Genomic DNA, 107,228 nt, shown 5'->3' with positions numbered 1-107,228 from the left:
ATCGGTCCGAGGTGTAAGCGTGGCAACACGTTCAGCTGACGGATACGAATCGGTCGAGGACTTCTCCTGAATTCACTCCCGGCTTCTTACTCCGTATCTGGTTTTCAGGGTGCATGACCCTGGAAAACATGCATCAAACGTCTGGTGATGATGGCGGAGGGGATCCACTCGTTCCCATCCCGAACACGAAAGTTAAGCCCTCCAGCGCCGATGGTACTTGGGGCTTTCGCCCCCGGGAGAGTAGGACGTCGCCAGGCACTCCAAAAAACAGCCCAAAAAATGGGCTGTTTTTTTGTAATAATTGAGGCATAGGACAAAAATGAAAAACATAATTCATATTACAAGGGGTGAAAGGGAAATAAAAATCTGAAAAGTTTGCTAACAAAAGGGGAAGAAGGCAGGAAGACAAAGACGGATGTCGTATTTACACAAAGGGGGTCAAGATTGGACGACGTTGGAAGGAGGAATGTCAAAACCAATAAGTGTTAGGGGTGAAAGAGAGGCTATTTAGGATGAAGGCGTTTGCTCTCTATGATATAATTGGACTAGTGGGCTAATAGGCCATTCGTTTCAGGGGGGTCCTATCATCCGTGCGATTTCATTGATCCCGAAGCAGTAGTACATTGCAGTAGGTAAAATATTGTTAGATTTCCCACTTATCAATACCAGGAAACGCTCAACGATTTTTATTAAAGGTAGGTGGATGATATGAAACTCACGACAAAAATCTTATGGGGGATTTTGCTCGGTCTTATTGTGGGGTTGGTACTCAATATTTATTTTCCGAGCGTATTTGAAACCTTAAATGGATACCTGTTCGCTCCTGTCGGCGATCTGTTCCTGAAAGCGATCAAAATGATCGTGGTTCCCCTTGTCTTCTTCTCCATCGCCATGGGTGCCGCGGGTGTCGCCGATCCAAAAAAACTGGGCCGCATCGGCGGTAAAACGATTCTGTTATATCTGATGACGACGGCCCTTGCGATTACGATCGCCTTGGTAATGGCCAATGTCCTGAGCCCTGGCGAGGGTGTCAATGTCGGAACTCCGGATGAAAAACCGGATATTGAGACAGCGCCTCCGGTTAAGGAAACGCTGCTGAATATTGTCCCTGAAAACCCGGTGACGGCATTGGCGGAAGGCCAAATGCTTCAGATTATCTTTTTCGCTTTGGTTTTCGGAATTTCCATGGCCCTCCTGGGTAACAAAGTGAACCGGGTTCGTGAGTTCGTGGAACAGGCGAACGAAGTGATGATGAAGTTGGTTCACATATTAATGAAAACGGTACCTTACGCCGCTTTCGCCCTGATGGCCAAGGCGATCGGCGAAGCCGGACTGGAATTGGTCGGATCCATGGCCATGTATATGATCACGCTGTTATTGGCACTCTTGATCCACATGGTAGTGGTCTACGGCTCACTTCTCAAATTCCTGGCCAAATTGAACCCGTTCAGGTTTTTCAAAACGATGGCTCCGGCGATGGAAGTCGCTTTTACCACCAGTAGCAGTGCCGCCACCCTGCCGGTGACGATCGAGCAGGTGGAAAAAGGAATGAAAGTCCCCAGAAGTATCAGCAGTTTCGTTCTTCCCCTCGGAGCGACGATCAACATGGATGGGACGGCGATCATGCAAGGGGTGGCCTCCATTTTTATCGCACAGTTGTACGGGATTGATCTCGGTATTACCCAACAACTGTTAATCATTCTCACGGCCACCTTGGCCTCCATCGGAACCGCCGCTGTCCCCTCTGCAGGGATTGTTATGCTGACGATCGTCTTCCCGACAGTCGGTCTGCCCCTGGAAGGTTTGGGAATCGTACTCGGGGTTGATCGCTTACTCGATATGGCGCGTACCGCAACCAATATCACTGGTGACGCTACCGTGGCCACTGTGGTCGCAAAAACGGAAGGCGAGATCACTTCCGAAGAAAGCGCCAAAACCGCGTAACATGGGAAAATCGTATGGGAACGGAAACCGATACCTGGATGATTTCAGGTATCGGTTTTTTATTGTGCGATGGGTCGTTCTCCCCTTAAAAACGAACGCTAATTTGATAGTAGATAATAATGTTCGCTTTTTGTTGACTGGGGAACAAGGGGCTGTTACACTGAAATTGATGAACGAAGGATGGATGGTTTTCTCATATATGCTCGAGAATAGGGCTTGAGCGTTTCTACCCGGAGACCGTAAATCACCGGACTATGGGAAATACCTTCCGCTTGGGGTGACGTGTGCGGCCCGAACGGCAGGTTTTTCCTGTATTTCCGTTCGGGCTCTATTTATGGCCTCAGGATCGAAATTTTTCGTGAATAGGAGCCGATTCGATGGAGCAAGCACAAGTGGGGATTATTATGGGCAGTACATCGGACTGGCCCACGATGAAGAGGTCAGCCGAAGTGTTGGAAGAATTGGGGATCCCCTATGAAAAACGGGTGGTTTCTGCACACCGGACTCCTGATGAGATGTTTGAATACGCGGAAGGAGCGGCTGATCGAGGACTTCATGCCATTATCGCCGGAGCGGGAGGAGCCGCTCATCTTCCGGGGATGGTGGCCGCCAAAACGGTTTTGCCAGTCATCGGTGTTCCGGTGAAGACATCGACACTCAACGGTGTGGATTCCCTCCTGTCGATTGTACAGATGCCGGGTGGAGTACCGGTAGCCACGGTATCCATCGGGGAAGCGGGCGCTGTCAATGCCGGCCTGCTGGCGGCGGAAATGTTGGGTATCAAAGATCCGGAAGTACGGCAGCGCCTTCAGCAGAGACGGGAGGAGATTCGCCAGCGCGTTTTGGAAAAAGTGGAACCGGGGGTGTAAGTATGACAGTTGCAACTGTGACCGAAGGGAAAAAAACGATTCTACCGGGCAGTACCGTCGGAATCCTGGGCGGTGGCCAATTGGGGCGGATGGTCGCCTTGGAAGGTAAGCGGATGGGTTACCGTTTTGTCACCCTGGATCCTTCGGAGAACTGTTCCGGCGGACAGGCGGCTGACCGCCATCTCGCCGCCGGGTACGACGACTGGGAAGCGGCGGAGCGTTTAGCGGAAGCCTCCGACGTGATTACCTATGAATTTGAAAATGTGGATTTGGCTATTGTAGACCGTTTGCGGGAACGGACATATCTCCCCCAGGGAAGCCGTCTCCTCCATGTCACCCGGCACCGCGCCAGGGAAAAGCGCGCTTTGGAGCAAGCCGGTCTTCCGGTGACACCTTACCTCGTTGTTCAATCCCGTGAAGAGTTGTTACAGGGACTGAAGAATCTGGGTGCTCCTTGTGTGCTGAAGACGGTTACGGGGGGTTATGATGGAAAAGGGCAATGGATGATCCGCAGTCGTGAAGAAGGGGCCGCTTTTGAGGATTGGAACGAAGGGGAGACGCGAATTCTGGAACAATTTGTCCCCTTTGTCAAAGAGATTTCTGTCATCGCCGCCCGCTCCTCACAAGGGGAGGTTCGAACGTTTACTCCGGTGGAGAACATTCATCGCAATCATATTCTTCATCTTACTCTCGCTCCGGCTCCCGTTGAAGAAAGCGTTCTGCGGAAAGCCGAAGCATTGGCCCGGCAGGTGGCGGACCAGTTGGATGTTGTCGGCTTAATCGCCGTAGAGATGTTTCTGTTGGAAGATGGTCATCTTTTGATCAACGAACTGGCTCCACGTCCCCATAATTCGGGGCATTTCAGTTATGACGCTTGCGCTACCTCTCAGTTTGAACAACACTTGCGGGCGATTTGCGGACTTCCTCTGGGCTCTCCCCGTCAGCTGACGCCGGCGGTGATGGTCAATGTGCTCGGGGAGCATGTTGAACCCCTCCTGCAATGCGTTCCCCGGTTACCGTCGTCGGCAAAAGTCCATCTCTACGGAAAAGAGGGATGTAAACCCGGGCGGAAGATGGGGCATGTCACGGTGTTGGGCGAATCCGTTTCCGAAGCGATGGAGACTATCCGCAGGATGGAAATTTGGCCGGAGTAAAAGTGGATCCTAGTGCCCCATCTGGTAACCAAGTTGGGAGGGTGGTAGGCCGGCGTAGATCCTTTGCACTCAGGAGAGCACAAGTCTCGCCAAGGTCGTTCCGCTTCCCGGTCTCACTATGCGTTTTTTGCAAGAGATCGGAGACGGCCTACCAGCCCGACCACCCCCAGCAAGGGATCAAACCAATCAAAGTTTCCTGAAGGGGCACTAGAAGTGCTTGGAACGAATTTAATCGCAGCTTCTAGAGTGTGCCTGGTCAAGCACCGAAAGCAGCTGGGCGCCGATATTCAGTGTAGCGACCTTTTCACTCATTCCAGTACAAGTCTTGCCTCGCTCACTCCCTTTCCGGGTCTCGCTATGCCCGACAATCGAGCGGAGTTTTTGGAGGACCGAACCGTTTAGCGGCCACACATGTCATTTTCTCATGAATGCGGGTTCGGTCCGGAGAAAAGGTCGCGGACCGTTTACGATTTGCGGGAGAGCAAGCCGGTGCGGAGTCGGAAATCGGCACTCGTACCCAGCTAACCAATCACGATTGTTTATGACCAGATACGCTTTAGTAGAACAAGGAGTGGAACACAATGATCGAGCGATACACACGACCGGAGATGGGAGCCGTCTGGACGGATGAAAACCGGTATCGGGCATGGTTGGAAGTCGAAATCCTTGCCTGTGAGGCATGGGCCGAGATGGGTGTGATTCCCCGGGAAGACGTGACCCGAATCCGGGAAAAGGCTCGGATTGATGTACAGCGGATCCTGGAAATTGAAGAGGAGACCCGGCACGACGTCGTAGCCTTTACCCGGGCCGTGGCGGAAACACTGGGCCCGGAATCCAAATGGGTGCATTACGGCCTGACGTCGACGGATGTGGTGGATACCGCTCAGTCCTACCTGTTGAAACAGGCCAATCAGATTCTGCTGCGAGATGTGGACCGGTTTCTCGATATTCTCAAGGAAAAAGCTCTGCAATATAAAGATACGGTCATGATGGGGCGAACCCACGGAGTTCACGCCGAACCCACCACTTTCGGCTTAAAAATGGCATTATGGTATGCGGAGATGAAGCGGAATAAAGAACGGCTGGAACGGGCGGCGGAAACCGTTGCCGTGGGGAAAATCTCCGGAGCTGTCGGCACTTACGCCAATATCGATCCCTTCGTGGAGAAATATGTGTGTCGGAAGTTAGGGCTTTCTCCGGCACCGATCTCCACTCAGACACTCCAGCGGGATCGCCACGCCGAGTACATGTCCGCTCTGACGTTGGTGGCCACCTCATTGGAGAAATTTGCTGTCGAGATCCGCGGACTGCAAAAAAGCGAAACCCGTGAAGTGGAAGAAGCCTTCGGCAAAGGGCAAAAGGGCTCTTCCGCCATGCCCCACAAACGAAACCCCGTCGGTTCGGAAAACATCACCGGTTTATCACGGGTGGTTCGGGGTCACATGGTGACGGCCTTTGAAAATGTCCCCCTGTGGCACGAGCGGGATATCTCCCACTCTTCGGCGGAACGGGTAATCCTGCCGGATACGACTATATTGCTCAACTATATGCTGAACCGATTGGCTCATATCGTCAAAAACTTGACGGTCTTCCCGGAAAACATGAAACGGAATATGGAACGGACTTACGGATTGATCTACTCCCAGCGAGTTCTGCTCACCCTGATCGATAAAGGCTTGAAGCGGGAAACGGCCTATGATCGGGTGCAGAAGCTGGCGATGCAAGCCTGGGAAGAGGGTCGGTCCTTCCGGGAGCTGGTGGAACAGGATGATGCGATTACAGGAACCCTGTCCACTAAAGAAATCGCCGACTGCTTCGATTATCGGTACCACTTGAAACGGGTGGACGGGATTTTTAAACGCCTGGGATTGCTTTGATTCCGGTTTTTAAACCGAAGGAAGGGGAAAAGAGGATGAACCGAGGCGAGATGCTTTACGAAGGCAAGGCAAAAAGGGTTTATCTCACCGATGATCCGGATCGGGTATGGGTGGAATACAAAGATGACGCCACCGCTTTTAACGCGAGGAAAAAAGGAAAGATCACCGGCAAAGGTCAACTGAACAACCAGATCAGCTCCTTCTTCTTTCGGTATCTCCGGGAAAAGGGGATTGAAAACCACTTTCTCGAAACCTTGTCCGATACGGAACAGATCGTGAAAAAAGTGGCCATCCTCCCCGTCGAGGTGGTGGTGCGCAACCGGGCGGCGGGTTCCTTGGCCAGGCGGCTGGGGTTGGAAGAAGGCATTTCTTTTTCCCGACCGGTGGTGGAATTTTACTATAAAGATGATCGACTGGATGATCCTCTCATTAATGAGGATCATATCCGCCTCTTGAATGCGGCGACGGATGATCAGTTGGCGATGATGAGACAGACCGCCCTGAAGGTGAACCGGTTGTTATCGAAGCTGATGGAAGAGCGGGGGATCACCCTGGTGGATTTCAAACTGGAGTTCGGTCTCAACCGTGAGGGTCATTTGCTGCTGGCAGACGAGATTTCCCCGGATACCTGCCGGTTTTGGGAAGCCGCCACCGGCCAAAAGCTGGATAAGGACCGTTTTCGCCGGGATTTGGGGAATGTGGAAAACGCGTATCGCGAAATTTGGAACCGTTTGGGAGGAGAAACCCGTGTATAAAGCGACGATTGTTGTCCGTTTGAAGCCCAGTGTGTTGGATCCCCAGGGAAATGCCGTCAAAGGGTCTCTCCATTCTTTGGGGTTTGAGGATGTGGAAGAAGTACGCATCGGCAAAACGATGGAAGTGTGGCTGGACACTTCTGATTCCGCTCTCGCTTCAGAACGGGTGGAGGCGATGTGTAAAAAACTCTTGGCCAATCCGGTGATCGAAAACTATGAGTACGAGCTGGAGGAGGGAGCGTAATGCGTTTTGCCGTTCCGGTTTTTCCGGGGTCCAATTGCGATGTGGACTGCATCAAGGCGGTGAGGGAAGTACTGGACCGGCCGGTGGATCCCGTATGGCACCTGGAGGGAAAGCTGGATGATTACGATGCGGTGATACTGCCCGGCGGTTTTTCCTACGGTGACTATCTGCGCTCCGGTTCCTTGGCACGGTTTTCTCCGGTGATGGAAGGTGTTTATGAAGCGGCGGAAAAAGGAAAGTGGGTGATCGGTATCTGCAACGGATTCCAGATCTTGCTGGAAGCGGGGCTTCTTCCGGGAGCGATGCGGGTGAACGACCACCTGCAGTTCCGTTGCGACATCCAGAAACTGAGGGTGGAGAACGACCGCCTTCCTTTTACCCAGGATTATGGACGGGAGGAGGAAATCTTTCTGCCCATCGCTCATAAAGAAGGCAACTATTACTGTGATGAGGAAACCCTTTCCCGGCTGGAGCAGAACGGACAGGTTGTGTTTCGTTATATGGGGGAAAATCCGAACGGTTCCGTGGCGGATATCGCGGGAATTGTGAATGAAAAGGGGAATGTTCTCGGTATGATGCCTCATCCGGAGCGGGCGGTTCATGCATGGATGGGTTCCGCCGACGGTGCCAAGCTGTTTACATCGATGCTTCATGACTGGAGGGAGAATGGTGCAGCCTAACCAGACGCAATCGAATACCGTCGCCCACCGGGAACCGACGCCGGAGATGATAGAAAAGCAACAGTTGTATCGGGAGGTCGGTTTGACCGAAGGGGAGTTTCGACAAGTGAAGGGGCACCTGGGACGTCCGCCCAACTGGACGGAGTTGGGAATCTACAGTGTGATGTGGTCGGAACACTGCAGTTACAAAAATTCTAAGCCCTTGCTGCGCCGATTTCCGGCGGAAGGCCCCCGAGTATTGCAGGGCCCCGGGGAAGGTGCCGGTGCGATTGACATCGGCGACGGCCAGGCGGTGGTATTTAAAATCGAGAGTCACAATCACCCCAGTGCGGTGGAACCCTTCCAGGGAGCCGCGACAGGGGTCGGCGGCATCATTCGGGACGTTTTTTCCATGGGGGCCCGTCCGGTGGCTCTGCTCAATTCCCTGCGATTCGGTCCGCTGGAGCAGAACCGGGTGCGGTATCTGTTCGGCCAGGCAGTGGCCGGAATCGCCCATTACGGCAATGTGGTCGGTATTCCCACTGTAGGGGGAGAGGTGGAATTCGATTCCAGCTATGAGGGGAATCCCCTGGTCAATGCCATGTGTGTCGGTGTTCTGGATCACAAAGATTTGCAGAAAGGCGTTGCCTCCGGGATCGGCAATCCGGTTCTCTATGTCGGTGCCAGCACCGGTCGCGACGGGATCCATGGAGCCACCTTCGCTTCCGAGGAGCTGACGGAGAACTCCGAGGAGAAAAGACCGGCGGTACAGGCGGGAGACCCCTTTATGGAAAAATTGTTGTTGGAAGCCTGCCTGGAGTTAGTGAATCAAGGGATCCTCATCGGTGTTCAGGACATGGGCGCCGCCGGCCTCACCTGTTCCAGCGCCGAAATGGCGGCCAAGGGGAACACCGGCATGGATCTGGATCTGGATGCAGTGCCTCAGAGGGAAACGGGCATGACCCCTTATGAAATCCTATTATCGGAATCCCAGGAACGGATGCTTCTGGTGGTGGAAGATGGACGGGAACGTGAAGTGAAAGAGGTGCTGGACAAATGGGGTCTTTCCTCAGCGGTAGTGGGCCGGGTGACCGACAACAGGCGGTACCGGATTTGCCATCGTGGAGAAATCGTGGCGGATATTCCGGTTCACACGTTGGTGGATGATGCACCGGTTCTGCACCGGACGGGAGCTGAGCCCGAATATTACCGTCGTTTTGCCGGGGTTCGCCCGGAAAAACAGATGGACCCGATCCATCCCCAGGAGGCCTTGAAAAGAGTGTTGGCTTCCCCCAACGTAGCCAGTAAGCGCTGGGTGTACCAGCAGTATGATCACATGGTCCGAACCAGCACGGCGGTCCGTCCGGGTTCCGATGCCGCCGTGATCGTCTTGGACGGGTTGGATAAAGCCCTGGCCTTGAGTACCGACGGGAATGGACGGTATGTTTATTTGGATCCGGAACAGGGAGGAGCTATCGCTGTCGCCGAGTCAGCCCGCAATGTGGTCTGCTCCGGAGCGCAACCCGTCGGCATCACCGACTGCCTCAACTTCGGCAGCCCGGAAAAACCGGAGGTTTTTTGGCAGCTGGAAGGGGCGGTCAACGGCATGAGCGCGGCTTGCCGCGAGCTGGAAACTCCAGTGGTCGGAGGAAACGTCAGCCTGTACAACGAGACCCAAGGAGAACCGATCTATCCGACTCCTGTCGTCGGTATGGTCGGATTGGTGGAAAGCCGGAAACACATCACTACCCAATCATGGAAACAAGAAGGGGATACCCTTCTTCTCCTGGGGGAAACCTTTGCGGAACTAGGTGGAAGTGAATGGCAGCAAACGATGAACGGCGAAATTTCCGGCCGGCCGCCGCAGTTGGACCTGTCCAAGGAAAAGCGTCTCCAGAAAACCGTGTTGGAGGCGATCCGGCAAGGGTGGGTGACATCGGCTCATGACCTGTCGGCCGGGGGATTGGCTGTAGCCTTGTCGGAATCCGCGATCGGCGGCGAACAAGGGGCGAATGTGGAACTGGAATCGGATTTAGACGCTTCCGTCTTTTTATTCAGCGAATCGCAGTCCAGGGTTTTGCTTTCTGTCTCCCCCGATGTGGCGGAGGAGGTCGGGAAACTGGCCGCTTCTCATGGAGTACCCTGTACGAACATCGGACGGGTGGGCGGTGAGAAGCTGACGATCCGACTCAATGGATCGACGGCTGTCGAGCTCACGGTGAAGGAATTGAGCGCAATCTGGGAAGGGGCGATACCATGCGCGATGAATCCGTCTTCGACGAACTGAAGGAAGAATGCGGGGTATTCGGTATCGCCGGCCACCCCGATGCCGCAAAGTTGACTTATTATGGACTGCATGCCCTGCAGCACCGGGGGCAGGAGAGCGCCGGAATTGTGGCCACAGACGGAACCGATTTTCATCATCATCGGAGCATGGGATTGGTCAATGAAGTGTTTAATCAGGATATTCTGGATGGGCTGAAGGGCTCGACAGCGATCGGTCATGTCCGTTATTCCACCAGCGGGGAGAGCCTCGTCACCAATGCCCAACCTCTCGTCTTTCACAATGCCGTCGTCGGCCAGCTGGCCCTGGCCACTAACGGTAATCTCGTTCACTCGGAACGGCAGAAACAGGAGCTGGAAGCGGAGGGGGCGGTTTTTCGCACCAGTTCCGACACGGAAGTGATCGCCCATCTGATCGCCCGCTCCACCGCCCATTATTTGGAGGATGCGGTCAAGGAAGCCTTAAACCAGTTGACCGGAGCCTATGCCCTGCTGATTTTGACGAATGACTCCCTGATGGTGGCTCAGGATCCTCATGGTCTGCGACCATTGTCCATGGGGATGTTGGGGGATGCCTATGTTTTTTCCTCTGAGACCTGTGCCTTTGACGTGATCGGTGCGGAAACCCTGCGGGCGGTCAAACCGGGAGAACTGGTTGTGTTGGACGGGTGGGGTCTCCGAACCCAGCGGTTTGCGGATCCGGCTCCCCGATCGGTCTGTTCCTTTGAATATATTTATTTTGCCCGTCCGGATAGTGATATCGACGGGATTAATGTCCACTCCGCCCGCAAGCAGTTGGGGAGACAGTTGTTTGAGGAGGCGCCAGTGAAGGCGGATCTGGTTACCGGGGTTCCGGACTCCAGCACATCGGCGGCGATCGGCTTTGCCGAGGCGGCGGGAATTCCTTACGAACTGGGCTTGATTAAAAATCGGTATGTCGGTCGCACCTTTATTCAGCCCAGTCAGGAATTACGGGAACAAGGGGTCAAAATGAAACTCTCCGCCGTTCGCAAAGTCGTCGAAGGAAAACGGGTTGTCATGATCGACGATTCCATCGTTCGCGGAACCACCAGCCGCCGCATCGTCCGAATGCTGCGGGAGGCGGGGGCGACACAGGTTCATGTGCGGATCAGTTCCCCTCCGGTCAAATACCCCTGCTTTTACGGGATCGATACCGCCGACCGGAAGCAGTTGATCGCCTCCGATCGCTCTGTCGGAGAGATTCGGGAGATCATCGGTGCCGACAGCTTGTCTTTTTTGAGTGAAAAGGGGTTGATCGAAGCGGTGGGACGGCCGCGGGAGACGGAAACCTGCGGGCATTGTCTGGCCTGTTTTAACGGGAATTATCCGACGACCATCGACGAGGAAGAGCCGGTGGCGGTGGAGGGTCGCCGAGGATGAGTGAAGCGTATCGCAAAGCGGGAGTCGACATCGAAGCGGGAAATGAAGCGGTGGAACGCATCAAAGGTCACGTAAAGCGGACAGACCGTCCGGAAGTGATGGGAGGCATCGGAGGGTTCGGAGGGATGTTTTCCCTCTCCTCCTATCGGGATCCGGTTCTGGTGGCGTCGACGGACGGGGTCGGCACCAAACTGAAGCTGGCCTTTGCCCTCGATCGCCATGATACGATCGGAGTGGACTGCGTCGCCATGTGTGTCAACGATTTGGTCGTGCAGGGAGCCGAACCCCTTTTTTTCCTGGATTATCTCGCTACCGGGAAATTGAACCCGAACCAGGTGGAAGCGGTGGTCAAGGGGATCGCCGACGGATGTGAACAGGCGGGTTGCGCTTTGATCGGGGGAGAAACCGCGGAAATGCCCGGCATGTATCCTGCCGGAGAATACGATGTGGCGGGATTCAGTGTCGGTGCCGCGGAACGGGAAAACCTGCTCACCGGGGAGAGAATCGCTCCGGGGGACGTTGTGTTGGGATTGGCTTCCGATGGCCTGCACAGCAACGGGTATTCACTGGCGCGAAAAGTGCTGACGGAAGATCGGCCGGAACGCTTGAGGGAGACGGTTCCCTGGGAAGATCGGACTTGGGGGGACCGACTGCTTGTACCGACCCGCATTTACGTGAAAACGTTCCAGGCCTTAATGAGGAGTTTCGATGTGAAAGGGGGAGCACACATTACCGGCGGTGGATTGATGGAAAACGTCCCCCGCATGTTACCTCCGGGTTGCGGCGTGGAATTGGAGCGGGGCTCCTGGCCGGTGCCAGAGTTGTTCCGTTTTCTGAGCCGAGAGGGTAACCTGAAGACGGATGACATGGTTCGCACCTTCAACATGGGGATCGGTATGGTTCTCTTTTTACCGGAGGACCAGGCTGAAGCGGCACAAACCTTGGCCGGGGAGTTCGGAGAAAAGGCTTTTATCATCGGTCGGATCGTCGAAGGAGACGGCGAGATGACCTGGACCGGGAGGGATTCATTGTGAGCATCGCCGTATTCGCTTCCGGCAGTGGAAGCAATTTCGAAGTTTTAGTGGAAAGATCCCGCCGACAGCATTGGCCGGAACCCATCTCTCTGCTCGTCGTCGACAATCCGCAGGCCGGGGCACTGAAGCGGGCGGACCGTTTGGGTGTTCCCGCCATCAGCTGTCGGCCTTCCGACTATGAAAACAAAGAGGCTTTCGAGAAGGAATTGCTTTCTCTTCTGCGAAAGCGGGGAATTGAATGGATTCTGTTGGCGGGGTATATGCGTCTTCTGGGATCGACCTTGCTTCAGGCGTATCCGTGGCGCATTCTGAACATCCATCCTTCCCTGTTGCCCGCCTTTCAGGGGAAAGATGCTATCGAACGAGCGTTGGACTACGGAGTGCGTTGGAGCGGAGTCACGGTCCATTGGGTGGACGAAGGGATCGATACCGGTCCGATTATCGACCAAAAGCCGGTTCTGGTGGAACCCGAGGACACGGTGGATACCCTTAGAAAAAAGGTACAGTTCGTCGAGCACAATCTATACCCTGCAGTGGTCTATAAATTGCTGACCGGACGGATCCAACCGCCTGATGCACAATCCGCCGAGGAAATCGATTGACCCTTAAAGGAGGATTTTCTTTGAACCGCATTCGACGTGCACTGATCAGTGTTTCCGATAAAACTGGCATCCTGGAACTGGCCACCGAATTATCCAGACAAGGGGTGGAAATCGTATCCACCGGCGGCACCCAACGGGCCTTGAGCGAAGGGGGAATTCCGGTGATCGGGGTGTCCGAACTAACCGGATTTCCGGAGATCCTGGACGGCCGCGTCAAGACGTTGCACCCCCGCATCCACGCCGGGCTTCTGGCGGTTCGGGACAATGAAGGCCACACCCGCCAACTGGAAGAGCGGAAGATTTCTCTCTTCGATCTGGTAGTGGTCAATCTGTATCCCTTTGAGCAAACCGTCGCCCAGCCGGAGGTCCGTTTTGAAGAGGCGATTGAAAATATCGACATCGGTGGTCCGTCCATGGTTCGCGCCGCGGCGAAAAATCACCGGTACGTTACGGTGCTTGTGGATCCCGACGACTACGGCAAAGTGCTGGAACAGGTCAAAGGCGGAGAAGTCAACGAAGAGACCCGGCGGCGGTTGGCCGCGAAAGCGTTCCGTCATACGGCGGCCTATGATGCCCACATCGCCCGCTTTATGAGCGAACAAACCGATGAGCCGTATCCGGAAAAGCTGACCGTCACCTTTGAAAAAGTGCAGGATCTGCGTTACGGGGAAAATCCGCACCAGCCCGCGGCATTCTACCGTCAGAGCCCGGCAACTTCCGGCTCAGTGGCTACAGCGGAACAGCTGCACGGAAAAGAGCTTTCCTACAATAATATCAATGATGCCAATGCCGCATTGGAGATTGTTTCCGATTTTGATGCACCGACGGCTGTCGCCGTCAAGCATATGAATCCCTGCGGTGTCGGAACCGGGACAAATTTGGCCGAAGCTTATCAAAAAGCTTATGAAGCGGATTCGGTTTCGATATTTGGCGGCATTATCGCCGTTAATCGGGTGGTTGATGTGGAAACTGCCCGTCGGATGAAGGACATCTTCCTGGAGATCGTGATGGCTCCGGACTTTGAACCCGGAGCTCTGGAAGTGCTGAAAGCAAAGAAAAATCTGCGGTTGCTCCGAATCGGAAAACAGGATCAGGGAAAGCCCTCCCGCAAGGGGGTTTCCGTTCGGGGCGGACTGCTGGTCCAGGGAGAAGACCGGAAGCAGGTTACCCGGGAGGATTGCGAAGTCGTGACCCGGCGGAAGCCTTCGGAAGAGGAATGGGCACAGCTTCTATTCGCCTGGAAGGTGGTCAAACATGTGAAGTCCAACGCCATCGTCCTGGCTCGGGATAACCGCACTGTCGGAGTTGGCGCGGGACAGATGAACCGGGTGGGTTCCGCCCGGATCGCCATCGAACAGGCGGGTGAAAGTTCCGAGGGTTCGGTGCTTTCCTCTGACGCCTTTTTCCCGATGAAGGATACGGTGGAAGCGGCGGCGGAGGCGGGAATCACCGCTATCATCCAACCCGGCGGTTCGATCCGGGATCGGGAATCCATCGAGGAAGCGGACAAGCACGGAATCGCCATGGTGTTTACCGGTACCCGTCATTTCAAACATTAACGGATCCCTCTCCTTCCGCGTATATATAGAGCACAGAGCGCCGAGGAGGGGTCTCCTGTGCACGTGATTCGCTGGTCTATCATTTTTGTTCTGCTCACGTTATTTCTGATGGGGCTGACGGCGGCCCTGGATTGGTACGAACCTTCCTCCTGGCAATACAGCCTTCGAGTGGCAGGCGGGTTCTATTTTTTGCTGGCCCTGATCGCCAGCGGGATCGTGTCCATTCCTCGCATGCGGATCAGGACAAGAAAATCCGTTCCCCGGGAGGATTGGGCTTTTATCTTTATTGTCGTCACCATCGCATTATTCGGTGTCAGTTTATGGTTCACATAAAGGGTGGCCGGCAGTCGGCTTCCCGGTCCGTACTCGGACAAGCTGTTGGGATGTGTCTGGTTATCCGGATGTCTACCATAGATAGGGAGGGCTGGTGTGGTCGGCGGAGATCCTTTGCGTTCTTTAGCAAAAGATCACAGACGACCACATCGGCCCGGGCACTAAGCTGTGGTTAAAAAGCGGATCAAGGTTGGTTGCACAGGCACTGGATGACTTTATACGACGGAACGGAGGATCTTTGGATGCGTATATTGGTGATCGGCGGCGGGGGCAGAGAGCATGCCCTCATCTGGAAACTGGCACAAAGTCCGCAGGTGAAATCGATCTACTGTGCGCCGGGGAATGGCGGTATTGCGGAAAAGGCGACTTGTGTCCCGATTTCCGCCACGGATGTAAACCGTCTCGTCCGGTTTGCTGAAGAGAAAGCGATCGATCTGACTGTGGTCGGCCCCGAAGCCGCCCTGCTCGCCGGTGTGGTGGATACGCTGGAGGAACGGGGGTTGAAAGTGTTCGGCCCCAATCAAGCGGCGGCTCGGGTGGAAGGAAGTAAACGATATGCTAAAGAACTGATGAAGAAATACGGGGTCCCCACAGGGGATTACCGCGTTTTTTCCGAGGGACGGGAGGCATTGGACTATATCCGCCGCCGGGGAGCGCCGATCGTGATCAAGGCCGACGGTTTGGCCGCCGGCAAAGGGGTTGTCGTTGCTGAAACGCTGGAACAAGCGGAGCAAGCGGTCAAGCGGATGCTTCAAGATAAGGCCTTTGGAGATGCCGGGAAAGAGATTGTGGTTGAAGAGCGCTTGACCGGTCAGGAGATCTCCCTCATGGCCTTTGTCGATGGAGAAACCGTCGTGCCGATGGTTCCTGCCCAGGATCATAAACCTGTCTTCAATGGGGATAAGGGACCCAACACCGGAGGAATGGGGGCCTACTCGCCGGTCCCTCAGATTCCCACGAAGATCGTGGATCAGGCCGTCCAGGAAATCCTGCACCCGATGGCCCGGGGTATGGCCGAGGAGGGTCTTCATTACCGGGGGGTTCTCTATGCCGGGCTGATGGTGACGGAGGAGGGGCCCAAGGTGATTGAGTTCAACGCCCGGTTTGGAGATCCGGAAACCCAGGTGATCTTACCTCGCATGAAAAGCGATTTGGTGGAAATCATTTGGGCCGTCTCCCGGGGACGCCTGTCGGAAACCTCCATTCAATGGAGCGACCAATCGTCGACTTGCGTGGTGATGGCGGCGAAAGGTTATCCCGGTTCTTACAAAAAAGGTGAAACGATTACGGTTCCGGAGCCGACGAGGGACCGGATCATTTTCCACGCTGGAACCGCCCGGCAAGGGGATGCTTTGGTCTCCGCCGGAGGCCGGGTTCTGAATGTCACGTCTCTGGGGGATGATCTGCGCGCCGCCCGTGAAAAGGCGTATCAAACCGTGGATCAAATCGGCTTTGACGGGGCTCACTATCGGACCGATATCGCCTGTAAGGGCTTGAACGTTTAAGACGAAAGATATAACGACCACCCCCTCAAAGGTGCGGGGTGGTATTTCTTATGCACCGTTTCTTTTGAAAAGGGAAACCCGGTTGGACGGGAAAACGTTTTCTTCAACAGCATCGGTTCTCGGCGGCCCCCCTTCCCATCCGCTCTGATACCCAACTGAAATCATCTCTGATAAGGGAAAATAATCCATATAAAAGAAAGGGATGATCCGCCGTTTTTCGTGTTTTACAAAAAAACATCCCCGTTACGGAACGATCATGGTATGATAGGTACGCTGGATCATTGATTCAAAAAGTTTTGAGAGAGGTTTTGGGACCGTTTGTACAAAGTTTAACAAGGGGAGGGGAGTAATTGTCGAAACGGTTGGTCCGTGATATGATGTTAGCATGATCTATTGACTGCAATGTTTTGCAGGGTAAAGAGAGTGATCACCATTAATAATCATCTGGTTTTTTCCTTTTTGCTGGTGGTTCGCAACGAAGAGGATCATATAGAAAAACTATTGGAATCCATTTTAAACCAAGATTTTCCTAGAAAAAAATATGAAGTAATCGTGGTGGATGGGGATTCCACCGATCAAACCCCACAACTGATTGAAACCATTCAGCAGCGCTACCCCAACCGGATCCGGTTTTTATCAAATCCCCGGAGAACGCTGGCGACCGGATGGAATCTCGGAATTTATCATTCCCGCGGGGAGTATGTGATTCGCGTGGATGGACACAGCCAGATTCCGAAAAATTTCCTCTCCAGTACGTATCAGGTGACTCGGAAGGTGCCGGAAGCCTCCTGTGTCGGGGGTATTGTGGAAACAGTGGGAACCGGCTTTTGGGGGGAAGTGAATGCATACGTCTATTCCCATCCCTTTGGAGTGGGGAATTCCAAGTTTCGTACGACAAAGGGAGACTGGGAGGGATATGTGGACACGGTTCCCTACGCCGCTTATAAAAGAGAGGTATTTGAGGAAGTCGGTTATTTTGATGAGCATCTGAAACGGAACGAAGATCTTGAAATGCATGCTCGAATCCGAAATAGCGGCGGTTCCTTTTTTCTGTCCACTGCGATCCGTTCCACTTATTATGTACGGAATACGCTGTCCGCATTCGTCAAAAAATCCTTTGGCGACGGGAAATGGACGATGATGGCCAACAAACGCGGGACCGGTGTTCTGCGTTGGCGCCACCTGATTCCGTTTGCAGTTGTTCTGTTGAGTGCGGTACTGGGGATTGCCTCCTTTTTCAGCCCTGTCGCTTTAACGATCTTCCTCGTACTCATCGGTGCTTATCTTTCGTTATTGGTCTTTTCATCCTGGGGAATCACCAGGCAAAGGGGATGGAAAGCCTTTGCCCCATGTATGCTTTCTTTCCTTCTACTGCATTTCAGCCGCGGGTTCGGCTCCGCCTCAAGCTTTATGAGCAAGCACTACTGGAGGAATGAACGGGTCCATGAACAGCGATACGATAAAAAAATTACCAACATTGCCCGTTGATTCCCGGCGCATTCTCGAATACCGGGCCGTCTGTCAAAAACCGCGTCGGTTTGAAGAGATCTGGTCATGGTATGTATTACGCCGGGTTTCCATCTATGTCACGCTCATTTTGAGTCGAACCCCGATCACACCCAATGGGGTCAGCTGGTTTAGCCTGCTCTTCTTCATCCTGACGGGCTGGCTGATGTTAACGGGTGAACCCTGGGGCTTTCTTCTGGCTGTTGTCGCTTACAACCTGGGATATTTGTGCGATTGTCTGGATGGAGAACTGGCCCGTCTGAAGAAGGTGACCAGTGAAAAAGGGGTGTTTCTCGATACACTGATCCGAGCCCTCAGCATCCCGGTCTTTATCTCCTTTGTTTTGACGCTGATGATGCAGACAAGCGGGGGTCCCCTTTCGCTCTTTGCGGCTTCAGGGATCTACGCGGTGGGGCTCGTTGCCACTTTGGCCCTCTTGGTGCCCCTCTCCTTCAACTTTATCCGGTTGAAGAGCGATGAAAACGATCCGGTTAGCGATATGCGGACCTCTTCCGTCAAGATGGAATGGATCGCCTTTTTGACGGGTATGCCCGGATTTTTTGCCCTTTTGCCTGTGTGTGTCGGGATCGGGGCATGGATGGGAGTTCCCGCCGTTCCGTTTTTGATCATCGTGTTTTTGGCGTCATTAACGTTAAAAACCTTGTTACGGTTGTATCTTACCATATCCAAATTAAAATAGATGACAGCCGGATTAAAATTATGTAAAACCCATATTACAAAAGGGATAAGGAGTGTCGTGAATGAAAGTCGTCATCCTGGCAGCGGGTGTGGGAAGTCGTCTGCGTCCCGAAACCGATGACAAACCGAAGGCGATGATCCGAGTTGAGGATCAACCCCTGGTTCAGTACCAAGTGGACAGTGTACGGAAAGCCGGTTTCAAAGATGAGGACATTTATGTCCTGGGCGGATACAAGATGGAACGGATCCAGGAACACTTCGCGGGAACGAATATCCAATTTATTTACAATCCCTATTATGAATCGATGAACAATATTTACTCGTTCCTGTTAACGAAAGAAATTGGGGATGATTTGCTGTTGATCAACTCCGATGACTTTTTCGATGAACGGCTGATTCCCCTGATTTTGGCCGATTCAGCTTCTACCTCCATTCTTGTGGACACTCACAAGGAGCTGACCGAAGAGTCGATGCGGGTGAAACTGGATCGCGATTGTGTCATTCAGATTAACAAAAAGATGGGACTGACCGAGGCGGACGGGGAATATATCGGGATTTCCAAATTGGCCGGAGCGGAATTGGAGGCCATGTATCGGAAGGCCGCCGCTATGATCGATAACGGTGACACCAAAGCTTGGTATGAAAATGTGTACGAAGCATGCGCGTCCGATCTGGAAATCGTCGGTGTAGACACAAAAGGCTATGCATGGGTGGAGATCGACGATTTCAACGATTTGGAGACGGCCAAGAAGCTGGCTGCTTCCGTCTTGTCCTAAAACGCGGGAGGCGAATGTCTCATGACGAAAAAGGTACACATTCCGGTTCAGTTGATTATCGAACACGGGGCCATTCGAAACCTGAATCAGACCCAGGTGTATGATTGGCTGAAGGATCGCCATGTCCTCCTGGTCAGCGGCAGCGGAAAAACGCGCCTTGTAACGGAGGAAGTGGAAGCGGCGATTCAGGGCCGGGCGGCCCGAGCTGAGGTTTTGTGCTGTAAAGACAACTCATTGGATACGATCAATGAACTGGAACGCCATGTACTGGAGGATCCGCCGGATATCATAATCGGTGTCGGCGGCGGCAAAGCGTTGGATGTTTCCAAAGTGGTGGGCACCCGGAGTAATGTTCCGGTAATCCTGTTTCCGACGGCCATCTCCAGTGACGCGATCTGCTCACCGGTAGCCGTGATCAAGATGATGAGCAAGAGTACCAGTATCGGGGTTAAAATGCCCCAGGCCGTGGTCATTGATTTGGACGTTCTTTCCTCCTGCCCGCCCCGGTTAATGTCGGCGGGAATCGGAGATCTGCTGTCCAATAAGACGGCTTTGTTCGACTGGCGGCTGGCTCACCGGGAAGGCGAAGAGGAGATGAACACATTCGCCAACCTCATGGCCAATAACGCTGTTGAATCCTTTATGAATATCCTGAACCAGCCGGAGCTGAACCGGTCCCGGCTGATGAAAGTGTCGGCGGAAGCGTTGATTATGAGCGGGATCGCCATGTCCATTGCCGGTTCCAGCCGCCCCTGTTCCGGATCGGAACACCTGATCAGCCATGCTTTGGACTACCATTGCGGTGCCAAAGCCCTTCACGGGGAGCAAGTGGCGATTGGTGTGTTGTTGACTCAACATCTGCAGGGCAAGCAAGAGCGGGTGGAACGGCTGGCCCCTTACTATGAGAAGCTGGGCTTGCCTACCCATTACGAGGACTTGGGTTACACCCGGGAGGAGATGCATCGGGCGGTCCGAAAAGCTCCTTCCATGCGGGACCGGTATACCATACTCAACCAATTCGATATGACGGATGAAGAAATCGATCGGTTGTTGGATGAGGTGTACCCCAACGAGGCAAAAAACCGTTACCGCTTAACCGTCGGATAAGGAGTAAACGCTCTATGTTGGCAGAAATGATGAAGTACAAAGAACTACTATACTTTCTCGTGCATAAAGAAGTCCGCATCCGGTACCGGAACTCCCTGTTCGGCTTCTTTTGGACCTTGCTGGAACCCTTGGGTTTGATGGTGATCTACACGATCGTCTTCGGGTATATCCTCAATGTGACAGAAGGCAGAGGAGAAGGGATTCAGCACTATTCCCTCTTTATCCTGTCGGGGTTGATTCCTTGGACGTTCTTTAACAATTCGATGAAGAAGGGGACCAAATCTCTCTCCAGCAACGCCTCTCTGATCAAAAAAGTGTACTTTCCACGGGAGATTTTTCCGGTGACGATGTTGTTGTCCAACCTGGTCAACTTTGTGCCGGCCTTCCTGCTGGTATTCGTAGTTGCGCTGTCCCTGGGGCATCCGATCGATTGGGGACAGCTGGCCATGCTGCCGGCCTTTGTTCTGCTCCAGTCCGTCTTTACACTGGCCTGTGTCTTTTTTGTATCCGTGCTGAACATCTATTACCGTGATGTGGAGTTTATCATCAACCTGGTGTTGCGGGGCTGGATGTATCTCTCCCCCATTATTTATCCGGTCAGCTTCTTGTCACAGAATGAGTCGGATCTGGTACAGCAGTTCGCCGATTTTTATTTTTTAAATCCGATGGCCGTTATGATTTCTTTATACCACGGGATTTTCTATGAAAATCAGATGGTATCGCCGGGATTCATCATTTATACAATCGTATTGTCGCTGGTTCTTCTGTTTTCGTCCTGGGCGATCTTTAAGCGTTTAAACCGCCGTGTAGGGGAAGTGATCTGACGATGGAAGCGATTGTCGTCAAAAACCTGACCAAACATTTTCGAAAAGCCTATGATAAAACGTTAAAAGGCTTTTTCATCTCCTTGGCTAAAAAGGAAAAAAGATACAAGGAGTTTACCGCCTTGGACGATGTCTCCTTTAGCGTTCAACAAGGGGAGTCCTATGCCATTATCGGGAAAAACGGAGCGGGGAAAAGCACGTTGTTCAAGGTTTTGTCAGGGATCATTGCCCCGGACACAGGCAGCATTCAAATCAACGGTAAAGTTGCTCCCTTGATCGAACTGGGGGCCGGGCTCTCCCGGGACTTGACCGGGTCGGAAAACATTCGTCTCAACTGCGCCATTTTTGGATTGAACAAAGGACGGATCAAGGAAGTGTACGATGATATTGTCGCCTTCTCCGAGCTGGAGGAGTTCATCCACACCCCGGTCAAGTTCTACTCCTCCGGTATGAAAGCGCGTCTCGGCTTTTCAATCGCGATTCATATCGATGCGGACATCATCCTGATCGATGAGGTGCTGGCTGTCGGCGACAAGGACTTCAAAAAGAAATGCTATGCCAAAATGGAGGAGTTGAGGGATGCCGGCAAGACTCTGGTCGTTGTCTCTCACAGCTTAAAGCCCCTGAGGAAAATCTGTGATCGGGCCTTGATCCTGGATCAAGGCCGGGTAGCCGATGTCGGGGAGATCGGTGCCATGCTGGACCAATATGAGAATGAAAAGAAACCGAAAAAGAAAAAACAGAAGGGAGCGTGATCTCAGATTGAGTGGGGAAAAACAAAAATTTACCCTGGAGGATGTCCATCAAACCTATAAAAAGAAAGACGCATGGTGGACCGTACTGCTGGTCGACCCTGTAGCCGCCCGTTTGATTCTTCCTACGGCCAACCATACCAATATCACTCCTAACCAGCTTTCCATTTTTTCCTTTATCATCGGAATGACTGCGGCATACTGCTTTTATCTCGGCGACTATACCGCTCTGATTATCGGAGCTCTCCTGTATCACTTGAGCTTTATCATCGATTGCATGGACGGTAAAATTGCTCGATTGAAGGGGACCGGTTCCACATTTGGAATGCTCTTGGATATCAGCTTGGACCATATCCGCGTGGTCATTTGTGGAGCCGCGTTGATATACAGCCAGTTTCGCATGACTGAAGAGATTGCCTACCTGTACTTGGGCTTCGTTTTTCTCTTTGCCTATGGCACTCGCCATATCAATGCTCTGCAACTGTACAAGCTGCGCCGGGAGATGCGGGGTAAAATCCGTAAAGCCCGGAGAAAATTGAAAAAAACCGCCCGATATGCAGGGATTGTCATCGAACCTCCTTCCCAGGAAACGAAACGGGAAGAAGGGGATGATGATCATTCCAATGATGAGGGTGAGGAGGAATCTCTGGACGGGACAAAGAAACAAGCACAACCGGTTGCAAAGGCTCCCGTTAAGGATGCGGAAGATCCCCTGGGGAAAAAGAAGGTGGATCTGCAACAAGAGTTCAAATCCAAATTCAGTACGTATATGAAACTGAGGGAGTTCTTCCTCAACAGGCGGATTCGCATGCACTTATTCAGCGGGATCGAGTTTCAGATGTTCATCTTTGTCCTGGCTCCGATCCTCGGCCTCGTCAAAGAGTCAATCTTCTTTGGTGCTATTCTCTTGCTGGCCTTTGAAGGAACCATCCTTTATAAGATTTGGTTGAGCACCAAGGACTTTGAACGGGAATTTAACAGAATCAAAAAAGCGACGGAAACGATTGAAGCCACTCTTTCCGAAGAAGAAAAAGAAGCCATGGTGACAGGCGCACCGTCCTCCGTCGCCAAATAAGCCGTCCATTTTACGGTGATCGCCCCGGATGTTGGATCCGGGGCTTTTTATGTCAGTCACCCGATCGGTTTACCCCAGTTGCATCGTTTGTTTTTCTCCCTGGATGCTGAGGGCACCGACAGGTACTTCAAACCACCAGGCTCCCTTGATTTTTTTGACGGGAGCGTAGCCCGCCCGCTTTAAGGATCGGGCGATATCCCAGCTGGCCGTGTAGACGAAAGCCGTATTTCCGGCTTCGTCGAATTGGATCACGGTTTCTTTTTCGGCTTCGCTCAGAGTCATGTTTCTCACTCCTTTAAGCTTTGCAGTCCTTGTAACAGAAATCGATCATATGTTCTTTCTATCTTACCATGAACGAAACCTTTTGCCACCTCCTCTTTTTCAAAGAATCCGTTAACGGTTTTAGCGTTGACGGATTCCAGTCCGGCAAAGCAGCCTTTGTTTGTGTAAGGAAGTCCTCTTTTTCCATCTACGGACGGTCCTATTCCAAAAGATTTATGTTTTTGTTTTGCCATATAAAAATCCAACAATCGATCATACTTTGCCGGCGGAATCTTTCCTTCTTATAAAATAAGCGCCATCGGACCTTGAATTCAAGCATTTTTCAAAAAAGAACGGCCCAGCCCTTGATTTTTCGGGCGAGACCGTGTTACCGAATTTAACGGCGGTGGTCCGAGTGAACATTGATGACGCGAAACCCTTTCTCGGTTAAACGCTGTACGATTTGTTCATCGTAAGGAGAGGGTGAGACTTTGAGAAGAATGCGGCGGGCGGCCGTGTTTCCCGCATCAAAACTGGCGATGGATATGATATTGACGCCGAAGGATTTAATGGAGTCCAACAGTTCTTCCAACACATGAGGCATATCGATGAATACGCCGATCAGAAAGCGAGTCCCTTTCATCCCATAACCGAAAGTGCACTTCAGGGCGGATTCAATTGCGCTGATCTTGACAATGCCGGCAAAGGTTCCCTTGTCTTCAACGATAGGAACAAAAGGGTAGCGGACCATGATCGGGAGAGTTTCTTCAAAATCACTGTCCATCGTCAGAACCGGAACTGTTTGAACGGTGGAAGAAATGGATTGTTGGGCGGTAAAGAAACCGTCGGGCTCACCTTGAAAAACCCATGCTTTAAAAATGCATCCGTAACCGGTGATTCCCGCAAAACGTTTTTGCCGGTCCAGCACGGGAATGGATTCCAGCCGGTACTCTTTTAATCGCTCCAACGTTTTTTCCACAGAGGTGTCCAAACAAACCGTTTCCAGTTCGTTTCGGGGGGTCAGGCAATTCCGAATCAACACGGTAAAAAGCACCCCTCTCGTTTCTTAAAAAGTGAATCAGTGCCTTGACACCTGTCAGGACACGAATCCGTACAGCAAAGCTGTAACGGATTTTATGAAACGGAGAGGAGGCATATTCCATCTTTTGTCGAAAGAACCTCATCTATGATCGCAGGGTCAAGAAGGTCAATCCGTTTTTCTGCGGCGGAGACGGGACGGGTCGATCACCAGTCCCAAAACGACCAATGTACCGACGATATTCAGGAAGACGTAAGCGTCATCGAGAAGTTGGTCCCACCATAGCGAGCTCACGTTTTTACTCACTCCATCCTCTTTGCCGGGGCATGTTCGGTGATCCGCTTTTTTTCACTTCTGTCTCCGTCGAGGTGACCCCCATTGCATGCAGAAGAGGACAGAAACGGGTAACTCCTTCCGCCACCTTCATTCCGGACATCATCGCTACGATGACAGGCAGGGTGCGACCGGGTTTACGGGTCATACAGGAGGTGCTCCAAGCCAGTCCGGCCGCTCCCATCGTGATTCGCATGATTGCGTCCCAGGTACCCACATTTTTTTGCACCGATGTCAAACCTCCTTTCTCATCGACGCTATGGTTAGTATGGGCGGGTATGTAGGGGTTATTCGGAGACAAGGTTGGAGGGATGTGGCAGTAAAAAATAAACGCCTGTACATCACAGGCGTCGGTTTTGTACAGGGGGCGGCCCTGGTCCGTCTTGATTGCGAAAGATATTTTTGTAACCTTATTTATCGAGTATTCACTTCGATATCCCCCATCGAAGTCACCAGTCGAACCTGGTGTTTTTCAGAGCCGAGAACAGCTTTTCCCCGCATCCCTTCTCCCGGGTTTTTCTCATTCCAGTCGATATCGCCTTTCAATTCGCCGAAAGAAGTGATTCCTTCCACTTCAGCCTCGGTATCTTTCGTCAAATCAACTAAGATATCCCCGTTGTCCGTTTTTACGTCCCAGTTACCGGAGACCTGGGCGTCGTTGATGTTCACATCCCCGTGAGAGGTTTCTAGGCGAAAAGGCCCTTTCGCTTTTCTCACTTCAATATCTCCGTTTGCAGTCTTTGCTTCCACTCTGTCGCCGATCTGTTCAAAGATGAGGTCTCCGTTCTTGTTTTCCGCTTGTACGCGGTTGTTAATGCCTTTGATGTTGACATCACCGTTGGCTACGCGGAGATCCAGTTTTTTGGATTCAGGGACTGCAAGGTCCAGAGTGGAAGGGTAAGAACGGTGAGAGGAAAGCCAGTTCCAGCGACGGGGTTCACGCACCCGAACGGTAGCCTGAGAACCGTTCACTTCCAGGGTGAGCATTTGATCCAAACGATTGGCGGCTTCCTCCGAAGTTCGGGAAGGAACCTCCAATCTCCCGGTCAAATCCAGCTTTTTCTGCTCAGCACCGGTGATGCGGATATCACTGGAGGGAACATCTACGACCACCTCGGTCACCGAGTCAGGCAGATCGAGGGAACGGTCGACTTCCGTCGAGTGATGTTGCTGGCCCAGAGCTTCGATGAAACCGGAAGCCTGTAACGGATACAGGATCATGGTGGCCAGTACGACAAAAAACAAAAGAATCAGGCTGATTCCATCAAAACGGATTTTTTCGTTTTTCCGGATGAACTGAAAGGCCAAGATTTCCAATCCCAGCAGAATCAACAGAACCGGCCAGCTGTTGATCAGCCAATCGATGGCCGGCAGGTCCCAAAAGGAATGACCCAGAAGCAGGATGCCAAGCAGGATTAGCAGAAAGCCGGCGGAGATGGATCCTACGCGCCATTGTTTCACGGGCGATGACTCCCTTCGTGATCATGGGTTTTGAAGGAGGGAAAAAGCTTTTTACCGGTGATGATCCGAAAGCCGAGGTAAATCAATAAAAGGGCAATGACAACGGTTCGCACCAGCTCATAAGTGCCCCATCCCAACACCCTCGGCAACAGGTTATCGAACAGCAGATAGACGCCCAGAACCACGAAGGCCCAGCCCAACCACCCGGGTTGCGGGTGCAAATGTCCCTTCCAGGGGATAAAAGGGGAGTCAATGACCCGTTTCTCCCGGTCGATTTTCTGATACTGTTGCAGAGCGTCGAAGATCCCGAAAAACCAGATGATCGGCAAGACAAAAGAAACATTCACCCGGAGCAGGTCGAACAGTAACATACTTCCAAAGAAAGCGATCATCAACTGGAGTCCCCGATTCATTTGGCCCAGGTAGAAGTGACCCAAACCGGGAACCAATGAAAGGAAAAAAGTGGCTGCTTTTGATTTGTCCATAAGAGGCCTCCCTTTTGACCTTCTTCAGGATAGGTATTGGTTCAGCTTGTATTGGAGCAAGGTGTCAATCGGTTCATTGCTCAAAAGTTCCATCCCGGCGGAGATGTGAAGCATCGCGTCAGGGAACAGCCGGAACCATCCCAGATGGGATAAAACGACGGTGGCGGCGGACGCAACCAACAGGTGAACTCCCGTCATTCGATAAGCCTTCCAGATGGATCGAACTCGTTGGGGAAAGCGAACGGGTCGCTTCGTCGATTCCGGAAGGGAATCCATGACCTCTTCGACGAATCCGAGGGAAGGGGAGCCTTCGGGCTTCTCCCAGGCTTGTTGAAAAGCGGTTAGTTCCCGCCGGATTTGCCGACAGTCGGCACACGATGAGAGATGGGATTCGACGCGTTCGGACTCCTTCCGGGAGAGTTCGTTAAGGCTGAAGGCGATGATTTCCTCCGTTTTCACCGGACAAGGCATGGAAATCCCTACTTTCCTATGGATTGAAGCAATTTTTTTGCCCGGTATAAGCGGGTTTCCACTGTCTTTTTGGCGATACCCAGATCATCAGCGATGATTTCATAGGAATCATGGTTGAAATAGTATCGGACGACGACACATCGATACTTGTCAGGGAGTCTGTCAACCATTTGTCGGAGACGGTTTTGTTCTTCCTTTTTCAAAAGGGTCGGCTCCGGCAAAAAAGATGTTGCCAGTTCCTTTTCCACATCCACGGCGGGATGCGGGGAAGGGGAGCGGGCCTTTCTCCGTTTCCAGTCCAAAGCTTTATTGATGGCAATCCGGTACAGCCATGTGGAAAACTGCGCTTGATACCGGTAAGAGGACAACGAGCGATAAGCTTGCAGGAAAATCTCCTGGGCCAAATCCTCGGCGTCCTTGGGATGGCCGGTGGCTTGGAGGGCGACGGCGTATACCCGTTGCTGGTAGCGCTCGACGATTACGCGATAAAGTTCCCGGCTTCCCGCTTGAATTTGCCGGATAATTTTTTGCTCTTCAACCGTCATGGCCTCCTCCTATTTAAGGCGTTCATTCCATTAGACGTAAACAAGGGAGAAAACCCTTCAAATTTCCTGCAAAAAAATCGCCCGGCTGTCATGTAGATGATCAAAAGAAAAACACCTGCATGGAGCAAGTGTTCGGTACGACCCTACGGAATCCTTCCGTGGAGTTTTTCAGCTTTGGATCTCTCAGCAGGCGGATTTCGGATCAAGTTCCGGGATGTGTTTGTAAGATGGGCGAAAGCTACGGTTCTTCACCTCCAGCGTAGCGGCGTTTGCGCCTAGGATCAAGTCTCGCCTTGTTCACGGAGTGCCTTTACCGCCGATGTGAAGCGAAGGGGAAAACCGACCTCGATCGTTTCCGTGACCATCCTTCCAAAAAGACAGAACAAAATTGCTTGAAAGGGGGACTAGACAAGCCTGATAGGCGTACTGGATCCATTCCGAATGGGAAGGGTCCGTATACCGGATGGAAATGGGAAGGTCCCGATAGATTTCTTCCGTCACTTCCCGGGCTCGTTCCGATCGGGTACCGATGACCAGCCGATTGGACTGGAAAAAGTCCCGAATTCCTTTTCCTCGGCGCATCCATTCGGTATGATGCACGACGCTCAACGTTTCATTTCCGGAGTGTTTGCGGAGAAAGCGTTGGGTAGCCTTTGTCATTCCCTGAGGGACGGTTCCCTGGAGAACGACGAGAGGGTTGCGCGGGGCGTGGAAGGCAATTGCCTCCAAAGCCGGTCGGTAGAGAGTGGAGTTCACTGAATCGTGGGGGGAGGACGAGTTCCCGGCGGCGATATAGATGACGTCGGCTTCTCTTACCGCCTCGGAAAGGTCGGAGGCGAAACGGAGCGTCTGCCGGTGGATGGTGGTCAGAAGGAGCTCGTTAAGCCCGGGTTCCCAGGAGCCGATTCCGTCGTCCCGTTTCGGAGCGGGATGGGAAAGCTCCGCACACAGAGTCGGGTGGTCCAAATAAGCCAGGGAGACCCCGGTAATCAAACCGACCGATCCTGTACCCAAAACGGTGATATTCATAGGAACTCTCCTTGTTGGTGGAAGTGGAAGCCTGCCTCTATCTATTGACAACATAACAAATTCATGTAAACCAACGGTTAAGGTGGGACTAAAAGATTGATAGGAAAGTTGAACAAGGGGTTCGCTTTTCTTCTACCTTGATCGTCTTTGTTTGGAAATAATGATGATGGAGGCATTTCAATAAGATGAAAAGGAAGAGTCTGCTTTTTTGCGGAAAGAGAACAGGGGGTTACCAACGGGAAGGAGTGTGGTAGCATGCGAATAAGGGTCTGGGGACTGGTGATGGTGTTGGTGGTGGTTGTGGCGGGATGTCATGGCAACTTTGTCGATCAGACATCGAAAACAGAGGAGAAGGAAGAAACGACGTCCGGGACCTTGTCCAGAGATCCTTTTACCGGTATGCCGGAGAAGGGAGATGCCCGTTCCGCTCTGATGGTGATGGTGAACAACCACGCAAAAGCCCGTCCCCAGTCCGGATTGAACCGGGCGGACGTGGTGGTGGAAATCTTGGCGGAGGGGCCGATTACCCGATTCGCCGCTTTTTATCACAGCCAGAACCCCGGAAAGGTGGGACCAGTCCGCAGTGTCCGACCCTATTTCCTGGACTTGGCCGCGGGAATGGGGGCGGTTGTCGCTCACGCCGGGGGCTCTCCCGCCGCTTTGAAACGGATTGAGAGTGAACGGATTCCCAGCCTGGACGGGATTCACGGAGCCGCTCGGTACTTTCAAAGGGAGAAATCCCGACAGCCGCCGCACAACTTGTATACGGATGTCGAGCAATTGAGGCAGGGAGCCAACCAGCAGGGGCTCTCTCCCGATTCTGCTGTAGAAGGGCCTTGGCGTTTTGATGATCGAGGAGCGGTGGAACAGGGGCGATCCGCATCCGAGGTGGAAATCCGGTACGGATCCCGGTATCAAGTGGGGTATCGCTATGATGAAGCTTCGGAAGAATACATTCGGTACACCCAGGGGAAAAAGCAGGTGGATCGGGAGACCAATCAGCCGCTGTCCATGAATAATATACTGGTTCTCTACACGGACCACCAGGTGGTTGACAGTGCCGGCCGGAGGGAAGTGGACTTGAAGGAATCGGGAAAGGGGTACCTGTTTCAAAAGGGAAAGCGGATAGCGATTCATTGGGAGAACCGTGACGGATGGCTGGTTCCGCTGGTGGAACAGGAAGTGGTCCCTCTGCTGCCGGGAAAGACCTGGATCAATATTCTTCCGGAAGACGGACACGTCTCCTCCCGGGGATGAAGGATTTGGCGCTTCCGATGTCGAATTTCATCATTTAAAGGGTGAAAGAGGGCCTCATCGCGGGGGCGAACCGATGCAAAGAGGTGAGAAGATGCAGCTGGATAAATTGAGGCAAAAAGAAGTGGACAATCTGTTCGCCGCTATTTTAACACTGAAAAATACCGAGGAATGCTATCAGTTTTTTGATGACTTGTGCACAGTCGGGGAGATCAAGTCCCTGGCCCAGCGTTTGGAAGTGGCCCGAATGCTCCGGGAGGGCTATACCTACAACCGGATCGAGGCCGACACCGGGGCAAGCACCGCCACCATCTCCCGTGTCAAACGCTGTCTGCACTACGGGACGGACGGTTATACCCTGGTGCTGGACCGGTTGGAGGAAAATGAGGAATAAAAGGTGGTACGGGAAGGAGACAACCGCTGACAGGGATCAGTCAGCGGTTTTTTGTGGTGTTCCCCGTATTCCGAGTGCCTATCTCCTTTCCTTTTTCCCTCCGGTGGGGTGCGGTATAATGGTTCTGGACGAATAACGAGCGGGCGGCAAGGGGGTTGAAGGATGCTTAGACAATGGATCAAAGGTTGGCGCCACGCTTTTAAGTTGGATCCCGACCGGGTGCTGTCGGACCGGGCTTTGGAACGGATCTGCCTTTCCGGCACGGATGCGGTGATTGTCGGGGGAACGGAGGGGGTCACCCAAAACAATAGCCGGGAATTGCTGGATCGGGTCAGTGAATACCCGGTGAAGTGCGTTCAGGAAGTATCCGGTTTGGAATCAGTGGTTCCCGGATTGGACGGGTATCTGATCCCGACGGTGCTCAATGCCGGGGACCTTCAGTGGGTGGTCGGGTTACAGCACCAGGCAGTTAAGAAATTCGGGGAATGGATTCCCTGGGAAGATTTGGCCGTCCTTGGTTATGTGGTACTCAACCCGAATTCCAGAGTGGCTCGACTGACGGGGAGCCGAACGGAACTCGCCTCTTCCGATGTCACTGCTTACGGGCGGATAGCGGAGCATTTGTTTCATCTCCCCGCTCTGTATGTGGAATACAGCGGTGTCTATGGGGACCCGTCTATCGTAGAGGCGGCGCGGAACGGGTTGGACTCCACTCAGCTGATCTACGGCGGGGGCGTGTCCAATGAAGAACAAGCCCGGAGGATGGCGGCAGTCGCCGACACCGTCATCGTCGGCAACCTTGTCTATCGCAACGCGGATGCGGCAGTGGAAACAGTTCACTGGGTGAAGGAAACGACACGCCTTTCCGGCGTATGAAGTTCATCAACCAGAACCATTGATGATCCAGCAATTGGGGGCGGGGGAGGATGTCGTGTTCTGGCTAAGCGACTTTTGCCATTCTAACAAACGACAATCTATCGACAGGAAAGGTGCGAATATCGATGTCTGAGCACACCTGGACCAATCAAAGCCTGGTAGAGGGCCTTAATCCGGACCAGCGACGGGCGGTGGAGAAGACGGAGGGACCCCTTCTTATCGTCGCCGGGGCAGGAAGCGGGAAAACGCGGGTCCTGACCCACCGGGTGGCGTATTTGTTGGCTGACAAACAGGTTCATCCTTGGAATCTTTTAGCGATTACTTTTACGAATAAAGCGGCTCGGGAAATGAAGGAACGGATTCAAAATCTGGTGGGCCCTGAAGCGGAAGAGATCTGGATTTCCACCTTTCACTCCATGTGTGTCCGGATCCTTCGGCGGGATATCGAGCGGATCGGATATTCCCGCAACTTTACCATCCTCGACAGTTCCGACCAGTTGACGGTGATCAAGCAGGTGTTGAAGGAGAAAAATATCGACCCGAAGCAATTTCCTCCCCGGTCGCTCCTTCATCGGATCAGCAACGCCAAAAACCGCCTGTGGACAGCTGCGGACCTGGAGTCCCGGGCCTCGGGATTCGTTGAGGAGATCGCCGCCCAGGTTTATGCAGCGTATCAGGACAAGCTCCGTGCGAATCAATCCCTGGACTTCGATGATTTGCTTCTGGAGACAGTCCGTCTGTTTCAACAGGTTCCGGAGGTATTGGATTATTATCAGAAGAAGTTCCAATACATCCATGTCGACGAGTACCAGGATACCAACCATGTGCAGTACATTCTGGTGAAGATGCTGGCGGAACGCCATCGGAACCTGTGCGTCGTCGGGGACTCCGACCAGTCGATTTACCGGTTTCGGGGCGCCGATATCACCAATATCCTGCATTTTGAACGGGACTACTCCGATGCCGAAGTGATCAAGCTGGAGCGAAACTATCGCTCGACGCAAACGATCCTCCGTGCCGCCAACGGGGTGATTGCCCACAATCTTGAACGCAAGGCGAAAAACCTGTGGACGAAAAACGGGGAAGGAGAACCGGTTCAGCTTTTCGAAGCGGAAAACGAACACGAGGAAGCCTATTTTGTTGCGGATACGATAGTAAAAGAGCAGAAAAACGGGAAAGATTATAGTGATTTTGCGGTGTTATATCGGACAAACGCCCAATCCCGGGTGATGGAGGAAGTATTGATGAAGGCCAATATCCCCTACCGGATGATCGGGGGGATGAAGTTCTACGAGCGGAAAGAGATTAAAGATTTGCTGGCCTATCTGCGATTGGTGGTCAATCCCGATGACGATTTGAGTCTGACTCGGGTGATCAATGTTCCCCGGCGCGGGATCGGTCCGACAACTCTGGACAAAATCGCCCGTTACGCTGAAGAGCAGAATCTGTCCATGTTCCGGTCCCTTCTCGAAGTGGAGAATATCGGTTTGACAGCTCGTTTCATCAAGCCCCTCAACACATTTGTCGGCTTGATCAAGGAACTGAACGCCATGCAGGAATACCTGACGGCAGGAGAACTGACAGAAGAGGTTCTCAACCGTTCCGGATACCGGGAAGAACTGAAAAAGGAAGAGACCGTCGAGGCCGCCAGCCGTCTGGAAAACATCGACGAGTTTCTTTCCGTTACCCGGGAGTTTGAGGATAAAAATGAAGATAAAACCTTGGTCGCTTTTCTGACGGATCTGGCCCTTGTCACGGATATGGACCGCTTGGATGAGGACGAAGAGGCATCCCGGGAGGCCGTTACCCTGATGACGCTGCACAGCGCCAAGGGGCTGGAATTTCCCCGGGTATTCCTGGTAGGGATGGAGGAAGGGGTTTTTCCTCATAACCGAACTCTAGAGGACCCTGAGGAACTGGAAGAGGAACGCCGTCTGGCTTATGTAGGTATCACCCGGGCGGAGGAACAACTGTATTTGACCCGGGCCCGGTTGCGAATGCTGTTCGGTCAGACCAATGCCAACCCGCCTTCCTCTTTTCTGAAGGAGATTCCCGAACAGCTGGTTGAAACAGTGGGACAACCCTCGGCGGTGCTGAAAAAGCCGGTTGTTCGTCAAGGTCCTCTGCGCCCCGAACCCAACCCGGACATGGATTGGCGCGAGGGAGACCGGGTCCAGCACAAAAAATGGGGTGTGGGGACCGTGGTCAAAGTGCAGGGGTCCGAAGAGGATATGGAATTGAACATTGCTTTCCCGGCCCCGGTGGGGGTGAAACGGTTATTGGCCAAATTTGCCCCTATTTCCCGGGCGTGAAGTGGGGCGAGAGGAGGAAGGGATTTTGAACCGGAAACAAGCGTCGGAGCAGATCGAAGAGCTGCGCGCGAAATTGAACGAACACAATTACCGTTATCATGTGCTGGATGAGCCGACGGTCAGCGATGCGGATTACGACGCCATGATGCGGGAATTGATCCGGTTGGAGAAGGAACACCCCGACCTGGTAACCCCGGACTCCCCTTCTCAGCGGGTGGGCGGGGAACCTCTCCCCTACTTTGAGAAAGTCAACCATCGCATTCCGATGCTCAGCCTGGGGAACGCCTTTGACTTCGATGAGCTGAAGGATTTTGATCGGCGCATCAAGCGCTTGGGTCAGGTAGAGACAGTGGATTACGTCTGTGAGTTGAAGATCGACGGATTGGCGGTTTCTCTTCGCTATGAGGAAGGCGTATTCGTTCGGGGAGCGACCCGCGGGGATGGCCGGACCGGGGAGAATATCACCCAAAACCTGAGAACGATCCGTTCCATCCCGTTGCGCCTCAGAGAACCCGTCACCCTGGAGGTGCGGGGGGAAGCCTTTCTCCCTCACAAGGAATTTGAACGGATCAACGCGGTCAAGGAGGAACGGGGGGAAGCTCTTTTTGCCAACCCGCGCAACGCCGCGGCAGGTAGCCTGCGTCAGCTGGATCCCAAACTGGCGGCGGAACGGGCCTTGGATATATACCTCTACGGGATTGGAGAAGTTGAGGGGACAGAGGCTCCCGGCACCCATACGCAAGCTCTGGAGATGCTTTCCCGGCTCGGTTTAAAGGTGAACCCGGATCGGGTGACGGTCAAGGGGATGGATGATGTGATGGATTTCGTCGATTACTGGCGGGAACACCGGACGGAATTGGGCTATGAAATCGATGGCATTGTGATCAAGGTGGATGATCTGGAGCTTCAGGAGCGGCTGGGGACCACCGCTAAAAGCCCTCGCTGGTCGATCGCCTATAAGTTTCCCGCTGAAGAGGGAGTGACGATTCTCCGGAACATCGAGATCAACGTGGGACGGACCGGAGCCGTGACTCCGACTGCACTCCTCGATCCGGTCACCCTGGCGGGAACGACAGTGAAGCGGGCTTCCCTTCACAATGAGGACATGATCCGGGAAAAAGGGATTATGCTCGGAGATCACGTGATTGTTAAAAAGGCCGGGGATATCATCCCGGAAGTGGTGGGAGTGTTAAAAGAGCACCGGACGGGTGACGAGAAACCCTATCAGATGCCGGTGGAATGTCCGGAATGCGGGAGCGAATTGGTTCGCCTGGAAGGGGAGGTCGCTCTGCGCTGCATTAACCCCCAATGTCCGGCCCAGACGAGAGAAGAGTTGATCCATTTTGTTTCCCGCGGAGCGATGAATATCGACGGTCTCGGGGAAAAAGTCGTGTCCCAGCTGTTTCGGGAGGGATTGGTCAAAGGACCCGCCGATCTGTACGAGTTAAACAGGGAAGATCTCCTTCCCCTGGAGCGGATGGGGGAGAAATCCGTCGATAATCTGCTGGAGGCGATTGAGAAGAGTAAGGGAAACTCAGTGGAACACCTGTTGTTCGGTTTGGGTATACGGTTCGTCGGAGCCAAGGGGGCCCGGATTCTGGCTCAGGAATTCAAAGATATCGAATCCATTATGAAAGCGTCCCGGGAAGAGCTGGAATCGATCGACGAGATCGGTCCCAAAATGGCGGAAAGCATTGTAACCTACTTTGAGATACCGGAGGTGCGGTCTACTCTTAAACGCCTGGAACAGGCGGGAGTCAACATGGAATACAAAGGGCCTTCCCCCGCTGAGAGACAGCAGGGAGGCAACCCATTCGCCGGAAAGACAGTGGTCTTGACCGGAACCCTGCAAAAGATGTCCCGAAAAGAAGCCGCCGCACAGGTGGAAGAGCGGGGTGGAAACGTAACCGGGAGCGTCAGTAAAAAAACCGATTGGCTCATAGCCGGGGAAAAAGCCGGTTCCAAGCTGAAAAAAGCGCAGGATTTGGGTATCCGCATCCTCGATGAGGCGGAATTTCTGTCGATGTTGGACACTTGATCTCTCCCAACCGCTCTTTTCACTGAGGCTTTATTTTCGCTAAATATGCACGTCGGATCGATATTATTGTAAGCCGACCCGATCGGGTCGGCTTTTTTTCATTGGGGAAAGGGTTTGACGGTTGTTTTCTGTTCCGGCAGAGTCACTTCGAAGTCGACGGGGGGAAACAGGGAGTTATAGTGTTCCACAGCCAACAACAGATAAATGAGCGATTGATCGGTTTCCCCTTTGCTTTGGAAGTATTTTCCGAGGGTGTGTGAAGCGCGGGCCACTTTTTCCGAAGTCTCCATTTTGAGAAAGGATTCAATTGCTTCCATATAACATCGGATAAAGTGTTCATCTTCTCCTTTCGCATAATGGATCTGCCCCAGATAGATCAGACACTCCGCCCTCAGACGTTCCCGATGTTTCAGGGAATCCATCGCCTTAAGAATATGTTCCTTGGCTTTAGCGATTTCGCCGGTTTTAATATAGGTCTGACACAGGACCTGGTGAACGCAGCCCACCTCCCACTGCGGAAGCTGTTCCGGGGAGACGACTTCCAGGGAAAGGTGAAGAAAGTGGGTGGCTCGCTCATATTCCTGCAGTTTCATGTAACAGATTCCCAGCTCATGGTAGGTTCGGGAAATCAACACCTTGGAGATGGAAAATTGGTTGCCCATTCGCAAGACGCGTTCAAAGCAATGGACTGCTTCCATGTAATCCCCATTGTGAGTGTGACAGGAGCCTAGAATATTGAGCATGCTGCACATTTCCACCCACCGGTCCTTACGGAGCATGATTTCGATCGCTTTTTCCCCGTAGAGAATTCCGAGGGCGGGGTTGGACATTAAAAGGTGAACTTTGCCCAGATTACCGAAAATATAGGCCTTTTCCAATTCGTCCGTCACGTCGGGCAGGATTTTTTCCGCCGCTTTGTAATGCAGCATTGCTTCTTCGTACCGATCCTTCAAAAAAGCGATGTTTCCTTTTAACCGCAGATACCAAATCATCAGGTTGGGTTCTTCTTCAAAATTGTCCCATCGTTTGCCGAAGGTCTCCAGTTGATTGCGGTACCGTTCCTCATCAAACCGGTGAATCCATACATTGATCTCCAACAGCTCGATTTTCATTAACACTTTGGAGTCCGCGATCGCAGAGGAGAGGCTTTTTAATTCAGTTAAGTCCTCCAGTGCCTGATCCACCCCATCGTAGACCAGGGCGGTACGGATCCGGTCAATCAGGTTTTCCGCTTTCCGGATCGTCCCTTCATCGGTGACCCCCATCAGGTTTTTCATCGTGGATCGGAGTCGTCCGGCGAGGGGTTGCAAGATATCCGGCCGGGGATGGGCCTTTTCATTTTCGATCAAGCTGAGATAAGGAACGGAGATGATCCCTTCCGCGAGTTCCGATTGGGTCATACCTAATTCTTTGCGCCTTCGGCGGATGTTGTTTCCCAGGCCGATCGGAGGTCCCCTCCTTTCGCTATATCGGATTTTTCAAGATAAATGCGAATCATCCGTGCTATCGGGATATGTACCGATGGGGCCCATCATTATAATGATACTTTTCTATATATTATTACAAAAGGAAGAGAGGAAAAAGCCCGTATTTGCAGGTTTTTTTCGTTCTACTCCTACCCTGGATAAAATTTCTTTAAAATCGCTTGTGCGCTACCGAAGTTGCAAGGAGATCCTGAGTATCCATAGGTTTTAAAACTTACGGAAAAAAAGCGGGAAATGGACGATAAATCAGGGGCAGATTTTGTCGAATAATGTCGAAGTTTTAAAAACATAAAGGCCGCTTTCTATTGTATGATGGTACTGTACCCGAAGGCGGGAGAGAGCTGGTTCTCCTTCAGGCCTCCCGGGTGCGCAGACGGCGACGGAGCTTGTCGATCGTTTCAGGCAGTGGGGCTTAAACCCCTGATGTGTACAGGTTATACGAAACTGCCGGGAAACCCTCCGCTGTTCTCGGTTCAGAACCCTTTGGGTCGCTTCCGGGATGATGACAGCGTGGGAAGGGTGGGCTTTGTCTCCTAATCGCTGTTTTTTTGGTCTTGGTCCTTTCGAATGGAGGATTGTCCCTGAGCGGACGGTCCTCTTTTTTTGCCTCATTTTCTCTTGCGCTTGTCCTGATTTATCGATATCCTTCTGTTTAAACGATGAAGGAAGTTTCACGCTGAAATCTGTGAAAACTTTTGGGAACATATACAGGCCCATCCTTTGATAAAATGAAGTATCCGTCTTTCGATGGAAATCGCTGATGGACCTTGGATTCTTACCGATGGGGGAGCTTATGGATTTGGAAAAGCGTACACGGATGATCGTGGCGGTCGCCTTAGCGGTGCTGATGGCACTCATCACCGGTTGCGGACTGTTGTCCCCTTTTCAGACTGATGCAAAACCGAAGATGTCGAAGTGGGATCGGATGGCTCGAGAAAAAAATGAGAGCATGGATTTGAAAAAATTGAAGTTGGAACCCTATGCGGAAAAGGTAGGCGGGGAGTTGACGTCCCCAGAGTATGAGAAATTCGCCAGCAATACCCGGGTTCGTGTCGCCGGGTCTGCGGAAGACTACCGGGATTTTCGTGCAAAGGTCGCCTGGATTGAAGTGGAGAAAATCGATGGCCCCGACTCCTCGGATGAGGATCGCTTTTCCTATTATGCACCGTTGAAACAAGGAAAGTTTGATCAGACGATCCGGTTGTTTGCAGGCAAAGGGGAATACCGGGTGACTGTCCGGCTTCCCAGTACGAAAGAGAAGGATCGCTTTTATGATTTGGCTCAGTTTGAGGTGACCAATGTAAATCCCAACTGGAAACGGGATATCTCCCGAACCCGGATCGGCCGGGAAATGGATGTAAAAATCAGTCGACCGGTCAGTGGGTTGACTGAGGCGAAGGGTGCTTTCCAGCTGAAGGGATCGCTCGGCAAGCAGCCGAATCACAAGGTGATGATCCGTCTGGAGAAAGACGGTGAGCAATGGGAGCATTTGATTTCTACAAAGAATGGTCGCTTTTCCGCTCAAATTCCCCTCTTTTACGGGAAAGGGATTCATAAGTTGACGGTGTTAGTTCCGGACACTGACCGAGAAAATTATTTTAATGAAGCGGCCAGCTTATGGGTGAAAAACCGATCGGAAGAGAAACGAAACCCCATCGAGTACTTCAAACATTATGAAAAGCGGGGTGTGAAACTGGAGCAGCCTCTGTCCGGGGGAGGCAGCGGGAACATGAAGTACCGGATCAAAGGAAGGATCGATCCGGATGCCCCCTTCGCCGAAGAGACGGAAAACCTGATCGTTCAGACGAAAAAAGACGGCGAAGAGGCCACCTACTTTATCCCTGTGGAAAATTACCGGTTTGACGACACTTTTTGGCTCCGCTTCGGTCCCGGGGAATATGAAGTAACGGTGAACGTCCCGGAAATCACCGATGAGCGAAGGGACTACTTCCGATTTTTCGGAGTCGCCCGTTTTACAGTCCGAAACACGGCCGAGAAGGATTTGCGCAATCTTCTTCCCTCCCGGGGAATTCAATCGGATTCCGATCAGATTGAAAAACTGGCCCGGAAGTTGACCCGGGGGAAGGAAGGGGAGCGGGAGAAAGCTTTGGCTATCTATCAATATGTGGCGAAAAATGTTCGCTATGATGTGCAAAAGTTTAAAAACGACACCTTTGAATATGATGATAGTGCCCTGAAGACCCTGAGGGAAAAGGAAGGGGTTTGCCAGGACTACTCTTTCCTGACGATCGCACTGCTTCGTTCGATCGGCATCGAAACCCGTTTCGTTGAGGGATACGCCGACGGGAACCGGCACGCCTGGGTGGAAGTCAAAGTGGGGGGGCAGTGGTTGACGATGGATCCCACTTGGGGCGCTGGCTATATCGATGAGAATGACCGATTTATCCGTAAGTACTCCACAAAGTATTTTGATCCGGATCCCGCCGAGTTTCAAAAAACGCACCGGCGCACCGGGGTGATGTACTGATTTTCAGCTGTTTTTCCGAATTTCACCCGCCTGGCGGCGGGTTTTTCTTCTGTTTTTCTAAACCGGGCTTTTGCTATAGAGGAGGTGTGACGCGATGAAGGAACAAACAGCGGAGGCCGATTTTACTCACCGTGTCCGATCGGATGAAAAAGGAAAGATGGTGCGCCAGGTGCTGAAAAATCGGTTTCGTTTTTCCCGGCGTATGTTTCGTCGTCTGAAGCTGGGCCGGGGGATTCTCTTAAACGGAGAGCCGGTCTATCTCACTTCCCGCGTCCGTGCGGGGGATCTGCTGCGGGCGGTGTTGCCGGAGGAGGAACATGTGAAGATCGACCCTCAACCGGTTCCTTTAAGGATTGTGGAAGAAGATGAAGACCTGATCATTATTGATAAACAACCCGGTATCGTGGTTCATCCGACCAAAGGATATCGGGAAGGGACGTTGGCCAACGGTCTGGCTTATCACTGGAAGCAGAAAGGGGAGTTTCGTCCTGTTCGTCCCGTGACACGGCTGGATAAGGATACCTCGGGGTTGATCGTTTTTGCCAAACATGCTCATGCCCACGCCTTCCTGTCAGCACAGATGATCCGCCGCCGCTATAAGCGGGAGTACCTGGCAGTGGTCCGAGGAAAATTTCCTTCCGACGAGGGAAGGATCGATGCTCCGATCGCCCGTTCTCCCGATCATCCCGCCCGGAGAGCTGTGGTGGAAAATGGAGCGAAAGCAGTCACCCATTACCGAGTGATTGAGCGCTTTTCTGCGGCGACCGTTCTCCGTCTTCGCCTGGAAACGGGCCGGACCCACCAGATTCGCGTCCATCTTGCCCATCGAGGTCACCCGATCATCGGGGACGAAATGTACGGGGGAGACAGCAGCGATTTTCCCATGAACCGTCAAGCACTGCATGCTTCCTACCTCCGACTGATTCATCCTCGTGAGGACGCTGTCCGGGAGTGGAAATCCCGGCTTCCCCCAGATATCGAGCATTTGATCCATTCCCTCCGCTCCTGATGGGATTCCGGGAAAGGAGGGATTTTTTCATCGACAGAGAATATATAACGCAAAAGAGTGGGGGGAGACTGGCAACTATTTTTTAAAAAGGGGGAATATTCATGAGACGGGGGTTTTGGGTGATGATGGTGGTTTTTTTGTCAATGGCTATGGTGTTTCCCTCCGGTTGGATTCAAGCGGAAAAGGACGTCGGATCCCCGCCGCCGCCGAAGCCGATGGGGAAATGGGTGCCGGAGGATCCCGCAGGGACCCCGGGAACTTGGTTCCTGGGAGCGGAGCCTTCAAGTACGGAGGATAAACCGCCGGTTGTGTTTGTACAAGGGTTGCATGGTCAAGCCCAAAGCTGGTATGAAGATACAGAATATTACGGCATAAACGACATGTATGAATACGCTTACAACCATGGATACCGCACCGCCTTCGTTCAACTTCACGATGCCGGCGGCGAGGCGGCGGACATGTATGATAACGGGGAGCTTTTAGCCGGGATGTTGGAAGAAATCAGCGCTCACTTCGGAGAACCGGTCAATATCGTCGCTCACAGTAAAGGAGGAGTCGATTCACAGGCGGCTTTAATTCATTCGGGAGCTTGGCTCCATGTGGGCCGGGTTGTCACTCTGGCTTCTCCGCACCGGGGCTCTCATTTGGCGGATCTGGCTTACAGTTCGTGGGCGGGTTGGCTGGCGGAACTGCTGGGTGCCCGGGATCCCGGAACGGAATCTTTACAGACCGGATCGATGGAACAGTTTCGCTCCGTGACGGACTCTCATCCTGATGCGGAGAAGAATACGTATATCACCACGGCCGGTACTTCCTGGGGACCGTTTCCCTCCGCTCTGTGGACCGGGGGCGCTTATCTGTCCGCATACGGAGAGAATGACGGGCTGGTGAATCTGTGGAGTACCAGTCTCCCCTATGGACATCATCTGTTTACCGCCGATTACGACCACGATCAGATCCGTCTCGGCAGAACCTCCTTTCCCCGGATCGAACCTTACTTGAAAACGACGGACAAACTTTCCTCCGATGCTGACCGTTCTGAAGAAGTGGCAGCAGCAGCGATGGAAGAGTTTGCGGGGGAACCGGAGCGGATTGTAAACGGGGGACCCCTTGAAGCCGGAAAGCTGGTTGAACAAAGCATTCCTGTGAACTCTGGTGAACAAGAAGCGGTTTTTAGCGTCATGACTGACAATGCCGAAGATAGGGTGGTTCTTGTTTCTCCGTCGGGACGAACGTATAACCCGGAAAGTCGAGAATACTTTCGCGGGAAGGATTCACAGATTTTCAGCGGGGCTCATGTACAAGCTTTCAGAATCGATCAACCGGAAGCAGGAGATTGGAACATTCGTATCACCAGTTCGGAGGGCGGCGCTTATTTGTTGACAACCACGTTTACAGGGGCAAATTCCGTCCAACTGCAGCTGAACCCGCCGAATCGATCCGGTGAGAAAGTGCCGGTTCGATTGAAAATGAAAGACCCTCAGCGGTGGCAACTAGACCGCTTCGATGTACAGATGAGAGTGGTTCCCCCTGAAACAGGAAAGACCGAGGCGACGGAGGAAAAAATGTACCGCGGTCGATTGACTCCGTCGCAAAAGGAAGAGACCGGTGTCTTTACAGGGGAACTGCCTGCGTTGAAAGATTCCGGGGTTTATAATCTGACCCTGGATATCCGCGGGATGACTCGGAAAGGCGAATCCTTCCGACGAACCGTCATCCAATCTTTTTATGTACCGGATCGGGATTAATCAATTCCCCCGATGGAGATAAAGCTGAAAGCCCCGGGATTTGTTTCCCGGGGCTTTCAGCTTATTTACCATGAATGCCCGGCGTATGATTTCGACGGGAACGGGTCATAATGTATAGTGAATGGAGGAGATGGACATGGACTGGTCTGTTCTTACCCTGTGGGAATGGCAAGCAATGACGACCGTTACTTTGTTGTCCGCCGGTCTGGCTTGGTGGACCAAACGACGCCTTTTCCGAGCGACGGCTTTGGGAGGGATTGCTGTCATCCTGCTGTCAGTCTCCCTGTGGGACTTGGTCAGCCCGGGATGGACCCTCCTCGGAATCAGCGGAGGAGCTTTACTCCTGCTATTGATGGCCAAGCAAATTCTGGAACCGGCCAGGGACTCGTCCGGCCGGTAAGCCTTTTGTTTTATCCTGATAAAACTTATTAATAGTTTTCACCCCGTTAACACGGGGTTTTTTGCGTTGAACGCAAGTGTTGGGTACAATGAACCCGATTCATCTACAGGGGGGGGGGGAGCTGTACCCCGAAGTGACACCAAAGAAGGAGGGATTCGTATGGGGCGAGGCGTAGCCTGGGTGACAGGCGGCGTTTCCGGTCTTGGGGCGATGACAGCGAAAAAATTGGCCGAAGAGGGATACCGCGTTGCCGTCAATTACCGCAGGAGTCAGGAAAAAGCGGAGCGATTGGCGGAGGAGGTTCGGGAGACGGGCGGGAAGGCGATGACCTTGCAGGGGGATGTCTCTCTCCTTTCCGATGTAAAAAGAATGGCGGGGACGATTCGAACGCATTGGGGGGGAGTGGATGTACTGGTCTGCGCCGCAGGTCCTTTTCTGTTTCGACGGATTCCCGCCTTGGAGATGACGGATGATCAGTGGCGGGAAATGGTGGAAGGGAATCTGAGCGGCGTTTTTCACTGCGTCCGGCAGGTGGTTCCCGGGATGAGGGAGAAAAATTGGGGGCGCATCGTCACCTTCGGTTTTCCCGATGTACAAAACGCTCCTTCCTGGGAGGGCTATTCCGCCTATGCCGCGGCCAAGGCCGGGCTGGTCTCCTTGACCCGGACCTTGTCCGAGGAAGAGGCTCCCTATGGGATTACTGTCAATATGGTATGTCCGGGGGATATCCGCGATCCCTACAAAGAAGCGCCGATCCGGGCCGCCCGGGGGAAGACAGATCCGCGCAACCCTGTCGGCCGCCCCGGCACTGGAGAAGACCTGGCTCGTGTGATCCGGTTTTTGGCCGATCAGGACTCCGATTTTATCACGGGTGCTGTCATTCCTGTCACCGGGGGATTTGACAATCAAGATTTTCAGGCAGAAAGGTAGAGACGAAAAGACCCTTTTCATCACCGATTCCTGCTTCAGACCTATGCTGTTCGGGGACGGATCTAGAAACAAAGAAGTTGTAACAAAACAGGGTGACTTTGCGTTATAATGAGAGGGTGTTATTTCGACACATTTCGGGTCCCGGGTTTCTTCACAACATACCAACCCAGTCCGAACCAGAAAGAAGAACCGATCAGTCCGATGATCAGACCGCCGGGGCCATACATTTTCCACAGCAGGAAGGATGCGAGAATGCCGACGACGCCGGTTAACCGGCTGGCGAAGGCAGCAGCTTTTACGTTCATGGGATCACCTCGCATCCACTATACCATACCGCTGAACAAGAAAGTAAAGGAGATGGATGGTATCGGAGAAACGGCGGATCAAAAAGCTTAATTTCCAATATTTGTGATAGGTTGATCATTGACTTTTTCTTTATTTGTTATGATTTTTTGAAGGGTTGGACACAACAGGGATCCCTTCGGAAACGCTTTTTCATCGAAGGATGTCGAATCGGTTGAAGCGTGGATGAGGATCAACCGGTCTGCAGGGGGTTTTTTATCATGGATGATTTTCGAATGGGACGGGACAATGTCCCTTCCCGATCGGGCTCGAAAGCCCGAAGTTTCGGGCGTTCTCGATCGCCGGTTCGGAGAAAAGGGAACAATAAGAAGAAGAAGTTCCGCTTTTTTAATAAGAAATGGATCTTATTAGTTCTTTTAACGACGGTTTTGTTAGTGGTCGGCGGTTGTTCCGCCGTTCTGATGTCCGCGCCGACGTATAAAAGCATGGATGAGGTTATCAAGGATATGAAAAAAACCTCCGTGGTCATGGACACCAACGGAAAGGAAGCCATGAAGCTCGGAGGAGAAAATCTCGAATATGTAAAGCTGGAAGACGTGAAATCCAAGGAATTACCTGAAGCCTTTGTCAAGGTGGAGGACGAGCGCTTCTATGAACACAACGGAGTAGACTACTGGGGTCTGGGCCGGGCGGTGGTTAAAAACATTATCGCTCTAGGCAAGGCGGAGGGTGCCAGCACGATCACGATGCAAGTGGCCCGAAACACGATCCTGGATAGTAGAAAAAAAACCTATACCAGGAAGTTGAGAGAGATCGGTGTAGCGGTCAACCTGGACCGGAAATTCAAAAAGGAAAAGATTCTGGAGGTGTACCTTAACTACATCGACTTCGGTAACGGTGTTAAAGGCATTAAGATGGCCGCCAAGATCTATTTTGGCAAGGATATCACCAAGGAAAAGCTGGAGCCGCAGGAGATCGCCATGCTGGCGGGTATGCCGAAGGCTCCCTACGGATATGATCCCTACAAATATCCGGAAAAAGCCAAACAACGGCGCAATGTCGTGCTGATGAAGATGGCGGAGGACAGCACCCGGCCTCCTATCATTACCGAAAAGGAGAAGGAGCAGGCTCAGAAGACCCCGTTGGGTGTGGACAAGAAATACCTGGCGGAACACCTGAAGTCGAATTCCTACAGCGCTTATAAAGCTTACATGATGGATGAGGTTGAAAAGCGTTACCCGCAGATCAGCCAGAAAGAGCTGGTGAACGGCGGGTACAAGGTTTACACGGCTCTGGATCCCAAGGCTCAGGAATCCGCCCAGAAAGCGGTCAAGAACGACGAGTATTACCAGGGGCATGAGGAATTGGACGCCGGTCTGACGATGATGGATCCCCGGAAGGGGGAAGTGGTGGCCGTCGGCGGCGGGCGAAACTATCTGCCCGGGTACAAGTTGCGAGCCACCGAAAATCATCAGCCGGGATCGACTATCAAACCAATCACGGTATACTCTCCATTGATCCAGGAGGAAGGGTACAACGAACACTACCCCGTGAAAGATGAGCCGATCCGTATTGGCGAGTGGGAGCCGAAAAACTATACCGGTCAATTCTATGGTACGATTCCGATGCAGGAAATGGTGGAGAAATCCCTCAATGCATCGACTGTCCGGCTGTTGAAAGAGCAAGTCGGACTGTCAACCGCCGCCAAATACGGTGAAAAGGCCGGGTTGAAATTGGAGGAAAAGGACAGCAAAAGTTATGCCGCTTTGGCTCTGGGCGGTCTCACCAAAGGGGTGGATACGGTTCAGATGGCTCAGGCCTACTCCGCCCTGGCCAATAACGGAGCCAATATCCAGGCCCATACCGTCCGGAAGATTGTGGGGCCGAACGGTGAAGAGTTGACCCCGAAGACGAAACCGAAAAAAAACCGGGTTTACAGCAAGAAGACGGCTTACTACATGACCCGCATGCTGGAGAGTGTGGTACAGGAGGGGACCGGGGTGAATGCCCAGCTGCCCGGCGGACGTCCGGTGGCCGGGAAGACCGGAACGACCCAGAATAGTAAAGAAGCCTGGTTCGTCGGTTATACCCCCCAATATGTCACGGCGGTGACGGTGTTTAAGACCAAGGAAAACGAGGACCTGCAGCTGACCGGGGGCAGTTATCCGGCCAAAATGTTTAAACAAGTGATGGCGGACGCTCTCAACGGGAAAAAGGCGATTCCCTTTAAGAATCCGGGTGTTCCGGAACCACAGCCGCCCTTTGAGCTGAAGCCTGTCTCCGATCTGAGCGGAAGCTTTGACGGCAACGGAGCGGTCAACCTGAAATGGACGGATTACGCGAATCGCGTCAAATACAGAGTACAGCGCTCCGAAGATCAGTCCGACTGGCAGGATATCGGAGAAACTGAGAAGGGCAGCTTCAGCGACAGCAACATCAAAGTGCCGGAGAGTAACGCTCTGGAGGATTTCTTCGGCGGAAAGTCTAAGAAATACTATTATCGGGTAATCGCTGTCGATACCCAGGCTGAAGGTGACGATCCGGCGGAAGCCAAACCCTCTAACGTGGTTGGAGTCACAGTTGCCAAGAAATCGGAGGAGGAACCGCCGGATGAAGAGCGGGGTGATGAGGAGGGCGATGAGCATCCGGGAGAAGAACAACAGCCGGGAGAAGATCAGCGTTCTGAAGACCAAGACCCCAGCACCCCGTTACCCGGTGATGAAGGGACCGGAAATCAGGAACCTGGTAACGAACAAGGCAATCAGGGCGATGAAAACGGAAACGGTAATCAGGGAAACAACGAAGGTGACGAAAATGATGACGGAGACGGCGGGTTCTTCGGATGATCCCGCCATGATGGACCGGCAAAAATTGCCGGTCTTTTTTTGTTTTTTGTCTCCCGGGTATATTGGATTTCATTTTGAAATTAAGTAGTATAGAGATAACGGATTTTCTGTTATTTATTGAAAGAGATAGAGATATTTTTCGTTGAGGGCGGAACCGAGAATGGGGGGTTAGGAAGATGGATGAGCGGCATAACGGGGGAGAACCATCTCCGGACTCGGAACGGGTGGGTTCGCGGCTGGAAGAGCGTGGCCGCCGGGGAAAAAGGCGGCGGAAGTTTTTTAATAAAAAATGGCTTTTGCTGGTCGTGACCACGACCTTGCTGCTGGCGGTTGCCGGCTGTTCCGCAGTGATGATATCCGCCAAGTCCATGCCCTTGGAAAAATTAGAAGAGATACAGTTTGCTTCTACGATTTATGATGTGAACGGAAATTTGGTCACGAAACTGGGTTCTACTAACCGGGAATATGTGAAGATGAATCGAATCAAATCCCGGGAATTGATTGAAAAAACGTTTATCGCTGTGGAAGACAAACGTTTCTATGAACATAACGGGGTGGACTACCGAGGGATCGCCCGGTCCGTTTATCACAATATCTTGGAAGGGCGCCGAGCGGAAGGAGCCAGTACCATCACCATGCAGGTGGCCCGGAATGTGGTATTGGAGAACCGGACCAAAACTTATACGCGCAAATTGCAGGAAGTGGCGGTCGCCTGGAACTTGGAGAGGAAGTACGGTAAAAAGGAGATTCTCGAGGCATATTTGAACATCATCTATTTCGGCAATGATGTGCAGGGAATTCAGATGGCTTCCAAGATCTATTTCGACAAGGATCTGACCGAGGAGGAGCTGGAGCCGCAGGAAGCGGCTCTCTTGGCCTCCCTTCCCAAAGCCCCCTCCACCTATAATCCGTATCACAACCCGGAGGAGGCGAAACAGAGGCGCAATCTCGTCCTGGGATTGATGGCGGAACAGGGTGTGATCACGGAAGCGGAGAAAGAGAAATATCAGAAGACGGATCTGGGAGTCGACCGTCAATATCTGACCAAGCATTTGAAGGACGATGATTATCAGGCGTATAAGCATTACGTTATGATGGAGGCCAGCCAACGTTTCGGCATTCCGGAAGAGGAGTTGGCCACCGGGGGGTATAAGATCCGTACCCATCTGCTTCCCCGGGCCCAAAAAGCCATGGTGAAAGCTTTTCATGATGACGCCCTGTTTGAAAACAATGAGCATCTGGACGGCGGGGCGACGGTGGTCAACCCGAAAACCGGAGGAATCGCCGCTATCGCTGGTGGACGGGAGTATCAGGGCACCGGCTATATCCTTCGTTCCGCGGAGGAAATGAAGCAGCCGGGCTCCTCGATCAAGCCGGTCACGGTCTTCGCCCCTGCGGTGGAGGAAAAAAATTATACGGAATACACGCAGGTCCCTGATCCTCCGGATTTCCGGATCAAGTCGTGGAAACCAGAGAATTTCCAGAATCGATCTTTCGGGGAATTGCCGATGAAAGAGGTTGTGGCAAAGTCTCTCAATGTGGCGACCGCGTGGTTATTGAAAAACGAAGTCGGATTGGATACAGCCGTTCGCTATGCGGAACAAGCGGGTCTCGATCTGCATGCGAAGGACCGTTCCTCTTATGCGGCGTTGGCCCTCGGCGGCTTGACCCGGGGAGTCAATACGGTGGATATGGCTCAGGCTTACACTCCCTTCATCCACAACGGAAAAATGAGGAAAGCCCACGCGATCGAGAGTATTTCCATTTCGGATCAGGAATGGGAGTCAGAAGGGGATTATGCGGAGGAACGCCAAGTGTTCTCCCCGAAAACCGCTTATTATATGACCCGGATGTTGCATTACAATGTCGAACAGGGAACGGGAACTTCCGCCCAATTGCCCGACGGCAGGGATGTAGCGGGGAAAACCGGGACGACCCAGGAAAGCAAAACGGCATGGTTTGTGGGCTATACCAACGAATATGTGATGTCCGCCATGGTTTATAACGAATCGGAAGGCCGGGTGGAATTGTCCGGAGGAGCGTACCCCGCCAAGATCTTCCGCCGAGTGATGGCAGAGGTGGTGAAGGGGACCCCGGTCAGTCGGTTTCAAAACCCGGGAGTGAAGCCTCCGGAGCCGCCCTTCCAACTGAAACCCGTCAACCTGAAAGGGTCTTACGAGAGCGGAGACCAGGCGATCCAGCTGAGCTGGAACGATTATTCCGATCGGGTCCGGTACCAGGTGGAACGGTCTGAGGACGGATCGGACTGGGAAGCAATCGCTGAAACCTCCAACGGGACCTATCAGGATCGAAACATCGTCGTTCCTCCGCCGCAAACCGGCGACGAACAGCTGGATGAGATCTTCGGAGGAGCCCGGCAATACGCATACCGCGTCGTCGCCATCGATACGGAAACGGATCAACGGGCCGACCCTTCCAATGTGGTGACCGTTCGTATCCATCCGCCTGAAGAAGGTTCCCCACCGGAGGAAGGGGATGAGGAAGGCGATCCGGGTGGAGGAGAACAGGAAGGGGATCAAACCGGTGAAGAGGAAGGGGATCCCGGAGACGACCAGGGTGATCTTCCCGGAGACGACCAGGGAGATTCCCCCGGAGATCAGGATGGAGGAGATGAAGAAGGGAATGAGGAAGGGGATCAAGGAGAAAATCCTGAGGCACCGGGAGACCAGGGAGAAGGAACTCCCATTATCCCTCCCCCCTCCGATGAGGAGTAGAAAGCCCGAAGAAAGAAATGATTTCCCCCGCATGCCCGGTTTTTTCAAAGAAAACCGGTTTTTTTTATGGCTGTCGGTGTTTCCGGCCGCTGTGCGACTGTGCCGAAGGGGAGTCATCGCAGTTCTATCCGGGGTTTGTCCTCAATAGACTAGTTCTACGGGACGAGTTTTGGCCGGGGAGGGGTCGTGTTGGTATTGCATGAACGTTGGGTGACGGCGGCCCGTGTCGGTTTCACCTATATCGGTACGGTCGTCGGAGCAGGCTTTGCATCAGGGCAGGAAATCATGCAGTTTTTTACGGCATATGGAATCGACGGTATTTGGGGAATCTTGGCGGTGACGGCTTTGTTCTCCTGGCTGGGGACCCGGATGATGCTGATGGGAGCGCGCCTCAAAGCCCATTCCTACGAAGAGTTTAATAACTATCTGTTTGGGGAACGGTGGGGTCGTTGGATGAATCTCTTCGTGGGAGTCGTTCTGTTTGGCGTGACTACAGCGATGATGTCAGGAACCGGGTCCTTGTTCCAGGAGCAGTTGGGATGGTCCTTTCACCTAGGGGTGATTGTCACCTCCACACTTGCTTTTCTGATTATTTTGCGGGGAATGGAGGGGATCCTTTCGATTAATTCCCTGGTGGTTCCCCTGATGTTTCTCTTTACCATGATGGTGGGAATTCAGGGGTTGAAAACATCGGGGATGGCGGGGTTTTTGTCGGTGGAGGCCACAGCTCAAGGGCATTGGCTCATTTCGGCCGTCACTTATGTCGCTTTTAACTTGGCGATGTCGCAGGCGGTGTTGGTTCCCTTGGGAGGAGAGATGCAGGACGAGAAGACGCTTCGGCTGGGAGGACTGCTGGGAGGAGTGGGTCTGGGGGTGATGTTATTATCCAGCAATTTCGCCCTCGCTTTGAAAACGCCGGACATTTACGGGATGGAAATTCCCATCGCCTTGGTGATCGCCGCATTGGGAGAGGGAATGAAATACTTTTTTCTGGCCGTGATGTGGGGGGAGATTTTTACCACGCTGATCGGCAATGTATACGGACTGGCCGCCAATCTGGAGCAGGTGTTTCCTTTCCGGATCAATACCCTGATGGGAATGATCTTCGTCGTCGGTTATATTTGTTCCCTGATCGGTTTTCCGGTTCTGGTGGGTTATATTTATCCGGTTTTCGGTTATTGCGGCATCATCGTCCTGCTATTGTTAGTGTTGCGCAAATATCCCCGGTATTGAGAAAAGGACAAGGAGGAGATCGAGATGGAGTTGAACCAGGCGATCCGAACCCGCCGCAGTGTCGGGAAAGTAGGTTCCGCCACACCGGACCGGCATTTGATCGAAAGGGTGTTGGAGGCCGCCCGGTGGGCCCCTAACCATCACATGACTCAACCCTGGAAGTATTTTGTGCTGATCGAGGATGCCCGACACCGTTTGGGTGAAGTGTTCAAGGAGATTAAAGCGGAGGGCATGTCTCCCTCGGAGCGGGAAGCGTGTGCCGACCAGTTGGAAAGGGCCCGGCGAAAACCCCTTCGGGCACCCGTGATTATCGCAGCGGCGGTGACACCCTCTGACGATCCGAAAGTGGAGGAGATCGAAGAGATTTGTGCAGTTGCCTCTGGAGTACAGAATGCATTGTTGACCGCCCACGCCTTGGGACTGGGTGCCATCTGGCGAACGGGAAAAGCGGCCTATTCCCCGAAAATGAAAAAGTTTTTCGGACTCGGGGAGTCGGAGACCCTGCTGGGTTTTCTGTATATCGGTTATCCGTCGATCATACCGAAAGAACGTCCCCGGGTATCCCTGCAGGAAAAGGTAGAGTGGTGGGAGCGGTAGCCTAGAAGCGTTGGAAAGGAAAGGAGCGCCGAAAGGAAGCGCTTACGCCAAAGGAGGCGAGACGGGATGAACTTGTTGACGGTAATCCTTGTCGCCTATCTGATCGGATCACTGCCGATCACCGCCTTCTATTCCAAAAAAGGTTTTCGGAGGGATTTATCGTCTCGGTCGGCTGCAGGGTTCCGCCGGGAGCCGCTTTTGTCGGTCGGGATGGAGATGGGTAAGGGAGCGTTGGCCGCTCTGTTGGGGCTGGTTCTTCACGGATGGACCGGGGCCGCTTTTGCATCTATCGCTGTTGTGCTGGGTCAGATTTACCCCGTATTTACCGGTTTTCGCGGTGGGAGGGGAGCGGCGGTTTCCGCCGGAGCTCTCTTGATCATGAGTCCGCTTTTGGTTTTGATCGGGATCGGAATTTATTGGGCTCTTCTGTTCGTTACCCGTTATCGTTCCATTTCCATGGTCTCGGCCGTGATTTGTGTCATGGTGCTGACTCTGGTTTTATTTCCGGAACTGTATGTCATTCTGGTGGTCTTTGGCTTAGGAAGTCTGGTTTTGTTACGCTATGCGGGATCCGTGCGACGTTGGCGGAAGGGGACGGAGCCCCCTTTTCGATGGAGAGGATTGGGCCGATGGAGGTGAGGGATCGTTCTGATGCAGAAACAGGTCCGCGACGTGGCCGAATGTCGCGGACCTGTTTTTTGCCGGGAAAAGCGATTTATTCGTCGTCTCCCTCAAATAGATCGCCGAAGAAGCCGCCTTCGTCGTCTCCTTCTTCCGATTCACCGCCAAAGAGATCTTCGAAAAACCCGCCTTCCTCTTCGGACTCCTCTTCCGGTGTCTCTTCTTCGGAGCTCTCTTCCTCTTCGGCGGCTTCGGCTTCATCTTCAGTAAGCTCGTCCATCAATTCAGACAGGACAACACCGCCCAGGACACCTGCGGCAAAACCGCCGACGGCGCCTCCGATTTTGGAGAACCCGCCGTGCTTATGTTCCCCGGAGGTTCCGGAAAAGCGCGGGTAAGCGTAGGCATCGGGGTTTTCCACCATTTCCAACAACAGACTCTGCAAGTGTTCCACCAGTCGGTCGGATTCGTCGAGGAGCTCGTTTTCCAGGTGTACTTCCCGGCGAATCTCTTTCTCTCCGAAGAAGGAAAACAAGTCGACCTCCAACATCAGACGCAATCCTGTATCCTCATAGGCGGCCACGAATTCCACTTCCTCTACCCGATCCTGCAGAAAGGAAGTGGGGAATAGTTCAAATTCCTGAACATAGCCGTTAAAGGAACGGGAATCGTATTTTTCCCGCAGTCCCAACTCTTCGAAGGCTGTCAGTACCTTTTGCAAGCGGTGGGGCGGATGAACCCGGATATAATCGTGATCCGAATGATCCACTCCGGCGGCGATATCTAAATGAGTGATAAAGTAGTAGACGACTTGATTGCCGGAAAGCGGAAGATCCTGCGGTAACTCACAGGAAAAGGGGAAACTTTTCTTTTCCTCGGGATGGACCGTGAAGGATTCATGAAAGGGAAAACGAGCGATAACGTGAGAAAAGTCCCTTTCCTTAACCCGGATACTCATCAGCAGTTCCACATCAATCCGGTTGATCTTTTGCTCGACGGTTCCTCCCTGGATGGTCAGCTCTCCGCTGACCGGCTCCCCCGGTGTGTAGTCTTCCCGGTCCAACACTAAGTCCACTTTGGCTCCGCCTTTTCCCAGCTTGGCCATCAGATTTTTAAGCACCGATCTACCTCCTCAAGAAGATCAAAAACGTTCAGGCTGTTATGGCTACTCTCATGGGATCGGGTGCGCTCAAAGGAACGGATGGATCTCCCGTTCCCGGATGATCAGCCTGAAACTACCTCTACATTAGCGAAAAAAATAGAGGTTGCCCACCTTTTTTATTGATTTGTAACATAAAAAAATGTTGCAGAAAAAGGGAACCAGCCGATGGCCATCAGCTGGTTCCCCGGGGTTTTTATCGATTAAGAGGCGGAGTTGACATGAAGGAGTATTTTTTTCGGATGGTCTGCAATCGGTTTGACCAAAAGCCGGGTTATCCAGCGTTCATGGGCTTCCGCTACGGTGAAAAGCCAACCGTCGCTTCGGACTTGATCTCCGATTTCGGGAACTTTACCCAGCCGCGAAAAAAACCAGCCGCCGATCGTATCGTTACCGGGGTCTTCGATGGCGGTCCGAAGGTGTTCGTTGACTTCTTCAATCAGCAGACGGGGATCGAGCAGGATGCCTTCCTCTCCGGTTTGGAGGGGAGGCGGCTCATCGTCGAATTCGTCCTGAATGTCACCGAAAATCTCTTCGATGATGTCTTCCGTCGTTACCAAACCTGCTGTTCCCCCGTATTCATCCACTACAATGGCCATACCGGCTTTACTTTTTTGAAGATTGCGCAGGATTTTGGTCAGTTCCATCGTCTCCGGGACCAGCACTTCCGGTCGGGCGATTTTTTCCAAGGAAATGGTTTTTTCCAACAGTAAGGCCTCATAGACATCCCGAATGTGCACGATACCGATGATGTCGTCCTTGTCCTTGTCGCACAGCGGAAAACGGGTATGGTTGGAGCTTTGCATAATGGCCCAGTTTTCCTTCAGGGTTTGATCTTTGTACAGGCAGACCATGTTGACCCGGGGGACCATAATTTCACGGCCCATCCGGTCGGCAAATTGAAAGACATTGTCGAACAGGGTGAACTCCGTCTGGTCGATCACCCCGTTGCGATGGCTTTGGGCCATTACCATACGGATATCCTCTTCAGTGTGGGCCTGTCGATCATCCTCCGAATCGACGCCCACCCAGCTCCGAATTTTGTCAGCGGAACCGTTGAGCATTGCGATAAAGGGTTTGAACAGACGGTGAAACGCGTAGAGAGGACCTGACGTCCACAGAATGATCCGTTCCGCGTGATGAATCGCCAGGGATTTAGGGGTCATTTCACCCAAAACGATATGGAGGAGGGTGAGGATGGCGAAAGCGATGATAAAGGCTGCCGCATGGATGGACCACATCGGCAGACCGATGGTGGAGAGGAAGGGTTTGATCATTTTGGCGATGGTCGGTTCTCCGATCCACCCCAAGCTGAGAGAGGCCAGGGTGATTCCCAGCTGGGTGGCGGAAAGATAAGAGTCCCGGTTGGACAATATTTTCTCCGCTATACCGGCTCGTTTTTCCTTCAACTGTGCGATTTGCGTCTGCCGTACTCGGGTGAGGGCAAACTCCGACGCCACGAAGAAACCGTTAAGCAACACCAAAAGGACCACTAAGATCACATAAAAGGCGATACTTAAAACGCCGTCCCCGTCCAAAGCAACATTACCTCCCAGGAGAAAAGGTGTACTTATCTTCGGAAGAGTGTGATTAAAAAGCGTCAAGGGTAGAAAGGAGTTGACTGATCCGTCTTTATCGATGATCGGCACACCATATTCCCTTGAACAGCTGGATTGATACCATTGTATCGAAAATGAGCAAAAAAAAGTAGTCTTTCCCGGGAATCGATGCTTTTAGAATGCGTTGAGGGTTGTAGGGTTCTATGCTATAGTATTCCGTGTAACTTTTTTGAAGCGGTGAAGAACTTGTTACAACTGACGGGAGAACGTGTCATTCCCGAATTGATGAAACCGACCAACGGCATGTTGTTGGAGCATATCGCCCGATATTACTTTTCCTTTCCTTATGTGAAGGGCCGGGTTTTGGATATTGCCTGCGGTTCCGGTTACGGAACTCATATGGTGGCCAAAGCCTGTAAAAAGGAAGTGAAAGGGGTTATCGGGGTGGATCTGGATCCCCAAACCGTCGAATACGCTCGAAAGACGTATTATCATCCTTTGACGGAATACCGTGTGGTCGATGCTTTGGATCCGGAATTACCGCAAAAGCTGGGATGCTTTGATACGATCCTTTCTTTTGAAACCATTGAACACCTTCAGGATGATCGACTGTTTATGCGGCATTTGCACGAGATGTTGGCTCCGGGAGGGACGTTGGTGCTGTCCACCCCCTTTGGAAGGGGGCGGGGAAAACCGTGTAAATGTCCTTTTCATGTTCATCAGCTGACCCCGGAAGAATTTGCGGCCCTGTTTGGCGGTTTTCGCGAAACGGAGATCTATTACCAGCGGGGTGTAACCATCGAACCACCGAGAGAAGGGCTGAAGTATCCGTTGGGTGTGGCGGTATGCCAGAAATAAATGGATTTCTTGTGTCATGGAATGAGTCGCCTTGAAGCCCGTCGGGCTTCTTTGTTTTGTGCGAAGGAGGGATTTTTTCTATGTGGTTCAAGTATCGAATGGAAGGAAGTGCCGCCGCTCCCGCACCGAAGCTTTATTACGGATGGTGGATCGTCTTCATTTCCGCTATGGGGCTTTTCTTTTCGGCACCGGGTCAAACGTATTCCAACTCCGTGTTTATCGATCATTACATTCGTGATTTCGGTTGGAGCCGGTCGTTGGTATCCGGTATCTACTCCGGTGCTACACTGATCGCTGGAGTCCTGCTGATGCTGATCGGCCGTCTTGTGGATCGGTGGGGTCAGCGGAGGATGATGGTGGTTGTCGGCGGGATGCTGGCTCTGTCCTGTTTTTGGAACAGTGTCGTGTTTACGCCGGTCATGCTTTTTGTCGGCTTTTTGTGTGCTCGTTTGTTTGGACAGGGCTCCATGACTCTGGTTCCCAATACGCTGGTTCCTCAGTGGTTTATCAAGAAACGCGGAAGAGCGCTCAGCTTGATGATGATCGGCGGATTTGCCGGTGCCACCTTCGCTCCGATGATCAATGCCTGGCTGATTGATCAGTGGAGTTGGCCGGTTGCGTGGCGGGTTTGGGGGATCGCCCTTTTGCTTGTATTCGTTCCTACGGCGTGGGTCTGGGTGCGCAATACTCCCGAGGAAATGGGTCTGTTACCCGACCAGTCCGGTGCACGAACATCGGATTCCAGTGAAGAGGAGCCGGAGGAGGAGAGTTGGACACTTCGGGAAGCGATGAAAACCCGCTCCTTTTGGCTGATTTTAGTGTGTGTTTCCATCCCGGCTCTGGTGAATACGGGACTCACGTTCCATCTGACCTCGATTTTCCGAGAACAGGGGCTTGGCGTTTCCACAGCGGCTCTTGTACTCGGGTTGATGGCTTTTACAGGATTTCCGATGACCTTGGTCTCCGGTTACATCGTGGACCGATTTCCAGTTCAGCGTGTGTTGGCGGGTACGTTTCTTATACAACTGGTGTTTTTGGTTTGGGTCCTCCAGGTTCATTCACCGATGGCGGCGATCGTATTCGCTTTGCTTTGGGGGACGTGCAACGGATTGGAACAGATTATCCTGAGCGCTATTTGGCCGGAATACTTCGGCCGCCGATACCTGGGAAGCATCCGGGGCGTCGCCATGATGATGGTGGTTGGTTCCGCCTTGGGCCCGCTTCCCTTCGGCGTCGCCTTCGATCATTTCGGCGGTTATATGGAGATCATCTTTCTCACCTGTATATTGCCGGTGATCGGCTTTCTGGCCGCTGCCTTGTCTCCCCCTCCCCAAAAGAGTGCTGCAGCGGAAAAAGGATGAACCGGTAGGAGAGAAGGGCTCACCATCGGCACCCAACCGAGTTCCCGATCGGTTGGGTGTTCTTTTGGACTTGATCATACGCTGGAAGGTTACTTGTTAAAAAGTTGTTTTCTTTCTATGGTGAACGTCGGCGAATTGACCGTTTCTCTTTAATTCAGTTATAAGAGTGTAATCCCCAGTTTTCTTAATAAAGAATATCGGACAGATTATTTTTTTGTCCGAGTTTTAGATCAAACTATAGGATTTTTAATGTGCAGGTTCACTATATGAAATATTGGTACTGCTTGCTTGATGTGCGGGTTCGCTGTCCAAATCATTGATACTGAAGGAGCCAAAGTTGTCGTTTTCACAAACAATGGTCGTCCAAATGAAAAGGTTTAGAGCCGTTACACCGAATACCCTACCCCACTTCATACAAATCCCTCCCCCCTACTTCTTTTTCATTTCTTCTTGTATTCTAAACATATTGGTTGTACACTGCTGAAATTCCTTCTCATTAATATCCTTCCAGCATCTAGCTAAACGATACCATCCGTGATATTCTTTATCTTTGTAACAATATTTTTGAGCTAATCCTACTGCCTGACGAAACTGGGAGATCGCTTCATTGTGGGATTCCTTCAAATAATAATAGTCACCTAAAACAAGGCGAACATCTGTCAAGTAAATGGAATTATTTAACCTTTCGGCCTCTTGAATGGCTTGATTTAGTATATTTCTCGCTCGTTCCCACTTCTTTTGCTGAATGTATAAATTACCTAATTGTGTGCAAGTTCGAATGTAACGACTATCTTGGATATACTCTTTTGGAATCCCCATTGCAATATCAAAACAGAATTCGGCTCTTTTCCAATTCTTCTTTTCCATATAGATACTTCCCATAACCGTCCAAAGATCAAATGTCGTTTTCCGGTTATAGTTGAGGCTGGCTAGTTCAATTCCTTTTTGAGCGAATTTAAGGGCTTCATCAAGAGCACCGCTTTTACGAACTAGCTCTGCTCGTAGCCAATAAAATGTCAAAACAGTTTCAATCTGTTCAAGTTGAGGAAGTTCGCCCCAGATATCTTGAACAATTTTTAATGCCTCGGCTGTACGTTCCAATCGTTCGAGATAAATGGCTTTATTATGGTGGAGAAGGTATTTTACGATTGGGTAACCCCCTTCAGGGTGAAAGGCATCAAGACCACTGTTGACATATTGCAAAGCTGCTTGCAAATCATTCTGGTGATAACAGCATAAGCTTAAATCATTAAAACTATAGGCTTCGATGTTGTCCATACTATTTTCACTAGATAGACGAATGGCGTTGTTTAATTCTTTTTCGGCTTTCCTCCACTTTTGTTTGAATAGGTAGCAACCCCCTTTTAACCAATGCCAAGTTGATGCATAGGGATGATCACTTGATAATTTTATTTCATCCAATCGAACAAGTGCTTTATCTAACTGTTTCATTCTTTTCATCGATTCAATTGAAGTAAGATGAAATTTTAGATCATCCAGTTCTTTTTGTTCCTTAAGGATCAGATCTGGAAGTTTATCCATCGAAATTCCCAACTTTTCCATAAGATATATCAATTTGTCCTGCTTAACGTGTGGAACTCCACGCTCAATATTACTAATTGTTGCAGGTGAAATATTTTTGTCCGCCAAGTCTTCCAATCTCATCCCTTGTCTCTTTCTTACTTTCCTTGCTACTCCACCAATTTCACTTGTAGGAAGTTTCACCATATACAAATTCCCCCTTTTTTGTTATTCAATTTGTTATAAACATTTTATATCATTATTCGAAGGTTGAAAATATATTGAGCTAAATTTGTCGGAAATTTTCGCCTATAAATTTGACTTCAATATATGAAACCTAAATTTCTACATTTTCAAAAGTGGATATTCACCCCGAATCCAACACTGAAACTAATATATGGGTGCAGTGTAGAAGTCATAAAATCAATCGCCTGAAATCATATCAACCCGGGCGGAGAGCGTTCTCTGCCCGGGTTGTTTCCCAAAGTACCTGGTATGATTGGCTTACTTTTTCTTTAAAACCTCTCGTTTTTGCTTGAATTCTTCTTCATCGATTTCTCCCCGGGCGAATCGCTCCTCCAAGATCCGGATCCCCCGGGCTTCCTTTTTGCCAAAATCTCTGGAGATCCACATGAAAAGACCGTACACTGCAAATCCGATCAACAACACCCAGAGAATCATCATCAGGATCATCCCCCCCGGATACATGTAACCATCCATCATCGGCATTCCGCTCTCACTTCCTTTGTTTTTGCATCGTGCATGGTTCTTTTTGAATTTTTGATACAACCGTTGGTTACAAGCCTCTTGTAATGGTTATAGGGTGGCTCGAAGAGTGGAATCAAATGCAGACGGTGGAATGATGGAGCCCCGATCCTGCAGTGGTTTGATCCTGGGAGAAGGGTTACACCGCCCACTCCACCTTATAGCCGGTGTATTTCCGTATATTGAGAACGCCGGAATCCAGGATGAGGTACTGCCCCTTGATTCCCAGAAGTCTTCCGGATACTTCGGGTTGCTTGTCCAGGTTGAGGGAAGTCATCTTTTCCGGAGGTGAAGGGTTGGGATAAGCGAAGCGGTGGATGGAAGGAGCCTTCAGCAGAAACGGTTCGAATTCCGCAGGAATTCGGTGTTGCAGTTCATTCTTTACTTCATACAGATCCCGGTCGGCGATTTCGTTTTTTAACATCCGACGCCAGTTTGTTTTGTCCGGGACATACTGAGAAAGGTGAACCTCCAGTTCTCCAGCCGCTTTTCGGGTTGGAACTTCAGCGATGGGCAGGGCGGCAACGGCCCCCTGATCCATCCAGCGTTTCAAGGCATTGGTTTTCCGGGTGATCCCGACTTTGACCCCGCTGCTCAAGGCCAGATAGATATAGTGGGGTTGCATGCAGTGGGTTTCACCGAACGTGTTGTCCCGGCACGTTCCCTGATGAAAATGGCAGAGCTCCGGCTTGACGATACACAGATCGTTTTCTGGAAGCTTCCGGAAACAAGGATAACAAGAACCGCTATTGAAGGTCTTCTTGACTTTTCGTCCGCAGTGAATGCAGGCCTTTTCCCCCATAAAGGACAGGCGAATCGATTGTCCCAACCGCTCGTTGAGAAAGAGGGGCTCGTTTCCGACATCGGCGAAATAATCGACGGGATCGGAAGGCTCGTGCAGTAAAGGGCGCAGGTAACCCGTTCGTTCCATCCTGTTTTCCTCCCCTTTTTTGTTTTGTATGTATTTCAAGTGTTGCATAAAGACATCCTTTCACCATCATATCCCGGCGAGCCCGGAGGGAGCAATAGAAGCGGAGGGACATCACTTCGAACTCGCGCGAATAAACCACAGGGGAAAGGCAAAGGATACGGGTGATGATCAGCGGAGGAGTGAGGAAGATGGAGCGGGAAGGACAGGAATTTCAGCTTTCTAGTGTCGATCAGGCTTTGATGGATGAACTGTCCAATCGGGTAAGGGAGTGCTACGAGGAAATGTCGAAAATTGCATCGAGAGCGGTGGAGGACAGAGAAGGTGTCTCCCGGGAATTCTGGGCCGGCGCTGTAACGGCCGGTGAAAAGACCGACGGTCCCCTTCACGATGAAGAGGTTTGTTGGCCTGCCGGTGCCCATCGGGAAGTTTGCTATAAAAAAAACGGGGGAACCATCTTCTTGCGCCGCAGAAGTTAAAGGGGACGGATGGCGGGTGAAAAGGAAGGAGTGGGTGGTTTACAGTCCCGTTGGGCCACCCGATTGGTTATAGGGGGGTAAAAATCCTTTTTGATAAAAGGGGAAGGAATTTTTTTGTTGAAGCAAGGCTTGTTCCTTAAAAAGCGCTTAACAAAACCTTTATTTCGAAACTGAAACATCCCCGGCAAAACCCGCGTTAAACAAGAGTATAAGGCGATTTGCTTAATGATGGAAAAAGGATGAACAAATATCATTTTAGCGATTGACATATATTTTTTAATCGTATATAGTACAATTAAAAGGATTTCAAAGTTTTGGACAGCAGTAATATTCGCCCGGTTGGGCGACTGCTGAAATCCAGCGAATCCTTCCTATTAATCGATAAAGAGTTTGACCCCCTTGAGACGAAAAAACCGGCTGAAACAGCCGGTTTTTTCGTTGCAATCATTGGAAGTGATGATGGAAAAAATGGATTGTCTGTTCCAGGACTTTCTCCAGCTCCGGAGTCGTTCCCTGGAAGGGATGAACGGCATTGAAGGTATGGTCGGCTCCCGGCAGAATATGAAGCTCTCCTTGGGGTGCCTGTCGATCCAGTTCCCGAGCGGTTTCCACCGGTACGGCCGGATCGTTTTCCCCCTGCAAAATAAGAAGGGGGCGGTGGAAACGGGGAAGCCGGTCGAGGAGGTTGAATCGCTCCCGGTTGGACTCCAAATCCTCCAGTACCTCCCGATCGATCGGCATCTGTTGTCCGGTGCGGGCATTGGGGATGAATGTCCGCCCATGTTCCCGCATCTCCTGTTTGAGGTCGTCGGAGAACAGATTGAGTCGGGCGATGCTGTTCCACAGGGCGACGGCGGCGATGTTCGGATCCTCCAGAGCGCGAAGGAGACTGTTTCCTCCTCCGCGGCTGTGGCCGATCAGTCCGATGCGGTCGGGATCCATCGATTCGCCGTCGGGCAGCTTTTTTTCTCGGATCCGCCCGAGGAGATACGCGAGGTCTTCCTGTTCCCGGGTGTAGGTATTTCCAGCGAACTTATCCAGCTCCGTAAATCGCTCCGGGTCCTCTCCGATTCCGTTCATGGAGAAGTTAAAGGTTACGGCGGCGAATCCGGCTTGGGCCAGCGTTCGGGCGGCATAGGGGAAGAATCCCCAATCCTTAAACCCCTTAAACCCGTGGGAGAGGATCAATACCGGGTAGCTCCCGGATTTTTCCGGGCTCCATACCTCCCCCCGGATCCATCGATCTTCTTTTCCTAATTCCCATGTAAAGGACTGTTGTTTCATCGTTGCGGCACTTCGGGTGCCCCGCCTCCTTTCTCAGGGGAGTTAACCCCTTCCGTCTCTTTCGAAAAATCCTCTTTGAAATCCTGCCTTGGCCCCTTTGTAGCCCTTTCCGAATTGAACGTTTTTTGACAATCGGATATAATGAAGCCACAAGTAAAACAGGCTACGGGGTCTCCCGCCTCGATTCGAGGCGAGAGTGAAAAGGGAAGCCGGTGCGAATCCGGCGCGGTCCCGCCACTGTGAGTGGGGAGTGACACCGCAGGAGGCCACTCGCTTGAAGGAAGCGGGGAAGGCGCGGTGAAGCGGCGATCCACAAGCCAGGAGACCTGCCTCGTCGCCGGTGCTTGCGATCTCCTTCGAGGAAAAGGAGAGTGCACGCCCTCCGTTTCGGGAACCGAAAGGTTTCGTGTGCAGAGGAACGGCGTATCTACCCTTTTGCCTCGACGGCGATGGGTTTTTTTATTTGCGTAAAAAAAGAATGGAGAGGATGGACTGATGAAAAACAGATCTACTATTTTAGCGGGGTTGACAGCACTGCTGTTGGTATTTGGAGGAGTAGCCTGTAGCGGTGCCCCTGACGCCGCGCCGAAGAGTGGGACGAAGGCGGATGATTCGGCGGGTTCCTATCCGGTTGAAATCAAGGATGATACCGGGATCGAGGTGACCGTCAAGGAGGAACCGAAGCGGATCGTTTCGTTGATACCGAGTATGACTGAGATCGTCTATGCCCTGGACCGGGGGGATCGTGTTGTCGGGGTGACAACGAACGATGACTACCCGAAAGAGGTTGAAAAAGTGGAAAAAGTGGGCGACATGAAGGTCAATGCGGAAAAAGTGGTCTCCTTAGAGCCTGACTTGGTGCTGGCTTCGCCGATGAATGGAGAGGATACCATTGAGAAGCTGCGGGATCTGGGGCTGACGGTGATCGCTTTCGAACCCCAGAATCTGAAGGCCGTCTACGAAAAGATCCGACAGGTAGGAAAGGCGATTCACGCGGAAGAGGAAGCGGAAAAAACCGTCAAAGAGATGAAAGAAGAACAGAAGTTGGCGGAAAAGATTGCTTCCCAGGTTCCGGAGGATGAACAGGTGAAGGTGTGGTTGGAAGTGTCCCCGGATTTACATACCGGCGGTGACGGCACTTTCATGGATCAGCTGATCACGATGGCTGGCGGAGAAAACGTCGCCGGAAAGGAAAAGGATTGGGTTCAAGTGTCCGAGGAAAAAGTGGTCCAATGGAATCCCGATGTGATTCTGTTTACTCACGGAGATCGGGAGAGCATCCAATCCCGGAGCGGATGGAACAAGGTAAACGCATTGAAAGAGGAAAGGGTCGAAGCTTTGGATACAAATCGGGTCAGTCGTCCCGGTCCGCGGATTACGCAAGGGTTGTTAAATATCTCCAAAGCTCTTTACCCCGATCATTATAAAAAAGTGATGCAATGACCTCGAACAACTGGCTCCTGCGCCTGGCGGGATGGTCTTTTCTGCTGACAGCGGTTCTTCTGTTTTCGGCGGTGACGGCTGTTACCATGGGCGCGGCAGAAGTGGGTTTTTTCGAAGTGTGGCAGGTGATCGGCCATCACCTCTTCGGGGGGTGGATGTCCATTCCGGAGCCGGACCCGGCGACCGGGGCAATCGTATGGAAGATCCGTCTGCCGCGGTTGGTGCTGTCGGTGTTGGTCGGAGCTTCCTTGGCGGGAGCCGGCGTGGTTTTTCAAGGATTGTTGCGCAATCCTCTAGCCGATCCTTATATTTTGGGGGTCTCTTCCGGGGCGGCCCTTGGAGCGGCAATCGCTCTTTTTACCGAATGGGGAAGCGCTGTCCTGGGAGGGTGGACCGTTCCGGCCTGGGCCTTCGCCCTGGGATGTTTCGCTCTGTTTCTCGTTCTCCGGCTGGCCCGTGTGGGATCGGTTCTGCGGACAGAAACCTTGATTTTGTCCGGAGTGGTGATACAAACTTTTTTTGGAGCAATGCTGACCTATGTCATTGCCACCATTTCAGCCGAGGAGTTAAAGCAGATTCACCTCTGGTTAATGGGGAGTTTGGCCTTGCGGCAATGGGATCAAACCATGGCCGTGATGCCTTTTCTTTTAACGGGTACGGCCCTCATTTGGATGTTTAGCCGCCAGTTGAACCTGTTTGCTTTGGGGGAGCGTTCCGCCGGTCATCTGGGGGTTTCAGTCCGGCGGACCCGGTTATGGCTTCTCCTGATGGCGACATTGATGACGGCGGCGGCGGTAGCTGTCTCCGGAACCATCGGCTTTGTCGGGCTGATTATTCCACATATCATGCGGATGATCGCCGGGCCGGATCATCGGGTGTTGATCCCCGTCTCCGCTTTGGCCGGGGCGATCTTACTGATGTGGGCGGATACCTTGGCTCGAACGGTATTGGATCCGAGAGAGCTTCCGGTCGGTGTGATCACTGCTTTCATCGGTGCTCCTTTTTTTGCTTGGCTTTTGAAAAGAAGGCGGTCATGGTGAAGTTGGAAACCGGAGAGGGGAGGTGTGATCATCGTGTTGACAGCGGAGGGGATCACTCAATCATATGGCGGGACGGTTGTCCTTCGGGGGATCGATCTGGAAGTGAACCCCGGGGAGACCGTGGGACTGATCGGCCCCAACGGCAGTGGTAAAACCACTTTGGTCCGCCTCTTGTCCGGGGAGGAGACTCCGGATGCGGGTTCTGTAAAACTGAAGGGGCGGGAGCTTTCGGCATGGTCTCCCCGGGAGCGTGCCCGCCGGGTGGCGGTGTTGCCCCAGGAGGGGTTACCTCCGGTTGCTTTTACGGTGGAAGAGGTGGTAACCATGGGGCGCCATCCCCATCAGGGGCCCTGGCCCTGGACCGGTCGGGAAGACCGGAAAGTGGTGGACCAGGTGCTGAGCCAAACCTCATTGGAAAGGGAACGCCATCAGTCGGTCGATCGCATGAGCGGAGGAGAGCGGCAGCGGGTCGCCATCGCTAAAGCGATGGCCCAGCAACCGGAACTGCTGATCCTGGATGAACCCACGACCTTTTTGGATATCTCCCATCAGCTGGCGATTTTGGATCGCATCCGGAGTTGGCAACGAAAAGAGGGTTTGGCCGTGCTTGTCGTTTTGCACGACTTGAATTTGGCGGCCCAGTACTGCGATCGTCTGCTGATGATTCAGAACGGGGCCCTGGTCCGGGAGGGAACGCCGGCGGATGTGATCCAGTCCTCAGCCATCCGGGAAGTTTATGGAGTGGAACCGGTGATCATCCCTCACCCCTTGACCCGGATCCCGCAGGTCCTGTTGCGGCCGGAATCGGTGGACCGGCGATCCCGATTGTCCAAGGAATCGGTATCCTTTTCGGCGGATTCGCGGTATACTTTTGGTTGAAGGGAGGAATCGAGAATGCGCATCTATACGCGAACCGGTGACGCCGGGCAAACCAGCGTCGTCGGGGGCCGTGTCGATAAGGACGACATTCGGGTGGAAGCGTATGGAACCACGGACGAGGTCAATGCTTTTGTCGGCGAAGCCATGACTCGTATGGACCCGGAAAAACACGCCGACATGATTCGGGATCTGACAGACATTCAGCACGAGTTGTTCGATGCCGGCGGTGATTTGGCTCAGGCGGGAAGAAAGCGCCAGTATCGGGTGACGGCGGAGATGGTGACCCGGTTGGAGGAATGGATCGACCGCTATGAATCGGAAGCCCCGGAAATCCAGTACTTTATCCTGCCGGGTGGTTCCCCTCTCTCTTCGGCGTTGCATGTCTGCCGCGTGCTGGCCCGCCGTGCGGAACGACGGGTGGTGACTTTGACCCGGGAACAAGAGACCAATGAAGAGGTCCGTCGTTATCTGAACCGTTTATCGGATTTATTTTTCACACTCGCCCGAGCGGCCAATGCCAGGAACCGGGTGGGTGATGTGAGATACAGGCGGGATGGATAGTGAGATGGTCTCCGGCAGAGTTGATTTTCAAGAAAAAACGGACTTTTTCATCGGAAGTCATCCTTTTTTCATCGGGGGGTTATGGGGTATACTGAGAGGCGGGTTGCCCCAGTCAGGGAGCCAGGAGGGAGAAAAAGATGAGCTTGGTGATGATTCAGTATCCGAAGTGCGGCACCTGCCGGAAGGCAAAAAAATTTTTGGAACAGAAGGGGATTCCCTTTGAAGAACGGGATATTGTAAACGAACCGTTGTCGAGGGAAGAATTGAGCAAGTTTGTGGATCAAAGCGGACTGCCGGTGCAAAAGTTTTTCAATACCAGCGGTCGGAAGTACCGGGAGCTTGGGCTCAAGGACCGGTTGAAGGAGATGAGCGACGAGGAGAAATTGGACCTGCTCGCCTCTGACGGCATGCTGGTGAAACGTCCGATCGTCACTGACGGGGAGCGGGTAACAATCGGATTCAAGGAAGAAACCTTTGATCAGGTTTGGAATTGATCGGAGAGCAAGGGGGTTTCCGTCTTTTCGGAACACCTCCTTTTGTAAGGGTTTTCAATTTCACAAATATTTCTTGCGGTGTTGCGCATGAATTCATTGTAAACTAATAAATAGGAAGCATCTATCACTTGAGGAAATGGGGGTCAAAGGAGAGATGGATGCACAGCGAAAGAAAGACGAGCAGGTATCCGAGGCGACCGGTGAAAAGCGGGTTCAAAAGCTGGAATTCCGCATGGGCGCTTTCGGTGCCGCAGTACCGATGTTATTCTTTGTCATTTGGGCGGTTACGATCAGTCTCAAATCCATCAGTTCGGAACTGGGGCTGGTGTTGGGTGCGGTCTTGGGGCTGGGACTCGGCCTGTTCCTGACCAAAAGCAAGTGGGAGCAATACGCTCAAGGGCTTTTTGACGGAATGGCCCAGCCGATCGGGGTCGTCGCCATCGTGGCTTGGTTTTGGGCGGGGATGTTCGCCCAAGTCCTTCAATCCGGCGGACTGGTGGAAGGTTTGGTCTGGCTGGGGAACGTGTCGGGGGTATCCGGATCCATGTTTGTGGCCCTTACCTTCCTCCTGGCCGCGGTCTTTTCCACCGCCGTCGGTACCGGCTACGGTACCACCGTTGCCTTCTGTACCTTGATGTACCCGGCGGGAATCGTCGTGGGAGCGGACCCGGTAATGATGTTTGCCTCCATTTTGAGCGGGGCCGCTTTCGGTGATAATCTGGCTCCTGTCTCCGACACGACCATTGTGTCCGCTACGACCCAGGAGGCGGACGTACCCGGAGTGGTGCGCTCCCGTTTCAAGTACAGCATCCTCGCGGCTGTTCCTACATTGGTGCTGTTCGCCATTTTCGGCGGCGGAGGGGAATCCATCAGTGATCCGGCGGCTATCGCCGCGATGAAGGAATCATCCAACCCGGCGGGTCTGGTCTTATTAATACCCTTTGCACTGGTGATCATTCTGGCGTTGTCGGGACAGCACCTGATTACCTCGTTAACATGGGGAATTGTTTCATCGGTTCCTTTTATTCTCTTGGCCAATTTGGGAACGGTCAGCGATTTGATCCGGTTTAATCCGGACTCCGATGCGATTGTGGAAGGGGCTTTGGTCGAAGGGATCGCCGGTTATATGAATATGGCGATACTCATCCTTTTGATTGTGGCGGCTTCCCATCTGCTTAGACTGGGCGGAACCATGGAGGCTGTCTCCAAGGTGCTGACCAAGTGGATTCGGGGGATTACTCGCCGAGCGGAACTGGCGATCTGGGCTATTGTATCGTTGATGAACAGTACGATTACCATCAACACTGCCGCTGAAATCGCCGCGGCTCCCTTTGTCAAAGAGATCGGGGAGAAATACCGGATTCACCCCTACCGGCGGGCCAACTTCCTGGATGCCGTCAGCTCTGCGCTGGGTTACATCTTTCCCTGGAGTGCGGCGCTGTTACTCGGATGGTCCACGATCAGCGGTTTGAAAAGCCAATACGATTGGTTGCCGGTTATTTCACCGACTTCAGCCTTTCCCTTCGTCTTCCACGGTTGGTTTTTGGTACTGATCATGTTGGGCGCGGCCATCACGGGTTGGGGCTTGCGCTATCAAGGCAAAAACGGGGAAGAGCTGAAAGAGTTGCCCCGGGATGAACGGGATTCGCAGTGAAAAACCACAGCGGGTCGACCCTTGTGCGGGGGGCGGCCCGTTTTTTATCGGATGGGGTGTGCAATCCGTTCTCCCAGGTATGTCAGGGGGGCGATCAGATTGCAAACTTTGCTTGACACGGTTGGGGGGAACATTTACTTTAAGAAAAGATTGAATTTCTTATCAATCCGGAGGGTTCCAATGGCAAGAAAATGGATTGGCTTCCTCAGTGCAGGATTCATGATTTTTTTATTAACCGGTTGCGCTGCCCTGATGAGCGATGAAGGAAAAGATGAAGAGAAAAAAGGGGAGGAAGCGAAAGCGGAAGAGAAAAAAGAGGAGAACGAGGAAATTGAAGGGGCACAGGCCGCGAACGAGACGTTTGAAGAGATTGAATTTCAGCCGATCAACTGGATTATGGGAGCACCCGATCGTCAGCCGAAGGGAGGGTTCTGGGTTTATACCAAGGAAAAACACCCCGGAAACATCAGTGATTCCTTCGACTGGGATCAAAATGATGTCTTGTTGGTCCAAATTAGTGACAAAAAGCACTACGGAAAGAAATTGGTTCCGAAAGCCCTGCAGGTCCTGGATGACGATGTGGTCAAGGTTGTCGTCAAGCTCGATGAGGACGGTAGTGAGGGAAAGGCTCCCCGTCGCTATATCAAGGTGGATAAGGGCGCTTTGGACGGCAAGAAATTTATCGTAGAGACTCAGGATGGTGAACGGTTAACTGCAAAATGAACTCCCGGCAAAAACCCCTGCTCGCTAAGAGCAGGGGTTTTGCATGGCCGGCATATCCACTAGTAACGGTTCAGGTGATCAATGAGCCTCCTGTTGGATTCGGCCTTCGATTTGCGCCGTGAAGGGTTGGTCCAGTTGTTCGATATAATCCACCAAGGCGTCGAGATCCACTGGACCGACCACTTTGTCCGCACCTTCGGTGAAGACGGTGAATCCGTCTCCGCCGGATGCGAGAAAGCTGTTTACGGTGACAGTGTAGGATGTACCCGGATCGATCGGGGTCCCGTCATCTTTTTTGATGGCGACGATACGGTCCCCCACAGGGCGGTCGGGGTCCCACCGGTAAGTGAGTCCTGAAACTTGCAGGATTCGAGGACGATCCAGTTCCCACTGCTGATTGAGCAGTTTTTCGATCTGTTCCCCGGTTAAATGCATCGTGACCAGATCATTGCTGAAGGGCTGAACGTTATAAAGATCACCCCAGGTCACCGTGCCGGCATCGATTTGGTCCCGGATGCCGCCGGGGTTCATAAAGGCGAAATCCGTATCCATTTTCCAGCGCTGAGCATCTGCGATCAGGTTTCCGAGTGCGGATTCGCCGGCTTCGTTTGAAGTTTCTGTGATATTTTCCGCCGCCTGTCCCACTTCCTGCTCAATGATCGGTTCCACTTTCTTTTCATAGTGTTGAATGATTTCTCTCACTTGGGGGTCCGACTGAATTCCTTCATGAAACGTGGTGACGATCTCCGACTGTTTGACAGTCATATCCCGGCTGCGACGGTCCAAGAGCAGATCGACATCGGCGAAGGCCGTTCCGGAGCTGTAGGCTTGGACCACCCATTTACCGTCAACGGTTCCGTTAAGGAAGGAGTGGGTGTGGCCGGACAGGATCACGTCCACTTCATCATCCACCTTCTTGGCGATATCGATGATGGGACCTTCCATTTCACCGGTTGATGAATCCTGAAATCCGCCTTCATGAGCGACAACGACAATCGCATGGACGCCTTTTTTCTTCAGAGCGTTCACCTGTTGATTGATTGCTTGGGCTTCATCTGTGAACTGCACCCCTTTGACCCCCTCCGGGGTGACGATTTTCGGCGTTTCTTTGGTGACGATACCGATAAATCCGATGGGAATTCCTTTCACCCTCTTGATGATATGAGGAGGGAGGATGGGTTCCCCGGTGTCTTTATCCAGGAGATTGGCCGCCGTGTAAGGGAAATCGGCCCCTTTGAACCGCCCGGTTTTTTCATGGGTGCCACCGTCAATCAACCGCATCATTTCGTCGACACCTTCGTCGAATGCATGGTTTCCCACGGTTCCCAGGTCGAAGTTCAACTGATTCAATATCTCGATCGTGGGCTCATCCTGTAGGAGAGCGGAAACCGGCGCGCTGGCTCCGACAACGTCTCCCGCATGAACTTTGATCGTGTTTTTGTTTTTTGATTCCCGCTGACGAAGATAGGTGGCCAAGTAATCGGCACGCCCGGCGGGTTTTCCGTTAACCGAGCGGGTAACATTCAGTTGCCCGTGCAAATCATTGATGCTTAAGAGCTGAACCGGAACCGGCCGGGGTTTTTCCGAAGGAACGGCTTCTGCAGTCATAGCTGGTGTCATCGCCAGCCAGGCGCAGAGTAAAGTTCCCCATCCGGTTCGGATCCACCGTCTCTTCTTATCCATGTCGGATTTCCCCTCCCATAAAATCATCAGTTAAAAAGTACCTGTTTTTTATGAAAAAATGATGGATTCAGTATTAATCTTTTGACAAACTTTCTTAAATTCCTCCTCCTTCATGTGGTCTCTTCGTTGCTCCTCTCAATTAATAACAATTCCCACCTAGTAAAAAATATAAAGTTATATCATCTATTGACTTCCGCATTGTTTATGATATTTTAGGTATGGTGGATGCCTATTCCGCCCTCATTCGGATTCTTTTGCCCGGATTTCCGGCAAAGGAATCCCCGGGCATAATCTCTCTCAGGCAGCGGGGAATGTAACCTTCCCCTGAATCGTCATACTCCCGGCCGGCGGGTTCCCGGAATCAGTCGTGGGGGATGGCGCGGGATTTGCTTGCGGTTAAAAGGTGTTTATTTCCCGATAAGCCTGGGAAAATTAAAAAAAAGGGTACTGAGCCCGTACTATTTCAAGGAGGAAGGATATTATGGCCGATCGTATGGTAGGGTTGCCGGCACCGGATTTTGAAATGCTCAGCACGAAGGATCTCGAAACCCTTGAGGAAAAAGTAAAACTCTCCGACTACGAGGGGCAATGGCTGATTCTGTTCTTCTATCCGTTGGATTTCACCTTCGTATGCCCGACGGAAATCACCGCCCTTAGTGATCGTTACGAAGAGTTTGAAGATCTGGATTGCGAGATCATCGGTGTCAGCACCGACAGTGTTCACTCCCACCGGGCCTGGATCAAGACTCCGCGGGATGAGAACGGACTGGGCGATGTCAAATATCCCCTGGCTTCGGACATCACTCATAAAGTTTCCCGGGATTACGGCGTCCTGATCGAAGAAGAAGGGGTAGCCTTGCGCGGATTGTTCATCATCGATCCGGAAGGAATTCTGCGTTATCAAGTTGTCAGCGACAACAACATCGGACGCAGTGTCGACGAAACCCTTCGCGTACTGCAAGCCCTGCAAACCGGGGGACTCTGCCCTTCCGACTGGAAACCGGGCCAAAAAACCCTGGAAGTATAAGCATTTGGAACGGAAAGGGCCTAACTCCGAGGTTAGGTCCTTTTTCACCGGAGCCGAATAAAAGCGTGGTTTTAAGTGACAAGGAGGGAAGAAGCGATGGCTTTGCGTTTGCGCACAGAGATGCCGGAGCTGAAAGGTGCGACGGAATGGGTCAACGGTGAGGTGGATAAGGAGCAATTGCTCGGCAAACCGGTCCTGATCCATTTCTGGTCCGTCAGTTGTGGACTTTGCAAAAAAAGTATGCCGGATGTATTGAAGATCCGCGACGAGTACAAAGACAAGGATCTTCAAGTGGTGGGAATCCATATGCCCCGTTCCGAAAAAGACACTGAAATCGGGCCTGTCAAGGAAACCATCGAAAAATACGAGATGACGCATCCTCAGGCGATCGACAATCAACACAGCATCGTTGACGCCTTTGAGAACGAATTTGTCCCGGCCTATTATCTGTTTGACGCCGAAGGGCAATTACGCCACCGTTCCGCCGGTGAAAAAGCGCTTAAGATGATGGAAAAACCCCTGCATCGAGTGTTGGGTGAATAAATCAAGCGGAGGGATTCGCATGAACCTGCCCAAAGAGCTGCGCTACAGTGATGAACACGAGTGGGTCAAAGAAGAAGGCGACAACAAAGTGCGAATCGGGATCACCGATTTCGCCCAGGACGAACTGGGTGACATCGTCTTCGTGGAACTGCCGGAAGAAGGAGATGAACTGGAAGTCGACTCCCCCTTCGGCAGTGTCGAATCCGTCAAAACCGTATCCGAGCTCTATGCTCCGGTAAGCGGTAAAGTCGTGGAAGTGAATGAAGATCTGGAGGATTCTCCGGAAAATGTCAACGAAGCTCCCTACGACAGCGGATGGATGATCGTTGTCGAAATGAGTCAACCCTCCGATCTGGAAAAACTGATGGATGCGGACAAATATCAGGCGATGGTATCCGAAGACTGATCCCCGTCAGATCCATAGCCTTGAAATCAACGGCCGGCTTTGATGCCGGCTTTTTGTATGGACGGTTTTTGATGGGTTTTATCGAAGGAGTATTTTCTCTCTGGGGGGATGTGGTACAATATTGAATAAGTTGAGCTCTTATCAGGATTCAATCTTTTTCGACCTCTTGGGTTACCGATTTGAACAGGGAGGTGCGGGAGACCATGGGTTTTTGCTGCGGAGCCACGATGGTGGGGGCGGTGGGAACGTTGCGACAAGGATCGACATTGGTTCACAATGTTCCGCTTCTTTACTGCCCGGTCTGCCATCGGGTGGAAGTGCACCAGGCCGTTCAGGATGAATTCGATCTGCTGTTGGAGTATGCCCGGGAAGATGGTGCCCGGGAAGTGAATCTGAGAGACGAGGTCGACGAGGAAATGATCGAAGAGTGGAAAGAAACCTGCACCAGCTTTCAACAGGGACAACCCGAAACGGTTCTGCGGGAACAGATTGACATGGCACTCGATTTGATGGGAGTCGCCAAGCAGATCCATGATGAAGAATGGGAACGAGCGTTGAAAAACCGATTGCAGATTATGAGCGACCGGTTGAAACGATACCAAAAGGCGAATACGAAATGAATCGACAACAACAGCGGATTCTCGTATTGGGTGCCGGAGCTGTCGGCGGATACTTCGGGGGGCGGTTGCTGGAAAAGGGATGTGACGTCACTTTTCTGGTCAGACCCCGCCGCAAGAAACAATTGGTTGAACAAGGATTGGTCATCAGAAGCATCCACGGGGATTACCGGTCTCCCGTCCGCGCGATTACAGCAGGAGAAAAAGCGGGTCCTTTCGATATCGTTTTGCTGTCGGTGAAAGCCTATCATCTGGAACAGGCGTTACCGACGATTCGTCCTTATGTGAGTGATCAGACGTGGATCCTGCCTCTTTTGAACGGGATTGTCCATCTGGATCGTCTGAAACGGGAGTTTTCCCCGGACCGGGTACTGGGAGGGCTGTGTTTCATCGAAACGACCCTGACTGAACAGGGCGAGGTCGAGCAGTACAGCCGCCGGCACGATCTTGTGTTCGGCGAATTGGACCGGCGTGAAACGGACCGGATCCGCCGCCTGGAGGAGTTGTTCCGGGGAGCGCGCATCCAGGCTCGGGCCAGTAATGATATTCTCCGCGAGATGTGGAACAAATACATCTTCATCTCCACCTTCAGCGGGATCACTTCTCTGATGAACAGCTCGATCGGTCCTGTTTTGCAAAGCGGATACGGAACGGAAATCACGCGGCGGCTGTTGGAAGAGATTGTCCGCGTCGCCCGAGGGAAAGAGCCGTCTTTACACGAGGGGACGGCGGATCAAACCTACAGTACGATCCGCCATTTGGAACCGACGATGAAATCCTCCATGCTTCGGGATATCGAAAAGAACATGCCGGTGGAGGCGGATCATCTGCACGGTGCATTGATCCGCATGGCTCCTGAGGGAGTCGACCTGCCTCTGCTGAAGACCGTGTTCAGTTTTCTGAAAACCTATGAATCCCGGCTTCAAAGCAAGTGATCATCACAAAAGACCGAGGGATTGATCCCTCGGTCTTTCTTTGAAAAAACGGTGGACGATCTCTTCAGAGCGGGTTGCCATCACCGGATTGAGCGGGAGCGTTGTGGGAACCCGTCTGTTCTTTGGATACGATCGTCTGAATCTGATTGATCAGCAGGTTGACCGCCACTTGGTTATAACCGCCTTCAGGGATGATCAAGTCGGCATATCGTTTACTCGGCTCGATGAACTGAAGATGCATGGGGCGGACGACAGTGAGATATTGCTGGATCACCGAATCCAAACTGCGCCCCCGACTCTTTACATCCCGTTCCAGACGACGCAGAATCCGAACATCGGCGTCGGTGTCGACGAAGGCTTTGATATCCATCAACTCGCGGAGGCGTTCTTCTTCCAACAGCAGGATTCCCTCCAGGATAATCACATCCTTGGGATGGACAGTCACCTTTTCAGGGGAACGGGTGTGGCGGGTGTAATCATAGACGGGCTTTTGGATGGGCCGTCCGCGGATCAACTCCTCGATGTGGCTGATTAAAAGCTCATGGTCGAAGGCGAGGGGATGATCGTAATTGGTTTTAATTCTTTCTTCCATCGGCAGATGGGATTGATCTTTATAGTAGGCATCCTGCTCAATCAATGCCACAGAGTCAGAAAACCGCTCACAGATGTTGCGGGCGACAGTGGTTTTTCCGGAGCCGCTCCCTCCGGCCACTCCAATGATAACGGGTCGTTTCATTTGGGATATTCCTTCCATGATCCTTTGAGAAATGAAAAAGACAAATGAATCGCTTTGCTGATGATAGCAATTGCATATGTTTTTTTCAAGGAATCGTTTTGTAACGTTCAGTTTCCAGCGGGAGTCCCTCATGATGGACAAACGCTTTTATCCGATGACCCCGATCCATTTCGGCATCATAAAAAAAGAAGCTACCATGTACCCATATGGTAGCTTTATTTGAATCCTTTTCCTGATTCATCGTTTTTATTCCGTTCGGGGTCCCGCCTGACGGATGGTTTCGTTGACATCGTCGAATTGGCGGAAGTTCTCGTGGAACCGTTTTGTCAGCTCTTTGGCCTTGGCGTCATAAGCGGCAGGGTCGGCCCAGGTGTTACGGGGCATCAGCATTCGGTCGGGAACGTCGGGACAGTGTTCCGGGACCGCGATCCTGAAGACGGGATCGATTGTAAACCGGTCTTTGTCCAGATCTCCCCGCAGGGCGGCGCGGATCATGGACCGGGTGTAGGACAGTTGGATTCGGTGCCCTTGACCGTAAGGCCCCCCCGACCAGCCGGTGTTTACCAAATAGACTTTTACCTTGTGGCGGTTAATTTTCTCCCCGAGCATCTCCGCATAGACACGAGGGCGGCGGGGGAGAAAAGGGGCTCCGAAACAAGTGGAAAAGGTGGCCTCCGGTTGAGTGACGCCCCGTTCGGTTCCCGCCAACTTGCTGGTATAACCGGAGAGGAAGTGGTACATGGCTTGTTCCGGGGTCAGCTCGGCGATAGGAGGAAGAACGCCGAATGCATCCGCTGTCAGAAAGAGAATGACCCGAGGGTGGCCTCCGACACCGGGGATTTCCGCTCCATCGATATAATCGACCGGGTAAGCGGCCCGGGTGTTTTCCGTAAGGGAGCGATCATTGAAATCCGGGCGGCGTTCCTCATCCAATGCCACATTTTCCAGAACGGATCCAAAACGGATGGCATTCCAGATCTGGGGTTCCTTCTCCCGGGAAAGGCCGATACACTTCGCGTAGCAACCCCCTTCGATGTTAAAGATACCGCTTTCATTCCAGCCATGCTCATCATCACCGATCAGGCGCCTTTCGGAATCGGCGGACAGGGTGGTTTTGCCGGTTCCGGACAGTCCGAAAAAAAGGGCTGTGTCGCCGTCGGCCCCTTTATTGGCGGAGCAGTGCATCGGCAGGACGCCTTGTTCCGGCAGTAAGTAATTCATCACGCTGAAGATCGATTTCTTCATCTCGCCGGCATAGCGGGTTCCTCCGATGAGTACGGTTCGGTGCTCGAGGCTGATGGCGATAAAGGTCTCCGAACGCGTTCCGTCACGCCGGGGAACGGCTTGAAAGCCCGGGGCGCTGATCACGGTAAACGGGGATTGGTGTGTTGTCTCTTTTCCTGTCGGTCGGACAAACATCTGTCTGGCGAACAAATTGTGCCATGCGGTTTCGTTGATGACCCGGATGGGTATACGGTAGACGGAATCAGCTCCGGCAAACCCGTCGAAGACGAAAACATCTCGGTACCGCAGGTATTCCTTCATCCGCTGAAACAATCTCTTGAACACTTCCGGATCCATCGCCTGGTTGACGGTTCCCCAGTCGATGTTCCGGTGTACGGATGGTTCATCCACCACGTATTTATCCTTGGGGGAGCGACCGGTATAGGTTCCTGTAGTAGCCCGGAAGGCACCAGTGGAAGTCAGAAGCCCTTCATTCCGTTCCAGCGCCTTTTCCACCAATTGCGCAGTGGACAAATTCCAAAAAACCGCTCCTTCGAGAGACAGGCCCGCCAGGGGACAGGCATCGATTTGCGTACTCATCGCTCCGTCCTTTCTGAAGAGGATAACATATTTTATGACAAACATGCGTAATGGGGCATTGTTGACGAAAAAAGTATAACACATTGGAATCCGGTTGGAAATCCTGCGCTTATAAAACTTATGGAAAAGGGGAAACTTGGGCCTATTAACCATTGACTTCATCCTGAATAAGTGGTATCTTCATACAGAATGAATATGATTTCGGGAGTGTTTGAATGAGTCAGCTAGCGGAAGGATCCGTCGTCAGTGGAGAAGTGGTCGCTATTAAACCCTTCGGGGCATTTGTCAAATTGGAAACAGGAGAGACGGGTCTTGTCCATATCTCCCAAATCTCCAGCAAATTCATCGAGAAAGTGGAAGATGAATTGTCTGTCGGGGATACGATCAAGGCGAAGGTACTCTCCATCGATTCTTCGGGGAAAATCTCTCTTTCCATTAAGGCTCTCAACAATGACCGTCCCCGTGGCGGCCGCCGCGGACGCGGACCCGGAGATTTCGAGGATATGATGAAGAAGTGGATGAAAAGCAGTGAAGAACGCCTCAGCGCGTTGGCGGCGAAGCAGAAGAAAGGCCGCTAAATATAGATCGGTACGACATCTTCCGCCAAAGGAAGGTGTTTTTTTGTGCAGTTCCGTTTTCTGATCCGCTTTCGAATCAAATTCGGAATTGGGTGAGTCATTTTTTTGTAAAACGTTTTTTGGTATATGACATCGTGATAGAATCATAGGCAGACCGGGGGACTTCGAGGTCGGGGTTGTACCCGGCATGAGAGGCCGGTGTTCCAAGACCGATAAGGTATCATGATATGGAATGGAAAGAAAAAGAAAGGTGGGTGCCGGTGGAAGGTAAGCGGTTGGGTGGGAGGTATCAAATCATTGAACGTGTGGGCGGTGGCGGGATGGCTGTCGTCTACAAGGCGAAGGACTTGATCTTGGAACGGTATGTCGCCGTCAAAGTGATGAATCAGTCCCTTAGCCATGATGAGGGATTTATCCGTCGTTTCAACCGGGAAGCGAAGGCGGCCGGAAGCTTATCCCATCCCAACGTAGTCAATGTGTACGATGTGGGCTGTGAACAATCCACCCACTACATGGTGATGGAGTACATTGAGGGCGAGTCCTTGATGGAACGGATCCTGGACCGGGGTCGCATTCCGGCGGAGGAAGCGGTCAAGATTGCTGAGCAGGTTTGTGAGGGCTTAGCCCATGCCCATGAAAATGGAATTGTTCATCGGGATATTAAACCTCACAATATCATGGCGACTCGGGATGGCCGATATAAATTGACGGATTTCGGCATTTCCCGGTTGTCCAATTCTTCCACAATTACCCAGACCGGCTCGGTAATGGGTTCCGTCCATTATTTTTCACCGGAACAAGCCCAGGGACATGAGATCGGTCAGGGTTCCGATATCTATTCCATGGGCATTGTTCTCTATGAGATGGTGACCGGGAGGCTGCCCTTTGACGGTGAAGAAGCGGTCGCAATCGCTCTAAAGCATCTGAAAGAATCAGTGCCCGATCCTCGCGAAATCAACCCGGATATTCCCGAAGGGATTTGCCAGATCATCTTCCGGGCGATGGAAAAGGATGTCCATCGACGCTTTCACTCCGTCCGGGAGATGAAAGAAGCGTTGAGCGGGGTTTTGGACGGTACGGCGACGCACATCTGGGAGGCGTCGGTGGACCGGTACACTCCTCCTCCCCATCCGGAAGGTCTAGAGGGAATCGGGGTGGAACGGCAGGATCAAAAAAGGCGTCTGTCGGAGCAGGGCGTCACCCGTTCCCAGAAAAAAGCAAAACGAAAAGGAAGGATACGGTGGGTCGCCTTGGGAGCGGCACTGGTTCTGGTCCCGTTGCTTTTATTCAGTCTCAATGCCTGGAGTGACGACGATACGGCCTCCGACGGAGAAATGGTCGGATCCGTTCATCATGAGGAACCGTCGGACTCGACGGAAGAGACTGAAACAGAGAACGGGAACGATCCGGAAGAAGAAGAACCGCATGAGGAAGAAACGCCGGAGCCGGATCAAGAACCACCATCGACTCAGCCGGTGGAAAAGCCCGAGAAAGAGGAGCCTGAGGAGAAATCTTCCGAGAAAGAGAAGAAAAAGTCTCTTCCGTGGAAGAATAAAGAATTTGAACGGGACAGCGAACATTTCCCGGATTTCGATGCCTCAGGATCCGATGGGCAGTATCAGGTTTCCCTGACCTCAAGAGTGGGTCCGGAATTTTATTACGATATCATATTGATGACTGAAGAGGGACCGACGCCCTATACAAAACAGGAGATGGTGGAGCAAGACGATGACACGGAAAAAATTGAATTTCATGTCGGTGTCCCCAGAGTGGAATTGCCTGAACGCGGTCTGGTCATCATCCGTATCTACCCCCGGGGCGACGGCTCCGGGGACGAGTTGCAAAAAGTGTTGGAACGCCGGGAAGGTGAAGAATGAAAAAGCGATGGTCCGATCAGACGGACCGTCGCTTTTTTTCGAGGGAATCCAAAGTTTGATTTTGAGCTGTCTGGGAAAACATATACCAGAAACCGAAGATGGATTCGCAACACAGAAAGGAGGAAGTCCTTTTGAACCAGGATGTGCAAACCCTCATTGATGGTCTGAACGAAGATCTGGCTTATGAATATGCGGCGGTGATTACCTATACCTACGATGCGGCGGTGGTTTCCGGTCTGGCGCGTCCCATTCTCAAGGAGTTTTTCGAGAATGAAGCCCAGGACGAAATTAAGCATGCTGCTTATCTTTCGGAGAAAATCGCCTCTCTTGGCGGAACTCCCGTCGTTAAACCCGCCGAGGTCAAACAGGCGACGGAAGTGCGGGAGATGTTGCAAAATGCGCTGGAAGACGAAGAAGCCACCATTCAGCGCTATCTTCAACGGATTGAACAGGCGGAAAAAGCGAAACAGCACGGTTTGAAGGTGGATTTGGAGGATATGGTGGCCGACGAATCCAATCATAAAGAGGAACTGCAACGTTTGTTAAGGGATTCCCGCCTATAAAGATCGAACCGAAACCGTCACCCGAGTCGCTCGGGTGGCGGTTTTTTGCTATGAGGTGAAACTTTTTTCGATCTCGTTCGTATAACACGGTGACTACATAACAAGGAGATGATCGGATGAAAAGATGGCCGGATTCGATCCCCGTCTTTCTCTGGACATCCTGAACCGGGCGGGGGAACGGACAGAGATGGAAAAGCAGGATGGAGCCTATGTCTTGACGGTAAAATTGTCGGGAAAAGAATTCAAAAAAGTGAGGAGCGCTGCGAGGAGACGACCGATCAGATCGATCAAACCTTTCAAAATCCGGATGAAGTCAAGGTGGAATCGGTAAAGCATACCATGTGGATCAATTCCGATACCTTTCAACCGGACCGGGTTTCCTGGAACCAAAAGATGGTGGTGACGATGGAGAGGGAAAGATTTGATGTGGAAGAGAAGATGGATCTCCGTTTAAAAGAAAAATTGGACAAGAAAATCACGGTACCGAAAAAGGTGAAGGATCAATCGTACTAATTTTCGATTTTACATCCGTGAAGGCGGCGGTTGCCCGGATCATACGGCAGCCGTCGCCTTTTGGTTTTGAGATCTCAACCGGTGACTGTCAACCGGTATCGTAACCTGTATTCGTCAACTGTACCTTCCTGTTATATTGTTAAATGAAGTGTCTGTATCACTCTATTTCATCGTGTTTGTCGTGTAGTTGACGGCTTTTTTTATCAGGTGTATCATGCAAATGTAGAGGTTGTGTGAGGGTGGAAAATCAGGCGTTGATCCATCGATCATACACATGATGAAGCATTCAATGTGATTGGGGTATGTCTGGTCATTCGAGTTTTACCAGAGGTCGGAGACGGTTGCATCAGCCGGGACATCCGGTGACGGATTGACCAGGCAGTCCTTATAACACAGCCGGGGATCATTTTTTGATTGGTAATGAATGGTTCTCCACTGGGCCGGGCAGGTTTTTTGATGAGCGGAGTCGGGTAGTTCACTTACAGGAGTTCCTGGGAAAGAGGATTCTATGACCGTCGCTCTGAATGCTCGGTGCTTGAATAAGGCAGTCTATGGAATGAACTGCCTAACTTTTACACCCTCCGAGGGATGACAACGAAGTGAGGTGTATCCATCGTGCCGAAAGAGATGGAATTGAAACAGGGTGCGGAGATGTTCCAAATCCTGAACGAAAACGGTGAGATTAACCAAGGGCAAACCCTTCCGGATCTCTCCGATGAAGAGTTGAAAGATCTCTACCGTTGGATGCTGAAGATTCGTACGTTTGACGGACGTGCGATCAAGCTCAACCGGCAGGGCCGTCTCGGTTTCTATGCGCCGATGGCCGGGCAGGAAGCGTGTCAGGTGGCTTCCATGGCGGCCTTGAGGAAAAGCGATATGCTTTTTCCCAGCTATCGTGACGTGGGGACGGCGATGTATCACGGTTTGTCGATGGAAAAGGTTTTCCTTTATTCCCGGGGTCAGATCAACGGGATGAATATTCCGGAAGATGTCAATATGTTTCCGCCGCAAATCATCATTGCGGGTCATGTTCCTCACGCCGCCGGAGCGGGTTGGGCGTTCCGCTTAAGAGAAGAGGATCATGTGGCGATCGCCTTCTTCGGTGACGGTGCCACTTCGGAAGGGGACTTCCACGAAGGATTGAATTTCGGTGCTGTCTATGACGCCAACACCATCTTCTTCACCCAGAACAACCAATACGCGATCAGTGTACCGGTTTCCAAGCAGATGAAATCCGAAACTATCGCCCAAAAAGCGATCGCCTACGGAATTTACGGTATTCAGGTCGACGGAAACGACGCCCTGGCCGTCTACCAGGCGACCAAAGAAGCGGCGGATCGGGCGCGCAAGGGTGAAGGTCCGACACTGATCGAAGCGGTCACCTACCGCGTCGGTCCTCATACCATGGCCGGAGACGACCCGGGACGTTACCGGACGAAGGAAGAGGAGAAAAACTGGACCTCCGAGAAAGATCCGCTGAAACGTTTCCGCCAATACTTGGAGTCAAAGAATCTCTGGTCGGATGAGGAAGAAAAACAAGTTGAGGAAGAAACGTTGAATGAAATGAATGAAACGATCAAGAAAGTGGATCAGATGCCGAAGGGAACCGTGGCTGAACTGATGGAGGATGTATATACGGAAACCCCGGCGATCTTGAAACAGCAAAAAGATGAATACCTCTCCTGGAAGGAGGGCAAATAATATGGCGACCATGACGTTGATTAAAGCCATCAACGATGGCTTACGCGCGGAAATGGAACAAGATGAAAACGTGATTGTACTCGGTGAAGACGTCGGGGTGAACGGTGGTGTGTTCCGGGCGACCGCCGATCTGTACCAAACATTCGGCGAAAAACGCTCCTTTGACACGCCGCTGGCCGAGTCCGGGATCATCGGGACTTCGATCGGTTTGGCATCCCAGGGTTTCCGTCCGGTGCCGGAAATTCAGTTTGCCGGGTTCGTTTATGAATGCATGGATCAAATTTCCACCCAGGCGGCGCGTCTGAGGATGCGGTCCGGCGGACGTTTCAATGTGCCGATTACGATCCGGATTCCCTACGGCGGCGGTGTGAAGACGCCGGAGATGCACTCCGACAGTCTGGAAGCTCTCTTCCTCCACAGTCCCGGGATCAAAGTGGTGATGCCGAGCAATCCCTACGACGCCAAAGGTTTGCTGATTTCCGCTATTCGGGATGAGGATCCGGTCATCTTCTATGAACCGATGAAACTGTACCGCTCTGTCAAGGCGGACGTACCGGAAGAAGCGTATACCGTCCCGCTCGGCAAAGCCAATGTGGTTCAGGAGGGATCCGATGTCACGCTGATCGCCTATGGTGCCATGGTTCCCTTGGCTGAAAAGGCAGCCGCTCAGGCGGAAAAAGAACGGGGAGTTAAAGCAGAAGTGATCGACTTGAGGACGATTGCCCCCCTCGATCTGGATACCGTGATCCAATCCGTGGAGAAAACCCACCGGGCCGTTGTCGTTCACGAAGCGGCAAAAAGCGGTGGAGTCGGCGCGGAGATTGTCGCCCGGATCAATGAGGAAGCGATTCTGTCTCTGGAAGCGCCGGTGGCGCGCGTGACCGGTTTCGATACTCCATACCCGCTGACGGCGATCGAGGACGAGTGGTTGCCGACGGTGAACCGGGTCTGTGCCGGCATTTATAAAACACTGGACTTCTAAGGTGAAAAGAAAGGAGGTTATTTTCATTGGCTTTTAATTTTAAGCTGCCTGATGTGGGGGAAGGGATTCACGAGGGTGAAATCGTCCAATTCCACGTGAAAGAAGGCGACTCCATCAACGAAGATGACGTTCTCGCCGAGGTGCAGACGGACAAAGCGGTGGTGGAGATTCCCTCCCCGGTGACGGGTACGGTGAAAAAGCTGAACGCTCAGGAAGGAGAAGTTATCGAAGTCGGTTCGGTACTGGCGGTCTTTGACACCGGCGACGGTGATGACGCGGAAGAGGCTCCTGCTGAGAAGGAAGAGAAGAAAGAAACGGAGGAGCCCAAAGAAGCAGGGACCGAAGTGAAAGAAGACAAGGGGGCTCCCAAACCCGGCAAAAAAGTACTGGCCATGCCCTCTGTCCGCAAAAAAGCTCGGGAGATGGGGATCGACATCAGCCGGGTGGAAGGTTCCGGCCCCCGCGGACGTATTACGCTGGATAACCTGAAGGCATTCGCCGAAGGCGGTGCGCAAAAAGAAACGGCGAAAGAAGAGAAACCGGCCGCGGCAGAAGAACAGCCTGCGGCGAAGGAAGAGAAGCAACCGGCTGTTGCTCAGGGCGATGAAGAGCGGATGCCGTTGCGCGGAATGCGCCGTACGATTGCCAAGCGGATGGCTCAGAGCAAGTTTACGGCTCCCCACGTGACGGTGATGGACGAAGTAGATGCTTCCGAGCTGATCGAGGTCCGCAAGTGGGCCAAGCCGATGGCGGAGCAGAAGGAAATCAAACTGACCTACCTTCCCTTTGTCATCAAAGCACTCACTGCCGCCTTGCGGGAGTACCCAACCTTGAACGCGTCCATCGATGAGGAAAAAGAAGAGATCGTGATCAAGAAGTATTATCACATGGGAATCGCTACGGCGACAGAAGACGGTCTCGTCGTTCCGGTGGTCAAAGATGTGGACCGTAAGTCGATCTTTACCCTCGCCAAAGAGATCCGCGAAGTGGTGGGCCGCACCCGGGAACGCAAAGCCGGTGTCGAGGAGCTGAAGGGAAGCACCTTTACCATCACTAATATCGGTTCCTTCGGCGGTCAATACTTCACGCCGATTATCAACTATCCGGAAGTGGCGATCCTGGGCATGGGCAAAATGGCCGAACGTCCGGTGGCTGTGGACGGCGAAGTGGTGGTCCGTCCGATGATGAATATTTCGCTGTCGATTGACCATCGCTTGATTGACGGTGACGTGGCGGCCCGTTTCTTGAACCGCGTCAAAGAGTTACTGGAAAGCCCGAAACTCTTGATGATGGAGATGAATTAATATGGTAGTAGGAGATTTTGCAACGGAAGTGGACGTGCTCGTCGTCGGAGGCGGCCCCGGCGGGTACGTGGCTGCCATCCGGGCGGCCCAATTGGGGAAAAAAGTGACACTGGTGGACAAGGCCGATCTGGGCGGAGTATGCCTCAACCGCGGTTGTATCCCTTCCAAGGCGCTGATCCACGCGGCGGATGAAGTGGACAAAATGAAAAACGCATCCCACATGGGGATCGAAGTGGATGGGGTTCAGGTCAACTTCACCGACATGATGAAATGGAAAGACAGCGTGGTCAAGAAATTGACCGGCGGTGTGGGTTCCTTGCTGAAAGGCAATAAAGTGGAGACGATTCAGGGTGAAGTTTACTTCACTGGTGAAAATACAGTAAAAGTGGCCACCGAAAACAACAGCACGACCTATCAGTTTGAAGACTGCATCATCGCCACCGGTTCCCGTCCCACAGAAATCAAATCCGTACCTTTTGACGGGAAGAAAGTGATCTCCTCCACGGAAGCGCTCTCTCTGGAAGAGATCCCTGACAAGCTGATCGTTGTCGGCGGCGGTTACATCGGTTTGGAGCTGGGAACCGCTTACGGCAAGCTGGGTACGGACGTCACCATTTTGGAGGGAACGGACAGCCTGCTGCCCGGTGTCGATCCGTCCATGGTTCGTATGGTGAAACGAAAGCTGAAGAAATTCGGGGTACAGGTGGTCACCAAGGCGATGGTTCAAGGCGCTGATACTTCCGGGGACGAAGTAAAGGTGACGGCGGAAGTGAAGGGCGAAGAGAAAACCTATTCCGCCGATAAAGTGTTAGTCGCGGTGGGACGCACACCGAACACCGACGATCTCGGCCTGGACCAGGCGGGAATCGAACTGGACGAACACGGTTTTATTCCCGTGGATAAGCAGATGAAAACGAAGGTCGGGCGGATTTACGCCATCGGAGACGTGGCCGGACAGCCGATGCTGGCTCACAAAGCCTCCTATGAAGGTAAAGTGGCGGCAGAGGCGATTGCCGGAGAACCCAGCGAAGTCGATTACCGGGCGATGCCCTACGTCATCTTTTCCGATCCGGAACTGGCATATACCGGACTGTCCGAAAAAGAGGCCAAGGAAGAGGGTTATGACCCGGTGGTCAGCCGCTTCTCCTTTGCCGCCAACGGTCGCGCCCTTTCTCTGGATGCCGCCGACGGTTTTACGCAAGTTATCGCTGATAAGGAATCCAAAGAGATCCTGGGTGCTCAAATCGTCGGTCCGGGAGCGGCCACTCTGATCGCCGAAGTGGTCCTGGCTATCGAGATGGGGGCCAATGCCGAAGACATCGCTCTCACGATCCATGCCCACCCTTCCCTGCCGGAAACGGTCATGGAAGCGGCGGAAGGTGTGATGGGCAACTCCGTTCACATGGTGAACAAGTAACAAAAAGCCGAACAATCTATCAAAGACCCCCGGGAGATTCCGGGGGTCTTCATATATTGATAAGGCTTGCGGCACCGGTTGTTATGTCACTCATTCACCATACGCGGCCGAGTTTTGTGGTATATTGCTACTAGGCCAGAACTGTACCCACTGAGGAGGCTCCGTATGGAAACATCGATCGAAATTGAAGTACGGCCCACAGAGATCGACGTTATGGGTCATGTCAACAATGCCAAATACCTGGAATACATGGAGTGGGGGCGGGAGGACTGGTACAACAAGGTCGGACTTCCCTTCGACGAGTTTACCGGGATGAATATCGGCACGGTCACTGTCAACATCAATATCAACTACCGGAAAGAGGCGCGTTTGGGCGAGCGACTGACGGTGAATACGGTTCCTTTGCGCAAAGGGAGAACCAGCTATGTCCTCCGGCATGTGATTGATAATGAACGGGGGGAACGGGTGGCCGACGCGGATGTGACCAGTGTTACGATCGATTTGAAAACGCGCAAAAGCGTACCCGTTCCTGATGCCCTGGCCGAACCGTTTGAAAAGTAGAAAAAACCGCCTGAACCGTCGGCGGTTTTTTTCGACTCAGTCGGTTTGACGCAGCTGACCCAATTCCTTCAGGATGCCTTCCAATTCCATCATGGTGAGGCGTCCCTCTTTTTTCTCCACCATCTTGTAAAGGTCATGAACTTCCTCGTAATCGTCGAGATGGTAATCCTCCGGTTTAATGATGGAAGTGTTGACCAGTTTCAAATGGGCTTTCAGTTCGTTGATCATAAAATCCAGGTTTTCTCGGCTCGGTTTTTCCAAATGCATAAAATCGCTCCTTTGCAACGGGCAACTTATTTTAATTGTAAAGGAAACCGAGGGGAAATCATACCCGGTAGAAGGAGATCGATTCAGGGCCGACAGAAGCCGGGGCAAGGAAAGGGGAGTTTCCATGGACCATGTCCGATCGGAAGGGGAGGCGTATTCCCCGCTTTTTGTCCAATTTCTCTATTATTTTAATGTGGAAAGGGATTATTTTGAATGTCATGAAGTGCTGGAGGAACTCTGGTTGGAAGAGGGCAGAAGTCTTTTGTATCAGGGACTGCTCCAAGTGGCGGTGGCTCTGTATCACTTCCGAAACGACAATGTGAACGGAGCGAGGAAGCTGTTTCAAGGAGCATTGGACAAGTTGGCGAACTATCCCGGAGACAGCTTGGGAATCGATTTAGGCCGGATTCGGGAAGAGTCCCGGCATTATCTCAAAAAGCTGAACGCCTATGAAACATCGCCTTTTCCCTTTTATGATCTGAATATCGTTATCCTTGATTCCGCTCTACAGGAGAAGGTGGAAAAATACCGGGAGGAACGAGGGGCTTCTGAAAGGAAAGGAAGGGATCTGTAAGGCAATCGTTGTCTCCGGGAGTCATCATGTTCGAGTGAGAGGAGGAGCAGGATGGATCAAAAGCCGTTTACGGTTGAAGAGGTTAATCGGCTTTTGCCTCAACTTCGGGATCAGGTCTATGAATTGAGGTGTTTGAAAAAGGAATTTGAGTTCAAGTTTGGAGAGCTACAGCAGAAAAAGACCCGGGCTGAAAGCGGGGATTCAGCGAAGGAGGATCCCTATTTCAAGCTGGAGGCGCAGTTGGAGTTTCTCAATATCCAGATGAGGAGCGGAATCGAAGCCATCCGGAAGACCGGCGCACTGCTGAAGGATATCGATTGGGGATTGATCGATTTCCCGTCGCGTCGACAAGAGCGTGACGTGCTGCTCTGCTGGAAGGTGGACGAGCCGCGGGTCTCCCATTGGCATTATCTGTGGGAGGACTATTTTTGCCGAAAGGGACTGGAGGAGGAAAAGGGATCCTGTGAGAATTGATACCAAACCCCGTATTTGATCAGAGCCAAACACTCCCGCATTTTGTGGTAGCCCATCCACAAGGTGCGGGTGTGAAAAGGGGCGGGTGTCACCTGAACCGGATATCTCCGGGCGCAGAAAAGGGCGCGATACATATGGTAGTCGTGGGTGACCAAGTAGACATCGTCCCACTGGTGCTGTTTTAGGATTTTCATGGTATTGGCGATGTTTTGAACCGTATTGGTGGATCGGTCCTCCAACAGGATGGAATCCGGAGGAACCCCCTTTTCCACCAGATTTTGTTTCATCACTTCTGCCTCACTGATCCGGTGTTTGATTGATCCTCCGGAGCAGATGATGACGGGTGCCAATCCCCGAGAGTATAAGCGGTACGCATAGTCCAGCCGTTCCTTGAGAGCGGGTCCGGGCTTTTCACCCTTGATTGCGGCACCCAGCACAATGATGGCTTGCCGTTTTTCCCGATGATGGATCTCTCCGTTGTAGCGGGATACCAGCATCCACAGAAGCGTGCCGCCGGCAGCTAGGGCTGCTGTCGCGATATACAGGATCCATTTCATGCTCTCGAACCTCTCGCTTCCGTTTTATTCTGTGTACAGGGAAGATGGACAATCGGGGAGGGATGGAGGATGGGGATGGTAAAGGTGGAACTTTCCACTCTCCCGGTTCAGTCGGATGATGATTCCGTCCAGCCATTCCTTCTCCGCCGGGGGACAGGTGAAGGGAACTCCTTCGGCGGTCGTGGTTACGTAACCCGGGAGCACCTCTGTCAGCTCCAGTGCAAAGGAGGGGGTGTTACATCCGGAAGTGAGGGGAACGATGCGTACGGCCAACTTCTCCCCTCCCTCTTCCCCGGACAGGAGGGTTCGGAGCCGGGCTGCCGCCAATGGATGAATCTGTATATTCATAGACGTTCACCCCCTGATCGCCGTTTTTATTTCCACTCAACAATATAGCAGATTTCCCTTTCCGGAGAAAGCGGTCGTATGGCTCCATAGTGCCCCTTCAGGAAACTTTGATCGGTTTGATCCCGTACTGGGGTGGTCGGGCTGGCTGGCCGTCTCCGATCTCTTGCAAAAAACGCATAGTGAGACCGGGGAGCGGAGCGACCTTGGCGAGACTTGTGCTCCCCTGAGTGCAAAGGATCTACGCCGGTCTACAACCCTCCCAACTGGGTTACCAGATGGGGCATTAGAAGCATGGTGAAAAAGTCCCCTGTTCGGGAGGGTGGGGTTCCACACGGAGTGCCTTTGGCTCGTCAGAACAACGAAACGGAGTGTGGAACCCCACCCCGACCCACCAAGGACGTGCTAAATCACAAGGCTTTTAGGGCGTGTCTGGCAAATCGCCGAAAATAGCTGGACGCCGATTTCCAGCGTAGCGGCCTTTGCACCCATAGGGCACAAGTCTCGCCTCGATCACTTCGCTCTCGGGTCTCGCTATGCCCGATAACCTAGCGGAGTTTTCGGAGGAGCGAACCGTTTAGCGGCCACTATGCTTTTCCTCATGAATGCTGGTTCGGTCCGTAGAAAAGGTCGCGGACCGTTTTGCATCTGCGGGAGGGCAACCCGGCGCGGAGTCGGAAATCGGCTTCCGTACCCAGTATCGTTAATGATCAGATACGCCCTAGAAGAAGCCGGCTTATAAGCGATTGATCCGAGGCGAATGGTTTGTTTTTCTATATAAAATTTTTATGATATAATAGGCGGCGACCTTGGACAGGCGGAAGCGTTCAGGGATTCTCTGATGAATTGTGTTTGTTCAAAGTGAAGCAGGCATGGATGATCCGATTTTTGCAAACGGGATTCCTGGAGGTGACGGGAGGTTAAAAATTTACCGTTCTGGTTTCATCCTCCAGCTCATCGGTACCAGGCTCATATGCTTCGCGGATTCGGGGGACAAGTTGCGGGACTTGCGGAATATGCAGATGGAGATAGCGATCCGCTTTCCCTGATCAATATGGAGAGGAACGGTAAGTGAAGTCGTGATGGAAAGAAGAGACGCTTGTGGCGAATGAAAATGAGAAACCGAAAAAGAAGAAAAGAAATCGTTCGCTGTCCTTGGGGCTTTCCTGGAAAGGGAGAACCGGCTTTTTTCAATCCGGAGAGATGCTTCTGGATGCGGGATCCTATACCATCACCTGGTCATTGATTCCGGAATCTTTGGAATCCGAAGAAAAACCCTGGTTCAAAGGGGAGCTTCTGGACGCCGACAAAGCTCTCATTACCCGCATTCCCCTCGATGACGAAAGTGAGAGTGTCGGTTATCACACCATGACAGTCAATCTGCCGTTGACGCAGAACTACTATTTACAGCTGCAGGCGAAAAATGTGGAGTGGGAGATCGAAATTCTCCGCTTATCCCGGGGAGTCGGCAGTTAGAGAGGCACAGCGTCCTCTGGGATCGGGAACTTCCCGGAGAAACTCCCTTGGAAGGGGAGTTTTTTCATTTGTTAGAATAGGGAAAGAGGGCAACGTGGTTTGTTGTCGATTTCATGATGAATGGGAGAGGGATGACCGTGACAAACCGATTTCGGGCTTTGATGGTGGATCAGGCGGAAGATTCCTTTTCGGTGGATATCAAGGAGTTGTCTTTGGATGACTTGCCGGAAGGAGAGGTTACGGTTCGCGTCTCTTATTCCGGGGTCAACTATAAGGATGGATTGGCCAGTATTCCCAAGGGGCGGATTGTCGAATCTTATCCGATGGTGCCGGGGATCGATCTGGCCGGTACGGTAACGGAGTCTTCGGATTCCCGCTTTCGTCCGGGTGATCCAGTGATTGTCGCCAGTGCTGAACTGGGCGTTTCCTATTACGGCGGGTTCAGCGAGATGGCCAGGGTTCCGGCGGATTGGGTGATTCCGCTCCCTTCGGGACTCAGCCTGAAAGAAGCGATGATTTTGGGGACGGCAGGGTTTACCGCCGCCATGTCTGTTCAGCGGATGGAGGAGAACGGGTTGCAACCGGACCGGGGGCCGGTCCTCGTTACCGGGGCCACCGGGGGAGTGGGCAGTACGGCGGTGGCCATGCTGGCCAAGCGGGGATATACCGTTGCCGCCAGCACCGGCAAGGCGGCGGAACACGACTATCTGAAAAGCTTGGGTGCTGAGGAGATTTTGTCCCGGGAAGAGACGACCAAAGAAGAGAAACGACCGCTTCTTCGGGCCCGTTGGGCGGGGGCCGTGGATCCTGTCGGCGGAAAGACTCTGTCTTACCTCCTGAGTACCACCCGTTTCGGGGGTTCTGTCGCTGTCAGCGGTTTGACGGGGGGGACGGAGTTCACCTCCAGTGTATTCCCCTTTATTCTGCGGGGGATCAACCTGTTGGGGATCGACTCCGCTCATGTGACGAACGCTTACCGCCGGGAAGTTTGGAATCGACTGGCGGATGATCTGAAACCGGAGAAGTTGCTGGAGGGGACCGGGGTGACAGAAATCTCTCTGGACGAGTTGCCCCAAGCGTTGACTTCCATCCTGAAAGGCGGTGTCCGTGGCCGAACGGTGGTGAAATTATAACTCTACCTCTCATGGAGCGGGCCAAGGAGAGCCCGCTCTTTTTCTGTTGGATGGAAAAAAGATCCTTGCCCTTCAGTAACTCGGGAAGGTAAGATAGAATCTGTATTCTTGCCTATCTGGGTATATATAGAAAATGAAGGCCTAAACGGTGGATCAAACAGACTCTGTTAAGAAGGCCGTCTGATGGCGAAGAGGAGGAGAGATTCGTGAAAGGGATCAACACTGTGTTTCGCATAACCTTGGCTGTTGTTTTCGGAATGGTTTTGCTGATCGGCGGTTGCCAATCCGCGGAAGACGACGGCTCGGAGGATATGAACGCCCAGGCCAAAGATAAAGAAGATGCGGCTGAAAAGGAAAAAGAGAAATCCGAACCCCAACTGGAGACCGGTGAGGTGACGAGCCGGGCATGGAAAGACACCGGAGGAAAAATTCAGGCCAACGGTGCGGCCGTTATCAAAAATACAGGGAACGTTCCGGTGGAGTTTGATTCGGTTCATCTGCGGTTTGAAGGACAGGATCAGGAGCTGATCGGGAAAAAGGAAGTTTTGAATGTGGTTCCGAAAATCATTCGGCCCGGTGAGTCGGCTTATATCGGAGGCACGATCCGATTGAAAAAAGCGGGGGACCCCGAGGATCTGGAAAAGGTTACTCTGGATACCGATTATTATCCAGCCTTAAAAAAACCGGATTCATTGAAAACGGATCAGGTGAAGGGGAAACGGTCCAAGAACGGTGTTTATACAGTAACCGGAGAGGTGGAAAATCCGACGGAAAAGGAAGCGAGAGATATTTTCCTGGTAGCCGCCTTGAAGGATCAGGACGGAAAGCTGCTCGGGGTGGTGAATGAATATCTGAACACTAAAATCGCTTCCGGGGAACGCAAAGAATTCGAGGTAAAAAACAGCGATCTTCCCGAAGGTTTGACGAAGAAAATCGATGAAGTAGGAGTTCAAGCCTATCCCCTCTTCACCGAAAAAGAACCGAAGGAACCAAAAAAGAAAGATGATGAAGAGTGATGATAGGCAGGGGTCGAAGTTTGCGGAGGGTTGGCCGGACCCGGTAGCAAAGCCCGGACCCGGCTGTACTCCGGCCCGTACGGTCTTAAAGCCGGAGCTCTCGCGGACTAAGGACAACTCCGTCTTCATCAGCATAGACATAATGACCGGGCTTCCATCGAACACCGCCAAAGGAGAGGGGGATTTCCCGCTCCCCTTTTCCTTCTTTGCGACTTTTTAGAGGCATACTTCCCAGGGCCCGCACGCCGATTTCCATTTCGGCGAGGTCCCCTGTATCCCGGACGCAACCGTGGATGATGATTCCTGCCAATCCCCGGGAGGATCCGATCGCCGCCAGTCGGTCCCCGAGCAAGGCGCAACGGCGGGAACCGCCTCCGTCCACCACGAGTACCGATCCTTCGGGGATCTCCTCCAGGGATTTCCGTACCAATACATTGTCTTCCCTTACCCGAACGGTGGCGATAGGGCCGGAAAAACGTTTTCTCCCGCCGTAATTCACAAAGGGGATTTCGCAGATTTCCAACTCTTCATGAAACTGATCGCACAAATCAGCTGTTTTCATGGAATGTCACCAGCCCTTTCGTCAAAAACTCGGCCCCAAAGGCAGAATGGGGTGAGCGCTGGGGCCTTTAAAAACTAATTATAGCATTTCATCAGGGGCAAAGACATTCGGTTTTTCGTGACGTTGCCACTATTTTGTTGCTTTCACCGCTTTGGACGGTATCTTCCTCCATGGTATACTGTCCTATATGAGATTCCCTGTTGAGGAGGGAATATGATGGCGAATACGAGTGAACATCGCTCCGATCATACAGCGGAACAGCGGAATTATACACCGTGGGTGGTGGGGATTGCCTTTGCTGTCAATGCGATTGTGGCGGTTTTGTTCTTCATGCCGAAGGCGGATGGTCTGGATCATTTGGATCTCACCTTTCTGCCGATGATGAACGCGATTTTTAACAGCTTTACCACGGTGTTTTTGATCGCGGCGCTCTTTTTTATTAAACAAAAGAACATCCCGATGCACCGGCGGTTTATTTTCGCGGCCTTTGCAACGACGGCCCTGTTCCTGGTGACGTATCTGACCTACCACTCGTTGGCGGAATCGACGAGTTACGGCGGGGAGGGAGTCCTGAAAGCCGTTTACTATTTCGTTTTAATCACTCATATTGTTCTCGCTCCCATCGTCTCCCTTTTGGCTCTGCTCACTCTGGCCCGGGGACTCAATATGCAGGTGGAAAAACACCGCCGCATCGCCCGCTGGACCATGCCTCTCTGGCTTTATGTGAGTGTCACCGGCGTTCTGGTCTATTTGTTAATATCTCCCTATTACTAGAGCCTGTCTAATCATGAACGACAGACGCGCCTTCATGCCCGGTTCTCACCCGGGCTATTTTTGTCGGAAATCATTTTTCATTGCAGGAAAGAGCCCCGGCGCTTCCTATCAGGAGCCGGGGCTTTTGAGTTAATTCCTCCTTTCCTTTTTATCCAGCTTGTCGAAGTAACTCGTTAGTAAGAATAAAACGAGTGAAATCGACAGGACGGAAAGAATAAATACCGGCGGATCGGTTTGATAGATGAACCAATGAAGAAATTGCGGGATGGAGTAGGCGATGGTCCCGCCCAGTAGGAACAATTTTACGGCATTCATTTTACCAGCTCCGTTTGTGAAGAGATTTCTCAACCGACGCCTGGTTTTGGAGCCGGCTGCTATCAGTCAGGCGTTTCTGATTCATCCATCGGAGGATTCGTCCGAGTGTTGATGGAGGTTGGTATCCTGTATCCAGACGTTTGCGGTATAGCCGATCAATCCTCCGATTAAGAGAGAGACGAGGAAAACGATCGCGTACCGAAGCAATCGTTTCATCAAGGATTTTTGCTTCAGCTTTTTCGGAGTGAAGAACTTGAGTTGTTTCGCTTGATGCAGGATTTCACTCCGGTTTGTGTCGGGATCAAAGCATTTCAGGGCGAGGTTACGATATGCGGGCGGGATATTTTTGTTTTCGAGAAACCGGACTCTCTCTGTCCGGTTTTTAGGGACAATCCCTGTCAACAAATAGATGAACAGTTCGCGCCATTTTTCCTCTGGTGGATTGATGCTGTATTTTTTGATCCAACAAAAGAGGAGATAGGGTTTGCTTGATATCGAGATGTTCCGCGGATCCAGAGTGGTTGACATCGGGAGTGGAAGTTGCTCCAATGATTCCATTGTCTTAAGCAGGTTGGTAAAGGTATGTAGGGCTTCAGCCGGTTTCATCGGGCTTTTCTCGTTGACCACCAGCGGAAGGGGATCCCCTGAAAAAGGCGGGTGAATCAGGGTGGCCCGGTTTTCACTGACCTCCACATCCAGAACCGGTGCCACATGTGGTAAATCCATGTTCAAGAGAATTTCACGAGCTCCGGGGGGGAGGGGTTCATGGATATCAATCTCCTGAATATAGACTTCATTGCCCTCAATCGTTTTCGCCTGTACGAGTTGCCGGGAGATAAAAGTGAGTACATCTTCCACTTGATATCTCTCATAATAGCGCTCCTGCTTTTTCCACATATGCGTTCCTTTCCGAATGTTAGATCGATCAGAGAAAAAATACTTTTAAGGTATAATCAGTAAAAAGAATGATAAAAGCCTCTAAACGGATTAGAGGCCTGTAATCAGGATCACGACAATCATGAGGAGAACGGATGTGACAAGTGTCTGCAGGTGTACCTTGCGGGCTTGACGATTGATGATGGCCCGTTCTTTCTCGTCTTCGATCGGTTCCGTTTCAGATCGAAAAGGCAGACTGTGATCGGTGGTGTTGCGCAAACCTTGCGCAGCCAAAAATACTCAGGTTTTTTCCCGTGCTTGGAAAAAACCGAGACAACCCATCCAAATCGGTATAAATAAAGCAAAATGAATCCAAAAACTCCAGTTGGCAGATACGGATACGGCTACGGTGGCCGCTACCATGACAAAGTTGATACCCGCCATCCAATAACGCCATCTCCGACCTCGGGGTCCGATATTGGGCAGACAGAGTTGGCTCACTAGGTTCACCCTCCTTTCGACCGGAAGATATACAGGGTAAGTTCGGATGAGGAGTCTATGATTCTATGTATGTAAGGAGGCGATAGTGACATAGATTGTAGCATAAAACGACGAACGAATCATAGCTTTTAAAGATGCTTACCAATATTTATCCGAATTTAAGATTTAATCGTATATTTCCATCGCTAGAAGCGTTTGTGACAAACGACCGGAAGCGAGCGACCCCGGCGACCTGTACGGGAATGGTGCATGAGATCTCCGCCGGCCTACCACCCTTCCAACTCCGTTTCCTGTCGGGACACCAACGATAGCGCGGCTTGTGTTCGATGAGTGAACGGGAGTATGGTAGAACACGTAGGACTCGCTTGGAAATATGTTCATACGTCTAGAAGTCCGGTGAAAAAGTCCCCTGTTCGGGAGTGTGGAACCCTCCACCCCGACCCACCAAGGACGTGCTCAATCACAAGGCTTCTAGCTCATAACCGGTCTGTGTCTGTGAAAAGAGAAATCCCACGGAGAAGGGGGAGAAGCCGATGGCTGAAAAGCGAGGGGAGTTGGTGTTTGTTTATGGATCGTTGCGGGTCGGGGAAGCCAATCATGGTTATATGAACCGGGCGATTCCGGTAGCGATGCAGTGTTGGACGCCGGGTGCGCTGTTCGATACGGGAAAAGGTTATCCGGCGATGGTCCCCCATGAAGCCAAACGGGTTTACGGGGAGTTGTACCGGGTGACGGAGGCGGACTTAGAGCGGTTGGATGAACTGGAAGATTACAGTCCCGGAGAGGAGGACTCCCTTTATCGCCGGGTTCGGCATCGGGTGCATACCGATCAAGGTTCGACAGAGGCTTTTGTCTATGTCGATGCCTCCGAACAAGAGGCGGATCGATCCTGGATGGAGACCGGAGATTGGAAATCCCGACGGATCGGGGAACAGGAAGAGCACCTCTACTTTGCCTACGGCTCCTGTATGGATGACGAAAGGATTCGGGCGCAGGGGATGGGCCAACATTTTGAGGAGATCGCCGGGCGCGGTGTGTTAAGGGGTTACTCCCTTCGGTATACCTTGCCTCTTCCCGACGGCGGCCGGGCGGATATCGTAGAAGACGGATACGGAACCGTGGAGGGAAAGGTGTATCGAATCGGCCGGGAGGCGGTCGACTATCTTTTTTGGAGAGAAGGGGTGGACCATGGGCATTATCGGCCGGCCTGGGTACGGATGGAGGTGAACGGCCGGATGGTGTCCGATATCCTCACTTTTTTGGTGATTGACAAACAACCGGAAACAGCACCTCCAGATCATTACGCCCGGGAAATCCTGCGCGGAAGTCGGGGAACGGTCAGTGAAGTTTATCACCGCAAGCTTCGACAGGATTTAAGGGAAAAGTTCGGGATGGAAATCAAGAGAGTGGAAGAATCGGAGGGGAGTGAAGGGGAAGGATAACAGGTGAAAGGATTCCCTCCGTTCCACATCAGGAACAGCCGGATTGATTTTTCGTGTTATTTAAAGGCGGGGACTTGCTCGTTTTGCAAGCCCCCGCCTTTGTGTTCCCAGGGTGTGTCTGATCACGGAACCCATCCTCCGGAAAAAGGGGCCTTTTCACCATGCTTCCAGGTTGTCGGGAAAAGGTTCCGGCGAAGTCGGCGTTCAGCCCGTTTCGGTGATGACCCAGACACAGTATATGTTTTTCGTTGGTTATGGATGGGAAAGGATGAATTCCGCCCGGCCTTCCAGCTGGAAGGTTCTCAGATCGGAGGGCCAGATCATGTGATCCCCTTTTCTGCAAGGGAAAAGACCTGCCTCCGTCTTCAGTTCCGCTTCCCCGTCAATCACGCTGACCAATGTAAAGGGGTGGTCCTGTTTCACTGCGGCGTTTCCGTCCAGCTTCCACCGATAGACGGTGAAGTAGTCGCTGTTGACGAAGGTGGTCACCTCCAATCCGTCATGGCGGCGGATCGTCTGGTCGGGGTTTATGGGGCAGTGGGGCACGGTGATGACGTCCAGGGCCTTATCGATGTGGAGTTCCCTGTTGTTTCCGCGATCGTCTGTCCGGTCGTAATCATAGACCCGATAAGTTGTATCGGAGCTTTGCTGGGTTTCCAGAACCAGGGTTCCGGCGCAAAGGGCGTGAACCGTTCCGCTCGGGACATAGAGGAAGTCGCCGGGGCGGATCTTGATCCGCCGCAGGAGGTCGGACCAGCGGCCTTGATCGATCATTTCTTTTAATTCCTGTTTCGTGCCGGCGTGGTGTCCGAAAATCAGTTCCGCCCCTTCCCGGCAGTCGATGATGTACCAACACTCGGTTTTGCCCTGTTCTCCTTCTTCGTGGATGCGGGCATAGTCGTCGTCCGGGTGCACCTGTACGGATAAATCCGCGTTGGCATCCAGGATCTTGGTCAACAGGGGAAACGTTTCTCCGGGAAAGTCCCCGAACAGCTCCCGGTGCTTTTCCCACAGCTCACCCAGTGTGAGCCCCTGGTACGGACCTTCCCGGACGGTGCTCTGCCCGTGGGGGTGAGCGGAGATGGCCCAGCACTCCCCGGTATGTTCCGAGGGGATCGAATAGCCGAAACGGTCCCGCAGGGCGGTGCCTCCCCAGATTCGCTCCTGAAAGACCGGCTCTAAAAAAACGGGTTGTTGCACAGGCTGAACCCCCTTGTGTTCTGTCGTTCCGTTTGACAGGAACGGTGTTTTCGTCGTTTCCAGCTTCCCCTACGAGATTAACACAGATTCCACCCCCCGGAACAGAAAAAAGGAGATGAAGCCCGCGATGTCCATGGGCGGGGATTTTATCATTCGATTTTCCCTTGAATCTCCGAACCCTTCCATTCGTATTGGTTGAGTTGATCTTCATCATATTTTTTCATAGGCTTGCTTTGAATCTGATCTACTTTCCATTTGCCTTCAGACTTCTTTAAATAAAGCTTAATCCGTCGCTCATAATTGCTGGCAAGCAACATGTATACCTTTTTTGTTTCCTGGTTTTTGTTGTCCATTTCCCTGTACATTAGGTAATCCCTCCGAATATGCTGCTTCCTTTTATCCGGTAGTTCCTCCACTTCTTTCGATATCTCCTTTTTTGACACATGATCGGTGACCATGGTTTTTGCTTTATCATAATCACGGTTCAGCCACACCTGTTTAAAAAATGTCTCAACGACCTCATCTGGTGTTTTAGAATTGTTTGCTCCGCAAGCTGCTGCTAATAACGTGATAAGGCATAAAAGAACGAAACCCTGGATTCCCCCCAATCGCATCCATCGCCCCTCCTGTTTTCTTTGTCGTACTTATAGGGTATCATTCCGTAATCGATCATTTGCCCCTTGGGGAGATTTTTGGGTGGTATGGATTTCCGGGAAGGGACCCAATTGTGTTAAGATACCTATAGGTCCATTACATAGAGGAGGTTGATGGTATTGGCACAAGAGCGTGAGGGTGCGATCACGTTTAAAGGGAATCCGGTTACTTTGCTCGGCTCTGAAGTGAAAGTGGGAGATTCTGCCCCGGATTTTACGGTATTGGCCAATGATCTCAGCCCGGTCACTCTGGCTGACACCAAGGGTTCGGTTCGCATCTTCAGCGTGGTTCCCTCCCTGGACACTGGGGTCTGTGATGCCCAGACCCGCCGTTTCAATGAAGAAGCCGCTTCTCTGGAAGGAGTCCAAGTGCTGACCGTGAGTGTCGACCTGCCCTTCGCTCAGAAGCGTTGGTGCGGTGCCGCCGGCATCGAGCACGTACAGACCGTGTCCGATCACCGCGATCTTTCCTTTGGTGAGGCTTACGGTGTTGCGATCAAGGAATTGCGCCTGTTGGCCCGGGCGGTGTTTGTCGTTGACAAAGATGATCGCGTCGTCCATGCCGAATATGTATCGGAAGCGACGAACCATCCTGACTACGAGAGCGCAGTGGAAGCGGCCAAGAAGGCTCTCTGACCAACGGTGAAAGCCCGGGAACCGTTCCCGGGCTTTTTCGATGCAACGGTGTTGTTTGGGATCGGGTAACCCGGGAATCTTAAAGATAAAAAGGCAGGTGCGATCCATGAGCTCAGCTGCCAACTACCGTTTGTTTATCGCCATTCCCCTGCCCATGACCCAACGGGGGGTACTGGCCCGCTGGAGCGACACCATGACCTTGCATTGGCCCTTTCAGTCCTGGGTTCATCCCGCTGATTACCATATCACCCTTCAATTTTTAGGGGCCTGTACCTTTCGTCAAACCCGGGAAGTGAAACAAGCGATTCGACAGGTGGCCGCCGAACGGGATCCCTTTTCGTTGACGGTGAAAGGGATCGGTTATTTCGGTGTGCCCACCCGGCCCCGCATTCTGTGGGCGGGAGTCGGAGGGGATCGGAATTGTCTTCAATCCCTTTACGAAGAAGTGACGAGGAGAGTCGAGCCACTATGTTTTCACAAAGAAAAGCGTTCCTATCGGCCCCATATCACCCTGGCTAAAAAATATAAAAGAAACGACTTTCCCCACGACCGCCTGGAGGAGATTTTCTCCCCCGATGAAGAAAAGCTTTATTGGACCGTCGACGAAATGATCCTGTACCAGACCCATCTTTACCGCTCCCCGATGTATCAACCGCTGGCCCGCTTCGGGTTCGGGGACGGAAAAAGGGTCCGTCACTTATAAAAACGAAACGAAAACGGTGTGATCAAGACGGGCGTTCCCGGCATCCATTTGACAAGAAACCAAAGGGTTCGTATGATCGGCATATGAAACCTTTTGGTTTCTCTTCATTTGAGTATGGAGGTATTAAATTGGGCGAAAATGACCACGACAGGTTGCCTGATATCAGGAAAACAGTCCTATTTCATGCACCGATTCAGAAGGTATGGGAAGCAGTATCCACCTCGGAAGGAATCGTAGCATGGTTTATGCCCAATGATTTTAAGCCAGAAGTCGGGCATAAATTCACCCTGCAGTCTCCTTTTGGCCCCTCGCCTTGTAAGGTTCTTGAACTCGATCCGCCTTACCGACTTTCCTTTTCCTGGGATTCCGGTTGGTATGTTTCTTTTGAATTAAAAGAGCGGGATGGGAAGACAGAGTTTACACTCACTCATTCCGGATGGGGCAAGCCGGATGAGATTATTCCAGGTCCGTCGGAAACACATTCCGTGATCAGAAACCGAATGGACTATGGGTGGGAGTCCATTGTTAACGAGAAACTGCGTCAAGTAGTTGAGGATGAATGACCGGGGAGACTTATGACATTTTTCAGGCCATTGCCGATCCTACTCGACGCAAGATGATTCGGCTTTTGGCCGGTCAGGAATTACCGGTCACTGTGATTAGCAAACATTTTCCAATAAGTCGCACCGCCGTTTCTAAACATTTACGCATCCTGTCGGAATCGAAGCTTGTCAATGTGAAGAAGGTGGGCAGAGAGAGGCGTTATCAACTTCAGCCGGAAGCGCTGTCCGAAGTGAAGGAATGGATTTCTTATTTCGAACCGTTTTGGGATAACAAAATTTCAAAGCTTCAACATTACGTAGAAAAGGAGGAAAGCAGTGAAATCGATCCTCCCGGATCCGAAGGGGATCCAGGGGAGGAGAAAGGGGGCTTCCCGGATCTCACACCCCCGGATTGAAGAAAAGTGATCCGAAGGGGGTTCGGAATGGATATCTACTTTGATGACGGTGGATTCAGAACTAGGATGAGTAGTTCGGATTTATCGAGACGTTGTGTCTTGTGCTTTTTCAGAACGGAGACAATGCCGGGGGAGATACCGATAACCCGCCTTCCTGCTAATACAATGCCTTGGCCTTTGTGCCATTGAGCAATACGGCGTACGCTGATCCGTCCGTTCTCTAGGTTAACATCCTTCCAGTGTAGGCCCCAGCTTCCCCGCGTCTCATGCTAGTGGAGAAAGCTATGAATGAACTCGAGTGCAGTTAAACGGGGAGCAGAAACACGCCTTCAAAAACCCGACCAACACGGTGAAATGGATGAAGGATAATATGAAATCAGGGGATACCATCAATATGAAACGATAAACGCCAGACGGGGATATCTCGTCCGGTTTTTTGTTTTGATTTTGGGCAACCTATAAGTTAACTAGCAGTTTACAAAACGCAATATGAATCATAAAATGTAAACAAAGGGGTGACCAATGTGAATATTGGTTCGCGAATTAGGTTAGCCCGAGTTAGAGCGGAGCTAACGATGCAAGAGCTTGCTAATCAAGTTGGTGTGTCTAAAACAGCCATCTCCAAATTTGAAAAGGGGAAGGCTACCCCTCGTCAAAGCACTCTTTTGCGACTTGCTAAGGCTTTGTCTGTTGGAGTTGAGTTTTTCTTCCGAGAAGTTAAAGTGAATACAATTGCGCCCGCATACCGGAAGCACTCTAAGATAGGGAAGCGCTTACAGGAGTCAATCGAGGCCAAAATGCTTGAAACGGTTGAACGTTATTTAATGGTCGAGGACCTTTTTCCAGACAATTACTCTCAAAAAGGGTCCTTGCCACAAATCCCAATTAACAGCATTGAGGATGGGGAACAGGCCGCTAATGAACTGCGGAAAAAATGGAAGCTTGGGATAGACCCGATTGATGATCTGTGCGGCCGACTTGAAAAGAGTGGGGTGAAAGTCATAGCCATTGAAGGCCCTAAAGGGTTTGATGGGCTTTCATGCTGGGCTAAAAATGATGCTCAAGTACCTGTTATTGCATTCAACGTAAACGTTCCTGGGGATCGTCAACGATTTAACTTAGCCCATGAGCTGGGACACCTTGTTCACGTTGAGGCACCAGATGTCGACATCGAAAAAGCAGCTCACCGTTTTGCTGGTTCTTTTTTGGTACCGGCTGAAGCGGTTTATGCTGAACTTGGCAAAAAGAGATCAAATCTGAGTTTTAACGAACTACGGTTGCTTAAACGAGAGTATGGAGTTAGCATCCAGCTTTGGATTCGCCGTGCTTTTGATCTAAAAATCATTGACAAATCAACCTATACGTCATTGTTTCGACATCTTAGCGCCCGAGGGTGGCGCTCAGAAGAACCGGAGCATGTAGCCCCGGAGAGACCGTACCGACTCCATCAACTCGTACACCGAGCACTTGCTGAAGACCTAGTGACTCCGTCCTTTGCTGCCACACTATTGAACGAAACCCCGCGATCTTTGTTTGATGCTGAATCCACGGAGCTCTCAGAGCCTTCAACGGACTTGGTTAAGCAGTATGCGGAAAATAAAGAACTAACAGCTTTTGAGGGTGCTGATTTGGAGGATTTGTATGAGTACAATGAGTAGAGGCCAGGTATGGAATGTGAATCTGAGCCCATCAAAAGGGGCGGAAATGTATAAAATCCGCCCCTGTGTTATTGTAAGTTCCGATTATATTGGAAGGTTACCTTTAAAAGTCGTTGTTCCCATAACCGAATGGGATCCATCTTACGAAGGGGCACCATGGTTTGTACAGCTCGAACCTAACGCTGAAAACGGATTGGACAAGCTCTCTGGTGCTGATGCGTTTCAAGTTAAGTCATTGTCAGTAGAACGCTTTGAGGAGAAGAGAGGGGTTTTGTCCGAAGACGAGGTCGAGGATATAGTCGCTGCTATAGCCATTGTAGTCCAAATAAATTTATAATTAAAAAAGGCGGGACAAGCCCGCTTTTTTATGTACTTTTTTCAAGACATTCAGGGAAAGCTGAGTAACGTTTTGCTGACATTCACCTTTTTTATCTGATGTGTACGAGAGCTCGAAAAAAGAATTATACAAGTCTTGGACGAAGGCATGGATGCCAACGAAGAAAAACCGTGGAACGGGATCTGAAATATGTTTAGTACAACAAAAAGCCGGACGGGGTAATTTCTGCTCGACTTTTTTTGTTTTTGAATCCATAATAGGTAGCTTGTAATCCCCAAAAAACCCATAACGGAGCCTTTTCTTTTCTGCCCATGGAGTACACAAAAATTCGTTTTTTCTTAATTCCTTTTCCCACTTTTCCTTTAGGAACGAGGGTTTTGGTGGATTTGCAAACGTTGTGGATCCCCAGGGGTTTTTACCTACTAGACATCGACGACAATTTCGTTACCCTTAAAAATCGAAATAAACTATATATTTATTCATTTAGGAAGGTGGTGAGGGGAGTGGAGTTTTGGGTGAAGCTTTTGGCAATCATCGCCGCGGTGCTAACGATCATCGAAAAAGTGAATGCCAAAGAAGCGGAAAAAGAAAAAGACTTACCACAAACGTCGCCGCAAGCGTAAAAAGTAGTGAGTCACAGGATGGGGAACACCCCTCCTGATAATCGGACTCCCTGCAAATATCCATGGATAACTAATTTTCAAGCATTACTCACCGGATTCTTGACTGGTTTATCTGCATTCGTTATCTACTTTGATGACGGTGGAATATCAGAATCCAGGACTGGGAGGAGTACGTGAAGGGCTCTTTCTTTTGTTTATCACCTCGGTAGTTTATACTTAACCATATGGTTGAGAAAATATTTTTCTAAGAATTAGTGAGGAGTATGACAGATAAGGGGATGGTTTAAATCGATGAAAACACATCATTGGATAGCTATTCTTTTAGGCTCCTTATGTTTTTTGGCTCTTATTGTAGGTGTTTATTTTCTTCCTTCCGACCACGCTGTTGTAAAAGTTAATGATCCTGATGCCACTGCATTACAACTCTCCATAATGGCCAATCAAATATCGAGTATGAACTACTTGTTAACCTTTATCGGACTTACCGGTGCAATTGCAGGTGTAGCATTTACGATTTTTGGTTACTATCAGTCTACAAAATTCCCGAAACTGGTTGAAAATGAGCTCAGTAAACATTTAAGTAAAATCTATAGACAAATAGATCACCTTAATCTGGAACAACAAACACTAAAGGACTCTCTGTCTTCATTGGAAGAAAAGACAAAAAGCCCTTATAATAAATCGATGGAAGAAAGCGAATGGTTTGTAGATCGTGCAAAACAGGAATATGATACTACGGTAGAAAGACTTTTAATATCTCCCGATTCGAAGAAGGAGACCATTATTAATGACTATAGAGAAAGTATTAGTAAAATAATTTTTGAATATAGACAGAGTGTTTATGAATTACATTGTTATCTTATAGATGATGATTGGAAATTCCCTGAGACATTTACCTTGAAACAACTACATAAGTACGTACATAAGTTTAAGACCTAGAGCGTATGCATAACGTTATATCCCAAAGTCTCACTTAGACTCATGACTATTGACCTAAAGGGTTTGAAAAAAGAGTATCGTAATTGAAGGAGCAACTAAAATCTGTTCGAGCCCTGCAAAATATGATAAGCTGATGGACACGGAAAACTGGTTTCAGAGTGTCGCAAACCCACCACTCTCTAAAAAAAACTAGGGATCGTGAGAAAACGGATCACCCTTTTGATTCGGAAAGGGTTTTTTCACGCATCCCCTTTGTCTGGAAAGGGGTCTTTTTTATGGAATTTAAAATCCCGGATCAGGTGGAAAAGCTCGGCGTCGATATCCGGCGCGACGAGCTGAAGTATCATCACAAACGGGTGGCGGTGACCAAGGCGTTCACCTTTGATGCCGCCCATCACCTTCATTGCTATGAAGGGAAATGCAAAAACCTGCACGGTCATACTTATAAACTGGTGATCACGTTCAGCGGATATGTAAATGAAATCGGGATCGTCGTCGATTTCAGTGATGTGAAGCGGATGTTCAAGGAAGAGATTGAATCCCGGCTGGATCATCGGTACCTGAATGAGGTGTTGCCCAAGATGAACACCTCTGCGGAAAACATGATCGTCTGGATCTGGGAGCGGCTCCGTGATCGTATCCGAGGAGAGGATTGGGCCGGACGGGGGATCCGCCTGGAGGAATTGACGCTGTATGAAACACCGACCAGTTTTGCAACCTTGAAACGGGAATGGATGGAAGCCGATGCGTAAGGGATGGGAGTTGCCGTCATCCGAAGGGTACCGGGACTGGAAGCTGCCGATGGTGGAAGTGTTTGAGACGGTGGAAGGCGAAGGAACGGCGGCCGGCTTTCCCACGGTATTCGTCCGTCTTTTCCACTGCAACCTACGCTGTTCCTGGTGTGATACGCCGTACAGTTATGCGCCGGCTCGACCGGAGTATGAAGCGGCGATTGGGGAGATTGTCCACCAGGTGGAGAGATACGCCAGCCGACGGATTTGCTTCACCGGCGGGGAGCCTCTGATGCACCAGGAAAAGTCGGCGGCGCTCCTGGCGGCGTTGGCGGATCTGGATTCCATCGAGGATATCCATATCGAAACCAACGGGGCGATTGACCTGGCACCCTTTGACGCCCTGCGGCGGAGCCGGGAGGATTGGTTCCGGAAAGTCCGGTTCATCATGGATTACAAGTTGCCGGCTTCCGGTGAGGAGCACCGGATGATCCGGGGTAATTTCGACCATTTGACCGATCAGGATGAGGTCAAGCTTGTCATCGGGAATGAGGAAGATTTCCGCGCCGCTGTGCGGGTGGTCCGGCAATATCACCGACAGGGGCAGGTCCTGTTCAGTCCCGTATGGGAAACGATGCCGCCCCGGCGCTTGGTGGAGAAGGTGTTGGCGGAACCTCTCCCTCAAGTAAAGGTCAGTTTGCAACTCCATAAAGTGATTTGGGATCCAGCGGAAAGGGGGGTCTAGAATGGCGGAAAAAAGAGCGGTGGTCGTCTTGAGCGGGGGATTGGACAGTACGACTTGTATGGGAATCGCCCGGGAACAGGGGTACGAACTGTATCCCTTGACTTTTCATTATGGTCAGCGTCACAGCCGGGAAGTGGAACAGGCTAAACAGGTGGCGGCGTTCTACCGGATTCGGGAACACCGGATCGTGGACATTCAGTTTTTAAACCAGATCGGAGGCAGTGCTTTGACAGATTCCTCCATGGAAGTACCCACGGACGGTGCGGAGGAAACCATCCCGGATACTTATGTTCCTGCTAGGAACATGATTTTTCTCTCTCTGGCCGCCGCCTATGCCGAAGTGATCGGAGCGGAGGCAGTCTACATCGGTGTTTCCGCTGTCGACTACAGCGGCTATCCGGATTGTCGACCGTCCTTTATCGAGAGCATGACCCGGACGGTCAACTTGGCGACCAAGGCTGGAGCGACAGGGAGCGAACTCGCCATTGAAACACCGTTGATCCGGTGGTCTAAGGCGGAAACCATCCGGGAAGGGTTACGTCTCGGTGTTCCTTATCATTTGACTACTTCCTGCTATCTCGGGGGCGAAATCGCCTGCGGACATTGCGACAGCTGCCGTCTGCGGCTCAAAGGATTCGCTGAGGCTGGGGCGGAAGACCCGATTGTTTATGCGGAATAGAGTGTGTCTGATCATGAAGCGATAACGGGGTGCAGAGCCGATATTCCGACTCGCACCAGGTGGCCTTCCCGCAAGGTCCCGATCCAATTGAGGTGGATGCATCATGTTGACCGTATGGAAAAAACTATCTGAACCCTTGGACGCCATTCGCCTGTATTCAAGGTTGAAGGATGAGGAGTACAGCATCTTGCTGGACAGTTGCAGGCGGGGGCGCTATATGGTTTTGGCCTGGGATCCTTTGAGGATGGAGACGTTGTACCATGAAGACGGGGTCTCCCCCTTCCACCGGGTGGAAAATTTGCTTCGGGCGGTTCCCAAACCGCAAGTTCCGGAGGAAGCCCCTCCTTTTCTCACCGGAGTGATCGGTTACCTCGGGTATGAGTTGGCCTGGTTCCTGGAGGAGATCGGGCCTCCGAAACCCCGGAAGGCACCGGTCCCCGATGGAGTATTGATAATTCCTGGAAAGACGGTCACCGTGGACCTGGAAAAAGGGGATACCTGGGTGGCGGTGACCACGATGGCGGAAGAGCCCCAACCGATCCTGGACCAGCTGGTTTCCCGGTTGGGGGAATGGAATCGAACACCCTTGCCCCCTCTTGCGCCGGGGAGGTGCGGTCCGTTGGTCCCGGAGATCGATCGGGAGGAATATAAGAACCGGGTTCGACAAGTGAGGGAGTGGATCCGTCGCGGGGATATTTACCAAACCAATCTCACTTACCGGGTTTCAGGCAGGGCCGAAGGAGATCCTTGGGGGTTGTACCGGGTATTGAGGGAGACGAATCCGGGTCCCTACGCGGCTTTTATGAAGTTTCCGGGATTTGCGGTTCTCTCCTCTTCCCCGGAGCAATTCGTACGGTGGGATTCACAAGAGATCGAGACGAAACCGATCAAGGGAACCCGGCCCAGAGGGGAGACCCCCGATGAAGACCGCCGCTTGCGGGAGGCGTTGGCCCAAAGCGTCAAGGATCGGGCGGAGTTGGTGATGATTGTCGACCTGGAGCGAAACGACCTGGGCAAATTTTGTGAGACAGGCTCCGTTTGTGTTCCGAAGTTGTGTGAGATTGAACCCCATCCGACCGTTTGGCACCAGGTGGCATCCGTCAAAGGGACCCTCTCTCCCGGTACCGGAGCGGGAAGCATTCTCCAGAGCGTATTTCCCGGAGGCTCTATCACCGGAGCGCCCAAGCTCCGTTCCATGCAGATCATTCACGGCCTGGAGAACAGTCGGC

General features: G+C 52.1%; 109 protein-coding genes, 1 rRNA gene and 2 riboswitches (1 of these 112 running past the window's edge). Of the genes, 79 read left to right on the top strand and 31 right to left on the bottom strand.

Annotated elements, in window-relative coordinates; all coding sequences use genetic code 11:
• The first annotated feature begins 140 nt into the window (after positions 1–140).
• The 22 genes from rrf (at position 141) to CHM34_RS11595 (ending at position 22,958) form a co-directional block, all read left to right on the top strand.
• Positions 141–257 (top strand): 5S ribosomal RNA (rrf, locus tag CHM34_RS11700).
• 451 nt (positions 258–708) lie between these two features.
• On the top strand, positions 709–1,944 hold the full coding sequence (locus tag CHM34_RS11695; RefSeq protein WP_094264784.1) for a dicarboxylate/amino acid:cation symporter: 1,236 nt from the start codon (positions 709–711) through the stop codon (positions 1,942–1,944).
• Between the two features lie 173 nt (positions 1,945–2,117).
• Positions 2,118–2,219, top strand: a riboswitch (purine riboswitch).
• Between the two features lie 102 nt (positions 2,220–2,321).
• A complete protein-coding gene (gene purE / locus CHM34_RS11690; protein WP_094264783.1) occupies positions 2,322–2,813 on the top strand; it encodes a 5-(carboxyamino)imidazole ribonucleotide mutase in 492 nt (163 codons plus the stop codon).
• Between the two features lie 2 nt (positions 2,814–2,815).
• Positions 2,816–3,967: a 5-(carboxyamino)imidazole ribonucleotide synthase gene (gene purK, locus CHM34_RS11685; protein WP_094264782.1), complete on the top strand. Its 1,152-nt coding sequence runs from the start codon at positions 2,816–2,818 to the stop codon at positions 3,965–3,967.
• Positions 3,968–4,548: 581 nt separating this feature from the next.
• Positions 4,549–5,844, top strand: a complete 1,296-nt coding sequence (gene purB, locus CHM34_RS11680) for an adenylosuccinate lyase (protein WP_094264781.1) — start codon at positions 4,549–4,551, stop codon at positions 5,842–5,844.
• 35 nt (positions 5,845–5,879) lie between these two features.
• Entirely contained in the window at positions 5,880–6,599 is a 720-nt protein-coding gene (gene purC / locus CHM34_RS11675) for a phosphoribosylaminoimidazolesuccinocarboxamide synthase (protein WP_094264808.1), read from the top strand.
• Positions 6,592–6,843 carry a phosphoribosylformylglycinamidine synthase subunit PurS gene (purS, locus tag CHM34_RS11670; protein ID WP_094264780.1) on the top strand — a complete coding sequence of 84 codons (252 nt, stop codon included), beginning with the start codon at positions 6,592–6,594 and terminating at the stop codon, positions 6,841–6,843. Before purC ends, purS begins: the two co-directional genes overlap by 8 nt.
• On the top strand, positions 6,843–7,523 hold the full coding sequence (gene purQ / locus CHM34_RS11665) for a phosphoribosylformylglycinamidine synthase subunit PurQ (RefSeq protein WP_094264779.1): 681 nt from the start codon (positions 6,843–6,845) through the stop codon (positions 7,521–7,523). The genes purS and purQ overlap by 1 nt, the downstream gene beginning before the upstream one ends.
• Positions 7,510–9,789, top strand: a complete 2,280-nt coding sequence (gene purL / locus CHM34_RS11660; RefSeq protein ID WP_094264778.1) for a phosphoribosylformylglycinamidine synthase subunit PurL — start codon at positions 7,510–7,512, stop codon at positions 9,787–9,789. The genes purQ and purL overlap by 14 nt, the downstream gene beginning before the upstream one ends.
• On the top strand, positions 9,759–11,186 hold the full coding sequence (gene purF, locus CHM34_RS11655; RefSeq protein ID WP_094264777.1) for an amidophosphoribosyltransferase: 1,428 nt from the start codon (positions 9,759–9,761) through the stop codon (positions 11,184–11,186). The genes purL and purF overlap by 31 nt, the downstream gene beginning before the upstream one ends.
• A complete protein-coding gene (purM, locus tag CHM34_RS11650) occupies positions 11,183–12,220 on the top strand; it encodes a phosphoribosylformylglycinamidine cyclo-ligase (RefSeq protein ID WP_094264776.1) in 1,038 nt (345 codons plus the stop codon). Before purF ends, purM begins: the two co-directional genes overlap by 4 nt.
• Entirely contained in the window at positions 12,214–12,822 is a 609-nt protein-coding gene (purN, locus tag CHM34_RS11645) for a phosphoribosylglycinamide formyltransferase (protein ID WP_094264775.1), read from the top strand. The genes purM and purN overlap by 7 nt, the downstream gene beginning before the upstream one ends.
• 20 nt (positions 12,823–12,842) lie before the next feature.
• A complete protein-coding gene (gene purH / locus CHM34_RS11640; protein WP_094264774.1) occupies positions 12,843–14,381 on the top strand; it encodes a bifunctional phosphoribosylaminoimidazolecarboxamide formyltransferase/IMP cyclohydrolase in 1,539 nt (512 codons plus the stop codon).
• 57 nt (positions 14,382–14,438) lie between these two features.
• Positions 14,439–14,714, top strand: coding sequence for a hypothetical protein (locus CHM34_RS11635; protein WP_094264773.1), 276 nt, complete (start codon positions 14,439–14,441; stop codon positions 14,712–14,714).
• A gap of 242 nt (positions 14,715–14,956) precedes the next feature.
• A complete protein-coding gene (gene purD, locus CHM34_RS11630) occupies positions 14,957–16,219 on the top strand; it encodes a phosphoribosylamine--glycine ligase (RefSeq protein WP_094264772.1) in 1,263 nt (420 codons plus the stop codon).
• Between the two features lie 423 nt (positions 16,220–16,642).
• Entirely contained in the window at positions 16,643–17,707 is a 1,065-nt protein-coding gene (locus CHM34_RS11625) for a glycosyltransferase family 2 protein (protein ID WP_240511984.1), read from the top strand.
• Complete coding sequence (locus tag CHM34_RS11620; RefSeq protein ID WP_169713708.1) at positions 17,664–18,425, top strand: CDP-alcohol phosphatidyltransferase family protein; 762 nt, start codon at positions 17,664–17,666, stop codon at positions 18,423–18,425. The genes CHM34_RS11625 and CHM34_RS11620 overlap by 44 nt, the downstream gene beginning before the upstream one ends.
• 61 nt (positions 18,426–18,486) lie before the next feature.
• Positions 18,487–19,200 (top strand): phosphocholine cytidylyltransferase family protein, encoded by a 714-nt coding sequence (locus CHM34_RS11615; RefSeq protein WP_094264770.1) that lies wholly within the window; start codon positions 18,487–18,489, stop codon positions 19,198–19,200.
• A gap of 21 nt (positions 19,201–19,221) precedes the next feature.
• Complete coding sequence (locus tag CHM34_RS11610) at positions 19,222–20,307, top strand: iron-containing alcohol dehydrogenase family protein (protein WP_094264769.1); 1,086 nt, start codon at positions 19,222–19,224, stop codon at positions 20,305–20,307.
• Between the two features lie 14 nt (positions 20,308–20,321).
• Entirely contained in the window at positions 20,322–21,131 is an 810-nt protein-coding gene (locus CHM34_RS11605; protein ID WP_094264768.1) for an ABC transporter permease, read from the top strand.
• 2 nt (positions 21,132–21,133) lie between these two features.
• Entirely contained in the window at positions 21,134–21,886 is a 753-nt protein-coding gene (locus CHM34_RS11600) for an ABC transporter ATP-binding protein (protein WP_094264767.1), read from the top strand.
• 7 nt (positions 21,887–21,893) lie between these two features.
• A complete protein-coding gene (locus tag CHM34_RS11595; RefSeq protein WP_094264766.1) occupies positions 21,894–22,958 on the top strand; it encodes a CDP-alcohol phosphatidyltransferase family protein in 1,065 nt (354 codons plus the stop codon).
• 69 nt (positions 22,959–23,027) lie between these two features.
• Here CHM34_RS11595 and CHM34_RS11590 read toward each other — a convergent pair whose 3' ends face one another.
• The 10 genes from CHM34_RS11590 to CHM34_RS11550 all read right to left on the bottom strand — a co-directional run bounded on the left by CHM34_RS11590 (position 23,028) and on the right by CHM34_RS11550 (position 28,582).
• Positions 23,028–23,240, bottom strand: coding sequence for a hypothetical protein (locus tag CHM34_RS11590; protein ID WP_094264765.1), 213 nt, complete (start codon positions 23,238–23,240; stop codon positions 23,028–23,030).
• Positions 23,241–23,245: 5 nt separating this feature from the next.
• Positions 23,246–23,473, bottom strand: coding sequence for a hypothetical protein (locus tag CHM34_RS11585; RefSeq protein ID WP_141201697.1), 228 nt, complete (start codon positions 23,471–23,473; stop codon positions 23,246–23,248).
• Positions 23,474–23,616: 143 nt separating this feature from the next.
• Positions 23,617–24,261 carry a CBS domain-containing protein gene (locus tag CHM34_RS11580; RefSeq protein ID WP_169713707.1) on the bottom strand — a complete coding sequence of 215 codons (645 nt, stop codon included), beginning with the start codon at positions 24,259–24,261 and terminating at the stop codon, positions 23,617–23,619.
• A 165-nt stretch (positions 24,262–24,426) separates the two neighbouring features.
• Positions 24,427–24,564, bottom strand: coding sequence for a hypothetical protein (locus tag CHM34_RS19350; protein ID WP_169713706.1), 138 nt, complete (start codon positions 24,562–24,564; stop codon positions 24,427–24,429).
• A complete protein-coding gene (locus CHM34_RS11575; protein ID WP_094264762.1) occupies positions 24,557–24,820 on the bottom strand; it encodes a YgaP family membrane protein in 264 nt (87 codons plus the stop codon). The genes CHM34_RS19350 and CHM34_RS11575 overlap by 8 nt, the downstream gene beginning before the upstream one ends.
• Positions 24,821–25,005: 185 nt before the next feature.
• Complete coding sequence (locus CHM34_RS11570) at positions 25,006–26,052, bottom strand: DUF4097 family beta strand repeat-containing protein (protein ID WP_094264761.1); 1,047 nt, start codon at positions 26,050–26,052, stop codon at positions 25,006–25,008.
• A complete protein-coding gene (locus CHM34_RS11565; protein ID WP_094264760.1) occupies positions 26,049–26,537 on the bottom strand; it encodes a hypothetical protein in 489 nt (162 codons plus the stop codon). The genes CHM34_RS11570 and CHM34_RS11565 overlap by 4 nt, the downstream gene beginning before the upstream one ends.
• Positions 26,538–26,561: 24 nt before the next feature.
• Positions 26,562–27,008, bottom strand: a complete 447-nt coding sequence (locus CHM34_RS11560; RefSeq protein WP_094264759.1) for an anti-sigma factor family protein — start codon at positions 27,006–27,008, stop codon at positions 26,562–26,564.
• 8 nt (positions 27,009–27,016) lie between these two features.
• Positions 27,017–27,553 carry an RNA polymerase sigma factor gene (locus tag CHM34_RS11555; protein WP_094264758.1) on the bottom strand — a complete coding sequence of 179 codons (537 nt, stop codon included), beginning with the start codon at positions 27,551–27,553 and terminating at the stop codon, positions 27,017–27,019.
• A gap of 297 nt (positions 27,554–27,850) precedes the next feature.
• Entirely contained in the window at positions 27,851–28,582 is a 732-nt protein-coding gene (locus CHM34_RS11550) for a hypothetical protein (RefSeq protein ID WP_169713705.1), read from the bottom strand.
• Positions 28,583–28,837: 255 nt separating this feature from the next.
• On the opposite strand from CHM34_RS11550, the gene CHM34_RS11545 reads away from it, so the two are divergent.
• The 5 genes from CHM34_RS11545 to ligA all read left to right on the top strand — a co-directional run bounded on the left by CHM34_RS11545 (position 28,838) and on the right by ligA (position 35,456).
• On the top strand, positions 28,838–29,839 hold the full coding sequence (locus CHM34_RS11545; RefSeq protein ID WP_094264756.1) for a DUF3048 domain-containing protein: 1,002 nt from the start codon (positions 28,838–28,840) through the stop codon (positions 29,837–29,839).
• A gap of 91 nt (positions 29,840–29,930) precedes the next feature.
• Positions 29,931–30,230 carry a YerC/YecD family TrpR-related protein gene (locus tag CHM34_RS11540; protein WP_094264755.1) on the top strand — a complete coding sequence of 100 codons (300 nt, stop codon included), beginning with the start codon at positions 29,931–29,933 and terminating at the stop codon, positions 30,228–30,230.
• Positions 30,231–30,392: 162 nt separating this feature from the next.
• The gene (gene pcrB / locus CHM34_RS11535; protein ID WP_094264754.1) at positions 30,393–31,106 is read left to right on the top strand and encodes a heptaprenylglyceryl phosphate synthase; all 714 of its coding nucleotides are present in this window, start codon (positions 30,393–30,395) and stop codon (positions 31,104–31,106) included.
• A 125-nt stretch (positions 31,107–31,231) separates the two neighbouring features.
• Positions 31,232–33,418, top strand: a complete 2,187-nt coding sequence (gene pcrA / locus CHM34_RS11530) for a DNA helicase PcrA (RefSeq protein ID WP_094264753.1) — start codon at positions 31,232–31,234, stop codon at positions 33,416–33,418.
• Positions 33,419–33,443: 25 nt separating this feature from the next.
• A complete protein-coding gene (gene ligA / locus CHM34_RS11525) occupies positions 33,444–35,456 on the top strand; it encodes an NAD-dependent DNA ligase LigA (RefSeq protein ID WP_094264752.1) in 2,013 nt (670 codons plus the stop codon).
• Between the two features lie 98 nt (positions 35,457–35,554).
• Here ligA and CHM34_RS11520 read toward each other — a convergent pair whose 3' ends face one another.
• Entirely contained in the window at positions 35,555–36,883 is a 1,329-nt protein-coding gene (locus CHM34_RS11520) for a tetratricopeptide repeat protein (RefSeq protein ID WP_276207700.1), read from the bottom strand.
• Between the two features lie 856 nt (positions 36,884–37,739).
• On the opposite strand from CHM34_RS11520, the gene CHM34_RS11515 reads away from it, so the two are divergent.
• The 5 genes from CHM34_RS11515 (at position 37,740) to CHM34_RS11495 (ending at position 43,515) form a co-directional block, all read left to right on the top strand.
• A complete protein-coding gene (locus CHM34_RS11515) occupies positions 37,740–39,428 on the top strand; it encodes a transglutaminase domain-containing protein (protein WP_169713704.1) in 1,689 nt (562 codons plus the stop codon).
• A gap of 94 nt (positions 39,429–39,522) precedes the next feature.
• Positions 39,523–40,437 carry an RluA family pseudouridine synthase gene (locus CHM34_RS11510; RefSeq protein ID WP_094264749.1) on the top strand — a complete coding sequence of 305 codons (915 nt, stop codon included), beginning with the start codon at positions 39,523–39,525 and terminating at the stop codon, positions 40,435–40,437.
• Positions 40,438–40,538: 101 nt separating this feature from the next.
• Entirely contained in the window at positions 40,539–42,185 is a 1,647-nt protein-coding gene (locus CHM34_RS11505; RefSeq protein ID WP_094264748.1) for an esterase/lipase family protein, read from the top strand.
• A gap of 136 nt (positions 42,186–42,321) precedes the next feature.
• Entirely contained in the window at positions 42,322–42,585 is a 264-nt protein-coding gene (locus CHM34_RS11500) for a hypothetical protein (protein WP_094264747.1), read from the top strand.
• Between the two features lie 159 nt (positions 42,586–42,744).
• Positions 42,745–43,515, top strand: a complete 771-nt coding sequence (locus CHM34_RS11495) for an SDR family oxidoreductase (RefSeq protein ID WP_094264746.1) — start codon at positions 42,745–42,747, stop codon at positions 43,513–43,515.
• A 119-nt stretch (positions 43,516–43,634) separates the two neighbouring features.
• Here CHM34_RS11495 and CHM34_RS11490 read toward each other — a convergent pair whose 3' ends face one another.
• Positions 43,635–43,820: a hypothetical protein gene (locus CHM34_RS11490; protein WP_094264745.1), complete on the bottom strand. Its 186-nt coding sequence runs from the start codon at positions 43,818–43,820 to the stop codon at positions 43,635–43,637.
• Between the two features lie 258 nt (positions 43,821–44,078).
• Between CHM34_RS11490 and CHM34_RS11485 the strand changes: the two genes are divergently transcribed.
• The 5 genes from CHM34_RS11485 to CHM34_RS11465 all read left to right on the top strand — a co-directional run bounded on the left by CHM34_RS11485 (position 44,079) and on the right by CHM34_RS11465 (position 51,868).
• Positions 44,079–46,664: a transglycosylase domain-containing protein gene (locus CHM34_RS11485; protein ID WP_094264744.1), complete on the top strand. Its 2,586-nt coding sequence runs from the start codon at positions 44,079–44,081 to the stop codon at positions 46,662–46,664.
• A gap of 176 nt (positions 46,665–46,840) precedes the next feature.
• Entirely contained in the window at positions 46,841–49,399 is a 2,559-nt protein-coding gene (locus CHM34_RS11480) for a transglycosylase domain-containing protein (protein ID WP_094264743.1), read from the top strand.
• 189 nt (positions 49,400–49,588) lie between these two features.
• Complete coding sequence (locus tag CHM34_RS11475) at positions 49,589–50,632, top strand: YkvI family membrane protein (protein WP_240511983.1); 1,044 nt, start codon at positions 49,589–49,591, stop codon at positions 50,630–50,632.
• Between the two features lie 24 nt (positions 50,633–50,656).
• The gene (locus CHM34_RS11470; protein ID WP_094264742.1) at positions 50,657–51,229 is read left to right on the top strand and encodes a nitroreductase family protein; all 573 of its coding nucleotides are present in this window, start codon (positions 50,657–50,659) and stop codon (positions 51,227–51,229) included.
• A gap of 66 nt (positions 51,230–51,295) precedes the next feature.
• The gene (locus CHM34_RS11465) at positions 51,296–51,868 is read left to right on the top strand and encodes a glycerol-3-phosphate acyltransferase (RefSeq protein WP_094264741.1); all 573 of its coding nucleotides are present in this window, start codon (positions 51,296–51,298) and stop codon (positions 51,866–51,868) included.
• 76 nt (positions 51,869–51,944) lie between these two features.
• Here CHM34_RS11465 and CHM34_RS11460 read toward each other — a convergent pair whose 3' ends face one another.
• Both CHM34_RS11460 and CHM34_RS11455 read right to left on the bottom strand, forming a co-directional pair.
• Positions 51,945–52,970, bottom strand: a complete 1,026-nt coding sequence (locus tag CHM34_RS11460) for a sporulation protein (RefSeq protein ID WP_094264740.1) — start codon at positions 52,968–52,970, stop codon at positions 51,945–51,947.
• Between the two features lie 242 nt (positions 52,971–53,212).
• Positions 53,213–54,547: a hemolysin family protein gene (locus CHM34_RS11455; RefSeq protein WP_094264739.1), complete on the bottom strand. Its 1,335-nt coding sequence runs from the start codon at positions 54,545–54,547 to the stop codon at positions 53,213–53,215.
• A gap of 267 nt (positions 54,548–54,814) precedes the next feature.
• Here CHM34_RS11455 and CHM34_RS11450 point away from each other — a divergent pair, with 267 nt between their 5' ends.
• Both CHM34_RS11450 and CHM34_RS11445 read left to right on the top strand, forming a co-directional pair.
• Positions 54,815–55,426, top strand: a complete 612-nt coding sequence (locus CHM34_RS11450; protein WP_240511982.1) for a class I SAM-dependent methyltransferase — start codon at positions 54,815–54,817, stop codon at positions 55,424–55,426.
• 80 nt (positions 55,427–55,506) lie between these two features.
• Positions 55,507–56,787, top strand: a complete 1,281-nt coding sequence (locus tag CHM34_RS11445; RefSeq protein ID WP_240511981.1) for an MFS transporter — start codon at positions 55,507–55,509, stop codon at positions 56,785–56,787.
• A gap of 429 nt (positions 56,788–57,216) precedes the next feature.
• Here the strand turns inward: CHM34_RS11445 and CHM34_RS11440 are convergent, their stop codons facing one another.
• The 3 genes from CHM34_RS11440 to CHM34_RS11430 all read right to left on the bottom strand — a co-directional run bounded on the left by CHM34_RS11440 (position 57,217) and on the right by CHM34_RS11430 (position 60,004).
• Positions 57,217–58,515 (bottom strand): helix-turn-helix domain-containing protein, encoded by a 1,299-nt coding sequence (locus CHM34_RS11440; RefSeq protein ID WP_094264737.1) that lies wholly within the window; start codon positions 58,513–58,515, stop codon positions 57,217–57,219.
• A gap of 297 nt (positions 58,516–58,812) precedes the next feature.
• Positions 58,813–59,037 carry an SHOCT domain-containing protein gene (locus tag CHM34_RS11435; RefSeq protein ID WP_240511980.1) on the bottom strand — a complete coding sequence of 75 codons (225 nt, stop codon included), beginning with the start codon at positions 59,035–59,037 and terminating at the stop codon, positions 58,813–58,815.
• Positions 59,038–59,212: 175 nt separating this feature from the next.
• Positions 59,213–60,004, bottom strand: a complete 792-nt coding sequence (locus tag CHM34_RS11430) for a DUF2797 domain-containing protein (protein ID WP_094264803.1) — start codon at positions 60,002–60,004, stop codon at positions 59,213–59,215.
• 188 nt (positions 60,005–60,192) lie between these two features.
• Here CHM34_RS11430 and CHM34_RS11425 point away from each other — a divergent pair, with 188 nt between their 5' ends.
• The gene (locus CHM34_RS11425; RefSeq protein WP_141201696.1) at positions 60,193–60,480 is read left to right on the top strand and encodes a hypothetical protein; all 288 of its coding nucleotides are present in this window, start codon (positions 60,193–60,195) and stop codon (positions 60,478–60,480) included.
• 444 nt (positions 60,481–60,924) lie between these two features.
• Here CHM34_RS11425 and CHM34_RS11420 read toward each other — a convergent pair whose 3' ends face one another.
• A complete protein-coding gene (locus CHM34_RS11420; RefSeq protein WP_094264735.1) occupies positions 60,925–61,764 on the bottom strand; it encodes an alpha/beta hydrolase family protein in 840 nt (279 codons plus the stop codon).
• Between the two features lie 151 nt (positions 61,765–61,915).
• Positions 61,916–62,112: riboswitch (cobalamin riboswitch) on the top strand.
• Between the two features lie 147 nt (positions 62,113–62,259).
• Here CHM34_RS11420 and CHM34_RS11415 point away from each other — a divergent pair.
• From CHM34_RS11415 to CHM34_RS11385, 7 genes are all read left to right on the top strand, one after another.
• Positions 62,260–63,207: an ABC transporter substrate-binding protein gene (locus tag CHM34_RS11415; protein ID WP_094264734.1), complete on the top strand. Its 948-nt coding sequence runs from the start codon at positions 62,260–62,262 to the stop codon at positions 63,205–63,207.
• Positions 63,204–64,247 (top strand): FecCD family ABC transporter permease, encoded by a 1,044-nt coding sequence (locus CHM34_RS11410; protein WP_094264733.1) that lies wholly within the window; start codon positions 63,204–63,206, stop codon positions 64,245–64,247. The genes CHM34_RS11415 and CHM34_RS11410 overlap by 4 nt, the downstream gene beginning before the upstream one ends.
• A 24-nt stretch (positions 64,248–64,271) precedes the next feature.
• Entirely contained in the window at positions 64,272–65,126 is an 855-nt protein-coding gene (locus tag CHM34_RS11405; protein WP_240511979.1) for a heme ABC transporter ATP-binding protein, read from the top strand.
• A 15-nt stretch (positions 65,127–65,141) separates the two neighbouring features.
• Entirely contained in the window at positions 65,142–65,687 is a 546-nt protein-coding gene (locus CHM34_RS11400; RefSeq protein ID WP_094264732.1) for a cob(I)yrinic acid a,c-diamide adenosyltransferase, read from the top strand.
• A 137-nt stretch (positions 65,688–65,824) separates the two neighbouring features.
• A complete protein-coding gene (locus CHM34_RS11395; protein ID WP_094264731.1) occupies positions 65,825–66,181 on the top strand; it encodes an arsenate reductase family protein in 357 nt (118 codons plus the stop codon).
• Positions 66,182–66,335: 154 nt separating this feature from the next.
• A complete protein-coding gene (locus tag CHM34_RS11390) occupies positions 66,336–67,835 on the top strand; it encodes a Na+/H+ antiporter NhaC family protein (protein WP_094264801.1) in 1,500 nt (499 codons plus the stop codon).
• 180 nt (positions 67,836–68,015) lie between these two features.
• A complete protein-coding gene (locus tag CHM34_RS11385) occupies positions 68,016–68,558 on the top strand; it encodes a hypothetical protein (RefSeq protein WP_094264730.1) in 543 nt (180 codons plus the stop codon).
• A 78-nt stretch (positions 68,559–68,636) separates the two neighbouring features.
• On the opposite strand, the gene CHM34_RS11380 is transcribed toward CHM34_RS11385, so the two are convergent.
• Complete coding sequence (locus CHM34_RS11380; RefSeq protein ID WP_094264729.1) at positions 68,637–70,241, bottom strand: bifunctional metallophosphatase/5'-nucleotidase; 1,605 nt, start codon at positions 70,239–70,241, stop codon at positions 68,637–68,639.
• A 481-nt stretch (positions 70,242–70,722) separates the two neighbouring features.
• On the opposite strand from CHM34_RS11380, the gene CHM34_RS11375 reads away from it, so the two are divergent.
• The 5 genes from CHM34_RS11375 to CHM34_RS11355 all read left to right on the top strand — a co-directional run bounded on the left by CHM34_RS11375 (position 70,723) and on the right by CHM34_RS11355 (position 73,769).
• A complete protein-coding gene (locus tag CHM34_RS11375; RefSeq protein ID WP_094264728.1) occupies positions 70,723–71,268 on the top strand; it encodes a peroxiredoxin in 546 nt (181 codons plus the stop codon).
• A 96-nt stretch (positions 71,269–71,364) separates the two neighbouring features.
• The gene (locus CHM34_RS11370; protein ID WP_276207698.1) at positions 71,365–71,811 is read left to right on the top strand and encodes a redoxin domain-containing protein; all 447 of its coding nucleotides are present in this window, start codon (positions 71,365–71,367) and stop codon (positions 71,809–71,811) included.
• A gap of 19 nt (positions 71,812–71,830) precedes the next feature.
• Positions 71,831–72,217 carry a glycine cleavage system protein GcvH gene (gcvH, locus tag CHM34_RS11365; protein ID WP_094264727.1) on the top strand — a complete coding sequence of 129 codons (387 nt, stop codon included), beginning with the start codon at positions 71,831–71,833 and terminating at the stop codon, positions 72,215–72,217.
• Positions 72,218–72,420: 203 nt separating this feature from the next.
• On the top strand, positions 72,421–72,837 hold the full coding sequence (locus CHM34_RS11360; RefSeq protein ID WP_094264726.1) for a hypothetical protein: 417 nt from the start codon (positions 72,421–72,423) through the stop codon (positions 72,835–72,837).
• Positions 72,834–73,769 (top strand): ketopantoate reductase family protein, encoded by a 936-nt coding sequence (locus CHM34_RS11355; protein WP_094264725.1) that lies wholly within the window; start codon positions 72,834–72,836, stop codon positions 73,767–73,769. The genes CHM34_RS11360 and CHM34_RS11355 overlap by 4 nt, the downstream gene beginning before the upstream one ends.
• Before the next feature lie 64 nt (positions 73,770–73,833).
• Here CHM34_RS11355 and udk read toward each other — a convergent pair whose 3' ends face one another.
• Entirely contained in the window at positions 73,834–74,505 is a 672-nt protein-coding gene (gene udk / locus CHM34_RS11350) for a uridine kinase (RefSeq protein ID WP_094264724.1), read from the bottom strand.
• A gap of 246 nt (positions 74,506–74,751) precedes the next feature.
• The gene (gene pckA, locus CHM34_RS11345; RefSeq protein WP_094264723.1) at positions 74,752–76,329 is read right to left on the bottom strand and encodes a phosphoenolpyruvate carboxykinase (ATP); all 1,578 of its coding nucleotides are present in this window, start codon (positions 76,327–76,329) and stop codon (positions 74,752–74,754) included.
• Between the two features lie 215 nt (positions 76,330–76,544).
• Here pckA and CHM34_RS11340 point away from each other — a divergent pair, with 215 nt between their 5' ends.
• The 9 genes from CHM34_RS11340 to CHM34_RS11300 all read left to right on the top strand — a co-directional run bounded on the left by CHM34_RS11340 (position 76,545) and on the right by CHM34_RS11300 (position 85,825).
• Positions 76,545–76,907 (top strand): S1 RNA-binding domain-containing protein, encoded by a 363-nt coding sequence (locus tag CHM34_RS11340; protein ID WP_094264722.1) that lies wholly within the window; start codon positions 76,545–76,547, stop codon positions 76,905–76,907.
• 260 nt (positions 76,908–77,167) lie between these two features.
• On the top strand, positions 77,168–78,784 hold the full coding sequence (locus CHM34_RS11335) for a protein kinase domain-containing protein (RefSeq protein ID WP_094264799.1): 1,617 nt from the start codon (positions 77,168–77,170) through the stop codon (positions 78,782–78,784).
• Positions 78,785–78,915: 131 nt separating this feature from the next.
• Positions 78,916–79,347: a ferritin-like domain-containing protein gene (locus tag CHM34_RS11330; RefSeq protein ID WP_094264721.1), complete on the top strand. Its 432-nt coding sequence runs from the start codon at positions 78,916–78,918 to the stop codon at positions 79,345–79,347.
• A gap of 132 nt (positions 79,348–79,479) precedes the next feature.
• A complete protein-coding gene (locus tag CHM34_RS20075; RefSeq protein ID WP_338048663.1) occupies positions 79,480–79,860 on the top strand; it encodes a DUF6612 family protein in 381 nt (126 codons plus the stop codon).
• 627 nt (positions 79,861–80,487) lie between these two features.
• A complete protein-coding gene (pdhA, locus tag CHM34_RS11320) occupies positions 80,488–81,561 on the top strand; it encodes a pyruvate dehydrogenase (acetyl-transferring) E1 component subunit alpha (protein WP_439116327.1) in 1,074 nt (357 codons plus the stop codon).
• Between the two features lies 1 nt (position 81,562).
• Positions 81,563–82,543, top strand: a complete 981-nt coding sequence (locus CHM34_RS11315) for an alpha-ketoacid dehydrogenase subunit beta (RefSeq protein ID WP_094264718.1) — start codon at positions 81,563–81,565, stop codon at positions 82,541–82,543.
• 26 nt (positions 82,544–82,569) lie between these two features.
• Positions 82,570–83,847: a dihydrolipoamide acetyltransferase family protein gene (locus tag CHM34_RS11310; protein ID WP_094264717.1), complete on the top strand. Its 1,278-nt coding sequence runs from the start codon at positions 82,570–82,572 to the stop codon at positions 83,845–83,847.
• Position 83,848: 1 nt separating this feature from the next.
• Complete coding sequence (gene lpdA / locus CHM34_RS11305) at positions 83,849–85,264, top strand: dihydrolipoyl dehydrogenase (RefSeq protein WP_094264716.1); 1,416 nt, start codon at positions 83,849–83,851, stop codon at positions 85,262–85,264.
• A 165-nt stretch (positions 85,265–85,429) separates the two neighbouring features.
• Positions 85,430–85,825, top strand: a complete 396-nt coding sequence (locus CHM34_RS11300; RefSeq protein ID WP_094264715.1) for an acyl-CoA thioesterase — start codon at positions 85,430–85,432, stop codon at positions 85,823–85,825.
• 36 nt (positions 85,826–85,861) lie between these two features.
• Here CHM34_RS11300 and CHM34_RS19345 read toward each other — a convergent pair whose 3' ends face one another.
• Entirely contained in the window at positions 85,862–86,092 is a 231-nt protein-coding gene (locus CHM34_RS19345) for a DUF1128 domain-containing protein (RefSeq protein WP_169713703.1), read from the bottom strand.
• A gap of 124 nt (positions 86,093–86,216) precedes the next feature.
• Here CHM34_RS19345 and CHM34_RS11290 point away from each other — a divergent pair, with 124 nt between their 5' ends.
• A complete protein-coding gene (locus tag CHM34_RS11290) occupies positions 86,217–86,666 on the top strand; it encodes a DUF309 domain-containing protein (RefSeq protein ID WP_094264713.1) in 450 nt (149 codons plus the stop codon).
• Positions 86,667–86,717: 51 nt separating this feature from the next.
• On the top strand, positions 86,718–87,140 hold the full coding sequence (locus CHM34_RS11285) for a DUF2203 domain-containing protein (RefSeq protein ID WP_094264712.1): 423 nt from the start codon (positions 86,718–86,720) through the stop codon (positions 87,138–87,140).
• Here CHM34_RS11285 and CHM34_RS11280 read toward each other — a convergent pair.
• Positions 87,089–87,697 (bottom strand): YdcF family protein, encoded by a 609-nt coding sequence (locus tag CHM34_RS11280; RefSeq protein ID WP_094264711.1) that lies wholly within the window; start codon positions 87,695–87,697, stop codon positions 87,089–87,091. The genes CHM34_RS11285 and CHM34_RS11280 overlap by 52 nt on opposite strands.
• A 24-nt stretch (positions 87,698–87,721) precedes the next feature.
• Positions 87,722–88,045 carry a hypothetical protein gene (locus CHM34_RS11275; protein ID WP_094264710.1) on the bottom strand — a complete coding sequence of 108 codons (324 nt, stop codon included), beginning with the start codon at positions 88,043–88,045 and terminating at the stop codon, positions 87,722–87,724.
• A gap of 1,098 nt (positions 88,046–89,143) precedes the next feature.
• On the opposite strand from CHM34_RS11275, the gene CHM34_RS11270 reads away from it, so the two are divergent.
• The 3 genes from CHM34_RS11270 (at position 89,144) to CHM34_RS11260 (ending at position 91,667) form a co-directional block, all read left to right on the top strand.
• Positions 89,144–89,518: a hypothetical protein gene (locus CHM34_RS11270; protein WP_094264709.1), complete on the top strand. Its 375-nt coding sequence runs from the start codon at positions 89,144–89,146 to the stop codon at positions 89,516–89,518.
• Between the two features lie 131 nt (positions 89,519–89,649).
• Positions 89,650–90,651: an NADPH:quinone oxidoreductase family protein gene (locus CHM34_RS11265; protein ID WP_094264798.1), complete on the top strand. Its 1,002-nt coding sequence runs from the start codon at positions 89,650–89,652 to the stop codon at positions 90,649–90,651.
• 206 nt (positions 90,652–90,857) lie between these two features.
• Positions 90,858–91,667: an FxLYD domain-containing protein gene (locus tag CHM34_RS11260; RefSeq protein WP_094264708.1), complete on the top strand. Its 810-nt coding sequence runs from the start codon at positions 90,858–90,860 to the stop codon at positions 91,665–91,667.
• A gap of 85 nt (positions 91,668–91,752) precedes the next feature.
• On the opposite strand, the gene rraA is transcribed toward CHM34_RS11260, so the two are convergent.
• Positions 91,753–92,229, bottom strand: a complete 477-nt coding sequence (gene rraA, locus CHM34_RS11255; RefSeq protein ID WP_094264707.1) for a ribonuclease E activity regulator RraA — start codon at positions 92,227–92,229, stop codon at positions 91,753–91,755.
• A 216-nt stretch (positions 92,230–92,445) separates the two neighbouring features.
• Between rraA and CHM34_RS11250 the strand changes: the two genes are divergently transcribed.
• A complete protein-coding gene (locus tag CHM34_RS11250) occupies positions 92,446–93,003 on the top strand; it encodes a DUF420 domain-containing protein (RefSeq protein ID WP_094264706.1) in 558 nt (185 codons plus the stop codon).
• Between the two features lie 129 nt (positions 93,004–93,132).
• On the opposite strand, the gene CHM34_RS11245 is transcribed toward CHM34_RS11250, so the two are convergent.
• The 4 genes from CHM34_RS11245 to CHM34_RS11235 all read right to left on the bottom strand — a co-directional run bounded on the left by CHM34_RS11245 (position 93,133) and on the right by CHM34_RS11235 (position 94,695).
• Positions 93,133–93,318 (bottom strand): hypothetical protein, encoded by a 186-nt coding sequence (locus tag CHM34_RS11245; protein ID WP_094264705.1) that lies wholly within the window; start codon positions 93,316–93,318, stop codon positions 93,133–93,135.
• 81 nt (positions 93,319–93,399) lie between these two features.
• Positions 93,400–94,215, bottom strand: a complete 816-nt coding sequence (locus CHM34_RS11240) for a hypothetical protein (protein WP_094264704.1) — start codon at positions 94,213–94,215, stop codon at positions 93,400–93,402.
• 90 nt (positions 94,216–94,305) lie between these two features.
• Entirely contained in the window at positions 94,306–94,488 is a 183-nt protein-coding gene (locus CHM34_RS18990) for a hypothetical protein (protein ID WP_141201694.1), read from the bottom strand.
• 6 nt (positions 94,489–94,494) lie between these two features.
• The gene (locus tag CHM34_RS11235) at positions 94,495–94,695 is read right to left on the bottom strand and encodes a hypothetical protein (RefSeq protein ID WP_094264703.1); all 201 of its coding nucleotides are present in this window, start codon (positions 94,693–94,695) and stop codon (positions 94,495–94,497) included.
• A gap of 533 nt (positions 94,696–95,228) precedes the next feature.
• On the opposite strand from CHM34_RS11235, the gene CHM34_RS11230 reads away from it, so the two are divergent.
• On the top strand, positions 95,229–96,137 hold the full coding sequence (locus CHM34_RS11230) for a gamma-glutamylcyclotransferase family protein (RefSeq protein ID WP_094264702.1): 909 nt from the start codon (positions 95,229–95,231) through the stop codon (positions 96,135–96,137).
• A 252-nt stretch (positions 96,138–96,389) separates the two neighbouring features.
• Here CHM34_RS11230 and manA read toward each other — a convergent pair whose 3' ends face one another.
• Both manA and CHM34_RS11220 read right to left on the bottom strand, forming a co-directional pair.
• Entirely contained in the window at positions 96,390–97,337 is a 948-nt protein-coding gene (manA, locus tag CHM34_RS11225; protein ID WP_094264701.1) for a mannose-6-phosphate isomerase, class I, read from the bottom strand.
• Positions 97,338–97,486: 149 nt separating this feature from the next.
• Positions 97,487–97,951 (bottom strand): hypothetical protein, encoded by a 465-nt coding sequence (locus CHM34_RS11220; protein WP_094264700.1) that lies wholly within the window; start codon positions 97,949–97,951, stop codon positions 97,487–97,489.
• Between the two features lie 153 nt (positions 97,952–98,104).
• Here CHM34_RS11220 and tpx point away from each other — a divergent pair, with 153 nt between their 5' ends.
• The 11 genes from tpx to pabB all read left to right on the top strand — a co-directional run.
• Positions 98,105–98,626, top strand: a complete 522-nt coding sequence (tpx, locus tag CHM34_RS11215) for a thiol peroxidase (protein WP_094264699.1) — start codon at positions 98,105–98,107, stop codon at positions 98,624–98,626.
• A 106-nt stretch (positions 98,627–98,732) separates the two neighbouring features.
• On the top strand, positions 98,733–99,329 hold the full coding sequence (thpR, locus tag CHM34_RS11210) for an RNA 2',3'-cyclic phosphodiesterase (RefSeq protein ID WP_169713702.1): 597 nt from the start codon (positions 98,733–98,735) through the stop codon (positions 99,327–99,329).
• Positions 99,330–99,412: 83 nt separating this feature from the next.
• A complete protein-coding gene (locus CHM34_RS11205) occupies positions 99,413–99,892 on the top strand; it encodes an SRPBCC family protein (protein ID WP_094264697.1) in 480 nt (159 codons plus the stop codon).
• Positions 99,889–100,287 carry an ArsR/SmtB family transcription factor gene (locus tag CHM34_RS11200; RefSeq protein ID WP_094264696.1) on the top strand — a complete coding sequence of 133 codons (399 nt, stop codon included), beginning with the start codon at positions 99,889–99,891 and terminating at the stop codon, positions 100,285–100,287. Before CHM34_RS11205 ends, CHM34_RS11200 begins: the two co-directional genes overlap by 4 nt.
• A gap of 515 nt (positions 100,288–100,802) precedes the next feature.
• Positions 100,803–101,945 carry a helix-turn-helix domain-containing protein gene (locus tag CHM34_RS11195; RefSeq protein ID WP_338048662.1) on the top strand — a complete coding sequence of 381 codons (1,143 nt, stop codon included), beginning with the start codon at positions 100,803–100,805 and terminating at the stop codon, positions 101,943–101,945.
• A complete protein-coding gene (locus CHM34_RS11190; protein WP_206093794.1) occupies positions 101,929–102,282 on the top strand; it encodes a type II toxin-antitoxin system PemK/MazF family toxin in 354 nt (117 codons plus the stop codon). Before CHM34_RS11195 ends, CHM34_RS11190 begins: the two co-directional genes overlap by 17 nt.
• Positions 102,283–103,196: 914 nt before the next feature.
• Positions 103,197–103,844, top strand: coding sequence for a hypothetical protein (locus tag CHM34_RS11180; RefSeq protein ID WP_094264693.1), 648 nt, complete (start codon positions 103,197–103,199; stop codon positions 103,842–103,844).
• 275 nt (positions 103,845–104,119) lie between these two features.
• Entirely contained in the window at positions 104,120–104,596 is a 477-nt protein-coding gene (gene queD, locus CHM34_RS11175; RefSeq protein ID WP_094264692.1) for a 6-carboxytetrahydropterin synthase QueD, read from the top strand.
• The gene (locus CHM34_RS11170) at positions 104,589–105,320 is read left to right on the top strand and encodes a 7-carboxy-7-deazaguanine synthase QueE (protein WP_094264691.1); all 732 of its coding nucleotides are present in this window, start codon (positions 104,589–104,591) and stop codon (positions 105,318–105,320) included. The genes queD and CHM34_RS11170 overlap by 8 nt, the downstream gene beginning before the upstream one ends.
• A 1-nt stretch (position 105,321) precedes the next feature.
• Positions 105,322–105,999: a 7-cyano-7-deazaguanine synthase QueC gene (gene queC / locus CHM34_RS11165; RefSeq protein ID WP_094264690.1), complete on the top strand. Its 678-nt coding sequence runs from the start codon at positions 105,322–105,324 to the stop codon at positions 105,997–105,999.
• A 103-nt stretch (positions 106,000–106,102) separates the two neighbouring features.
• Positions 106,103–107,228 carry the 5' portion of an aminodeoxychorismate synthase component I gene (pabB, locus tag CHM34_RS11160; RefSeq protein ID WP_094264689.1) on the top strand. Its footprint extends 281 nt past the window's final position, so 1,126 of the gene's 1,407 nt are visible here — the first part of the coding sequence; it begins with the start codon at positions 106,103–106,105; its stop codon lies off the right edge, out of view.

This window comes from Paludifilum halophilum, from assembly GCF_002245355.1.
GTDB classification, from domain to species: Bacteria; Bacillota; Bacilli; order Thermoactinomycetales; family DSM-45169; genus Paludifilum; species Paludifilum halophilum.
Note: the sequence above shows the minus strand (reverse complement) of the source record. Positions and strands in the feature narration are given on the sequence as shown.

What these genes read in the sequence shown, in the direction of transcription:
- CHM34_RS11470 (WP_094264742.1), top strand. Translation starts at nt 50,657, where the DNA reads ATGGAGTTGAACCAGGCGATCCGAACCCGCCGCAGTGTCGGGAAAGTA.
- CHM34_RS11315 (WP_094264718.1), top strand. Translation starts at nt 81,563, where the DNA reads ATGGCGACCATGACGTTGATTAAAGCCATCAACGATGGCTTACGCGCG.
- CHM34_RS11555 (WP_094264758.1), bottom strand. Translation starts at nt 27,553, where the DNA reads ATGACGGTTGAAGAGCAAAAAATTATCCGGCAAATTCAAGCGGGAAGC.
- CHM34_RS11340 (WP_094264722.1), top strand. Translation starts at nt 76,545, where the DNA reads ATGAGTCAGCTAGCGGAAGGATCCGTCGTCAGTGGAGAAGTGGTCGCT.
- CHM34_RS11465 (WP_094264741.1), top strand. Translation starts at nt 51,296, where the DNA reads ATGAACTTGTTGACGGTAATCCTTGTCGCCTATCTGATCGGATCACTG.
- CHM34_RS11600 (WP_094264767.1), top strand. Translation starts at nt 21,134, where the DNA reads ATGGAAGCGATTGTCGTCAAAAACCTGACCAAACATTTTCGAAAAGCC.
- CHM34_RS11485 (WP_094264744.1), top strand. Translation starts at nt 44,079, where the DNA reads ATGGATGATTTTCGAATGGGACGGGACAATGTCCCTTCCCGATCGGGC.
- CHM34_RS11400 (WP_094264732.1), top strand. Translation starts at nt 65,142, where the DNA reads ATGCGCATCTATACGCGAACCGGTGACGCCGGGCAAACCAGCGTCGTC.
- purC (WP_094264808.1), top strand. Translation starts at nt 5,880, where the DNA reads ATGAACCGAGGCGAGATGCTTTACGAAGGCAAGGCAAAAAGGGTTTAT.
- CHM34_RS11420 (WP_094264735.1), bottom strand. Translation starts at nt 61,764, where the DNA reads ATGAAACAACAGTCCTTTACATGGGAATTAGGAAAAGAAGATCGATGG.
- CHM34_RS11430 (WP_094264803.1), bottom strand. Translation starts at nt 60,004, where the DNA reads ATGGAACGAACGGGTTACCTGCGCCCTTTACTGCACGAGCCTTCCGAT.
- CHM34_RS11610 (WP_094264769.1), top strand. Translation starts at nt 19,222, where the DNA reads ATGACGAAAAAGGTACACATTCCGGTTCAGTTGATTATCGAACACGGG.
- CHM34_RS11545 (WP_094264756.1), top strand. Translation starts at nt 28,838, where the DNA reads ATGCGAATAAGGGTCTGGGGACTGGTGATGGTGTTGGTGGTGGTTGTG.
- CHM34_RS11500 (WP_094264747.1), top strand. Translation starts at nt 42,322, where the DNA reads ATGGACTGGTCTGTTCTTACCCTGTGGGAATGGCAAGCAATGACGACC.
- CHM34_RS11615 (WP_094264770.1), top strand. Translation starts at nt 18,487, where the DNA reads ATGAAAGTCGTCATCCTGGCAGCGGGTGTGGGAAGTCGTCTGCGTCCC.
- CHM34_RS11490 (WP_094264745.1), bottom strand. Translation starts at nt 43,820, where the DNA reads ATGAACGTAAAAGCTGCTGCCTTCGCCAGCCGGTTAACCGGCGTCGTC.
- purB (WP_094264781.1), top strand. Translation starts at nt 4,549, where the DNA reads ATGATCGAGCGATACACACGACCGGAGATGGGAGCCGTCTGGACGGAT.
- CHM34_RS11190 (WP_206093794.1), top strand. Translation starts at nt 101,929, where the DNA reads ATGAGTACAATGAGTAGAGGCCAGGTATGGAATGTGAATCTGAGCCCA.
- CHM34_RS11395 (WP_094264731.1), top strand. Translation starts at nt 65,825, where the DNA reads ATGAGCTTGGTGATGATTCAGTATCCGAAGTGCGGCACCTGCCGGAAG.
- CHM34_RS11230 (WP_094264702.1), top strand. Translation starts at nt 95,229, where the DNA reads ATGGCTGAAAAGCGAGGGGAGTTGGTGTTTGTTTATGGATCGTTGCGG.
- pcrB (WP_094264754.1), top strand. Translation starts at nt 30,393, where the DNA reads ATGCTTAGACAATGGATCAAAGGTTGGCGCCACGCTTTTAAGTTGGAT.
- CHM34_RS11375 (WP_094264728.1), top strand. Translation starts at nt 70,723, where the DNA reads ATGGCCGATCGTATGGTAGGGTTGCCGGCACCGGATTTTGAAATGCTC.
- tpx (WP_094264699.1), top strand. Translation starts at nt 98,105, where the DNA reads ATGGTATTGGCACAAGAGCGTGAGGGTGCGATCACGTTTAAAGGGAAT.
- purE (WP_094264783.1), top strand. Translation starts at nt 2,322, where the DNA reads ATGGAGCAAGCACAAGTGGGGATTATTATGGGCAGTACATCGGACTGG.
- gcvH (WP_094264727.1), top strand. Translation starts at nt 71,831, where the DNA reads ATGAACCTGCCCAAAGAGCTGCGCTACAGTGATGAACACGAGTGGGTC.
- CHM34_RS11495 (WP_094264746.1), top strand. Translation starts at nt 42,745, where the DNA reads ATGGGGCGAGGCGTAGCCTGGGTGACAGGCGGCGTTTCCGGTCTTGGG.
- CHM34_RS11415 (WP_094264734.1), top strand. Translation starts at nt 62,260, where the DNA reads ATGAAAAACAGATCTACTATTTTAGCGGGGTTGACAGCACTGCTGTTG.
- CHM34_RS11510 (WP_094264749.1), top strand. Translation starts at nt 39,523, where the DNA reads ATGAAGGAACAAACAGCGGAGGCCGATTTTACTCACCGTGTCCGATCG.
- CHM34_RS11250 (WP_094264706.1), top strand. Translation starts at nt 92,446, where the DNA reads ATGGCGAATACGAGTGAACATCGCTCCGATCATACAGCGGAACAGCGG.
- pdhA (WP_439116327.1), top strand. Translation starts at nt 80,488, where the DNA reads ATGGAATTGAAACAGGGTGCGGAGATGTTCCAAATCCTGAACGAAAAC.
- CHM34_RS11550 (WP_169713705.1), bottom strand. Translation starts at nt 28,582, where the DNA reads ATGAATATCACCGTTTTGGGTACAGGATCGGTCGGTTTGATTACCGGG.
- CHM34_RS11695 (WP_094264784.1), top strand. Translation starts at nt 709, where the DNA reads ATGAAACTCACGACAAAAATCTTATGGGGGATTTTGCTCGGTCTTATT.
- purQ (WP_094264779.1), top strand. Translation starts at nt 6,843, where the DNA reads ATGCGTTTTGCCGTTCCGGTTTTTCCGGGGTCCAATTGCGATGTGGAC.
- thpR (WP_169713702.1), top strand. Translation starts at nt 98,733, where the DNA reads ATGAGCTCAGCTGCCAACTACCGTTTGTTTATCGCCATTCCCCTGCCC.
- CHM34_RS11425 (WP_141201696.1), top strand. Translation starts at nt 60,193, where the DNA reads ATGGAGCGGGAAGGACAGGAATTTCAGCTTTCTAGTGTCGATCAGGCT.
- CHM34_RS11380 (WP_094264729.1), bottom strand. Translation starts at nt 70,241, where the DNA reads ATGGATAAGAAGAGACGGTGGATCCGAACCGGATGGGGAACTTTACTC.
- CHM34_RS11390 (WP_094264801.1), top strand. Translation starts at nt 66,336, where the DNA reads ATGGATGCACAGCGAAAGAAAGACGAGCAGGTATCCGAGGCGACCGGT.
- CHM34_RS19345 (WP_169713703.1), bottom strand. Translation starts at nt 86,092, where the DNA reads ATGCATTTGGAAAAACCGAGCCGAGAAAACCTGGATTTTATGATCAAC.
- CHM34_RS11300 (WP_094264715.1), top strand. Translation starts at nt 85,430, where the DNA reads ATGGAAACATCGATCGAAATTGAAGTACGGCCCACAGAGATCGACGTT.
- CHM34_RS11240 (WP_094264704.1), bottom strand. Translation starts at nt 94,215, where the DNA reads ATGTGGAAAAAGCAGGAGCGCTATTATGAGAGATATCAAGTGGAAGAT.
- CHM34_RS11245 (WP_094264705.1), bottom strand. Translation starts at nt 93,318, where the DNA reads ATGAATGCCGTAAAATTGTTCCTACTGGGCGGGACCATCGCCTACTCC.
- CHM34_RS11220 (WP_094264700.1), bottom strand. Translation starts at nt 97,951, where the DNA reads ATGCGATTGGGGGGAATCCAGGGTTTCGTTCTTTTATGCCTTATCACG.
- purK (WP_094264782.1), top strand. Translation starts at nt 2,816, where the DNA reads ATGACAGTTGCAACTGTGACCGAAGGGAAAAAAACGATTCTACCGGGC.
- CHM34_RS11605 (WP_094264768.1), top strand. Translation starts at nt 20,322, where the DNA reads ATGTTGGCAGAAATGATGAAGTACAAAGAACTACTATACTTTCTCGTG.
- CHM34_RS11265 (WP_094264798.1), top strand. Translation starts at nt 89,650, where the DNA reads ATGACCGTGACAAACCGATTTCGGGCTTTGATGGTGGATCAGGCGGAA.
- purM (WP_094264776.1), top strand. Translation starts at nt 11,183, where the DNA reads ATGAGTGAAGCGTATCGCAAAGCGGGAGTCGACATCGAAGCGGGAAAT.
- CHM34_RS11540 (WP_094264755.1), top strand. Translation starts at nt 29,931, where the DNA reads ATGCAGCTGGATAAATTGAGGCAAAAAGAAGTGGACAATCTGTTCGCC.
- lpdA (WP_094264716.1), top strand. Translation starts at nt 83,849, where the DNA reads ATGGTAGTAGGAGATTTTGCAACGGAAGTGGACGTGCTCGTCGTCGGA.
- CHM34_RS11180 (WP_094264693.1), top strand. Translation starts at nt 103,197, where the DNA reads ATGAAAACACATCATTGGATAGCTATTCTTTTAGGCTCCTTATGTTTT.
- pcrA (WP_094264753.1), top strand. Translation starts at nt 31,232, where the DNA reads ATGTCTGAGCACACCTGGACCAATCAAAGCCTGGTAGAGGGCCTTAAT.
- CHM34_RS11435 (WP_240511980.1), bottom strand. Translation starts at nt 59,037, where the DNA reads ATGCCGATGATGGATGGTTACATGTATCCGGGGGGGATGATCCTGATG.
- purL (WP_094264778.1), top strand. Translation starts at nt 7,510, where the DNA reads ATGGTGCAGCCTAACCAGACGCAATCGAATACCGTCGCCCACCGGGAA.
- CHM34_RS11445 (WP_240511981.1), top strand. Translation starts at nt 55,507, where the DNA reads ATGTGGTTCAAGTATCGAATGGAAGGAAGTGCCGCCGCTCCCGCACCG.
- CHM34_RS11440 (WP_094264737.1), bottom strand. Translation starts at nt 58,515, where the DNA reads ATGGTGAAACTTCCTACAAGTGAAATTGGTGGAGTAGCAAGGAAAGTA.
- queD (WP_094264692.1), top strand. Translation starts at nt 104,120, where the DNA reads ATGGAATTTAAAATCCCGGATCAGGTGGAAAAGCTCGGCGTCGATATC.
- CHM34_RS11385 (WP_094264730.1), top strand. Translation starts at nt 68,016, where the DNA reads ATGGCAAGAAAATGGATTGGCTTCCTCAGTGCAGGATTCATGATTTTT.
- CHM34_RS11205 (WP_094264697.1), top strand. Translation starts at nt 99,413, where the DNA reads ATGAAACCTTTTGGTTTCTCTTCATTTGAGTATGGAGGTATTAAATTG.
- CHM34_RS11565 (WP_094264760.1), bottom strand. Translation starts at nt 26,537, where the DNA reads ATGGACAAATCAAAAGCAGCCACTTTTTTCCTTTCATTGGTTCCCGGT.
- CHM34_RS11560 (WP_094264759.1), bottom strand. Translation starts at nt 27,008, where the DNA reads ATGCCTTGTCCGGTGAAAACGGAGGAAATCATCGCCTTCAGCCTTAAC.
- CHM34_RS11585 (WP_141201697.1), bottom strand. Translation starts at nt 23,473, where the DNA reads ATGGCAAAACAAAAACATAAATCTTTTGGAATAGGACCGTCCGTAGAT.
- CHM34_RS11590 (WP_094264765.1), bottom strand. Translation starts at nt 23,240, where the DNA reads ATGACTCTGAGCGAAGCCGAAAAAGAAACCGTGATCCAATTCGACGAA.
- rraA (WP_094264707.1), bottom strand. Translation starts at nt 92,229, where the DNA reads ATGAAAACAGCTGATTTGTGCGATCAGTTTCATGAAGAGTTGGAAATC.
- queC (WP_094264690.1), top strand. Translation starts at nt 105,322, where the DNA reads ATGGCGGAAAAAAGAGCGGTGGTCGTCTTGAGCGGGGGATTGGACAGT.
- CHM34_RS11620 (WP_169713708.1), top strand. Translation starts at nt 17,664, where the DNA reads ATGAACAGCGATACGATAAAAAAATTACCAACATTGCCCGTTGATTCC.
- CHM34_RS11170 (WP_094264691.1), top strand. Translation starts at nt 104,589, where the DNA reads ATGCGTAAGGGATGGGAGTTGCCGTCATCCGAAGGGTACCGGGACTGG.
- udk (WP_094264724.1), bottom strand. Translation starts at nt 74,505, where the DNA reads ATGAAACGACCCGTTATCATTGGAGTGGCCGGAGGGAGCGGCTCCGGA.
- CHM34_RS11280 (WP_094264711.1), bottom strand. Translation starts at nt 87,697, where the DNA reads ATGAAATGGATCCTGTATATCGCGACAGCAGCCCTAGCTGCCGGCGGC.
- CHM34_RS11505 (WP_094264748.1), top strand. Translation starts at nt 40,539, where the DNA reads ATGAGACGGGGGTTTTGGGTGATGATGGTGGTTTTTTTGTCAATGGCT.
- CHM34_RS11410 (WP_094264733.1), top strand. Translation starts at nt 63,204, where the DNA reads ATGACCTCGAACAACTGGCTCCTGCGCCTGGCGGGATGGTCTTTTCTG.
- CHM34_RS11200 (WP_094264696.1), top strand. Translation starts at nt 99,889, where the DNA reads ATGACCGGGGAGACTTATGACATTTTTCAGGCCATTGCCGATCCTACT.
- CHM34_RS11480 (WP_094264743.1), top strand. Translation starts at nt 46,841, where the DNA reads ATGGATGAGCGGCATAACGGGGGAGAACCATCTCCGGACTCGGAACGG.
- CHM34_RS11355 (WP_094264725.1), top strand. Translation starts at nt 72,834, where the DNA reads ATGAATCGACAACAACAGCGGATTCTCGTATTGGGTGCCGGAGCTGTC.
- CHM34_RS11370 (WP_276207698.1), top strand. Translation starts at nt 71,365, where the DNA reads ATGGCTTTGCGTTTGCGCACAGAGATGCCGGAGCTGAAAGGTGCGACG.
- CHM34_RS11285 (WP_094264712.1), top strand. Translation starts at nt 86,718, where the DNA reads ATGGATCAAAAGCCGTTTACGGTTGAAGAGGTTAATCGGCTTTTGCCT.
- CHM34_RS11360 (WP_094264726.1), top strand. Translation starts at nt 72,421, where the DNA reads ATGGGTTTTTGCTGCGGAGCCACGATGGTGGGGGCGGTGGGAACGTTG.
- CHM34_RS11290 (WP_094264713.1), top strand. Translation starts at nt 86,217, where the DNA reads ATGGACCATGTCCGATCGGAAGGGGAGGCGTATTCCCCGCTTTTTGTC.
- CHM34_RS11275 (WP_094264710.1), bottom strand. Translation starts at nt 88,045, where the DNA reads ATGAATATACAGATTCATCCATTGGCGGCAGCCCGGCTCCGAACCCTC.
- purD (WP_094264772.1), top strand. Translation starts at nt 14,957, where the DNA reads ATGCGTATATTGGTGATCGGCGGCGGGGGCAGAGAGCATGCCCTCATC.
- pckA (WP_094264723.1), bottom strand. Translation starts at nt 76,329, where the DNA reads ATGAGTACGCAAATCGATGCCTGTCCCCTGGCGGGCCTGTCTCTCGAA.
- purF (WP_094264777.1), top strand. Translation starts at nt 9,759, where the DNA reads ATGCGCGATGAATCCGTCTTCGACGAACTGAAGGAAGAATGCGGGGTA.